97 protein-coding genes, 2 tRNA genes and 3 pseudogenes (1 of these 102 cut by a window edge) are annotated in these 115,343 nt (G+C 69.7%); 58 read left to right on the top strand and 44 right to left on the bottom strand.

The window, feature by feature from the left end; translation table 11 throughout:
• Window positions 1–1,112 precede the first annotated feature (1,112 nt).
• Window positions 1,113–1,679: a Uma2 family endonuclease gene (locus ACIA8L_RS41085; protein WP_395913221.1), complete on the top strand. Its 567-nt coding sequence runs from the start codon at window positions 1,113–1,115 to the stop codon at window positions 1,677–1,679.
• 1,210 nt (window positions 1,680–2,889) lie between these two features.
• Window positions 2,890–4,008 (top strand): hypothetical protein, encoded by a 1,119-nt coding sequence (locus ACIA8L_RS41080; RefSeq protein ID WP_395913220.1) that lies wholly within the window; start codon window positions 2,890–2,892, stop codon window positions 4,006–4,008.
• Between the two features lie 133 nt (window positions 4,009–4,141).
• Here the strand turns inward: ACIA8L_RS41080 and ACIA8L_RS41075 are convergent, their stop codons facing one another.
• Both ACIA8L_RS41075 and ACIA8L_RS41070 read right to left on the bottom strand, forming a co-directional pair.
• The gene (locus tag ACIA8L_RS41075; protein WP_395913218.1) at window positions 4,142–4,819 is read right to left on the bottom strand and encodes a YdcF family protein; all 678 of its coding nucleotides are present in this window, start codon (window positions 4,817–4,819) and stop codon (window positions 4,142–4,144) included.
• A gap of 33 nt (window positions 4,820–4,852) precedes the next feature.
• Window positions 4,853–6,070, bottom strand: a complete 1,218-nt coding sequence (locus ACIA8L_RS41070; RefSeq protein ID WP_395913216.1) for a helix-turn-helix domain-containing protein — start codon at window positions 6,068–6,070, stop codon at window positions 4,853–4,855.
• A 315-nt stretch (window positions 6,071–6,385) separates the two neighbouring features.
• On the opposite strand from ACIA8L_RS41070, the gene ACIA8L_RS41065 reads away from it, so the two are divergent.
• The 14 genes from ACIA8L_RS41065 (at window position 6,386) to ACIA8L_RS41000 (ending at window position 14,993) form a co-directional block, all read left to right on the top strand.
• On the top strand, window positions 6,386–6,646 hold the full coding sequence (locus ACIA8L_RS41065; protein ID WP_395913214.1) for a hypothetical protein: 261 nt from the start codon (window positions 6,386–6,388) through the stop codon (window positions 6,644–6,646).
• Window positions 6,647–6,747: 101 nt separating this feature from the next.
• Window positions 6,748–7,137 carry a hypothetical protein gene (locus tag ACIA8L_RS41060; protein ID WP_395913213.1) on the top strand — a complete coding sequence of 130 codons (390 nt, stop codon included), beginning with the start codon at window positions 6,748–6,750 and terminating at the stop codon, window positions 7,135–7,137.
• 101 nt (window positions 7,138–7,238) lie between these two features.
• Window positions 7,239–7,967 carry a GntR family transcriptional regulator gene (locus tag ACIA8L_RS41055; RefSeq protein ID WP_395913211.1) on the top strand — a complete coding sequence of 243 codons (729 nt, stop codon included), beginning with the start codon at window positions 7,239–7,241 and terminating at the stop codon, window positions 7,965–7,967.
• A 156-nt stretch (window positions 7,968–8,123) separates the two neighbouring features.
• Window positions 8,124–8,516, top strand: a complete 393-nt coding sequence (locus ACIA8L_RS41050; RefSeq protein ID WP_395913209.1) for a transcriptional regulator — start codon at window positions 8,124–8,126, stop codon at window positions 8,514–8,516.
• Entirely contained in the window at window positions 8,513–8,731 is a 219-nt protein-coding gene (locus ACIA8L_RS41045; protein ID WP_395913207.1) for a hypothetical protein, read from the top strand. Before ACIA8L_RS41050 ends, ACIA8L_RS41045 begins: the two co-directional genes overlap by 4 nt.
• A 153-nt stretch (window positions 8,732–8,884) precedes the next feature.
• Window positions 8,885–9,019, top strand: coding sequence for a hypothetical protein (locus ACIA8L_RS41040; RefSeq protein WP_395913206.1), 135 nt, complete (start codon window positions 8,885–8,887; stop codon window positions 9,017–9,019).
• 27 nt (window positions 9,020–9,046) lie between these two features.
• Window positions 9,047–10,648 carry an FtsK/SpoIIIE domain-containing protein gene (locus ACIA8L_RS41035; RefSeq protein ID WP_395913204.1) on the top strand — a complete coding sequence of 534 codons (1,602 nt, stop codon included), beginning with the start codon at window positions 9,047–9,049 and terminating at the stop codon, window positions 10,646–10,648.
• Window positions 10,645–10,878: a spread protein gene (locus tag ACIA8L_RS41030; RefSeq protein ID WP_395913202.1), complete on the top strand. Its 234-nt coding sequence runs from the start codon at window positions 10,645–10,647 to the stop codon at window positions 10,876–10,878. Before ACIA8L_RS41035 ends, ACIA8L_RS41030 begins: the two co-directional genes overlap by 4 nt.
• 20 nt (window positions 10,879–10,898) lie before the next feature.
• Window positions 10,899–11,087 (top strand): hypothetical protein, encoded by a 189-nt coding sequence (locus ACIA8L_RS41025; RefSeq protein ID WP_395913201.1) that lies wholly within the window; start codon window positions 10,899–10,901, stop codon window positions 11,085–11,087.
• Window positions 11,087–11,587 (top strand): DUF2637 domain-containing protein, encoded by a 501-nt coding sequence (locus ACIA8L_RS41020; RefSeq protein ID WP_395913200.1) that lies wholly within the window; start codon window positions 11,087–11,089, stop codon window positions 11,585–11,587. Before ACIA8L_RS41025 ends, ACIA8L_RS41020 begins: the two co-directional genes overlap by 1 nt.
• Entirely contained in the window at window positions 11,584–11,943 is a 360-nt protein-coding gene (locus ACIA8L_RS41015; RefSeq protein WP_395913199.1) for a hypothetical protein, read from the top strand. The genes ACIA8L_RS41020 and ACIA8L_RS41015 overlap by 4 nt, the downstream gene beginning before the upstream one ends.
• Entirely contained in the window at window positions 11,940–13,595 is a 1,656-nt protein-coding gene (locus ACIA8L_RS41010; protein WP_395913197.1) for a replication initiator, read from the top strand. Before ACIA8L_RS41015 ends, ACIA8L_RS41010 begins: the two co-directional genes overlap by 4 nt.
• Window positions 13,596–13,609: 14 nt before the next feature.
• Window positions 13,610–13,771 (top strand): helix-turn-helix transcriptional regulator, encoded by a 162-nt coding sequence (locus ACIA8L_RS41005; RefSeq protein WP_395913195.1) that lies wholly within the window; start codon window positions 13,610–13,612, stop codon window positions 13,769–13,771.
• A gap of 1 nt (window position 13,772) precedes the next feature.
• Window positions 13,773–14,993 (top strand): tyrosine-type recombinase/integrase, encoded by a 1,221-nt coding sequence (locus ACIA8L_RS41000; RefSeq protein WP_395913193.1) that lies wholly within the window; start codon window positions 13,773–13,775, stop codon window positions 14,991–14,993.
• Window positions 14,994–15,056: 63 nt separating this feature from the next.
• Here the strand turns inward: ACIA8L_RS41000 and ACIA8L_RS40995 are convergent.
• From ACIA8L_RS40995 to gyrB, 6 genes are all read right to left on the bottom strand, one after another.
• A tRNA-Ala gene (locus tag ACIA8L_RS40995) sits at window positions 15,057–15,132 on the bottom strand.
• A gap of 18 nt (window positions 15,133–15,150) precedes the next feature.
• Window positions 15,151–15,279, bottom strand: coding sequence for a DLW-39 family protein (locus ACIA8L_RS40990; protein WP_395913191.1), 129 nt, complete (start codon window positions 15,277–15,279; stop codon window positions 15,151–15,153).
• A 1-nt stretch (window position 15,280) separates the two neighbouring features.
• Window positions 15,281–15,354 (bottom strand) — tRNA-Ile (locus tag ACIA8L_RS40985).
• Window positions 15,355–15,476: 122 nt separating this feature from the next.
• Window positions 15,477–16,322: a DUF3566 domain-containing protein gene (locus tag ACIA8L_RS40980; RefSeq protein ID WP_395913190.1), complete on the bottom strand. Its 846-nt coding sequence runs from the start codon at window positions 16,320–16,322 to the stop codon at window positions 15,477–15,479.
• Between the two features lie 3 nt (window positions 16,323–16,325).
• On the bottom strand, window positions 16,326–18,848 hold the full coding sequence (gyrA, locus tag ACIA8L_RS40975) for a DNA gyrase subunit A (RefSeq protein WP_395913188.1): 2,523 nt from the start codon (window positions 18,846–18,848) through the stop codon (window positions 16,326–16,328).
• A 31-nt stretch (window positions 18,849–18,879) separates the two neighbouring features.
• Window positions 18,880–20,823, bottom strand: a complete 1,944-nt coding sequence (gene gyrB / locus ACIA8L_RS40970; protein WP_395913186.1) for a DNA topoisomerase (ATP-hydrolyzing) subunit B — start codon at window positions 20,821–20,823, stop codon at window positions 18,880–18,882.
• Window positions 20,824–21,227: 404 nt separating this feature from the next.
• Between gyrB and ACIA8L_RS40965 the strand changes: the two genes are divergently transcribed.
• On the top strand, window positions 21,228–21,785 hold the full coding sequence (locus ACIA8L_RS40965) for a hypothetical protein (RefSeq protein ID WP_395913185.1): 558 nt from the start codon (window positions 21,228–21,230) through the stop codon (window positions 21,783–21,785).
• A gap of 38 nt (window positions 21,786–21,823) precedes the next feature.
• Here the strand turns inward: ACIA8L_RS40965 and ACIA8L_RS40960 are convergent, their stop codons facing one another.
• The 5 genes from ACIA8L_RS40960 to dnaA form a co-directional block, all read right to left on the bottom strand.
• Window positions 21,824–22,390, bottom strand: coding sequence for a DUF721 domain-containing protein (locus ACIA8L_RS40960; RefSeq protein ID WP_395913184.1), 567 nt, complete (start codon window positions 22,388–22,390; stop codon window positions 21,824–21,826).
• A complete protein-coding gene (recF, locus tag ACIA8L_RS40955) occupies window positions 22,323–23,435 on the bottom strand; it encodes a DNA replication/repair protein RecF (RefSeq protein ID WP_395913182.1) in 1,113 nt (370 codons plus the stop codon). The genes ACIA8L_RS40960 and recF overlap by 68 nt, the downstream gene beginning before the upstream one ends.
• A 2-nt stretch (window positions 23,436–23,437) precedes the next feature.
• Entirely contained in the window at window positions 23,438–24,310 is an 873-nt protein-coding gene (gene gnd, locus ACIA8L_RS40950; protein ID WP_395913180.1) for a phosphogluconate dehydrogenase (NAD(+)-dependent, decarboxylating), read from the bottom strand.
• Between the two features lie 16 nt (window positions 24,311–24,326).
• Entirely contained in the window at window positions 24,327–25,457 is a 1,131-nt protein-coding gene (dnaN, locus tag ACIA8L_RS40945) for a DNA polymerase III subunit beta (protein ID WP_395913178.1), read from the bottom strand.
• A gap of 918 nt (window positions 25,458–26,375) precedes the next feature.
• Complete coding sequence (gene dnaA, locus ACIA8L_RS40940; RefSeq protein WP_395913177.1) at window positions 26,376–28,181, bottom strand: chromosomal replication initiator protein DnaA; 1,806 nt, start codon at window positions 28,179–28,181, stop codon at window positions 26,376–26,378.
• Between the two features lie 584 nt (window positions 28,182–28,765).
• Here dnaA and rpmH point away from each other — a divergent pair.
• The 11 genes and pseudogenes from rpmH (at window position 28,766) to ACIA8L_RS40885 (ending at window position 40,250) form a co-directional block, all read left to right on the top strand.
• The gene (gene rpmH, locus ACIA8L_RS40935) at window positions 28,766–28,903 is read left to right on the top strand and encodes a 50S ribosomal protein L34 (RefSeq protein WP_223100304.1); all 138 of its coding nucleotides are present in this window, start codon (window positions 28,766–28,768) and stop codon (window positions 28,901–28,903) included.
• Between the two features lie 32 nt (window positions 28,904–28,935).
• A complete protein-coding gene (gene rnpA, locus ACIA8L_RS40930) occupies window positions 28,936–29,424 on the top strand; it encodes a ribonuclease P protein component (protein WP_395913175.1) in 489 nt (162 codons plus the stop codon).
• A pseudogene (gene yidD / locus ACIA8L_RS40925) lies at window positions 29,421–29,692 on the top strand (membrane protein insertion efficiency factor YidD). Before rnpA ends, yidD begins: the two are co-directional and overlap by 4 nt.
• Before the next feature lie 11 nt (window positions 29,693–29,703).
• Window positions 29,704–30,780 carry a membrane protein insertase YidC gene (gene yidC / locus ACIA8L_RS40920; RefSeq protein WP_395913367.1) on the top strand — a complete coding sequence of 359 codons (1,077 nt, stop codon included), beginning with the start codon at window positions 29,704–29,706 and terminating at the stop codon, window positions 30,778–30,780.
• Between the two features lie 111 nt (window positions 30,781–30,891).
• Entirely contained in the window at window positions 30,892–31,677 is a 786-nt protein-coding gene (locus ACIA8L_RS40915) for a protein jag (RefSeq protein WP_395913173.1), read from the top strand.
• A gap of 530 nt (window positions 31,678–32,207) precedes the next feature.
• Entirely contained in the window at window positions 32,208–33,050 is an 843-nt protein-coding gene (locus ACIA8L_RS40910; protein ID WP_395913365.1) for a bifunctional 5,10-methylenetetrahydrofolate dehydrogenase/5,10-methenyltetrahydrofolate cyclohydrolase, read from the top strand.
• Between the two features lie 409 nt (window positions 33,051–33,459).
• A complete protein-coding gene (gene rsmG, locus ACIA8L_RS40905) occupies window positions 33,460–34,143 on the top strand; it encodes a 16S rRNA (guanine(527)-N(7))-methyltransferase RsmG (protein WP_395913172.1) in 684 nt (227 codons plus the stop codon).
• A 1,551-nt stretch (window positions 34,144–35,694) separates the two neighbouring features.
• Entirely contained in the window at window positions 35,695–36,678 is a 984-nt protein-coding gene (locus ACIA8L_RS40900) for a ParA family protein (RefSeq protein WP_395913363.1), read from the top strand.
• Window positions 36,675–37,733, top strand: a complete 1,059-nt coding sequence (locus ACIA8L_RS40895) for a ParB/RepB/Spo0J family partition protein (RefSeq protein WP_395913171.1) — start codon at window positions 36,675–36,677, stop codon at window positions 37,731–37,733. Before ACIA8L_RS40900 ends, ACIA8L_RS40895 begins: the two co-directional genes overlap by 4 nt.
• A 464-nt stretch (window positions 37,734–38,197) precedes the next feature.
• A pseudogene (locus ACIA8L_RS40890) lies at window positions 38,198–38,938 on the top strand (hypothetical protein); the annotation flags it as partial.
• 631 nt (window positions 38,939–39,569) lie between these two features.
• Window positions 39,570–40,250 carry a GNAT family N-acetyltransferase gene (locus tag ACIA8L_RS40885; protein ID WP_395913170.1) on the top strand — a complete coding sequence of 227 codons (681 nt, stop codon included), beginning with the start codon at window positions 39,570–39,572 and terminating at the stop codon, window positions 40,248–40,250.
• A gap of 333 nt (window positions 40,251–40,583) precedes the next feature.
• Here the strand turns inward: ACIA8L_RS40885 and ACIA8L_RS40880 are convergent, their stop codons facing one another.
• The 7 genes from ACIA8L_RS40880 to murJ form a co-directional block, all read right to left on the bottom strand.
• Window positions 40,584–41,765 carry an N-acetylmuramoyl-L-alanine amidase gene (locus ACIA8L_RS40880; protein ID WP_395913169.1) on the bottom strand — a complete coding sequence of 394 codons (1,182 nt, stop codon included), beginning with the start codon at window positions 41,763–41,765 and terminating at the stop codon, window positions 40,584–40,586.
• A gap of 206 nt (window positions 41,766–41,971) precedes the next feature.
• Window positions 41,972–42,307, bottom strand: coding sequence for a thioredoxin (gene trxA / locus ACIA8L_RS40875; protein ID WP_395913168.1), 336 nt, complete (start codon window positions 42,305–42,307; stop codon window positions 41,972–41,974).
• A gap of 35 nt (window positions 42,308–42,342) precedes the next feature.
• A complete protein-coding gene (gene trxB / locus ACIA8L_RS40870) occupies window positions 42,343–43,269 on the bottom strand; it encodes a thioredoxin-disulfide reductase (protein ID WP_395913361.1) in 927 nt (308 codons plus the stop codon).
• 92 nt (window positions 43,270–43,361) lie between these two features.
• Window positions 43,362–44,252, bottom strand: coding sequence for a hypothetical protein (locus ACIA8L_RS40865; protein WP_395913167.1), 891 nt, complete (start codon window positions 44,250–44,252; stop codon window positions 43,362–43,364).
• Window positions 44,249–44,854, bottom strand: a complete 606-nt coding sequence (gene sigM / locus ACIA8L_RS40860) for an RNA polymerase sigma factor SigM (RefSeq protein ID WP_395913166.1) — start codon at window positions 44,852–44,854, stop codon at window positions 44,249–44,251. Before sigM ends, ACIA8L_RS40865 begins: the two co-directional genes overlap by 4 nt.
• Window positions 44,855–44,890: 36 nt before the next feature.
• The gene (locus ACIA8L_RS40855; protein ID WP_395913165.1) at window positions 44,891–46,414 is read right to left on the bottom strand and encodes a protein kinase family protein; all 1,524 of its coding nucleotides are present in this window, start codon (window positions 46,412–46,414) and stop codon (window positions 44,891–44,893) included.
• A 440-nt stretch (window positions 46,415–46,854) separates the two neighbouring features.
• Window positions 46,855–48,627, bottom strand: a complete 1,773-nt coding sequence (gene murJ / locus ACIA8L_RS40850; protein ID WP_395913164.1) for a murein biosynthesis integral membrane protein MurJ — start codon at window positions 48,625–48,627, stop codon at window positions 46,855–46,857.
• A gap of 663 nt (window positions 48,628–49,290) precedes the next feature.
• Here murJ and ACIA8L_RS40845 point away from each other — a divergent pair.
• Entirely contained in the window at window positions 49,291–50,742 is a 1,452-nt protein-coding gene (locus tag ACIA8L_RS40845; protein ID WP_395913163.1) for a CCA tRNA nucleotidyltransferase, read from the top strand.
• On the opposite strand, the gene ACIA8L_RS40840 is transcribed toward ACIA8L_RS40845, so the two are convergent.
• Complete coding sequence (locus ACIA8L_RS40840; protein ID WP_395913162.1) at window positions 50,720–51,733, bottom strand: peptidylprolyl isomerase; 1,014 nt, start codon at window positions 51,731–51,733, stop codon at window positions 50,720–50,722. The genes ACIA8L_RS40845 and ACIA8L_RS40840 overlap by 23 nt on opposite strands.
• A gap of 202 nt (window positions 51,734–51,935) precedes the next feature.
• Here ACIA8L_RS40840 and ACIA8L_RS40835 point away from each other — a divergent pair, with 202 nt between their 5' ends.
• Window positions 51,936–52,811 (top strand): hypothetical protein, encoded by an 876-nt coding sequence (locus ACIA8L_RS40835; RefSeq protein WP_395913160.1) that lies wholly within the window; start codon window positions 51,936–51,938, stop codon window positions 52,809–52,811.
• A gap of 4 nt (window positions 52,812–52,815) precedes the next feature.
• Here the strand turns inward: ACIA8L_RS40835 and ACIA8L_RS40830 are convergent, their stop codons facing one another.
• From ACIA8L_RS40830 to ACIA8L_RS40820, 3 genes are all read right to left on the bottom strand, one after another.
• Window positions 52,816–54,171 (bottom strand): MFS transporter, encoded by a 1,356-nt coding sequence (locus ACIA8L_RS40830; RefSeq protein ID WP_395913158.1) that lies wholly within the window; start codon window positions 54,169–54,171, stop codon window positions 52,816–52,818.
• A 95-nt stretch (window positions 54,172–54,266) separates the two neighbouring features.
• Window positions 54,267–55,793, bottom strand: coding sequence for a flotillin family protein (locus tag ACIA8L_RS40825; protein WP_395913156.1), 1,527 nt, complete (start codon window positions 55,791–55,793; stop codon window positions 54,267–54,269).
• A 16-nt stretch (window positions 55,794–55,809) separates the two neighbouring features.
• On the bottom strand, window positions 55,810–56,310 hold the full coding sequence (locus tag ACIA8L_RS40820) for an NfeD family protein (RefSeq protein WP_395913155.1): 501 nt from the start codon (window positions 56,308–56,310) through the stop codon (window positions 55,810–55,812).
• Window positions 56,311–56,390: 80 nt separating this feature from the next.
• On the opposite strand from ACIA8L_RS40820, the gene ACIA8L_RS40815 reads away from it, so the two are divergent.
• A complete protein-coding gene (locus tag ACIA8L_RS40815; protein ID WP_395913154.1) occupies window positions 56,391–56,879 on the top strand; it encodes a methylated-DNA--[protein]-cysteine S-methyltransferase in 489 nt (162 codons plus the stop codon).
• A 39-nt stretch (window positions 56,880–56,918) separates the two neighbouring features.
• On the opposite strand, the gene ACIA8L_RS40810 is transcribed toward ACIA8L_RS40815, so the two are convergent.
• Entirely contained in the window at window positions 56,919–57,998 is a 1,080-nt protein-coding gene (locus ACIA8L_RS40810; RefSeq protein WP_395913360.1) for an inositol-3-phosphate synthase, read from the bottom strand.
• 23 nt (window positions 57,999–58,021) lie between these two features.
• The gene (locus ACIA8L_RS40805; protein WP_395913153.1) at window positions 58,022–58,621 is read right to left on the bottom strand and encodes a PadR family transcriptional regulator; all 600 of its coding nucleotides are present in this window, start codon (window positions 58,619–58,621) and stop codon (window positions 58,022–58,024) included.
• Window positions 58,622–58,805: 184 nt separating this feature from the next.
• Here ACIA8L_RS40805 and ACIA8L_RS40800 point away from each other — a divergent pair, with 184 nt between their 5' ends.
• The 4 genes from ACIA8L_RS40800 to ACIA8L_RS40785 all read left to right on the top strand — a co-directional run bounded on the left by ACIA8L_RS40800 (window position 58,806) and on the right by ACIA8L_RS40785 (window position 65,079).
• On the top strand, window positions 58,806–59,234 hold the full coding sequence (locus ACIA8L_RS40800) for a DUF5318 domain-containing protein (RefSeq protein WP_395913152.1): 429 nt from the start codon (window positions 58,806–58,808) through the stop codon (window positions 59,232–59,234).
• Window positions 59,235–59,423: 189 nt separating this feature from the next.
• The gene (locus ACIA8L_RS40795) at window positions 59,424–62,279 is read left to right on the top strand and encodes a transglycosylase domain-containing protein (protein WP_395913151.1); all 2,856 of its coding nucleotides are present in this window, start codon (window positions 59,424–59,426) and stop codon (window positions 62,277–62,279) included.
• Between the two features lie 123 nt (window positions 62,280–62,402).
• Window positions 62,403–63,572, top strand: coding sequence for a glycosyltransferase 87 family protein (locus ACIA8L_RS40790; protein WP_395913149.1), 1,170 nt, complete (start codon window positions 62,403–62,405; stop codon window positions 63,570–63,572).
• 4 nt (window positions 63,573–63,576) lie between these two features.
• Window positions 63,577–65,079, top strand: a complete 1,503-nt coding sequence (locus ACIA8L_RS40785; protein ID WP_395913147.1) for a glycosyltransferase family 87 protein — start codon at window positions 63,577–63,579, stop codon at window positions 65,077–65,079.
• Here ACIA8L_RS40785 and ACIA8L_RS40780 read toward each other — a convergent pair.
• Complete coding sequence (locus tag ACIA8L_RS40780; protein WP_395913145.1) at window positions 65,066–66,547, bottom strand: MFS transporter; 1,482 nt, start codon at window positions 66,545–66,547, stop codon at window positions 65,066–65,068. The genes ACIA8L_RS40785 and ACIA8L_RS40780 overlap by 14 nt on opposite strands.
• Window positions 66,548–66,609: 62 nt before the next feature.
• On the opposite strand from ACIA8L_RS40780, the gene ACIA8L_RS40775 reads away from it, so the two are divergent.
• The gene (locus ACIA8L_RS40775) at window positions 66,610–67,212 is read left to right on the top strand and encodes a TetR/AcrR family transcriptional regulator (RefSeq protein ID WP_395913143.1); all 603 of its coding nucleotides are present in this window, start codon (window positions 66,610–66,612) and stop codon (window positions 67,210–67,212) included.
• A gap of 338 nt (window positions 67,213–67,550) precedes the next feature.
• Here ACIA8L_RS40775 and ACIA8L_RS40770 read toward each other — a convergent pair whose 3' ends face one another.
• Together ACIA8L_RS40770 and ACIA8L_RS40765 are read right to left on the bottom strand one after the other, a co-directional pair.
• Window positions 67,551–69,656: a hypothetical protein gene (locus ACIA8L_RS40770; protein WP_395913358.1), complete on the bottom strand. Its 2,106-nt coding sequence runs from the start codon at window positions 69,654–69,656 to the stop codon at window positions 67,551–67,553.
• Between the two features lie 512 nt (window positions 69,657–70,168).
• Window positions 70,169–70,942 (bottom strand): deoxyribonuclease IV, encoded by a 774-nt coding sequence (locus ACIA8L_RS40765; protein ID WP_395913141.1) that lies wholly within the window; start codon window positions 70,940–70,942, stop codon window positions 70,169–70,171.
• Between the two features lie 296 nt (window positions 70,943–71,238).
• On the opposite strand from ACIA8L_RS40765, the gene ACIA8L_RS40760 reads away from it, so the two are divergent.
• From ACIA8L_RS40760 to rplI, 5 genes are all read left to right on the top strand, one after another.
• Window positions 71,239–72,024: a hypothetical protein gene (locus ACIA8L_RS40760; RefSeq protein ID WP_395913139.1), complete on the top strand. Its 786-nt coding sequence runs from the start codon at window positions 71,239–71,241 to the stop codon at window positions 72,022–72,024.
• A gap of 244 nt (window positions 72,025–72,268) precedes the next feature.
• Complete coding sequence (gene rpsF, locus ACIA8L_RS40755; protein WP_223100250.1) at window positions 72,269–72,559, top strand: 30S ribosomal protein S6; 291 nt, start codon at window positions 72,269–72,271, stop codon at window positions 72,557–72,559.
• A 116-nt stretch (window positions 72,560–72,675) separates the two neighbouring features.
• A complete protein-coding gene (locus tag ACIA8L_RS40750; protein WP_395913137.1) occupies window positions 72,676–73,221 on the top strand; it encodes a single-stranded DNA-binding protein in 546 nt (181 codons plus the stop codon).
• 20 nt (window positions 73,222–73,241) lie between these two features.
• Complete coding sequence (gene rpsR / locus ACIA8L_RS40745) at window positions 73,242–73,481, top strand: 30S ribosomal protein S18 (protein ID WP_223100246.1); 240 nt, start codon at window positions 73,242–73,244, stop codon at window positions 73,479–73,481.
• A gap of 12 nt (window positions 73,482–73,493) precedes the next feature.
• Window positions 73,494–73,943, top strand: coding sequence for a 50S ribosomal protein L9 (rplI, locus tag ACIA8L_RS40740; protein ID WP_395913135.1), 450 nt, complete (start codon window positions 73,494–73,496; stop codon window positions 73,941–73,943).
• Window positions 73,944–74,291: 348 nt separating this feature from the next.
• On the opposite strand, the gene ACIA8L_RS40735 is transcribed toward rplI, so the two are convergent.
• Both ACIA8L_RS40735 and ACIA8L_RS40730 read right to left on the bottom strand, forming a co-directional pair.
• Window positions 74,292–75,821, bottom strand: a complete 1,530-nt coding sequence (locus ACIA8L_RS40735) for a von Willebrand factor type A domain-containing protein (protein ID WP_395913134.1) — start codon at window positions 75,819–75,821, stop codon at window positions 74,292–74,294.
• Window positions 75,822–75,914: 93 nt separating this feature from the next.
• Window positions 75,915–76,580, bottom strand: a complete 666-nt coding sequence (locus ACIA8L_RS40730; protein WP_395913132.1) for a hypothetical protein — start codon at window positions 76,578–76,580, stop codon at window positions 75,915–75,917.
• A gap of 340 nt (window positions 76,581–76,920) precedes the next feature.
• On the opposite strand from ACIA8L_RS40730, the gene ACIA8L_RS40725 reads away from it, so the two are divergent.
• A complete protein-coding gene (locus ACIA8L_RS40725) occupies window positions 76,921–80,964 on the top strand; it encodes a replicative DNA helicase (protein WP_395913130.1) in 4,044 nt (1,347 codons plus the stop codon).
• Here ACIA8L_RS40725 and ACIA8L_RS40720 read toward each other — a convergent pair.
• Both ACIA8L_RS40720 and ACIA8L_RS40715 read right to left on the bottom strand, forming a co-directional pair.
• Window positions 80,929–82,059 (bottom strand): glycosyltransferase 87 family protein, encoded by a 1,131-nt coding sequence (locus tag ACIA8L_RS40720; RefSeq protein WP_395913128.1) that lies wholly within the window; start codon window positions 82,057–82,059, stop codon window positions 80,929–80,931. The genes ACIA8L_RS40725 and ACIA8L_RS40720 overlap by 36 nt on opposite strands.
• Window positions 82,060–82,112: 53 nt before the next feature.
• Complete coding sequence (locus ACIA8L_RS40715; RefSeq protein WP_395913127.1) at window positions 82,113–84,647, bottom strand: putative bifunctional diguanylate cyclase/phosphodiesterase; 2,535 nt, start codon at window positions 84,645–84,647, stop codon at window positions 82,113–82,115.
• 353 nt (window positions 84,648–85,000) lie between these two features.
• On the opposite strand from ACIA8L_RS40715, the gene moaC reads away from it, so the two are divergent.
• The 4 genes from moaC to ACIA8L_RS40695 are packed head-to-tail and all read left to right on the top strand — an operon-like array spanning window position 85,001 to window position 87,547.
• A complete protein-coding gene (moaC, locus tag ACIA8L_RS40710) occupies window positions 85,001–85,474 on the top strand; it encodes a cyclic pyranopterin monophosphate synthase MoaC (protein WP_395913125.1) in 474 nt (157 codons plus the stop codon).
• Window positions 85,471–85,962, top strand: coding sequence for a molybdenum cofactor biosynthesis protein B (locus ACIA8L_RS40705; protein ID WP_395913123.1), 492 nt, complete (start codon window positions 85,471–85,473; stop codon window positions 85,960–85,962). The genes moaC and ACIA8L_RS40705 overlap by 4 nt, the downstream gene beginning before the upstream one ends.
• Window positions 85,959–87,137, top strand: a complete 1,179-nt coding sequence (locus ACIA8L_RS40700; RefSeq protein ID WP_395913121.1) for a molybdopterin molybdotransferase MoeA — start codon at window positions 85,959–85,961, stop codon at window positions 87,135–87,137. Before ACIA8L_RS40705 ends, ACIA8L_RS40700 begins: the two co-directional genes overlap by 4 nt.
• Window positions 87,134–87,547, top strand: coding sequence for a molybdenum cofactor biosynthesis protein MoaE (locus tag ACIA8L_RS40695; RefSeq protein ID WP_395913119.1), 414 nt, complete (start codon window positions 87,134–87,136; stop codon window positions 87,545–87,547). Before ACIA8L_RS40700 ends, ACIA8L_RS40695 begins: the two co-directional genes overlap by 4 nt.
• On the opposite strand, the gene ACIA8L_RS40690 is transcribed toward ACIA8L_RS40695, so the two are convergent.
• Window positions 87,510–88,031: a DoxX family protein gene (locus ACIA8L_RS40690; RefSeq protein WP_395913118.1), complete on the bottom strand. Its 522-nt coding sequence runs from the start codon at window positions 88,029–88,031 to the stop codon at window positions 87,510–87,512. The genes ACIA8L_RS40695 and ACIA8L_RS40690 overlap by 38 nt on opposite strands.
• A 96-nt stretch (window positions 88,032–88,127) precedes the next feature.
• Here ACIA8L_RS40690 and ACIA8L_RS40685 point away from each other — a divergent pair, with 96 nt between their 5' ends.
• From ACIA8L_RS40685 to ACIA8L_RS40665, 5 genes are read left to right on the top strand one after another with little or no spacing between them, the layout of a single operon-like run.
• The gene (locus tag ACIA8L_RS40685; RefSeq protein WP_395913116.1) at window positions 88,128–89,423 is read left to right on the top strand and encodes an SWIM zinc finger family protein; all 1,296 of its coding nucleotides are present in this window, start codon (window positions 88,128–88,130) and stop codon (window positions 89,421–89,423) included.
• Window positions 89,420–91,102, top strand: coding sequence for a DUF5691 domain-containing protein (locus ACIA8L_RS40680; protein WP_395913114.1), 1,683 nt, complete (start codon window positions 89,420–89,422; stop codon window positions 91,100–91,102). Before ACIA8L_RS40685 ends, ACIA8L_RS40680 begins: the two co-directional genes overlap by 4 nt.
• 28 nt (window positions 91,103–91,130) lie before the next feature.
• Window positions 91,131–92,261, top strand: coding sequence for an AAA family ATPase (locus ACIA8L_RS40675; RefSeq protein ID WP_395913113.1), 1,131 nt, complete (start codon window positions 91,131–91,133; stop codon window positions 92,259–92,261).
• Window positions 92,251–94,608 carry a DUF5682 family protein gene (locus ACIA8L_RS40670; protein WP_395913112.1) on the top strand — a complete coding sequence of 786 codons (2,358 nt, stop codon included), beginning with the start codon at window positions 92,251–92,253 and terminating at the stop codon, window positions 94,606–94,608. The genes ACIA8L_RS40675 and ACIA8L_RS40670 overlap by 11 nt, the downstream gene beginning before the upstream one ends.
• Window positions 94,601–95,791, top strand: coding sequence for a VWA domain-containing protein (locus tag ACIA8L_RS40665; protein WP_395913111.1), 1,191 nt, complete (start codon window positions 94,601–94,603; stop codon window positions 95,789–95,791). Before ACIA8L_RS40670 ends, ACIA8L_RS40665 begins: the two co-directional genes overlap by 8 nt.
• Before the next feature lie 23 nt (window positions 95,792–95,814).
• On the opposite strand, the gene ACIA8L_RS40660 is transcribed toward ACIA8L_RS40665, so the two are convergent.
• The 10 genes from ACIA8L_RS40660 to ACIA8L_RS40615 all read right to left on the bottom strand — a co-directional run bounded on the left by ACIA8L_RS40660 (window position 95,815) and on the right by ACIA8L_RS40615 (window position 108,958).
• Window positions 95,815–97,023 carry an ATP-binding protein gene (locus ACIA8L_RS40660; protein ID WP_395913110.1) on the bottom strand — a complete coding sequence of 403 codons (1,209 nt, stop codon included), beginning with the start codon at window positions 97,021–97,023 and terminating at the stop codon, window positions 95,815–95,817.
• A gap of 280 nt (window positions 97,024–97,303) precedes the next feature.
• Window positions 97,304–98,275: a hypothetical protein gene (locus tag ACIA8L_RS40655; protein WP_395913109.1), complete on the bottom strand. Its 972-nt coding sequence runs from the start codon at window positions 98,273–98,275 to the stop codon at window positions 97,304–97,306.
• A 160-nt stretch (window positions 98,276–98,435) separates the two neighbouring features.
• A complete protein-coding gene (locus tag ACIA8L_RS40650) occupies window positions 98,436–101,645 on the bottom strand; it encodes a UvrD-helicase domain-containing protein (protein ID WP_395913107.1) in 3,210 nt (1,069 codons plus the stop codon).
• Between the two features lie 36 nt (window positions 101,646–101,681).
• Window positions 101,682–102,935 carry a metallophosphoesterase gene (locus ACIA8L_RS40645; protein WP_395913105.1) on the bottom strand — a complete coding sequence of 418 codons (1,254 nt, stop codon included), beginning with the start codon at window positions 102,933–102,935 and terminating at the stop codon, window positions 101,682–101,684.
• Between the two features lie 4 nt (window positions 102,936–102,939).
• Window positions 102,940–103,176, bottom strand: a complete 237-nt coding sequence (locus tag ACIA8L_RS40640; protein ID WP_395913103.1) for a MoaD/ThiS family protein — start codon at window positions 103,174–103,176, stop codon at window positions 102,940–102,942.
• A gap of 4 nt (window positions 103,177–103,180) precedes the next feature.
• Window positions 103,181–104,203, bottom strand: a complete 1,023-nt coding sequence (gene moaA / locus ACIA8L_RS40635; protein ID WP_395913102.1) for a GTP 3',8-cyclase MoaA — start codon at window positions 104,201–104,203, stop codon at window positions 103,181–103,183.
• Window positions 104,204–104,222: 19 nt separating this feature from the next.
• Window positions 104,223–105,083, bottom strand: a complete 861-nt coding sequence (locus ACIA8L_RS40630; RefSeq protein ID WP_395913100.1) for a fructosamine kinase family protein — start codon at window positions 105,081–105,083, stop codon at window positions 104,223–104,225.
• Window positions 105,083–105,526 carry a hypothetical protein gene (locus ACIA8L_RS40625; RefSeq protein ID WP_395913098.1) on the bottom strand — a complete coding sequence of 148 codons (444 nt, stop codon included), beginning with the start codon at window positions 105,524–105,526 and terminating at the stop codon, window positions 105,083–105,085. The genes ACIA8L_RS40630 and ACIA8L_RS40625 overlap by 1 nt, the downstream gene beginning before the upstream one ends.
• On the bottom strand, window positions 105,498–107,150 hold the full coding sequence (locus ACIA8L_RS40620; protein ID WP_395913096.1) for a GTPase: 1,653 nt from the start codon (window positions 107,148–107,150) through the stop codon (window positions 105,498–105,500). Before ACIA8L_RS40620 ends, ACIA8L_RS40625 begins: the two co-directional genes overlap by 29 nt.
• Window positions 107,147–108,958: an ABC transporter gene (locus ACIA8L_RS40615; protein ID WP_395913095.1), complete on the bottom strand. Its 1,812-nt coding sequence runs from the start codon at window positions 108,956–108,958 to the stop codon at window positions 107,147–107,149. Before ACIA8L_RS40615 ends, ACIA8L_RS40620 begins: the two co-directional genes overlap by 4 nt.
• A gap of 227 nt (window positions 108,959–109,185) precedes the next feature.
• Here ACIA8L_RS40615 and dnaK point away from each other — a divergent pair, with 227 nt between their 5' ends.
• The 7 genes and pseudogenes from dnaK to ACIA8L_RS40580 form a co-directional block, all read left to right on the top strand.
• Entirely contained in the window at window positions 109,186–111,063 is a 1,878-nt protein-coding gene (gene dnaK / locus ACIA8L_RS40610) for a molecular chaperone DnaK (protein ID WP_395913093.1), read from the top strand.
• Between the two features lie 59 nt (window positions 111,064–111,122).
• Window positions 111,123–111,746, top strand: a pseudogene (gene grpE / locus ACIA8L_RS40605) (nucleotide exchange factor GrpE); the annotation flags it as partial.
• A gap of 24 nt (window positions 111,747–111,770) precedes the next feature.
• Entirely contained in the window at window positions 111,771–112,994 is a 1,224-nt protein-coding gene (dnaJ, locus tag ACIA8L_RS40600; protein WP_395913091.1) for a molecular chaperone DnaJ, read from the top strand.
• Complete coding sequence (locus tag ACIA8L_RS40595; RefSeq protein ID WP_395913089.1) at window positions 112,981–113,433, top strand: heat shock protein transcriptional repressor HspR; 453 nt, start codon at window positions 112,981–112,983, stop codon at window positions 113,431–113,433. Before dnaJ ends, ACIA8L_RS40595 begins: the two co-directional genes overlap by 14 nt.
• Window positions 113,434–113,721: 288 nt before the next feature.
• Entirely contained in the window at window positions 113,722–114,153 is a 432-nt protein-coding gene (locus ACIA8L_RS40590) for a hypothetical protein (RefSeq protein ID WP_395913087.1), read from the top strand.
• Window positions 114,154–114,296: 143 nt separating this feature from the next.
• Window positions 114,297–114,863 (top strand): DUF1707 domain-containing protein, encoded by a 567-nt coding sequence (locus ACIA8L_RS40585; RefSeq protein WP_395913085.1) that lies wholly within the window; start codon window positions 114,297–114,299, stop codon window positions 114,861–114,863.
• On the top strand, window positions 114,860–115,343 hold the beginning of the coding sequence (locus ACIA8L_RS40580; protein WP_395913083.1) for a hypothetical protein. It continues 680 nt past the right edge of the window; only the first 484 of its 1,164 coding nucleotides appear in the window; it begins with the start codon at window positions 114,860–114,862; its stop codon lies beyond the right edge, outside the window. The genes ACIA8L_RS40585 and ACIA8L_RS40580 overlap by 4 nt, the downstream gene beginning before the upstream one ends.

Raw genomic sequence — 115,343 nt, 5'->3', positions numbered from 1 at the left:
TCTGATCACCCTCGAGGAGAACGACACTTCCTGCTGCTACGCCCGCAGGACAAGGTCTGGGTCCGCGGCCCGGGGAGGTCTACGTCGTGAAGGCCGACGCCGACCAACTCGGCAAGCCCGTAACGCCGACCGGCACCTATCGCCAGCAGCAACTGCGCCTGCTAATCAACGCGATTCAAAGCACGTCGATGCAATGCCCGCATCGACGATCCCGCACCGCTGAGACTGCGCCGCGCTTCGAGCGGTGGCCGAAGCAACTGTGGTACGGGGCGGTCCGGTTTCCACAGCACCCAGACCGTCCCGTTCCTTCCCGAGCTATAACTTCCGGGCGGCGGAGGAAGGCGAACCCCATCATGCCCAAATCCAGCGCCCCATTCCACCCCCACCTGCGCACTTGCCCCAACCAAGTGGCACTGCTGACGCCCGTGGCACAAGACCCGTGGACATAACTGCGGCGTCCCCCGAGCGCTGCTTCGGCTTCAAGGCCGACGGTGGCTTCTACCTCAGCATCCCGAAGTCCGGCTCGTCCGGAACAGTGGGTCTGGGACCCGGTCGTCGCGGCCAACGTTCGGCAACACCGGGGCGCGCGAGTGGGCCAACGCAGAAAGAAGGCCTCGGCCGAACATTCAGACAAGCGCGCGAAGGCACTTCAATCGAACGATCAAGCAACCCTCAAACGGCAGCACGAGGCGGCTGCTCTGGCAAGCGAAGCGAAGCCAGTGGCCGCAAAGCGGCCATTGGGGCCGCGGGTGAGAATCCCCGCCCCGAGCGAGCGAAGCGAGCGGGAAGAACTCCGCCGACGCAACAGCGAACCAGGCGCAGCCTGGTGAGCAGGGTGCGCCGATCGTCGGTGGAAGCGAGGGGACTCGAACCCCTAACGGGTTTGCGCTGTTGAAGATCGCCCGAATCGGGCAGATCATGCTGCTGAGCTGGGCAAGCGTTGCCATCGATTGCCGTCGTTTGACAGCGCTCGCCATGCTCTGGCTTACCGGATCCTTACCGGCTGATCTTGATGGGCGGTTTACAAGTCCCCGCCAACAGGGCTGCGGCTCGTCGTGGGGCAGCCGTCCGTGGGACCCTGGTGAGAGCATGCGTGTGGAGGTGAGTCGCCGATGAGCGTGGACGTGCTGGAGCACCCGGGTCCGTGGAGCGAGGACGAGTACCTGGCGCTGGGCGAGACGCCGAACCGGGTCGAGTTGATCGATGGGAGCCTGCTGGTGAGTCCGGCGCCGGGGGTTCGACACCAGATCCTTTCCCGCCGCATCGCCAACGCCCTCGACGCCGGCGCCGCCGATGCCGGGCTGCTGGTCCTGGAGGCGGTCAACGTCCGCCTCCGAACCGGGCGGATCGTGATCCCGGATCTGGTGGTGTCGGACGTGGAGGACGGCTCGACGATCGACGCGGTGGATGTCGCGCTGGTCGGCGAGATCGTGTCGCCCAGCAACGCGGCGACGGACCGGCTCGTCAAGATGCAGCTGTACGCCGCCGATCGGATCGCCTGGTACCTGCTGATCGAACCGGAAGACCCGGCCGCGGTCACCCTGCGCCTGCTGCGCCTGGAGGGCGAGCACTACGTCGAACACGCGGTCGTCAGCGGCGGGGAGACCCTGGTCTCCGACGAGCCGTTCGCGATCCGTCTCGACACCGACGCACTGGCCGCTCGACGCACCGCACCCTGACCAGCCCCTTTAGCCCCTCCGTATACCCGTCGTCCACCCTCCGGGGAACAGGCCGGCGGCGGGGGCTGCCCTCGTGAGTACGGACCGTGACGGTTCGCGACCACGCTTGGCGGCCCCCGCCGCTGGCCTGTTGGCGTTGCCTGGACGACGGGGATCGCGGAGGGGCGCCCCCACCGGAACCCTGAGGCCCCCGGCTGGAGGCCCCGCCGGAGGCAAAGAGCGCAACCGGGAGTGGAGTTGGCAGAGAGGCGCCCCAGCGCCGAACGGTGTCCGCGGGAGCGACGGCATGCAGTCCGGCGGACCGTGGAACCAAGGCTGCTGGAGAGTCACGGCCTGGAGCCGACCGACGTTCTTGCAAGGACGCTATGCGCGGCCGGTGCGTGGGCTTCCCGCCGGCGGGTTTCCGGCGCTGGCGCGAAGCGCGGGCGCCGCTTGCACGCCGAGCTGGCCGGCCACGCGCTGGTTGCGCCGGAGGCGCCTTGATCTAGTACAGCTCAATTCGGCAACAACGGAGCCGTATCGCACGGCGGTCCAACACACAGCTGTCCTCGACGAACTGCGAGGCACTTCGTCGGCGTGCACGAGCGGGACTACGACGCAAGGTCGCGAAGCTGCGCATGACTATGCGGAATGGCTCATCCGTTGGGCCGGATTGCGCTAATGACACTGTTGCAATGAGTGATGTTTCGATATCCTTCAGTTACGGTTGCGGCCGACAGCATCGTGCGGTAGTTGAGCCAGGAGGCGATATTGGCGCCAAACGAGCCAATCGCTGGCTCGACTTTACGACAAGCGTCGCGCCCATCTGCACCGACGCGGCCAAAATGCCAGGTTGGATTGGAATCGACATCCGACCTTCTCCTTTAAGGACGCATTGCATGATGATCTGGTTCCTCAGAACTCAACTATCACTTGAACGTCCTAAACCGATCTACACTTCGTCGTTGGGCGATCCGATATGACCGCCGCATCAGTGCTGGTTATTTGCAGCTTTGTTATCGCACCCATCCTAAATTTTGTGTTAACCATGTCCGGCATGTTTCTTCTTCGCACGTGGTTCGCAAGTAACGTAACACTCCGGATGTGCACGAATACTAAGAATCCTCGGCGCATAAATCCGCTGAGCGCACTCGGCCGGCAGGCCACATTTGCGGCTAGGCAACGTTTAGCGCACTATTTGCCAAGACTGTTTCATTTTCCATCGCAGCCCATGCGCGTGACGATAGCAATGAGTAACCTTCGCCTCTACCTACCATCCATCGGCTGCGCTATCGCCGTCGGAGCGACCAGTTGGGCTGCCCCTAGCGGAATCCTGGTTGGAATTTTAGGAATGATTCCAGGAGCCTCGACGAATATGGCTGCGGTTATATTGCCGACCACAATATGTGGAGCAGCCGCTGGAATCATATTCCTATTCGGGGGAATGTCATTTTCTATCAAGCGTCCGGAGATCCGCACCTTGCTCAGCCACCGCAAGAGCATGGGCCAATCTTCGATAAGTCGCATTCCGATGGTGATATATACCTGCTATGTCGCCACATGTGTCTACATCGTCGCAGTAATATCTGCTTTATATCAGATCTTCGTGCTAATGCTGTGGAGTGACGCCACAACGGCGCCTGCGTCTATGAGTCCGACATGGAGTCGCGAAGTAGCAAACTGGATTTTGACAAGCATGGTGATTGTTGGACCGCTTATTTGTTTCGTAACGGGCAGCCTGGTGCTAAGAAGGTTGACCGCAGTTCGAGTGTTGTTGGACATCCTCACATATCAAGGCGAGGCAGGACATGCAAGTTCCTTGCCGCGCGTTTTTGGATCTTTGTTCCCAGTGATTGATCCCGTTGGCTCGCATCGGCGTTCGCTTGCCGCACTACGCGAACGACTTGAGAAGCACGCGCAAACATACGAATTACTTTTTTCTCGACTCGGATCCTCGGCCTTTATTTCGCTCGTTCTACGCGCTACTGTCAGTGAGATTAGAACGGCGGCGAAGTCGCGGCTGGCAATTGATGGTGAGTCGCTACAAAAATTAGCCGACAAGCTAAGGCGACTCGTTGTAGTGCTCATCGATCCGGGAGCAACTAAGTCTGCTATAGAGTTAGCGCAGGAGCTAGGCGTCTATACGGATGCAGGTTTACCTAACGAGAACTTCGTCGTACGTCCTTCGAGCCGCTTGGTCGCGTTCAGTGGGCGCTTCGCTGCAACTCTTGACCATGTTGAGCGACCGATAAAGCTGGTCAAGCTGGTCGGAACCGTCGCGAGTATTGCGCTGGCACTGTTTGTATTTACAAGGCACTGGGATCTAAGTGTCTTGGCCGGTATCAAGTAATCCCAGACACTGCCCGATGGCTGTATGCAGTTTATTCCTTAGTCGAGCCTTCAGATTGCTCTTCGGCAGGGCCGTGGTCGGTTTCCATACTTCGTGTCTAGGCGCGTTGGCCAGCGACACGCAGGGATGCCTTCTAGAGAATCCGGCTAGTGTAGCCTGCCCGTACAAGTCGCTCGTATGCCGTAGAAACATCGGCCGGAACTTCCTGGGGAATTGCAAAACCTCGTTCGGCGTAGACCTCAACGCGCTGGGTATCGCCAACCAGCATACTAATGACTTTACTGTGGTCGCCGATGCTGCGCACATAGGAGTCGAGGTCTAGAGGATTCGACGCACAGATGACGTCGACTTGTGGCCAAAGTTTCTTGGCCGTGGCGTAGGCGCGACGTTGCTGATACGGGCGGGACATCACGATCGCCGAGCGGATCGCTACTCCTTGCCCGTCGAGGAGTGTGAGGGTCAGCTCGAAGTTCTGCTGCGTGTTGGTTGCCCTGGGTTCGATGAGAACCGCATCGGCTGGCACCCCGTGTCCGACCGCGTATTCGGCGTAGTGGACGGCTTCGCCACGAGGAAAGCGCTCGATCGTGGTGGGTGCGTTGGCGCCGGTGAAGACCAGGAGCGGGTAGAAGCCGCGGTGGTAGAGGTCGGTCGCGATAATGGCCACGCCTAGGTCGTGGCTGCCGAGGCCGATCCCGACGTCGCACGGACGGAGTTCATGGTGCATGTTGTGGTACTCCCACAACGTCTCGACGTCCGCGCGGTGCTCTTCCGGGATGGTGGTCGCTGCGGTGCTCTCGTCGGCATGCGTCACGCCCACACGATAAACAGCGCGGGCGTGACGCGCTCAGTCCATGACGTCGAGGCGGCGGGCCAGGTCGACCAGGGCAGTTGACGGCTTGTGCTTCTGCGCCCGGATCCACGTGAGCACCAACTGACGGCTGAGCACGTGGTAGCGCACCTGCTCCGGTGCCATCTTCTCCGCGTCCAGCAGGGTCGCCAACGCGTCGTCGGTGCGGTTCCATGCGCTGTAGGCCCGGGCGACCTCAAGCGCGTGCCGTACCCGGCGCTCCATCGGCAGGCCGGCAGTGTCGACACGCGGACCGAGATCCACCGCGACTTGCACGTCACCGAGCTCGGCCGCGGTGGCGACTCGGTGGATGTCGACGTTGGTCGGGCCGAACGCGGTCCATAGGTGGTTGGCATCCTGCCCGAGTCGGGTGGCGGCTTCATCGGCGTGCTGGATGAAGGTCCGGGTGGTGATGGCGTCGCTGGCCCGCGCAGCCGCGATAGAGCCGGCAAGGAAGAGCGTTCCGTAGACGGACAGCAGTTCTGGCGTCGCCTTGCTCAGGTGCGGCTCCAGGTAGTTTGCCGCGTCGTTGGTGAGCTGGACTGCCTCCCGATACCGCCCGGTCGCCTGCAACGCATGGGCCACTGTCCGCAAGAGCGTGCCGGTCACGACGACGTCTCCGGCAGCGCGGGCTGCGGTCAGACCACGGTCGGCCGCGATCCATGCGAGGTCCGCTTCGCCGATCTTCGTCAGCTGCGTGGCCGCGAGCTGGTTCGCCAATCCAAGGATGCGTCGGGCGGCGTCCAGGTGGTCACCGGTGAAGGTGTCGACGGCCGCCTCGGCGTGGGCGATAAGGCTCGGCAGGCGGCCGGTGACGTAGCCGAACCGGGATGCCTGGTACGCCTCCCACAACGTCGCCAGCTCTTGTTCAAGCACAGCCACGGGCGGCGGCTCAGCGCCAGCAGCGGTGGCGCCGAACGGGGTGACGTTGCGGTAGTTCATCAGCGCGGCGCGCAGAGCCGGCACAGTCCGTGTGCCACTCTCGCTGGTCCACTCGACCAGGGATGGCTCCGCGACCAGGTCGCCGAGGGCGATGTCCAGCGCGTCGGCGAGGGACTTGATGACGGACAGGCGGTCGAGCTCGATCCGGTTGTTCTCCGCCTTGCTCAGCCAGTCGACCGTGCGGCCGACGAGGCCGGCCAAAATCTCCTGCGACATGCCGCGCCGGCGGCGGTACCACGCCACGCGCTCGCCGATGGTCAAGTTGCTCGTCATCCCTCGCATGTCGTAAGCGTCGCACCGCCCTCCGTGTTGACCCCGGAACAATTTTCCGGGGTGAACGCCTCCTTTGGGTAGACGCTTCATCTATGTTTCGGGCGTCTCGAATGCGGATCGAGCGGTTGACGTGCGTGGATGGTGGGCCGTGAGCCGCCGGAAGGCATCGGTGTGCCAATCCTGCGAGGGCCGGGGCTGGAAGCTCGTCAGCCGGATCGGGCGCCTACGCGACGACGAGTCGAACGCCAGCTACTCGGTTCGTGTGTGCACCGATTGCCGGCCGAGACGGCCTGACCAATGAAGGAGGTATCGCGGATGCATGTGCTGCGGGCGCCGCAGGCTGACGTCGACCTCGATGTCGGCACGTTGCGGATCTGGGAGGCAGCGGACGACAACAACGATCCGGTGCTCGTCCTGAGGGATCTGGAGTCCACGGTGGTCATCGAGTTCGGCGGCGATGGCGGTTGGGACGAGGCGATTCGTTCCGCAGAGCGGCTCGGCGATGCGGCGCTGAGCTACGCCTCGACGTTGCGTGAGGCGATGGCTCAGGCCAAACAAGGCAACGACAACGCCTGACAGGGCGGCCCCTTGATGTCGGTAGCACCAAGGGACCGCGACTCATCTTCCCATTCCGCGCCGACTGGCCGCGGAGGCAGTACGTGAGGGGTCGCGTAGGTATGGCCAAACAGGAACAACGGAATGATGCAGAGCTTCAGCTTGAGGTAGCACTTGCGCTGCTGCCGCTGATCGGCCGTTCGGTGACGGTGATCGTCGATGGTGTCGATCATCTTCGTCAGCAGGGCCCTCGCATCGAGGAGCCTGCGGATCGCCGCGCGTTGGTGCAGGAGGTTGCGCGCTGCTGGTCGGCGCTCCGGCCGAGTGAGCGCAAGCGGTACTCGTGGGACTGGGCGACGGGCGTCGCCAAGTTCACCGTGGACTACGTCGAACAGGTCGAGCTGTCGGACCCGGACGGGGCGGACTGGCAGGCGGAGGGCTACGACGTGGCGATCGAGGCTGTGTGGCGTCGCCACGTCGAGCAGATCCGGCGGCGTGATGAAGCCGGGTGAGCGGTCGAGCGGATCAGCCGGACGGCCGAATCGACAGGTGCCTACCCCTACTTATAAGCTCTTGACAAGCTATGTTGTTGTCTCCGTGGAGGGCGGTCTCGATGCCGATCGAGTATGTGCCGCCCAAGTACGTCCAGATCGTCAACGCGTTGCAGACCCGCATCAGCGACGGGACGTACGCACCCGGCATGATGCTGCCCAGCGAGACCGTGCTCATGGGCGAGTTCGACGTGTCCCGGCCGGTGGTCGTGCGGGCGTTGGAGATCCTGCGGCAGGACGGCTGGATCGACTCGCAGCAGGGCAAAGGCCGCTTCGCACGGGGCAAGCCACCGGGGGTCCGGACGATGCCGACGCATGCTGCGGCGCTCCTCGCGGACGACGTGGAGGGGCAGGTGCGCGTGCTTGACGTCGCCGAAGTCCCCGCCCCGCCGCGTATCGCTGCGGAACTCGGGCTCGCCGAGGGCTCGCTAGTGGTGGCCCGCCGCCACCTGATGAGCATCGAGGGTGTCGGCCCGATCGAGCTGCGCACGACGTACATCCCGGTGGACGTGGCGGCGGGAACCAGCCTTGCGTTGCCGGAGCCGCTCCTGCGTGGGCTGAAGGAGTACCTGCACGCTCGCAAGGGCATGCACTTCGGCCACGCACGGGAACGGATCTCGACCCGGCCGGCCACGCCCGAAGAACTGGAGCTGCTGGGTCTCGATGAGGGCGGCTGGGTGCTGACCATGCTGCTGCGAATCGCGACCGTGGATGACGTGCCCGCCTTTGTTATCGACATCGCGGTGCCGCCGGGCCGGCTGGAGTTCGAGGACTCGTTCCCGGTTACCTAGCCGTCGCTTCGACCTTGCTCAATCTCGCCGATTTAACGGATTGAGCAAGGTCATCCACTTAACAAGTTGAGTCACCGAGCTACTCTCAAATAACAACTTAGCAAGTCAACTGAACATCCGGTTGAGTCGAGCAAGTCGAGCAGGAGGAACAACGCTGTGGCACTGAAGGGTGGAACGCGCTTCTCCGTACGGTTCGAGGACGTCTTCCCGGCTGGTTGCATGCTGGTGCCGGACTCGATCGTCGAGGCGCAGGACTACAACGAAGCAACGCGGACCCGCACACCTGCGGTGGACAAGCTGACCGGGCAGCGGGTGTGGTCGGTGCGGGTCTCGGACATGGACCCCGATCTGGCGGGCCGGGCCCGTGAGGTCGTCGTGAAGATCACCGCTCCGGTGCAGCCGGTGCCGGAGTCGTCGGCGCCGTTCGCGCCGGTGGAGTTCGAGGGCATGACCGTGACGCCGTACGTCGGGCAGACGGGTCGGCTGACGTACTCGCTGAGGGCGACGGGCTTCCGTACTACGCCGGCGCCGGGCAGGACCGGCAAATGAGCGCGGTCATCGTCTCGGTGAACGTCCACGTCGACGCTCACACACCGCTGCGGCTGTGCCGGGCGTCGAACGATGGCCGGCTGTACCTGGAGGTCGGCGACACCAGCACGAACGTGGCGCTGTTCCTCGACAGTTCAGCGCTGGCACGGGTCTTCGCGGTGCTGAACCGGGCGGACGACGTCCTGTCCGGGTCGATGTTCCAGGCGGCGGCCTGAACAACAGAGGTACGGGGCGGTCCAGCTTCCTACGGCATCAGACCGCCCCGTTCCTTCCCTCGTAATCGCTTGGGGCGACAAAGGAAGGCGGGCTTCATCATGCCCAAATCCCGCTCCCCATTCCAGCCTGGCCTGCGCACTTGCTCCAACCAAGTGGCACTGCTGATGCCCGTCGCGCGAGACGCGTCCGGGCGCTTCACCCGCTGGTTCACCGGCATGCCGTTCTCGTTCGTTGCGTTCCGCCGCGATGCCCGCGGCCGCTTCGCAGCGCTCGCGGCCGCCGGCTGAACCCGGGTTCCCTGGGGAGGGTCGAAGGTGAAGAACAACGCTCCACTCGTCAACTTCCGACGTCTATCGGTGCCACTGCCGTGGTGGGTGGTGATTTGGGTCGTCGGGCCGTACCTCGCTTGGAAGACGGCCGTGGCCCTGGTGCGGCTGATCCCGGTCATCCGACGCAACTGGGTCTCGCTGAGCGTCACCCTTGGCGGGGTTTGGCTCTGGTACCGCTACAGCTGGCTTGCCCTGGTCTTGGTCCTCATCGCCGTGGCCGGCGCGGGCTGGCTGTGGCGGTGGCGCTGGCAGACGTCGTGCGAACGGCTGCTGGTGTTGCCGCTGCTGGCCTGGTGGCGGCGGATCAGCCTCTACCAGCTGCACTGGCGTGAAGCCATGACGCTGTGCAAGCTCGCCGAGCGCTTCGACGACACACGGATCATGCCGAAGCTGCTGAAGGTCCGATGCACCCCGGCGGCGGACGAAGTGCTGCTGCGGATGCCTCGGGGCCAGAACCCGGATCTGTACCACCAGGCGTCGGCGAACATGGCGTACTCGTTCAACGCTCGCGAGTGCCGTGTCTACACCGGGCGCCGTTCCGCCCCGCTGGCCAGAGTCGGCCGTTCGGCTCCGCTGCTGCGAGCCTTGGATCGGCTGAGGTTCCGGGACCGTCCGCGGCTGGTCTGGCTGGTCTTCTCGCGCCGCGATCCGTTGCGGGGCACCGTTCCGGCGTTCCCGGTGCCCGACGAACCCGACTTCGACCGACTCCAGCTTGGGCTCGGCGAGGACCTGCGCACGTTCGTGCTGCGGCTGCTCGCCACGCACATCCTGGTCGTCGGTGCGACCCGGTCCGGGAAGGGATCGGTGTTGTGGTCGCTGGTCCGGGCGATCGCGGCCGGCATCCCACCGGGATTGGTCCAGCTCTGGGGCATCGATCCGAAAGGCGGGGTGGAGCTGTCGCTCGGCCGGGAGCTGTTCACCCGGTACGCGTTCACCGACCCCGCCGCCATGGTCGAGCTGCTGGACGAGCTCGTCGCGAAGATGCGCGAGCGGCAGGCCCGTATGCAAGGCCACATCCGGTTCCACACGCCGACTGTCGATGAGCCGTTGTACGTGCTGGTCGTTGACGAGCTGCTCGCGCTGGTCGCCTTGTTGCAGGACGTGGACCTGCGGACCCGGGCGCGGTCAGCGCTGGCGATGCTGCTCACCCAGGGCGCCGGGCTCGGGTTCCTGGTCGTGGCGTTCACCCAGGACCCGCGCAAGGAAGTCGTGGAGCTGCGGGACTTCTTCCCAACCCGGATCGCACTGCGGGTCAACGAACGCAACCACGTCGACCTCGTCCTCGGCGACGGCTCCCGCGCCAAAGGCGCACTCGCTGACCAGCTCTCCGCCGACCCGAGCATGCGCGGCATCGGCTACGTGGTCTTGGATGACCGGCCGGAACCGCTGCGGGTGCGGTTCGCATACGTCACCGACCCAGAGATTCGAGACATGGCGATCGAGTACGCCGCCCCGAAGGTGCCCGCACCGCGCTCGGTCTCAACGGCGGTCAAGCCGCGGGTGAAGCCTGCGTCGCATCGCTATCAGCCGGGTCCGCTGCTGCCTGACAGCCTGACTGACCTGCTCGGCGGGGAGCCGGCGGCATGAGGCGTTTCTACCGGCTCCGCGCACCCGACCGCGAACGCGGCACCTCCCCGGTGACGGTGCGGGTGACCGAGGGCGAAGACCTCTACGTCGCGGTCGGCCCAGGTCGCAGGCGCATGTACCTGACCCCGGACGAGGCATGGGCGCTGTGGCGCTGCCTCTCCGAAGCCGTCGCCTCCACCGGCACCCCACCCGACTGGATCCGCGTCCCCATCACCCCCAAATCTCGCTGAATCGCCACAGGAGGCCCCCCATGGGACAACGCCACCCCCGGCGACGCAACCGCCGACCCGGCTGCATCGACAGCGTCCACGTCAACCCCGACCTGCCCTGCCCCTACTGCACAGCGTTCAACGCCGACCACGACGACATCCTCAGCACAGCACACCGCCGACACACCAACTGCACCGCCGAAGACCGCGACGGGTTCGGGTGGAACTGATGACCGGACGCACCTGGGCCTACATCGGCACCGTCCTCGGCGGCACGGCATCCCTCGCCGCGAACGTCGCCCACTGCTACGTCCCACCCATCGGTGCCCCGCTGGGCTGGCGTCCCGAGACCGGCGCCGTCGTCGCCGCGATGTTCTGGCCCATTGCCCTGTTCGTCGCTGTGGAGATCCTGATCCGGACCCAGTGGCCGGCGGGCGCATGGTGGCGGCTGGCTCGATACGGCGGACTGCTCATCGTCGCGCTCGTCGCGGCGGTCGTGTCCTACCGGCACCTATCCGGCCTCATCCGCCACTACGGCGAAGACGGACTCACCTCAGTGTTCGGCCCAGCCGCCGTCGACGGGCTCATGGTCATGGCCGCCGCCGCGCTACTCGCCTCCAGCACACCCAGCCGGACCACACCCCCACCGGAGCCTGAGCCTGTTGTCGAGCCGAAACCATTGCCGCTCAAGGCAATCAACGGCGCCATCCCATCAGGAATCGTGCGATGACCGGCGAACTCCAGCCCGTTGACCACTACCTCACCGGCCCCGCCGACCAACTCGCCAACGTGCTCCGCTCGGCGAGCGCGCGAGGGCATCTCGTCCGCTACGGACGTCCACAGCCACTCGGCGGAGATCGATACGCCATCGACGTGACGCTGCTCCAGCCCGTTCAGGAACGACAGGGCCGGCGCCGCGCTGCTCAGGTCGCCGTGATTCTCGCTGGTCTGACCGGAATGGGCATCGTCGGGTGGATGATCTGGCTGCTCGTCGCCTGGGTGACCGCGCACTGGGTGGCTATCGCCCTGGTCCTCTTCGTCGCCGGCGCCATCGCCAGCCAGCGGGACGGCCGGGGTCGCCGATGACCATCACCGCGCTACCGGGACTCGAACCGGACGAGCAGCCCCGGCCGGGCTCCCGAGCTGCCCGCCGGCTCATCCCCCTCGCTGCCGACGTCGTCAAGGACATGGCGGCCGAGTACGGCGTCTGCCTGCGACCGATCGGGCTGCGCCGCACCGACCTGGAAACCGGCAAGACCGAGATCATCGACGTGCCGTGCGGCGCGACCCGGGACGACAAGTGCAAGCCCTGCGCGGAACGGGCTCGTCGGCTCCGCAAGGTCCAGATCCGCGAGGGCTGGCACCGTGTCGATGAACCCGTACCCGGCCCGGTACCGGCAACGGAACAACAGCGATCGCTGATCAGCCTCCGCGCGCACCTCGAACACGGCCGCGATCAAGCCGTACGCGAGTCGCAGTGGGATCAGGTCGCCGAAGTCGACGAAGCCATCCGTGAGGTTGAGGAAGCAATCACGGCCGAAGGTCTGCGGGGCAGCGTTGCCCCGCCGCACGACAAGCCGGCGGGGCCGAAGCGGCAACGGTCCACCAAACGCCGCCAGGACGCACCCGCGCTGCCTCGGCAGAAAGTCGATCCGCGCACCATCGGCCGGGTCTACACGGCTCCGGACGGCACCGAGTACCGGCCGTCGATGTGGCTCACGGTCACGCTGGACTCGTACGGCCCCGTACGGTCCGACGGCTCACCCGTCGATCCGGGGACCTACGACTACCGGCGGGCGGCCTGGGACGCGATCGCCTTCCCGCGGCTGCTCGACCGGTTCTGGCAGAACCTGCGCCGCTGCGTCGGCTGGAACGTCCAATACGCCGGATGCGTTGAGCCGCAACGCCGCCTCGCTCCGCACGCCCACTTCGCCATCCGCGGCACCATCTCCCGCGCGGTCCTCAAGGAAGTCGCAGCGGCCACCTATCACCAGGTGTGGTGGCCGAAGACCGACGCACCAACCTCCCGACCTGTCTGGGACGGCGAGAGCTGGTGCGACAGCGAGACTGGCCGGTCCCTCACCACCTGGGATGAGGCGCTGGAAACGATCGAGGATGAGCCGGCGCACGTCATTCGGTTCGGGACCCAGCTGCGCGCTGAAGGCGTCAACGCCAGCGACAGCAACGCTGAGCGAGCCATCGGCTACATCACGAAGTACATCACCAAGTCAGCGGCCGATTGCCACGCCGTGACCACGGACCGGCAGCGGGACCACCTCGAGCGGTTCTGGCGGGAGCTGCGGATAACCCCGTGCTCGGACCGGTGCGCGAACTGGCTCCTCTACGGCATCCAGCCCAAGAACGCCCACGCCCGGCTCCGGCCCGGCAACTGCAAGGGCCGTGTCCACCAGCGCTCCACGCTCGGTATCGGCGGGCGGCGCATCCTCGTCTCCCGGGACTGGTCCGGGAAGACCCTCGCCGATCACCGGTACGACGCCAAAGCCTGGGTCCGCGCGCTCCTCGGCGTCGAAGCAGTGCCCGAATCCGAGGCAACCGCTCCGGTCGCCTGGGAACTCGCCCGGCCGAACGATCCCGACCTGATGCCGATGCGACACCGCCTGCTGAAGGCCTTGGCGCAACGCATCCATTGGCGCAACGCATTGAACGCCGCGCGAGATCGTGCCGCACAGTACGAAGCCGCGACGGAACAGCCAGTCGATCACGGGGAGAAAGGGTGAGGGTGGAGCCGTACATGTCCATCGACGAAGTGGCCGAACTGCTGCGCGTGCCCAAGGGAACGCTCTACCAGTGGCGGTCACACCGGAAAGGACCCAAAGCGCGGAAGGTTGGCCGGCACCTGCGATATGACCGGGCGGACGTGCAGGCCTGGTTCCGCAACGAAGAGGCAGCCTGACATGCCGGTCTATGACTTGTGGTTCTCACCGAAGCCGGGGCCGAACAAGGAGCGGGTGAAGACGGCTCGGTACGGGCGCGGTAAGCGGTGGCGGTGTGTCTACCTCGATGCGGACGGTGAGGAGCGCACCAAAGCGTTCGAACGCAAGATCGACGCGGAGGAGTGGGAACGCAACGCAATCAAAGGCGAGCTGCCCGAGACACCAAGGCGCCTAATCCGTTCGGCAACTGGTCTGACGTTCGGGGACTATGCGGAGCGGTGGCGGCTCGCCCGCGAAATGGGCTGGGAGATCGAGACGCGCGAGCGAGTGATCTCGAATCTCAAGGTTCACCTGCTGCCGACGTTCGGAGCCGAACCAGTCAAGAGCATCACCGAGACGAGCGTGCTTGAGTGGCTGACCGCCATGCGCCGGACCATCGAGTCGAAGGCCTCGATCAAGCTGTACTTCGAGCTGCTCGACGCCATTTGCGCGGCGATGGTCCGGGACAAGGTTCTTGAGGACAACCCGTGCGAGGGCATCAAGCTGGCCAAGACGCTCGGCGGCATGACCCCGGCACCGAAATGGGTGCCCACCGCCGACGAGGTGTGGCGCATGTTGGACGCGATGCCCCCGAGATTCCGAGCGGCCGGCTGGCTCGGGGCCGGCGAAGGACTGCGCTTCGGTGAGGCGCTGGGAATGGAGGACGGCCCGCGGTGCGCCGACCCGGCAGAGGGCCAACTCCATGTCGTTCAGCAACTGCGCTACTCGCCGAAAGAGCACGGCGGCTTCTACCTGACGCGGCCGAAGGCCGGCTCGTCCGGGACCGTCGACCTCGACGCCCTGGTCGCGGAGCACCTCGCGGCGCACAAAGCGGAGTTCGAGCCGGTAGAGATCGACCTACCCGACCTCACGTCCGGCGAGCAGAAGTGGCGGACAGTGCCGCTACTGTTCACTTCCCGACACAGCAACCCGATCACTGATCGGATCTGGTCGCGGGAGTGGGGCAAGTGGCGGGAGAAGGCTGGCTGGCCGAACACGGAGCACGCAGGCTTCCACGCGCTGCGGCACTTCTTCGCCACCGTGCTCATCACCAACGGGGCAGAGCCGCAGGAGGTCCAGCGGGCGCTCCGGCACAAGTCGCTGACCCTAACGCTGGAGACCTACGTCGGCTGGTGGCCGAAGCGGATCAAGACGCAAGGCATCTTCGGCGAGGCCCTGAGAGCGGCGCGCGAGAGAACCTAAGACTTACCCGCGGCTTACCGGCCGATCTTGGCGAACCCAAAAGAGCAGGTCAGACGCCGTGAATGGTGGAAGCGAGGGGACTCGAACCCCTAACCCCCGCCTTGCAAAGGCGGTGCTCTGCCAGTTGAGCTACGCCCCCGCTGGGGTGGGCTTCAGACTAGCGCAGGTCCGGGGCCGTCGTCGCCTCGTGCCACAGGGCGCGCTCTTCGTTGGCGGCCTTGACGCGCTTCGCGACGTAGGCGGCGGCTCCGACAACGGCGACCACCAGGAGCACCTTTTTCAACATGTGGGGCTAGCTGGAATCGAACCAGCGACCTCAGAGTTATCAGCTCTGCGCTCTAACCGACTGAGCTATAGCCCCAGCACAACACCCTCGGGGTTCGATCCCCGTAGCGGTGCGAACAGAAGGTTACCGTACCCCCCACGCCCGCCTCAAACCGGTTCCCCCCTGGCGCGGCGAACCGGCGCCAGGGGGCGCGAAACTCAGTCTTTCTCGGCCAGCGTGAGCTCGATGCCGCCGACCAGGTCGGCGCACACGTTGTAGATGAACGAGCCCAGCGTGGCCAGGGCGGTGAAGAGGACCACGTTGACCACGCCCAGGAGGGCGGCGCCGCCGATGACGCCCTTCGCGGTGATGCGGAAGGTGTCGGAGCCGGAGCCGCCGGTGGAGCTGACCAGGTCGGCCAGGAGCTTGTTGATGCTCTTGAAGACGTCCATCGCGTCCAAGGCCAGGTAGAGGACCGAGGTGGCGACGATCAGGACTACGAACAGGACGAAGCTCACGGCGAACGCGAACTTCATCACCGACCACGGGTCGATCCGCTTGAGGTGCAGGCGGGCGCGGCGGGGGCCGCGGCCGACGGCGGAGCTGACTGTTTTGCGGGCCGCGCGGACGGCCTCCGTGACCCGGGCCGAGCCGCTGACCGCGGGGGTCGGCGTGTTGATGGCCTGGGTCGCGGCGGCGGCCGGGGTGCGGACGGCGGCGCGGGCGATGGCCGAGACGCTGGCCGTGCCCGTGGCGGTGCTGCCCAGGCCGGAGCCGGCGCCGGGGCCGCTGGTCGGGATCGACGACAGCGGAGGAGCGGCCGGCGACTGGATCGGCACCGTCAGCGAGTCGGGCGGAGGCAGCATGCCCGGGGCCCGCTGGAACTTCGGCGTGCCCCCGGACGTGGTCTCGAACGGGGAGGACGAGCTGGCTCCGTTGGACGAGCCAGGCTCTCCACCGGCGGCAGGCGCCCCCGAGTCAGATCCCGTCATGGCAGCCTCTCCGGCCCTCTTGGCCTCTTCGGTTGCCGAGGCGGTCCCCGACTTCGCCTGTGTGTCTGTCATCAACTAGTCCTGTTCGTCGGGCTCATCGGCGTTGCGGGCGATCGCGACGATGGTCACACCCTCAGGAAGGTCCATGAGCTTGACCCCCATTGTGTTCCGATCTCTCGTACGCCGTACAGGCTTCACTGGAGTCCGGATCACGCCACCGTTGGAGGTGATGGCGAACAACTCGTCATCCGGGTCGATCACCACCGCGCCGACGAGACCACCGCGCCGCGACGTGATTTTAGCGGTCAGGACGCCCTTGCCGCCGCGCCCTTGCACCGGATACTCCTCGATGGGCGTGCGCTTGGCAAAACCACCGTCGGTGGCCACCAGAACGTCCAGATCCATGCCCTCGCGTACAACTTCCATGGCCAGCAGTTCGTCACCGTCGGTGAACCGCATGCCGATGACGCCCGAGGTCGCGCGGCCCATGGGGCGCAGCGCGTCGTCGTTGGCGGTGAACCGGATGGCCTGGGCCTGCTTGCTGACCAGGAGGAGGTCGTCCTCCGGGCCGAGCAGGGCGGCGCCGACCAGTTCGTCGTTCTCGCGCAGGTTGATGCCGATGACGCCGCCCGAGCGGTTGGAGTCGAACTCCTCCAGCTTGGTCTTCTTGACGAGCCCGTCCTTGGTCGCCAGGACGAGATACGGCGCCACCTGGTAGTTCGGAATCTCGATCACCTGCGCGATGTGTTCTTCGGGCTGGAAGGCGAGCAGGTTGGCGACGTGCTGCCCCTTCGCCGACCGCTGAGCCTCGGGCAGTTCATAGGCCTTTGCCCGATAAACCCGACCTTTATTCGTGAAGAACAGCATCCAGTCGTGCGTCGAGCACACGAAGAAGTGGCTGACGATGTCGTCCTGCCGCAGGGTCGCGCCGGAGACGCCCTTGCCACCGCGCTTCTGGGAGCGGTAGAGGTCGACCTTGGTGCGCTTGGCGTACCCCGTCCGCGTGATCGTCACCACAACGTCCTCGCGGGCGATGAGGTCCTCCATGGAGACCTCGCCGTCGAACGGGATGACCTGGGTGCGGCGGTCGTCGCCGCGGCGAGCGACGATCTCGGCAAGTTCGTCCGAAATGATCTGACGCACTCGCTCGGGCTTGGCCAGGATGTCCTTGTAGTCCGCGATCTCGATCTCGATCTTCGCCAGCTCGTCGAAGATGCGCTGGCGCTCCAACGCGGCGAGCCGGCGCAGCTGCATGTCGAGGATCGCGGTGGCCTGGATGTCGTCGATGTCCAGGAGGTTCATCAGGCCGTTCTTGGACTCCTCGGCGCTCGGCGACCGCCGGATGAGGGCGATGACCTCGTCGAGCATGTCGAGGGCCTTGACCAGGCCGCGCAGGATGTGCGCGCGCTCCTCGGCCTTGCGCAGCCGGTAGCGGGTGCGCCGCTCGATGACGTCGACCTGGTGAGCCACGTAGTGCCGCACGAACTGCGCGAGGTTGAGCGTGCGGGGCACGCCGTCGACCAGCGCCAGCATGTTGGCGCCGAACGTCTCCTGCAGCTGCGTGTGCTTGTAGAGGTTGTTGAGCACCACCTTGGCCACGGCGTCGCGCTTGAGCACGATCACCAGGCGCATGCCGGTGCGGCCGGAGGACTCCTCGCGGATGTCGGCGATGCCGGCGAGCTTGCCCTCCTTCACCAGGTCGGCGATCCGCTCGGCCAGGTTGTCGGGGTTGACCGCGTATGGCAGCTCGGTGACCACGAGAATGGTCCGGCCCCGGGCGTCCTCCTCGACTTCGACCACGGCGCGCATGCGGATGGAGCCGCGGCCCGTGCGGTAGGCGTCGATGATGCCGGCGGTACCCACGATGAGGCCCTTGGTGGGGAAGTCCGGGCCCTTCACGATGCCGATCAGCTCGTCGAGGGTCTCGGCCTCGTCGGCCTCGGGGTGGTCGAGGCACCACTGGACGGCCGCGGCGATCTCCCGCAGGTTGTGCGGCGGGATGTTGGTCGCCATGCCGACCGCGATGCCGGTGCTGCCGTTGACCAGCAGGTTGGGGATGCGCGACGGCAGGATCGTGGGCTCCTGGGCCCGGCCGTCGTAGTTGGGGACGAAGTCGACGGTCTCCTCGTCGATGTCCCGCAGCATCTCCATGGCCAGCGGGTCGAGGCGGGCCTCGGTGTATCGCATGGCCGCGGCCGGGTCGTTGCCCGGCGAGCCGAAGTTGCCGTTGCCGTCGATCAGCGGGTAGCGCAGCGACCAGCTCTGCGCCATGCGCACGAGGGCGTCGTAGATGGAGGCGTCGCCGTGCGGGTGGTAGTTGCCCATCACGTCACCCACGACGCGGGCGCACTTCACGTAGCCGCGGTCGGGGCGGTATCCGCCGTCGAACATCGCGTAGAGGATCTTGCGGTGCACGGGCTTGAGGCCGTCACGCACGTCGGGCAGCGCTCGCCCGACGATCACGCTCATCGCGTAATCGAGGTAGGAACGCTGCATCTCGACTTCGATGCCGACCGGCTCGATACGGCTGGCGACCGCAGACCCACCCTCGGCCGGAGTCACTTCCGGGTTCTCAGGGGTGGAAGTCGGTTCCGTCACGCTTGATATTCCTTTTCTTCTCTAGCCGGCATCAGATGTCGAGGAACCGGACGTCCTTGGCGTTCCGCTGAATGAACGAGCGGCGAGCCTCTACGTCTTCGCCCATGAGGACGCTGAAGAGCTCGTCCGCGGTTGCAGCGTCGTCCAAGGTCACTTGGCGGAGCATCCGGGTCTCCGGGTTCATCGTGGTCTCCCAGAGCTCCGGGTAGTTCATCTCCCCGAGGCCCTTGAAGCGCTGGATGTCGTCCGGCTTGGCATTGGGCTTGGTGCGTTGCCGCAGCTCGATGAGGCCGTCGCGCTCGCGGTCGGTGTACGCGTACTGCGCGTCGTCGCCCTTCTTGTTCCACTTGATCTTGTATAGCGGGGGCGCCGCGAGATACACGTGCCCGAGCTCGATCAGGGGGCGCATGAACCGGAAGACCAGCGTCAGCAGCAGGGTCTGGATGTGCTGGCCGTCGACGTCGGCGTCGGCCATCAGGATCAGCTTGTGGTACCGCAGCTTCTCGATGTCGAACTCATCGTGGATGCCGGTGCCGAGGGCGGTGATCAGCGCCTGCACCTCGTTGTTCTTCAGCACCCGGTCGATGCGCGCCTTCTCGACGTTGAGGATCTTGCCGCGGATCGGCAGGATCGCCTGGACCCGCGGGTCGCGGCCCTGCTTGGCCGAGCCGCCGGCGGAGTCACCCTCGACGATGAACACCTCGCACAGGCGCGGGTCGTTGGACTGGCAGTCGGCCAGCTTGCCCGGCATCGAGCCGGACTCGAGCAGCGACTTGCGCCGGGCCAGCTTGCGGGCCTGCGAGGCGGCGATGCGGGCCCGGGCGGCCTGCGAAGCCTTGGTGATGATGGTCTTGACCTCGGCCGGGTTGCGGTCGAACCAGTCGACCAGCCACTCGTTGCACACCTTCTGCACGAAGCTGCGGGCCTCGGTGTTGCCGAGCTTGGTCTTGGTCTGACCCTCGAACTGCGGGTTGGCCAGCTTGACCGAGATGATCGCGGCCAGACCCTCGCGGATGTCCTCACCGGTGAGCTTCTCGTCGCCCTTGAGGAACTTCTTGTCCGCACCGTACTTGTTCACGACCGACGTCAGCGCCGAGCGGAAGCCCTCTTCGTGCGTGCCGCCCTCATGCGTGTTGATCGTGTTGGCGAACGTGTAGACGCTCTCGCCGTACGACTCATTCCATTGCATGGCGATCTCGACCGCGATGCCCTCGCCCTCGGCGCCGAACTCCACGACGGTGCGGTGGATCGGCGTCTTGGTGGCGTTGAGGTGCCGCACGAAGTCCGCGATGCCGCCCTCGTAGCAGAAGACGACCTCCCGCTTCTCCTCCGGCGTGTCGGGGCGCTCGTCGCGCAGCTCGATCCGCAGGCCGCGGTTGAGGAACGCGTACTCCTGAATGCGCCGGTAGAGCGTCTCGTAGACGAACACGGTCGTCTCGAAGATCGTCGGGTCGGGCCAGAAGGTGACGCTGGTCCCGGTCTGGTCGGTCTCCTCGCCCTTCTGCAGCGGATCGGGCTTGGAGTTGTTGTACGTCTGGGTCCAGACGTACCCGTCCTTCCAGATCTTCAGGTCGATGCGCGTGGAGAGCGCGTTGACGACCGAGATCCCGACGCCGTGCAGACCACCGGAGACCGCGTAGGCCTGGCCGTCGAACTTGCCGCCGGCGTGCAGGACGGTCAGGACGACCTCGACGGTGGGCCGCTTCTCCTTGGGGTGCATGTCGACCGGGATGCCGCGGCCGTTGTCCACGACCCGCACGCCGCCGTCGGCGAGGAGGGTCACCTCGATCGTGTCGCAGAAGCCGGCCAGCGCCTCGTCGACCGCGTTGTCCACAACCTCCCACACCAGGTGGTGCAGGCCGCGCTCGCCGGTGGAGCCGATATACATGCCGGGGCGCTTGCGGACCGCCTCCAGCCCCTCGAGGACGGTGATCGAAGAGGAGTCGTAGGACTGTTCGGGCTTGTTTGCTGCCACCCTCGGTCGCTTTCTCGCACTGGCCGGCCACGCTGCTGGGCGTCCCGGGTCTCGTGCGGAGTCGGTGCGGGCGCGTCCGGGGCGGAAAAGGCACAGTGGCCTCCGCTGCGACACACACGCGGGATGTGATCGACTGTTCTCTAGCCGGTCCAATCCTACTGTGTCCGTGCGACATTTTCGCGCCGGGATGGCGTCTGTAATCGTCGTAGGGGCCCGAACGGTGCGGGTCGAAGGTCCCCCCATGCGGAAGGGGGGCTTCAGCCTGGTGGCGGGCGGCACAGGCAGTACCGGAGAAGGATTGGGCTTTTGGAGCTTCCGGGGGTCGCGCAAGGGGCCGTTCGTGCCGTATGTTCCCCGCCGCGGGGGCGGGCGAGTAGCAGTTATTGATGACAAGGGGGTGCGCGATGGGGCTGGACAACGTCGCCGTGCAGTGGCCGCGCACCGGCCGGTTCTACGACCCGGTCGCGCCGGCCGAGTTCGTCGACTTCGCCGAGCTCGCGGAGAAGCTGCCGCTGCACGCCGGGCCGGCATCGGCCCTGGCTGACCACGTTGCCAAGACGGGGACCGTGCGCGTCACGGGATACACCGAGCTCGTCGACCTCCTCTTCGGACTCAACGGCGTGCTCTTCGCCACAGATGCGGCCGCGGAGGACGAGGATCCGGTCATCAGCCCGGACGACTGCGCCTGGATCGCCGGCGGGCTGGAGCGGTTCGTCATCGGCCACACCGAATACGGCGACGAGATCACGTTCGAGACCGTGAGCGCGGTGCTGCGCAAGGCCCTCGAGGGCTCGCGCCTGGCCGAGCAGCAGCTGCGGTGGCTGCAGAGCCGGCTCGACGCGCTGCGGGACGACGCCGGCAACGCGCCGCAGTGGTCATACTCGATCGCCGAGCTAGACGTGCTGGCGAAGTTCTACCGCCGGTGCGCCAACCGCGGTTTCGCCGTCTACGCCGACTTCTAGGGCTTTCGAAAAAGCCCCAGAAGCTCAACGACAGGGCCTCAGCCGTACGTATCGCGCGGTCCCCGACCGCGGACGCGCAGCGGCCCGTTGCTCCACGACGGCCGGTTGGGCCCCTGGATGTGCAGCTTCTTGACCACGTTGTGACCGACCTCACGCGCGATCCCGGCCAGCAGTTTGGCCGCCAGCATCTTCAGCTGGGTCGCCCACGCGGTCGACTCGGCCTCGATGGTCAGCTCACCGTCCTCGAGCTTGACCGGCCGGCTGTGCGCCGCGATATCCCCGCCGACGACCGTGGCCCACTCGCCGAAGATCTTCGCTTCGCGGGTCGGCTGGGTCCAGCCGCGCTGCTTGACCAGGCGCTCCAGAACCGAGCCGAAGAGCTGGGGATCCCGGGGGTCCGGGCCCGGTCCGGTGTACCCCGCGCGGCGACGCGACTGCGAGTCGATCACCGATTTGCGACGCGGCTGCGCCCGGTGCTTGGTCAGCGCCGCCTCGACCGCCGCCCGCGCCAGCTCCACACCCGATTTATCCGGTATTTCAGACACGTCGGACCTCCCCACCGCCGACCATAAACCGAAGACCGCGCAACGTCGACGGAACATCATCCTCCACCGCGCAGGTCACGATTACCTGACTGGCCCCGCCGACCAGCTCGGCGAGTCGCTCCCGGCGGCCGGCGTCGAGCTCGGCGAACACGTCGTCGAGGACGAGCACCGGCTCCACGCCGTCATCGCGAAGCAGGTCGTAGGCGGCCAGCCGCAGCGCGAGCGCGTAGGACCACGACTCGCCGTGGCTGGCGTACCCCTTCGCCGGCAGCTCGCCGAGGGTCAGCGTGAGCTCGTCGCGGTGCGGGCCGACCAGCGTCACGCCCCGCTCGATCTCCTGGCTCCGCGACTCCGCCAGGGCGCTGAGGAGCGCCTCTTCAAGATTTTCGGTTTGGGGGTACGTCGAGCTATAGGCGATCCGCGCGTCCGACCGGCTCGCGCTGACCGCGGCGTAGGCCTTGGCCACGTGCGGCGCGAGCGCGTCGACGAGGTCGAGCCGGGCCCGCACCAGCCGGGCCCCGTGCTCGGCCAGGTGGACGTCCCACACGTTGAGGGTCGAGAGGTCGCCGCCGCGGCTGCCACCGGTCTTGCGGGCCAGGTAGGCGCTGCGGAGCAGGGCGTTGCGCTGCTTGAGAACCCGGTCGTAGTCGCTGCGGACGCCGGCGAAGCGGGGCTGGCGGGCCACGAGGAGCTCATCGAGGTACCGCCGCCGCTCTGAAGGGTCTCCGCGGATCAGCGAAAGATCTTCCGGCGCGAAGAGCACCAGCCGCAGGGCGCCGAGAATGTCGCGCGTCCTGGTGACGGCGGAGCGGCCCAGGCGCGCCTTGTTGGCCCGGCCCGGCTCGATCGAGAGCTCGATGAGCAGCTCACGCTCGTCGTGGACGACGGCACAGCGGACGACGGCGCGGGCGGTGCCGAAGCGGACCAGCGGCGCGTCCGTGGCGACCCGGTGCGACTCGAGGGTCGCCACGTAGGCCAGGGCCTCGACGAGGTTGGTCTTGCCGACCCCGTTGGGCCCGACGAGGACGCACGGTCCGGGGCCGAGCTCGACGACGACACGCTCGTAGCTGCGGAAGTCGACGAGCTCCAGGCCCCGGACGTACAAATTCAGTCCTTCTTGACCGCGTGACCGCCGAACTGGTTGCGCAGCGCGGCCACCGCCTTCATCGCCGGAGAGTCGTCCTGGCGCGAAGCAAAACGAGCAAAGAGCGAAGCCGCAATGACATTCATCGGTACTGCCAGTCGGATCGCTTCCTCAACCGTCCAACGGCCCTCACCCGTGTCGTCGGCGTAGCCCTTGATGCCGGCGAGCTGAGGGTCCTCATCCAGAGCGCGGTCGAGCAGGTCGAGCAGCCACGACTGCACGACGGAGCCGGCCCGCCAGCTCTTGATGACCTCGGGGATGTTGTCGACGTACTCCGACGCCTCGAGCAGCTCGTAGCCCTCGGCGAAGGCGTGCATCATGCCGTACTCGATACCGTTGTGGACCATCTTCGCGTAGTGCCCGGCACCGGGGCCGCCGGCGTGCGCGAACCCGAACTCGCCGGCCGGCTTGAGCGCGTCGAAGATCGGCTGGCAGTGCTCGACGTGCTGCTTCTCGCCGCCGACCATCAGCGCGTAGCCGTTGGTCCGGCCCCAGATGCCGCCGGAGACGCCGACGTCGAGGTAGCCGATGCCCTTGGTGCCGAGCCGCTCGGCCCGCGGCCGGTCGTTGCTGAACCGCGAGTTGCCGCCGTCGATGACGATGTCGCCGGACGCCAGCAGGCCCGAAAGCTCGTCGATGGTGGGCTCGGTGAACTGCACCGGGACCATGATCCAGACCACGCGCGGCGCGGCGAGCTTCTCGACCAGTTCGTTGAGGGACGCCACGTCGGTGACGTCGGGGTGGTGGTCGAAGCCGATGACCTCGTGCCCGGCGGCCCGCAGCCGCTCGCGCATGTTGAAGCCCATCCGGCCCAGGCCGATGAGACCGAGCTGCATTTGCGGTGCCTCCGAATCAGCTGCCGATGCGAACCGGCATGATCAGATACGTATAGCCAGGAGTGACCTCTCCATCATCCGACGCCGGGCGCATGACCGCAGGCTTCTTCGGATCAGTGAACTGCAGCGCGGCAATGGGCGCGTCCAGTGCTTTGAGGCCGTCCAGCAGATACTGGTGATTGAAGGCGATCGTCATCGGCTCGCCTTCGTACTGGCAGTCCATGGCCTCGCTGGCCTTCGCGTCCTCGCTGCCGCTGGCCTCGACCACGAGCCCGTCGGCGCTGAAGGACAGCCGCACCGGGGTCTGCCGCTCGGCGACCAGGCCGACGCGCCGGACGACCTCGTTGAGCGCCGAGACCGGGACCCGGGCCTGGGCGTTGTGGTTGTCCGGCAGGAGCGCCCGGACCTTCGGGAAGTCGCCTTCGAGCAGCCGCGAGGTGGTGCGCCGGGTGCCGCCCGCGAAACCGATCATGCCCTCGCCGAGCTTGCCCCGCGACAGCGCGACCGCGACCGAGCCGCCCAGCGGGCCGAGGGTCTTCGCGGTGTCGTCGAGCGTGCGGGCCGGCACCAGGGCGGCGATGCTGATGTCCGGCTCGTCCGGGTGCCACAGCAGCTCGCGCACGGCGAGCCGGTAGCGGTCGGTGGCCAGCAGCGTCAGCGTGTTGCCCTCGAGCTCCATCCGCACACCGGTCAGCATCGGCAGCGTGTCGTCGCGGCCGGCGGCGATCGCGACCTGCGACACGGCCCCGGCGAAGACGGCGGCCTCGACCGTGCCGGCCGACTCCGGCATCTCCGGCAGGCTCGGGTAGTCCTCGACCGGCATCGTCGGCAGCGTGAACCGGGCACTACCGCAGGTGATCTCCACGTGGGAGCCGACCGCGGCGACGTCCACCGGCTTGTTGGGCAGCGACTTGGTGATCTCGGCGAGCAGCCGGCCGGAGACCAGCGTCGCGCCGTCGGCGTCGGCCTGGACCTCGACGGTGACCTGGCTCGACACCTCGTAGTCGAAGCCGGACACCTGCAGGCGGCCGTCGGCGACCCGCAGCAGGACGCCGGCGAGCACTGGCACCGAGGGGCGGCTGGGCAGGCTCTTGGCCGTCCAGGCGACGGCATCGGCGAGCGCGTCGCGCTCGACTCGGAACTTCATCGCGGTCCTCCCGCATTCTCTTCGGTACTTCATGTTCGCCGGTGGATGCACACCAGGTCTCGCGGCCGCCGGGTTTTCGCCCCGGGGCGTACGGCTGGCGGCGGTGGCTGTGGTCGGTTGCGCGAAGGTTCGTCGTCTGGGAGCGGTGGCTTGCATCGGGTGACGTGGTGACCCCGTCAGGCTCGCTCATCGAACCTTAGGGCCTCCGGGCGGCGGTCGTACACCGGCCCCGCCGAATCCGGCGGCCCGCCTCTGCCCACACCCCGAAGATTGTTTTTCTTCTCTCTTTAAAAGAAAAATACTTCGTAATAGTAGGTGGTGTGGAAACTGTGGATAAGCCGACTTTTCCCAGGTCAAGCCACTTGTATGACTTAGGACAACCTGTGCACGAGCCGGTGTGTAGAACCCTGTGGATTGTGGACGAAGGTTTGTCCACAGCCTTTATCCACCGGTTGTCCACCGGAAATCCCCAGGGTTTTCCTCCACCTGTGGATATCGTGTGGCCCGAACCTGGTTCACGTTCGGTCGACTTTCCACTCACTCTCCGGATGCATCCACATGTTCTCCACACGCAATCCCCAGGAGTTATCCACAGGCTGTGGAGAGAGCCTGTGTACGATCCGTGGTCACTCGGTCACTCCTCCGGTGAAATTGGCACGAACGAAGTTATCCACAGATTTTCTGTGGACAGCGTGTGGAAACTGGGGACAACCGAGCGCCGAGGGCACCGAACCGCATGTGGACAACCGGGGCCGGCCTGTGGGCACCGTGTGGATGACGTAGGGCCAATTGGCGACTGCCTAGAGGTCAGACTCGGGCACAGGTTGTGGACAACTTGCTCTCCACAACCTGTGCAAAAGGCCGGTGGACGACCGAATTCCTGTGGAAAAGCGGCTCAGATCGGCCGCTTGGTCAGGGTCAGGTCGTCTGCTTGATGCGGTTCGTCAGCTCCGCGATCTGGTTGTAGAGCGAGCGCCGCTCGGCCATCTGCTGCCGAATTTTGCGGTCCGCGTGCATGACGGTGGTGTGGTCGCGGCCGCCGAACGCCTGCCCGATGCGGGGCAGCGACAACTCCGTGAGCTCGCGGCAGAGGTACATGGCCACCTGCCGCGCGTTGACCAGCACCCGCGACCGGCTGTGCCCGCGCAGATCCTCCAGGCTCACGCCGAAGTAGTCGGCCGTCGACACCATGATCTGGTCGGCGGTGATCTCCGGGCCGGAGCCGTCCGGGATGAAGTCGCGCAGGACCTCCTCGGCCAGGCTGAGCTCGACCGGGGAGCGCGTCAGGTTGGCGAACGCCGTGACGCGGATCAGCGCGCCCTCGAGCTCGCGGATCGACGAGGCGATGCGCGAAGCGATGAACTCGAGCACGTCCGGCGGCGCGAACAGCCGCTCCTGGGCGGCCTTCTTCTGCAGGATCGCGATCCGGGTCTCCAGGTCGGGCACCTGGATGTCGGCCAGCAGTCCCCACTCGAACCGCGTGCGCAGCCGGTCCTCCAGCGTGGCCAGCTGCCGCGGCGAGCGGTCGGAGCTGATCACGATCTGCTTGTTGGCGTTGTGCAGGGTGTTGAACGTGTGGAAGAACTCCTCCTGGGTCCGCTCGCGGGTCTCCAGGAACTGGATGTCGTCGATCAGCAGGATGTCGACATCGCGGTACCGCCGCTGAAACGCTTGTGTCTTGTCGTCGCGCAGGCTGTTGATGAACTCGTTGGTGAACTCCTCCGTCGACACATAGCGCACGAACCGCGCATTGCCGAGCATCGTGGCGTACTGCCCGATCGCATGCAGGAGGTGTGTCTTGCCGAGTCCGGAGCCGCCGTAGATGAACAGCGGGTTGTAGGCCTTGGCCGGCGACTCGGCCACCGCGACCGAGGCGGCGTGCGCGAAGCGGTTCGAGGAGCCGATGACGAAGGTCTCGAAGGTGTACTTCGGATTGAGCCGGTTTCCCGCGGAGTCCCCGGCCGGCGTGGTGGCGCCGCGGCGGTCCTCGCGGCCGGTGCCGGGCGTCGACGGCCGCGGCGGCGGGTCGTCGCGCTGGACGTCGCGCTGGTTGTACTGCGAGTCGTACTTCGGCGGCTCGTAACGCCCGCCGTCCTGCGCGGCGGCCTCGACGGCGGTGCCGGAGTGCTCGTTGCGCCAGGAGTCGTTCGGCTTGCCGTACTCGCCGGGCTTGGCTCCGTACTCGCCGGGCTTGTTGTAATCGGCCGGGCCGTTGTACTCCGGCTGCTTGCCGTAGTCGCCGCCGCCGCTGTAGTCCGAGGCCTTGGCGTAGTCGGTCGGGGTGTTCTCGCCCGGGAGATCGAACAGGCGGTCGTGTTCGACCTGCTGCGGGACCTGGGCGACGCCCCGGTGCTCGGAGATCCGGTGTTCCGGGATGCGCTCGGTCGCCTGCTCGCCGACCATGTGGCCGCCGGTCGCGCCGTTGGACCAGTGCGACGCCGACGGGGACGGCAACGGGGGCGCGTCCTCCGGCGGGCGCACGGTGACGGCCACCTGGATCGGCCGGCCGAGCAGCCGCGAGAGCGCCTCGGTGATGACCGGCCGCAGCCGGCTCTCGATCATGTCGCGCGAGTACGGGTCCGGCACCGAGAGCAGCGCGGTGTCCTCGACGATCGCGCGCAGCCGGGTCATCCGCAGATAAGCCCGTTGCTGCGCGGAGTCGAGCCCGTCGGCGAGCTGGTTCGTCGCTGCGTTCCAGATCGCTGCGAGGTCGGTGTCCGTCACCGTTCGCGCACCCCCATCATCATTCGCGGCCCCCACCGCGAGTGGACGGTGCCCGGTTCTTCCCGCCGCCCCAGGCCACCATTGTCCACAGGTTTTCCACAACCTGTGTATCAACGAGTCATGTCCCGTGAACGGATCGTCCTGATTCCCCCTCGTCCCGTGCTGACCGTGCGGTGATCAGCCCGTACACAGAGGTGATGCAGGTCGGACGCGGTCTGCCCCCCTTGCGACAGCATCCGTATTTTCCGGAAAGTCCAGTTGTCCCCGTCGCCGGCCGTCGCGGTGTCGACCGGCAACCGGGCACGTTAACAGCGTTGTCCACAGACACTCAACCGTTGTCCACAACGAACCTGTGGATTACGGCTCTCACCTGGGGTTTCTTTATTCACACCCCCGGCCTCACCATGGTCGGACACGGCGATCGCACCGCCCGTCGGTGATCGTTGACGGTCTGTGAGGCGGCGCGTACCCTGTTTCGGTTGGAGCACCGTGTCCTGGTAAACTCCAATCCACATTGTTCTGTGGGCCCAGCGCGCTCAAGGTTGGCTGCGTCCCACTCACGATCACGAAGACGGAGCCCCGACGTGAGCAAGCGCACCTTCCAGCCGAACAACCGCCGGCGCGCGAAGACCCACGGCTTCCGGCTGCGCATGCGCACCCGCGCCGGCCGTGCGATCCTCTCGGCGCGTCGCGCCAAGGGGCGCGGCACCCTTTCGGCCTGAGTCATCGACAACCGGGCCCTCCGGGAGGCAGCGTGCTGGCGGCCGCTCAGCGACTGCGGCGGCGGGAAGACTTCGCCGCCACCATTCGCAACGGCCGCCGTGCCGGCCGGGGGGCCGTGGTCGTGCATTTCCTGAACCCCGGGCCGTCGCGGCCCGGGGTTGCTGTATCTGCGGCGAGACCAGACCTCGGGGTTTCGGCGCCGGATGCGGTGGGGGTGGCAGTGGGGGTTTTAGCGCCGGATGCGGTCGGACGGCCGGATCGGGCGGTTTCTGACGATTCGCCGGTCCGCGCCGGTTTTGTTGTTTCCAAGGCCGTGGGCAACGCCGTGGTGCGCAACACCGTGAAGCGGCGGCTGCGGCATCTGGTCCGGTCGCGCCTGGCCGACCTGCCACCCGGCTCCGTGATCGTGGTGCGGGCGTTACCGGAGGCGGCCGGCCGGACCTATCAAGGCCTGGAAGAAGATCTTGACTCGGCGCTGGAGGCCGCGCGCCGACCGAAGAGCCGAGGTGTCCGTCGATGAACGCCGGAGCCCGGATCGTGGCAGCTCCCATCGTCGCGTACCGTCGTTGGATAAGCCCGGCACTGCCGGCGCGTTGTCGGTTCTACCCGTCGTGCAGCGCTTATGCCCTGGAGGCGGTCGGCACGCACGGCGCGATCAAGGGAATCGGTCTCGCGACCTGGCGGCTGCTGCGCTGCCACCCATTCCACCCCGGTGGGTTCGACCCGGTGCCACCGCGCCGGGGACACTCGCCCGAGCCCGAGTCGACGTGACTGGAGCGGTGTCGTGATTAGCAAGCTCATGGCCGGGATCTACTGGCTGATCTCGAAGGTGATGCTGTTCTGGCACACCGTGTGGGATTCGATCCTGCCTGACCACCGGGTGCTCAGCACCAACTGGCAATGGGTGCTCGCGATTGTCTTCCTCGTGATCACCGTCCGGGTCGTGCTCTTCCCGATCTTCGTCAAGCAGATCAAGTCGCAGCGCGCGATGCAGGCGATCCAGCCGAAGATGAAAGAGCTGCAGGAGAAGCACAAGGGCGACCGGGAGACCCTCCAGAAGGAGGTCATGAAGCTCTACCAGGAGGAGAAGGTCAACCCGCTCATGGGCTGCCTTCCGATGTTCCTGCAGATCCCGGTCTTCATTGGCCTCCTGCACGTGCTGCGCCACCTCCGCCCGGGCCAGTCCGAGCACCAGCAGACGCTCTACGGCTGGACGGTCAAGGAGTTCGAGAGCGCCGTCGACGCCCGCCTCTTCGACGCCCCGATCGTTGCCAAGTTCAGCAGCAGTGCCGCCGACCTGCTGAAGATCGACGCGAGCTCGACCGCGGTCAAGATCGTCGCCGCCATCCTGGTCGCGCTGATGATCACGACGACCTACCTGACCCAGCGCCAGATGATTAAGAAGACGGGCTGGAACACCGACCCGCAGCAGCGCATGATCCAGAAGTTCATGCTCTACGGCATCCCGTTCTTCACCCTGACCTCCGGCTGGTACTTCCCGATCGGCGTCATCATCTACTGGGTCACGAACAACGCCATCACCCTGGGCCAGCAGTACTGGGTGCTGCACAAGTACCCGCCGCCGGCGAGCGCGACGACCAGCACGACGGCCAACAAGGCCGGTGGCAAGCAGGCCGCCGACGCCAAGCAGCCCAGCGGCTTCGGCGCGCTGTTCAGCAAGGCCCGCGAGCAGGCGGCCGCCCAGCAGCGGGCCAACGGCAAGGGTGGCCCCGTAAAGGCGACCGGCGCCAAGGCCAACGGCGCCAAGGCCAACGGCGCGGCTCCGGAGCCGGCCGGCCCGACCCGCGCTCCGAAGCCGGGCGCCAAGCCGATCAACCCGAAGAAGGGTGGCGCCGCGAAGCGGCAGTCGGGTTGATGCGACCCCGCCGGGTCACCCCTCAAGCGGCCCGGCGTGCGGCGCTCCCTGTAGCAACCCACCCCTCACCGACGACCTGTGACGGCGCCTCGGCGCCCCAAACAAGCGGAGATGAGTTTCGTGACCGACACCACCAGTGATCTCGGCGCCGAGGCCCTGGACCAGCAGTCTGCTTCCTCGCCGGAATCGGCCCCGGCGGCTTCGGCTTCTGACCCGGCCTCCCGCCCGGCTTCCGATTCGGCCTCCGGTTCGGGCTCCCGTCCGGCCTCCGGTTCGGGCTCTCGTCCAGCTTCGGACGCTGAGGTCAAGGACGCCGACCTCGAGGAGACCGACGACGAGGACGAGGACGAGGACGAGGAGGACGAGCCCGCGGAGGGCGGGGAGGCCGCTGCCAACGGCAGTGCGTCGAGCCGCTCGAGCACGGACCTGTTCCGTGAGAGCGAGATCGCGGCCGACTACATGGAGGGCCTGCTCGACATCCTCGACTACGACGGCGACATCGACGAGCTCGTCGTCAGTGGCCGTCCGGTCGTCGAGGTCGTCGAGGGCGGCGACGGCTCCGGCAAGCGGCTGCAGGCCCTCGTCGGGCAGCGCGGGGCGACGCTGGAGGCGCTGCAGGAGCTGAGCCGGCTGGCCGTGTTCCGGCAGACGGGCTCGCCGAGCCGACTGCTGCTGGACGTGGGCGGCTACCGCGCGCTGCGGCGCAAGGAGCTGGGCGCGATCGCGAAGAACGCGGCGGAGAAGGTGAAGGAGTACGGCGAGGCGGTTCGCCTGGAGCCGATGAGCGCCTTCGAGCGCAAGTGCGTGCACGACGTCATCAACGCGCTGCCCGGCGTGGAGAGCGAGTCGGAGGGCGTCGAGCCGTCCCGCCGGATCGTGGTCCGCCCGACCGCCTAGCGTCTGCTTGCTGCTTCTCAAACCGCCCCGGCCACTGCGGCCGGGGCGGTTCGCTTTTACGCGGTTAGCTTTTACTCGGTCGGACCCGCACTTGTTTCCATGCACGCGGCCGGACGTGAACACGACTTTGCTCTCGTGCCGCCGAACGTGGACATGGCTTGTTCTTGCGCGGACGGGCGGGGGCGGTTTGGCGGTCGGTCTTTGCGGGGCGGACTTTGGGAGGCCTGGTCCGGCTTGGTCCCCCTTGGGGTGGCCTCGTCCGTGGAGGGCATACTTGAACGGACGCGACTGGCGGCATCAAGGATGGGCAACCATCGGGAAGCCTCGTCGTGGGACGTCGACCGCCTGGGCTCCCACGCACGACGAGGAGCCGTATGTCCAACTCGCCCTCCCCCGCAACCACCGAGCCGTCCGCCGCTGAGTCCGTCCCTGGCTCCGCTCCGGGTTCCGTCGCTGGCTCTGTTTCCGGTTCCACTCCCGGTTCCGCCTCCGGTTCCGCTCCTGGTTCCGCCCCCGGGTCTGCACGGCTACTGCCGGGTACTCCGGTCGCCGAGCGCATCTTCGCCGACGTCACTGCCCGGGCCGCCGCGCTCCGCTCCAAGGGCATCACCCCCTCTTTGGCGACGATCCTGGTGGGCGACGATGACGCCAGTGCCGGGTACATCCGGATCAAGCAGCGCCAGGCCGCCGAACTCGGCTTCGCCTCACCGCACCGCCATTTGCCGGCGGACTCGACCCAGGCCGACCTCCACGCCACGATCGACGAGTTCAACGCCGACCCGGACGTCCACGCGCTCCTGATTCAGTACCCGACGCCGGCGCACCTCGACTACGACGCCGCCCTCATGCGCGTCGACCCGGACAAGGACGTCGACGGCATGCACCCCCTCAACTTGGGCCGACTCGCCGCAGGTATCCCCGGCCCGCTGCCGTGCACCCCCGCCGGGATCGAGGCGCTCCTCGCGCACTACGAGATTCAGGTCAGCGGCCGCGAGGTCGTCATCCTCGGGCGGGGCGCGACGCTCGGGCGCCCTCTCGCGATGCTCCTGGCCCAGAAGCGCCCCACCGCCAACGCCGCCGTCACCGTCGTGCACACGGGGGTGCCGGACTGGGCGCGCTACACGCTCCGGGCCGACATCCTCATCGCAGCCGCCGGAGTACCCGGGATCATCCAGCCGGAGCACGTGAAGCCCGGGGCGGTCGTGATCGGTGGCGGCGTACGGTACGAGGGTCGCCGCCTGCTCCCCGACGTAGCCGAGTCATGTGCTGAGGTCGCTGGTGCGATCACTCCGCGAGTCGGTGGCGTCGGACCGACGACGGTGGCCATGCTCTTCCGGAACGCGATCGAGGCGGCCGAGCGTCGTTCCACGTGAAACGGTCCCATCCACCGCCTGGCTCGACCGCGCGGCGGATGGCTCTCGGGGTCCGCCCTCGTTTCACGTGAAACGCGGGCCACGGATAGAGGCGTGAGCGGGGCGACGTGGGTTCAGCTCTGAGCCCGCGCCGCCTCCTTTGCTATGAGCTCCGATACGCGGTGGTCATCCGGCGCACGTTCGGTTGGACCGGCGCACGTTCGGTTGGACCGGCGATCATGCGGCTGGCCCGGCGACTGCCCAGACTTGTACAACTGCCCCAGGCTTCCCACCGTTGCATCGTGCTGTCCGGGACTGCCCCGGAACGACGAAGGCCGCCCAAGGCCCGCGACAGCGAGTCGGTTTCACGTGAAACACGACCGCTCCCCCGCGTCCGGGCGCGGCGGGTGGTGCATGGTTTCCTTGAGGCATGGACGGTGCAGTGCCCAGCGAGATCCTCCCCGCCGCCGAGAAGGTGTTCGGCGATCGGCTTCCCATCGCAGTTCGGTTCGCCGGGCTGCTCGTGACCGATGGGGTCGTGCGGGGGTTGATCGGGCCGCGGGAGGCGCCGCGCATCTGGGAACGGCATCTGCTCAACTGCGCCGTCGTCGCGGACCTCCTTCCCACGGGTGCCTCAGTAGTCGATGTCGGGTCTGGAGCCGGGCTGCCCGGTATGGTGCTGGCAGTGGCTCGTCCCGACCTTTCCGTCACCCTGGTCGAGCCGCTCGCACGACGTACCGCATTCCTTGAAGAGGCGGTGACGGCGCTCGGCCTCGAGCGGACCTCCGTGGTTCGCGCGCGGGCCGAGGAGTGCGTCGGGAAGGTCCCGCTCGCCGATGTCGTCACCGCCCGAGCCGTGGCTCCGCTCGACCGGCTCGCCGGCTGGTGTCTCCCCCTCACCGCCATCGGTGGCCGCATGCTCGCGATGAAGGGCGCCTCTGCGGCGGCCGAGGTCGCCGAGCACGCGAAGGTCCTCACTCGGCTCGGTGCGGGGACCGCGTCGGTGCGCACGTGCGGGGATGCCGTCCTCGCCGAGCCCACCACCGTGGTCGACGTCGTGCGTGAACGCGAGGTCGCGAACCTCCGGAAGTCCGGAGGGCGCCGCGGCCGATAACCCGGGGCGGTACCGCGGCCCCGGGCAACGGGGGAACGCGGAGGACTCATGGGTGACGGTAGAGCGGTCGGCAGTCAGACGGCACAGGCCTCCTCGGGCGGGCAGCAGCCGACTGGGCCGCAATCGACTGGAGGCGGCGGTCAAGCGGAACAGGCCTCGCCGGTCGAGGCACGTTCGGTCAGCAGCGGGCTCGGCGAAGAGTTCGGTGGCAGGTCCGGCGACGGGCTCGGCGAAAGGCTCGGTGACGGGCTCCGCGAAGAGCACGGCGACGGGCTCCGCGAAGAGCACGGCGACGGGCTCCGCGAAGAGCACGGCGACGGGCTCCGCGAAGAGCACGGCGACGGGCTCCGCGAAGAGCTCGGCGACGGGCTCCGCGAAGAGCTCGGCGACAAACTGAGCAGTGGGCGCAGCGACGACTCCGGTGATGAGGTCGGCGACGGGCTCCGCGGCAGGCTCGGCGAGCGGGCTGACGACGAGTCTGACGACGAGCTTGGCGACGGCCTCAGCGCTGAGCGGCCGATGTCTCGGATGCAGCGACTCGGCGGGCTGCTGCGGCGAGTTGACGGATTTCTGGTGTATTGGCGGCCGACTTGGGGTGACAAGCCCAACGACGCGCCGGTCAGTCGTAGCTCCGCTCGGCCAAGCGCCGTAGGCTGGCCCAGCGCCACTCTTCTGTCCGACGGAACGGCACCTGAGGAAGCCGGCCTGGACGGCGCGGACCCGGTCGACGAGCTCCCCGCAGGGACTCGCGAAGCCGGGCTCGAGACCGCCAGGGCGACTCCCGTGGGTGTTCGCTCCGACTCGAGGGCGACCCCCGACGAACCCACTTTCGACGAGTCCGACGACGAGTGCCATCTCGTCGGCGGCGCGGTTGATTCGGTTCCCCGGGGGACGTCAGCGGGTACCAGCCCATCAGGTCGACCTGTCGGTGACCCGGGATCGGACGAGGCGGCCGAGGGTGCACACCTTTCCGAGCGGGACGGGACTGACATGGTGCGCGACAGCGATGATGGTCCGGGCTACGGCGATGCAGATACTCAGGTTTCACGTGAAACAGGAATAGAAGGCTGGGGTGTTCGACCCGGCGGGCGGTCGGTGCCGCAGCCCCGGGGAGAGAGCGGTGAGCCGCGCCCGGTCGAGCCGGTGCGATTCGAGGCACCACCAAACTCCGCCCCGCCGCCAAACTCCGCCCCGCCACCCAACCCCGGTCCCCCACGCAGCTCCACGCAGCCAGCGAACTCCGCCCACCCAAGGAACTCGCCACAGCCGCCGGCCCCTCATGCCGCACCGCCCGGCTCAGCGGTCCCGCCCGGCTCGGCGATCCAGCCCAGCTCGGCGACGCCGCCCGGTGCTCCGGGGCTCGGGGTGCCGACCGCGCCTCAGGCAGTACCCCCGCGAAATCCCGTGTCGGCACCACCGCACGGCGGGCAATCGGATCCGACACGCGGCGGCACGGTGGAGTTTCACGCCACCGGCCCGAACGACCGCGGCGCAACCGGTACCCTTTACGGCCGGGGAGTATCGCCAACAGTCGACGCTTCTCCGGCCGAGGTGCGGCCCGAACGACGGAACACACCATCCCCCCGACCGCACCCGTCCGCCGTCACCGCGGATCCCGAGGGCGCTATGACTGACGCATACGTTTCACGTGAAACCGAAGACCCACCGCTGGCACAGGAGGCAAAGCGCGCCGTGGAGATTCTCAACCCGAGTGGGGAGATCACCATGCCCCGCCCACCACGGCGTCGCACGATGTGTGTAGCCAATCAGAAGGGCGGCGTCGGCAAGACGACCACCGCGGTGAACATCGCCGTCGCTCTGGCGCTGCACGGCAACCGGGTGCTGGTGATCGACCTCGACCCGCAGGGCAATGCCTCAACCGGGCTGAACGTGCCGCACCACTCCGGGGTGCCGGACGTGTACGACTGCCTGATCGACGGCGCTCCGCTCGACGCGGTGACCCAGCAGGTCGAGGGCATCCCCAACCTGTGGGCCGTGCCGGCGACGATCGACCTCGCCGGCGCCGAGATCGAGCTCGTCTCGGTCGTCGCCCGCGAGTCGCGGCTCAAGCGCGCGATCGAGGCCGGCGGTGACGCGTACGACTACATCTTCATCGACTGCCCGCCCTCGCTCGGACTCCTCACGGTCAACGCGCTCGTCGCGGCCGAGGAGGTACTCATCCCGATTCAGTGCGAGTACTACGCCCTCGAAGGTGTCCAGGCGCTCACGAACAACATCGAGCTGGTCCGGTCGCACCTCAACCCGAAGCTCGACATCACGACCGTGCTCCTGACGATGTACGACCGGCGTACGCGCCTGGCGGACCTCGTCGAGCAGGACGTGCGCAACCACTTCGGCGAGAAGTGCCTGAACGCCGTCATCCCCCGCAATGTGCGGGTGTCCGAGGCGCCGAGCTACAGCCAGTCGGTCATGACGTACGACCCGGGCTCTCGGGGTGCGGTCAGCTATTTCGAGGCGGCGCAGGAGATCGCGCTGCGTGGTGCGCAGGGCGCGCAGGTCGGAGGGGTCGCATGAAGTCGAACCGACGTGGGGGTCTCGGGCGAGGGCTCGGCGCTCTCATCCCAACTGCCGCCGCGCCGGCCGAGGGTGCGGCCGGCACCGCGACCGCACTCGCCACTCCCCCGACGGTCGCGAACGGCACTCCTGCTTCCGGTTCCGCAGAGCAGTCGCCCGACGCGGCGGCGGCGGCGGTCGCGGCTCCGGCCGGTGAAGCGCTCGCCCCGGTGCCGGGCGCCCGGTTCGCGGAAATCTCGGTCACGTCGATCACGGCCAACCCGAAGCAGCCGCGGCAGGTGTTCGACGAGGAGGCCATCGAGGAGCTGAAGACCTCGATCCAGGAGGTCGGCTTCCTCCAGCCCATCGTCGTGCGCGAACTGAGCGAGCCGGTGGGCGACGCGAAGTACGAGCTCGTCATGGGCGAGCGTCGGTGGCGGGCAGCGCAGGCGCTCGGCAAGGAGGCCATCCCGGCGATCGTCCGGGAGACGCGCGACGACGCGATGCTGCGCGACGCGCTGCTGGAGAACATCCACCGGGCCAACCTCAACCCGCTGGAGGAGGCGGCCGCATACCAGCAGCTGCTCGAGGAGTTCGGCGCGACGCACGATGAGCTCGCCAAGCGCATCGGGCGGTCGCGGCCGCAGATCTCAAACACGATCCGCCTCCTGAACCTCCCCGCGCCGGTCCAGCGCCGGGTCGCGGCCGGCGTTCTGTCGGCCGGGCACGCCCGCGCACTGCTCGGGCTCGACGACTCGGAGGAGCAGGAGTCGCTCGCGACGCGGATCGTCGCCGAGGGCCTCTCGGTCCGCGCGACCGAGGAGCTCGTGCAACTGGCCGCGTCGGAGGCGCCGAAGAAGTCGGCCCCGGCCCAGCGCCGCGCCAAGCCGCACGCGCCGGCGCTGTCCGATCTGGCCGACCGCCTCTCGGACCGCTTCGACACTCGGGTGAAGGTCGACATCGGCCGGCGCAAGGGCCGCATCACGATCGAGTTCGCGACGGTCGACGACCTCGAGCGGATCGTGGGCATCATCGGCGTGCCGGAAGAGCAGTCGGCGACGCAGCGGGAGCAGTAGCCCGAGCGATGTGATCTCGACGCGAAGGGCCGACCCCGGTAGGAGATCGGCCCTTCGTTGTTGCAAGAGCGGTTTGACTCGGGTCCGCGGTGGGCGCGGCCGTCGTTCCCACCAGACACCGGTCGGCCCCGGGGGGCCTCCCTTCGGCGTCCGCGGTGCGGACGGTAGCAAGAGCCAAAAAACCGGCCCGAAGGGCCGTTTGAAAGCGCTCAAGGCGAAAATCCAGTCGTGGAAGAATCTTGAGAGAACGGCTCTGAGCGAAACTTGTCCACAGGGGTTATCCACAGGCTCCGCCGTTTCACGTGAAACCACGTGCTAGAGCGCTCGACCCCCTGTGGATGAACGCAACCGCCCGACCAGGCTCGCCAACCATCGTCCACAGCGCTTTCATCACTCCTGTGGATAACTTCGTGTCTATCCACAGGGTGCGGACACCGGGGCTGCGGTCGGCTAGGGTCGGCTTCGTGCCTGAGCCGCAGCAGCTACCCAGCTTCACCTACTGGCCAACATTCCCGTTCGAGGGCGACATCCGCGTCAAGCGACTGCTCGACCCGGTGCCGGTCGAGCCACCCCGCCACGGCGACAACCCCGCCGAGTGCCGGGCGTGCGCGGCGCCGGATGAGGCGTACATCTGGGTGAGCGACCGCTGGCGCGTCCGGGCCCTGGACCGCCCGACCGGCCTGCCGGCCGTGCTGATCCTCGAGTCCCGCTCCCACCTCGACCTGGGCGACCTGCCCAACATGCTCGCGGCCGAGCTCGGGGTCATGACAGTCCGCCTGGAGCGCGCGATCCGCTCGCTCGACGGCGTGGCCCGGGTTCACGTGAATCGTTGGGGCGACGGCGCGGCCCATCTGCACGTCTGGTTCCTGGCTCGCCCATACGGCCGGCTTCAGCTCCAGGGCACCTTCCTCGCTCTGTGGGACGACATCCTCCCGCCGATCCCCGAGGACCAGTGGCGCGAAAACCTGGCCCTGGTCGCCGCCTGGCTCGCCGAGTTCGGCGGCCGCCCCTTGGCCGAGCCGCCCCGCATCAGCTGGACCGCGCCGGCCAGCCTCGCCGACGCCGAGCGCGAGGCCCAGACCCAGCCCGAAGACGCCCTCGAGCCGGCCGCGACCGCCGACGAGAACGACGACGTCGTGGTACCCGAACCCGCCGAAGGCAACGGCGACGCCCCCGATACCGACCCGGACCAGAAGCACGCCTCCTAGCCCATCACCAACCGACCAACCGCTGAGCGACCGTCGATCGAACGTGAGTCGACGAACTCAGAGAGCAGGCGCGTGTACAGACGCGGCGGCGAGCGGCAGCGGGCGACGGCGCACAACGGGCCACGGCGAGCGGCGGTGGCGAGTGGCAGCACGGGCGCGGGTGCGGACGCGGCGGCGGGCAGCAGCGGGCGACAGTGAGCGGCGGATGCGGCGGCGAGCGGCGGATGCGGCGGCGAGCCGGCGAGCGGGCGGCAGCGGCGGGCGCCCGCGCGGCGCGGTGGACGCGGCGACGCGGCGTGCGGCGGGCCACGGCCAGCGGCGGGCCACGGCGTGTGGCGGCGGCGGGCGGCAGCGAGCGGCGGGCGGCGGGCGGCAGCGAGCGGCGGGCGGCGGGTCGCAGTGCAGCAATGGGCGTGCCCACCGGCGGCGTTGGCGCTGGGATCTGTGATGGAGAATGTGCAGGCAGTGACCCGATCGGGTGAACCGAGGTCAGGCGCCTGTCGGTGTTCAGCGCGGCGCGGCGACCTGTAGGGAGCAGGATGAGGAACTGTCCCCGGATGGGTCCCGCGGCGTGTCGCGAGTGCGTACCATCATGACGAGCTAATCCCGGTGCGGTGGAGATGGGCCAATGTCGCGACGTCTCGTCAGTTTGACGCTGGACACCCTCGAGGATCTTCCTCGATCGTGCCGGGACTGCGTTTTCTGGGAGCTCGACCCAGTAGCCGCCGACCGGGCCTGCGCGAACGGCGATCCCGGCCTCGAGAAGGAAGCCTGGGTCTCGCAGACGCTGCTCGAGTGGGGGTCGTGCGGGAAGCTGGTGTACGTCGACGGGATGCCCGCCGGGTTCGTGATGTTCGCGCCGCCGGCCTATGTGCCGCGCAGCATGGCGTTCCCGACTTCGCCGGTGTCGCCGGATGCGGTGCTGCTGATGACCGCTCACGTGGTTCAGCCGTTCGCCGACGGCGGGCTCGGTCGCATGCTCATCCAGGGCGTCGCCCGCGATCTGACCAAGCGCGGCGTGAAGGCGATCGAGGCGTTCGGCGACGCGAAGTTCGGCGAGGTCGACGAGGCCGGGCGCAACGAGCGTGGCTGCCTGGCGCCGGCGGACTTCTTTCTGTCGATCGGCTTCAAGACCGTACGACCGCATCCGCGTTATCCACGCCTCCGCCTCGAACTGCGGACCGCGCTGTCGTGGAAGTCGGACGTGGAGTATGCGCTCGAGAAACTGCTCGGATCGATGAGCCCGGAATCGCTACTTCGTCCGGTTCTTCCGGTTCGCCCGGCTACGCGGGAAATGACCACCGGCTGAAGCCCGCAGAACGCTGACGCTGACTATGCAGCGCCTGTGCAAAGCCGAGGCCGAGGCACTGAGTGGCGCCGAGGCACTGGGTGGCGCCGAAGCACTGAGCGGCGCCGAGGCACTGGATGGCGCCGAAGCGCTGGGTGGGGGCCGAAGCGCTGAGCCGATACGCCGCTAGCAGCAACCGCGCGCCCACGGGAACAGGTCGATCGCCGCGATCAGCAGCAGCTGCAATCGCAAAGCATCACGTCGGATGAGGTTTCCTGCAGGGCGCGACACCGCGAGCGCGGGATGACGTGGGACGCGACGTTCTACGAGCGCAGGACCTAACGCCCCAGGGACTCAAGCCCTCGACTCGGCGGCCGTGCCCGTCAGCGCCCGCAGCAGGCTAACGTCGATAGAGCCGGTCGGGACGTCGGCCTCGACAGGCAGGTACATCCGCTGCACCGCCGCCATGATGGCCTCCACGACCCGATCCCGGAACGCCGGGTCGATGAGCTGCTGACGGTCCGACGGCGAAGTCAGGTAGCCGACGTCGACCCGCACGGCCGGCATCTTCGTCAGCCGCAGCAGCTCCCACGTCTTCGGGTGGGCGTGGCAGTCGCGCAGGCCGGTGCGGACCACGATCTCCCGCTGCACGAGCCCGGCCAGCCGCTCCCCCACGACCGACGTGGGGCCGGAGACGGAGCCGTAGTGGTAGGTGGCGACACCGTCGGCCAGCGGCGTGCTGTGCCCGTCGATGTGGATCGAGATGAGCAGGTCGGCACCGAGCTCGTTGGCGATGTGGACCCGGTCACGGTCGCTCACAGGGCCCGTGGGGTGCGGACCCCTGGTGAGGTTCACCCGCATCCCCGCGGCCGCCAGGCGGCCTTCCAGGCGGGCCGCAAGGTCGTACACGAGGTCGGCCTCCACCCACCGCAGCGGCCCGTCCGGCACGACATTGCCGGTGTCGGGGCCGCCGTGGCCGGGGTCGATCACGATGCGTTTGCCGAGGAGGGTCGGGCCGGACGCGCGGAAGGCTTCGGCCTCGCGCAGGAGCTGGGGGCGGCCGCCGATGACCTTGCGGCCGAGGCGGCGGAGGGCACCGATCGTGGCCGGGCCGCACTCGCCGTCGGAGCGCAGGCCGACCTCGCGCTGGAACTGGCCGACCGCGGTGGCGGTGCGGCTGCCGTAGATGCCGTCGGCGCGGCCCGGGTTGTAGCCCATCTCGAGCAGCCGCTCCTGCAGCTGCCGGACGTCGTCGCCGACGTACGGGTCGCCGACGGTGTGGAACAGCGCCCGCTGGCCGAGGCGCCACCGGGCCGCGTCGAGGGCGCGCCAGGTCTCGTCACCGACCTCGCCGTCGACGGTCAGGCCGCGGCTCTGCTGGAACGCACGGACGGCGTGCTCGACGGCGGCGTCGTATTCGGGGTCGTGCGCCGACGGATCGGACGGCAGGAGTTCGTCAAGCAGCTCCAGCACGACCAGAATGCCGCGGATCTCGGCCACCGCCGCTCCCCGCGCCCCGCGCCGGATCGCCCGCATATCGGTCCTCCTGTTGTACCCGTAGCCGCCGACCGCGCCCGCGAGGCAGCGTACTCCCACCACATCTGTACCGCGCTGCGACCGGTCCCACGCCGGAAACCCGTGCCAGTCAAGGCATCAAACGAAAGCCGCGACCGGGCCGGGTCACAAACGAACCCCCGCCTCCGGAGCGCGGAGGCGGGGGCGCGTGCGGCGCGAAGAGCGGATCAGGCCGGGTCGAGCGCCGACTCGATCAGCCGGACCAGCGCGCTCTTGGGCTTGGCGCCGACCTCGGACCGGAACGGCTCGCCGTCCTTGAACACGGTCAGCGTCGGCACCGAGAGGACCTGGTAGGCCCGCGCGGTCTCGGGGTTGTTGTCGATGTCGACCTTTACGATCTTGACCTTGCCGGCGAGCTCACCCACGGCGATCTCGTTCAGCATGGTTTCGATCTTGCGGCACGGCTGGCACCATTCCGCCCAGAAGTCCACCAAGACCGGAATATCCGACTTGAGGACGTCGACCTCGAAGGTCTTGTCGGTGACGGGCTCGATGGCTCCCATGCGCTCTCCTTCGCTCGAACAAAAACTAAAACGCGCTACAGGGCCGCGATGTATCGCTCGGCGTCGAGCGCCGCGGCGCAGCCGGTGCCGGAGGCGGTGATCGCCTGCCGGTAGGTGTGGTCGACGACGTCGCCGGCTGCGAACACGCCCTCGATGTTGGTGCGGGTGCTCGGCGCATCCACCTTCACGTAGCCCTCGTCGTCCAGCTCGACCTGGCCGCGGAACAGCTCGCTGCGCGGGTCGTGCCCGATCGCGACGAAGACACCGGCGACCGGCAGGTCCTGCTCCTGGCCGCTGACCGTGTCCTTGACGCGCACGCCGCCCACCTTGCCGCCGCCGTCGAGGACGGCGGTCACCTGGCTGTTCCAGAGGACCTCGATCTTCTCGTTGGCCAGGGCGCGCTCGGCCATGATCTTGCTGGCGCGGAACGAGTCGCGGCGGTGGATGATCGTGACCTTGGTGGCGAAGCGGGTGAGGAACGTCGCCTCCTCCATCGCCGAGTCACCGCCGCCCACGACCACGATGTTCTCGTTGCGGAAGAAGAAGCCGTCACAGGTGGCACAGGACGACACGCCCCGGCCGAGCAGCTCCTGCTCGCCGGCGACACCCAGCGGGCGCCAGGCGGAGCCGGTGGCGAGGATGACCGCCTTGCCGCGGTACTCCGTCTCGCCGACCCACACGCTCTTCACGGGGCCCTCCAGGGCCACCCGCGAGGCGTCGTCGGTGATGAACTCGGCTCCGAACCGCTCGGCCTGCTTGCGCATGTTGTCCATGAGCTCAGGGCCGTTGATGCCGTCCGGGAAGCCGGGGAAGTTTTCCACCTCGGTGGTCGTCACCAGGGCGCCACCGGAGGTGACCCCCTCGATCACCAGGGGCTTGAGGTTGGCCCGGGCGGCATAGACCGCAGCCGTGTAACCGGCGGGACCGGACCCCACGATGATCAGGTTGCGGACCTCGTCCACGGTCGACTCCTCGATTTCAGCCTGTGCCAGCAAAACGTCATCCTACGAACCGGTCATTCCCGGTGGACGGTGACTCGTGTGCCACATCACCGCTACGGGGTGGTGGTCCGATACCGTTCGTCGGCGATCGCCCCGCCAATGCCGCAGTCCGGCCCCACGACGACCACGAGCCGTTTGCCCGCCGCCGTCCGGGAACCGTCGACGACGACCACCAGCGCGGGCTGGCCCTGGAACGCCGCATAGTCGACCAAAGCTACCTGACCACCGTATTCCTTGGTGATGGCGCTGAGGCAGGCGGCCCGGGCGGCCGGATCGGTGAGCCGGGCGAGGGCGCTCGGCGCGCCCGTTGGGCCCGGAGCCGCGGCAGCGGTGTCGCCGCTCAGGCTGTTGCGCGACTGTGACTGCGCCTGGGGCGCCTTGCCGGTCAGGTCGCCGACGGTGCCGGGAGCGTAGTCGCGGCCGCTGAAGATGATCGAAGAGTTTGACGCGGACCCGCCCGCGGAGTCGCCGGCGGCGGTGCCGGCGTTCTGCTCCGGGCGGCCGGCGTCGACGTTGGGCATGGCCGACGAGGGCTTGTCGGACTTGGTCGCGCCGTCGCGCAGGACCTGCACGCCCACGCCGCCGCACACGAGGAGCGCGGCGGCCGCGGCGAGGCCGGCCGTCCAGCGCATCCGGCGCCGTTTGCGGGCCTCCCGGGCCCGGGCCAGGTCCACGACGGGCGCGTCGGCCGGCGGCGCGGCCACCGCTGCGGCCAGGGCCGCGTCGAGCCGCTGGGCAACGTCTGGAGGTACCAATGCGGGCTCTATAGCGTGCAGCTCGTCACGCATGGCGGCGTCAGCGGTCACGAGCATCGCGTAGGCCTCGGCCCAGGACTCCTCGGTGCTCACCAGGTGGCGGACCGTGTCGGCCTCCGGGGTGCCGTCCAGCGCCCCACCGACGAAGTCGGCGAGCTGATCGAGATCGGCTTCGGAGAAGGCCGTCATGCGCCACCCTCCTTGTTGTCGATCCCCAGAGCTCGTGCCGTCTCGGATGAGACGCGGCCGCTCGCGGCGGGGTTCCGCAGGTGGCCGAGGAGCACCGCGAGCCGGGCCCGGCCGCGCGCACACCTGCTTTTGATGGTGCCCTCCGCGACGCCGAGCATCACGGCCGCCTCAGCGACGGCGTAGCCCTGGACGTCCACCAGCACCAGCGCGGCCCGCTGCTCGATCGGCAGCTGCAGCAGCGCCTGGCGCACGTCCAGGGCGGTGTCGCGGTCGCTCGTCGGAGCCGGTGTGACGTCCGTCTCCGGCAACGGCACGGTCGGGCGGGCCTGGCGCCGGCGGATGCGGTCCAGGCAGGCGTTCACGACGATCCGGTGCAGCCAGGTGGTGACCGCCGAGTCTCCGCGGAAGTTGGCCGCCGCGCGGAACGCCGAGAGCAGGGCATCCTGCAGCGCGTCGGCGGCCTCTTCCCGATCGCCGAGGGTGCGCAGAGCCACCGCCCACAGCCGGTCGCGGTGCCGGCGGACCAGCTCCGCGAAGGCCTGGGGATCGCCGCCCGCGTGGGCGCGCAGGAGCCACGCATCGTCGCGCTCCGCAGCCTCCACGGGACGCACCTTATCGACCGGGGACGGTTCGTGGGGTCACTGCACCCGGACGGTTATCTCTCCGATAGCCACGCGGTATCCGCTGCTGTTGCTTTCCTTCGGCAGCTTCGTGATCCACACGAGCAGGTATCGGGTCTTCTGCTCCGGCCCGGTGAACACTGTGGTGCTGCCCATGGCCGTCCGAGCGTTCACCACGGGGTAGCCCTGGACCGTCGCCTGGTCCTGGTTCTTGCCGCTGCCCATGTCCTGCGATCCGGCCCGAAGCTCGCCGTCGGCACCAGGGGTCTGCAGCGAGACCTGGACGTTGGCGACCTGCTTCTCCTCGCCGAGGTCGATCCAGACGCCCATGCCGGACTTCTTGCCTCCGAAGTCGGCCTTGTAGTAGCGCTCGGTCTTCCACACGGTGTTGGGGTCGCCGTCGACGGCCTTGTCGGCGTCTTTGACCTCGCTGCGGTCGCCCTGCGGATCGACGATGCGGACCTTCGACCCGTCGATCTTGAACTCGACGGGCTGGCCGGCCGGCTTCGCGGGCTGCGAGGCGGTCGTGCCGCTCGGTGCCGACCCGCCGGTCGGGCTGGCCTCCGGCGTGGCCGGGTCGCCCAGCACCCGCGCCGCGGCCAGCGTGCCGGCCAGGGCGAGCACGAGCAGGCCGACGACACCGACGGCGAGCTTGCGCCCGGCCGGCTTCGGCGGCGTGGTGGACTGCGACGCCGAGTCGAACGCGGCGAAGTCGGTGCGCCCGCCCTGCTCCTCGGCCGCCAGGTCCTCCTCGTCGAGGCTGCCGAACGAGGCGAGCTCGGCCGCCAGGGACTCGGCGGAGGGTAGTGGCATGTCGGGGTTGAGCAGGTCGGAGATGAGCGAGTCGAGGTGCGCGGGCACGCCGGAGCGGACCTGGCGCGGGCTCTGCAGCGCGCCCGACTCGTCGCGGACGCCGTCCGGCACGGAGTAGGTCCCGGCCTCGGCGTGCGGCCAGTAGCCGGTCAGCGCGCAGTAGAGGATGGCGCCGATCGACCGGATGTCGGTCTCGGGCGTGGCGCGGTCGTCGGCCCGCGCGTCGGTGAGCACGACCCGCCCGTCGTGCGCGACGAGCACGGTCCCCGGGTGCACGTTGCCGTGCGCCATCCCGGTCCCGTGCAGCGCGGCGACGGCGTCGGTGACGGCCCACGCGATCGCGACCGAGCGGCCGGCGTCGAGCGGTCCCTGCGCCACGATGTCCCGCAGCGCGATGCCGTCCACCCACTCGCGCACCACGTAGGCGCGCTCGCCCTCGTCGATCGCGTCATAGACGCCGACGAGGTGCGGATGCACGATCCGGCTCGCGGCGACCGCCGCGGCCAGCATCTCCTTCGCGCTCTCCCCACCGGGGTAGCGCGTGACGACCGCCACGGGCCGGCGAAGGATGACGTCGATGCCGCGGTAGAGCTGGCGGCCCAGCGAGTCGTTGCCGATGTGCTCTTCGAGCTGGTATCGCTCGGCAAGGATTTCACCGACGGATGGGGTGCCGAAGGTCAGGACCCGGGGAACGCCCCCGGCCTCCAGCCCTTCGTCGAGCTCAGCCACCCGTCCTCCCTTCCGATCCGTGTGCCGACCTGTGCCGTACGTCGTAACGCGAGTCGCAGTCACTAAGCCTAAGCGCTTCGGCAGGGCGCCGGGGTTGACCTTACCTGTCGCCTCTTCGGTCTCCGACACGTCATCATCTCCGGACCACCCCGCGTGAGGCCAATTGATCACCCATGCCCCGGCTGGCCGGTCATTTACCCTTCACCCACTTTTCACTGAATCGTCGTGGCCCCTCGAACCGCAACACGGCTGCGTGACCGCGGGAGCGCGCAGAGGCCCCACAGGTCTCACGAGCACAGCCCCCGTTCGGGTTCAACCGCATCGCCAAGTGAGACGCCCTTCTCCGATCCTTTGGGCCGCTCGACATTGTTCGCCGAGATTTGCCGAGATTGACGCCTACGCCTGCCTGGTGGCGATTCGCCAGAAGCCGGACCGCCCGGTCAGCGACCCAGACGGCGCCGGATCATGCCGGCGAACTGGTTCACCTCGGGGACCTTCAGGAACATGGCGGCGACGGCGTAGACCGCGATCAGGACCGCGCTGCCGAAGATCAGCTGGACGACGCCCTGGATCTTGCCCGGGTCGATGACGAGGCCGATAAGCCACGAGGCGCCCAGGGCCAGCAGCCCGCCGGCGACCGCGGCGGCACCCAGCCGGATCAGCGTGTCCAGCAGGCGGCGCAGCCCCAGCCGGCCCAGTCGCCGGCGGAGCAGGACATAGCCGACGACGAGCGTCACGATGTAGGACAGCGCGGTGCCCACCATCAGCGAGGTCGTCACCACGGCGACCGGCAGGACGAAGTAGAAGCTCACGTCCAGGAGCAGCCGCACCGCGACACCGCCGGTGTTGACCAGGGCCGGGGTCTTCGTGTCGCGCATGGCGTAGAAGACGCTCGTCTGCAGCTGGCTCAGCGCGAACGGGACCAGGCCGAGCCCGGCCGCGGCCACCACCGAGCCCGTGGCCAGCGCCTGGTCGTAGCTGTAGTTGCTCCAGTTGAACAGTGTGACGGCCAACGGCTTGCCCAGGACGATGTAGACCGTAGCGGCCGGGATCAGGACCACCGAGGCCAGCCGGCTGCCCTGGGCCAGCTGCTCCGTCACGTCGGAGATCCGGCCCTCGGCGGCGGCGGCCGAGATGCGCGGCATGATCGCGGTGATGACGGAGACGGCGACGATGCCGTGGGCCATCATGAAGATCAGGAACGCGTTGTTGAACACGGCCGGACCCTGACCGCCGTTGAGCTGGGTCTGCTTGGCCAGGGCCATGACGACCGTGATGCCGACCTGGTTGACCCCGACGTAGAGCAGCATCCAGGCGCCGAGCTTCGCCAGCTCGCGCAGGTGCAGCTTGCGGAAGTCGAAGCGCCACTTCCAGCGGAACCCGGTCTTGCGCATCGCCGGCCACAGGCCGGCCGCCTGCACGATGATGCCCAGCGTGGTGCCGATGCCGAGGATGAGCACCTGGGGCAGCGTGATCGTCTCGGGCGTGGGGATGCCGCCCCGGCGGACCAGCATGAACACACCGGCCGTGGCGATGATCACGACGTTGTTGAGGATCGGCGTCCACATCGGCGCCGCGAAGTGCCCGCGCACGTTGAGGATCGCGGCCGAGATGCCGGCCAGGCCGTAGAAGAAGATCTCCGGCAGCAGCAGGTAGGCCAGCAGCGTGACCAGGTCGCGGTCGGCCGTGGTGACCTTGTCGTTGCCGAGCGTGTAGATCGCGGTGATGAGCGGCGCGGCGACGACCACGATCAGGGTGGCGATGCCGAGCGCGACGACGGCCAGGGTCAGCAGCCGCTGCGCGTGGGCCTCACCGCGGTCCGGGTCGTCCTTGCGGGCCCGCACCAGCGTCGGGATGAGCACACTGGCCAGGACACCGCCGAGCAGGAGTTCGTAGACCTGGTTGGGCAGATTGTTGGCCAGCGTGTAGTCGTCGCCGACCACCGCACCGCCGATGGCCGCCGCGATCGCCGCCGCCCGGATGAACCCCGTGGCCCGGCTGACCAGGCTCAGGATCGCCATGGTGCCGCTGTTGCGCACCACGGTGCCGGTGCTGTCGTCGTCGGCCGCGCTGGGCGGGATGGACTCCTCGACCTGCGGCGCGTCGACGACCACCTGCGGCCGCGGCGTGATCAGGGGCAGCGCGACCGTCGGCGCGTTGGCCGGGTCGACGACGTTCATCCCCTCCGGCCGCCGCCCCACCTGCAGCCGCACGGTCTGCCCCGGATCGACGGGCCCCGGCGGCGGCGTCAACAGCTGCGTCGGCCCGGCCAGCGGATCGTGCGCCGGCTGAGGCGCCGGCTGAGGCGCCGGCACGGGCGGGACGACCTGGGTCGGAGCGGCCGGAGCGTCAGCCCAGGACGGAGGCTTTATGACCTCGGTCGGACCGGCCGGCTGCACGTCAGCCCAAGAAGGAGCCGGCGGCGCGGGCGGAATGACCTGCGTCGGTCCGGCCGGCTGGACGTCGGCCCACGGCGGAGGTTCAGGGGCCGAGGGCGGCACGATCTCGGTGGGCGCGTCAGCGGCCCGGTGCGCGCCCCGCCGGCGGATGTGGGGCCGATCGGCCGGCTGCCGGGACCCCGCCGCCGGCCGCAGGGGCACCTCCGCTGGCGGCAACGGCAGGTCAGCAGATGGCCGCGGTGCCTCGGAAGGTGGCCGCGGTGCCTCCAAAGGCTCCGGCCAGCCCTCGTCCTCCCACGGGTCCGAACCCGGAGCCATTCGCCACATCCCAACTGAGGCCGTGCTTCAATCCGCAGCACCGACCATAGTGGCACCCTCTGACACTTCCGAGGGTCCGCCGTTTATCAGGCGACCGGACGCACACAGGGCGGCTACCCTCGGTGCCTGCTTTCCCCGTCGCGATAGGCTGGCCGACCGATGCCCGAGACCACACGCGCCCTCAACGAGGCCCAGCGCCGCGCCGTGCACGAGCTGCTGCGCGTCTCCCCCGTCGCCGACGAGCTCGGCCACCGCTTCGCCCGCGCCGGCCACGAGCTGCACCTGGTCGGCGGCTCGGTCCGCGATGCGCTGCTCGGCCGCCTCGGTGACGACCTCGACTTCACCACCGACGCCCGGCCCGAGGAGACCCTGCGCCTCATCGACGGCTGGGCCGAGGCGGTGTGGACCACGGGGCAGGAGTTCGGCACGATCGGCCTGGCCCGTCGGGGGCTGCGGATCGAGGTCACGACGTTCCGCGCGGACGCCTACGACCGCGTGAGCCGCAACCCGATCGTCCGGTTCGGCGACAATCTGACCGACGACCTGCGGCGGCGCGACTTCGCGGTGAACGCGATGGCCGTGTCGGTGCCGGGGCACGAGTTCACCGACCCCTACGGCGGCCTGAACGACCTGGCCGAGGGCGTGCTGCGGACCCCGGGCCGGCCCGAGGACTCGTTCGCCGACGACCCGCTGCGCATGCTGCGGGCCGCGCGGTTCGTGAGCAAGCTGGGCTTCGCGGTGGCGCCCGAGGTGCTGGCCGCGATGACCGCCATGGCCCCCGACCTGGGCCGGATCACGGCCGAGCGGATTCGCGACGAGTTCGTGAAGCTGATGTGCGGCCAGGACCCGATCGCGGGCCTGCGGCTGCTGGTCGACACCGGCCTGGCCGAGCAGTTCCTGCCGGAGCTGTCCGGGCTCAAGCTGGAGATCGACGAGCACGCCCAGCACAAGGACGTCTACGAGCACACGCTGATCGTGGTCAGCAACGCCATCGCCCATGAGAAGGAAGGCCCGGACTTCACGCTGCGCATGGCCGCGCTGATGCACGACATCGGCAAGCCGAACACGAAGGCGGTCGGCCCGGACGGCGGGGTGAGCTTCCATCACCACGAGATCGTCGGTGCGCGGCTGACCAAGCAGCGGATGAAGGCGCTGAAGTTCCCGAAGGACGTCATCTCGGACGTGGCCGAGCTCGTGGCGCTGCACCTGCGCTTCTACGGGTACGGCCGGGGCGAGTGGACCGACTCGGCGGTGCGCCGCTACGTCACCGACGCGGGGCCGCTGCTGGGCCGGCTGCACGCGCTGACCCGCTCGGACGTGACCACCCGCAACCGGCGCAAGGCGGCGCAGCTGGCGGCCGACTACGACGCGCTCGAGGAGCGGATCACGCGCATCGCCGCCGAGGAGGACCTCGCCCGGGTCCGGCCCGACCTCGACGGCAACGCGATCATGGAGCTGCTGGGGGTGCCCGCGGGCCCGGTCGTGGGCCGCGCCTGGCGCTACCTCAAGGAGCTGCGCCTGGAGCGCGGCCCGCTCGAGCACGACGAGGCCATCGCCGAGCTCCTCAAATGGGCCGAAGCTGAGGGCGTCACGCCACCCGGATCTCGGTGATCTGCACGGCCTGCTTCGGCGGGCCGTCGGGCTGGCCGGTGGTCGTGCCGGCCGCGGCGATCCGGTCGAGCAGGTCCATCCCGCTGGTCACGGTGCCGAAGACGGTGTAGTCCGGCGGGATGTCGCTGTCCTTGTAGACCACGAAGAACTGCGAGCCGTTGGTCCCCGGGCCGGCGTTGGCCATGGCCAGCGTGCCCCGGGGATACGGCGGCAGCGTCGTGGGCAGGTTCTCCTCGCCGAACTGATAGCCGGGCGTGCCGGTGCCGGTGCCACTGGGGTCGCCGCACTGCAGGACGTACAGACCATCCGTGGTGAGCCGGTGGCACGGGGTGTCGCTGTAGAAGTCGTCGCGCGAGAGGTGCACGAAGGAGTTCACGGTGCAGGGCGCGCGGTCGGCGTACAACTGGACCCCGATCGGCCCGAGGTTCGTCTGGATCGTCGCCGTGACCCGTCCGCTGAGCGTGGACTTGGGGGCGGGCGTCGCGATCAGGCGCGTGTCGCCCTCGCCGCGGTCGGCCGACGAATACGCGCAGGGCACGCCGGCCGGTGGCGGCTGGCTACGGGCCCCGGTCGGTCCGGCGGCGGGCGCTCCGCTCTCCCCGGCTCCGGTGGTGATCGGCGCGCCGACCTGGGGCGCCGGGCCGCGACCGGCGACGGCCGGACTGCCGGACACGGCGCCGCCGATCGACTCCTCCGAGCGTCGGCCGGGGTTCAGCGCGAGGAACGCCACGACCGCCACGAGGGCGAGGACCAGGACCGCGCCGCCGACCAGCGGCACGAGCCGGGAGTTGCGGACGGGCGGCTCGGCCGGCGGGAGGGCCTGCTGCGGCGGCGCTGGGAACTGCGGATCTTCCTTGGCGGACCGCGGTGCGGAGTCCCGCAGCGATTCGGGGCGGACCGCTCCGGGTACCCCCGGGACGGGCGCGGACGGCGGCAGCGGTTCGGCCAGCTCCGGCGGCCGCGAGTCGCCGGGCTCCGGTGGTGTTGACATTACGTAATCGTACGACTACTCATCGCGACACTTGGGGAGGGTGTTGCTCGAGATCCTGAGGTTGTCGGAACCCCGACCACGGGAGCGTCGTGCATGTGGCGATTCGGCCGCTTCTGCACGTAGACCCGGTCGGCTACCGTCGCTAGCACGCAACCCCCTGAACCTGGAGGCAAACATGCAGCCGTGTCCAACCTGCGGCGGCATGGGCATTGATGCGAACGGCTACTGCACGCAGTGCCGCACCTATCGAGGCGTCCCGCAGGCGCCCCAGCAGCCGACGAGCGGCACGCCGTACAGCGGCGCACCGTACGGCGGACAGCAGCCCTATGCCGGATACCCCACCAGCTCCGGACCGCAATACTCGGCACCACCTTCATACAACGACCCGATCTCGGCCCCGCCCACCGCCTACGGCGCGACCTACGGTGCGGGCTCGTCCTCCCCCTCGGGCGGCGGGACCAAGAGCAAGTACCTCATGCCGATCCTGGCGCTCTCCGGCGTCCTCGTCGTCCTGGTCGTCGCGATCGTAGTGGTCGCGGCCCTGAAGAGCGGCGGCGACAAGAAGGACGACCCGCAGGCCAACAACACCGGCGGGCCGGCCGCCACAGGAACCGCGTCGGCCAAGCCGAAGTCCTCGATCGACGAGTGCCTGGTCGGCACGTGGACCACACAGACTTACACCGAGCAGGTTCCGATGGACAACGTCGGCAACGTGCCGATCAGCCTGACCAAGAACGGCTCGGTGCTGAAGTTCACGCCGGACGGCAAGCTGACCGAGACGTACAAGGACAGCACCTTCACCGGCAATCCGACCGTTCAAGGCCAATCCGTGCCGCTCACCCTGACGGTCAACGCGACAGTGACGTCGAACGTATCGACGACCAGTGGCAGCATCGCGTACACCAATGTTCAGGCCACGGGCACCATCAACACCAAGGCGCCGTCGGTCAATCTCGATGAGACCGAGCCGTTCCAGACGGACGACAACCCGGCGAAGTACACCTGCACCGGCAACAACCTGACGATGTCCACGTCCCAGGTCAACCTGACCGCGACGAAGACCTCGACCAGCTACTGAGCAACTAGGGCAGGGCCCGCCCGGGGCCGGCGATGTCGTCGCCGACCCGGCGGGCCCACCGGCCGCCCAGGGCCGCATAGCCGCCCGCGGCCAGGACGTATCCGGCCGCCACCACGCACAGCACGGCCGCCGAGCGCCCGGTGTCGGGCAGGGTCAACGCGCCGAGATACATCCCCGCCACCAGCGCGATGTTGAACGTGGTGTCGTTAATGCTGAAGACCCGGCCGCGGTACTCGTCCGCGCACTCGTGCTGCAGCGACGTATCGGTGACGATTTTGATCCCCTGCGCGGCGAGGTTCGTGACGAACACGGCCCCGAGCAGCAGCACCGGGTCGAACGGCAGCCCGAAGCCCAGGATCGCCACCCCGGTGCCGGCCAGCACGATCGCCACCCAGCGCCAGCCGCCGATCCGGCGCGTGACCGGCGGCGTCACGAACGAGGCGATCAGCATGCCGATCCCGCCGGCGATGAACGCGTTGGCGATGGTGCCGAACGATCCGGTGACGTCGCCGCCGTGGTTGAACCCGGTACGGAAGAGCAGTAGGCAGGCGAGCAGCACGACGCCGTACAGCAGCCGGAACGTCGCCTGCGCCAGCACCAGCCAGGCCGCACCGCGCTTGGCCGCCAGGTGCCGCACCCCGGCCACGGTGCCGCGGCTGGTCTCGCCGAGCGCGGCCAGGATCGAGCCGCCCCGGCGGTCGCGCGCGTCCGGGCCGAGCTCGTCGGGGGTGAAGGACATCCGGCCGATGAGGGCTGAGATCAGATAGAAGATCGCGGCGAGGCCGACGACGAGCGCGTACCCGTGGAATGTCGTGGCCAGCACCGTCTTGATCAGCGCAGCGCCCACCCCGATGCCCAGCGAGTAGCTCAGCGAGCCCAGCGTGCCGCCGAGCGAGTTGGCGGTGACGAGCGTGTGGTCCGCGACCACGTGCGGGGTGGCCGCGGACAGCCCGGCCAGGAAGAACCGGTTCAGGCCGATCGCGACGAGCGCGAGCAGAAAGGGTATGGGCGACTTCTCGCCACCCCAGACGTAGACCGCGATCGGCACGACGAGCGCCGCGCGGACGACGTTGGCAACAATGATGATCGAGTGGCGTTGCCAGCGGTCCAGGAACACGCCCACATAGGGGCCGATCAGCGAATAGGGCAGCAGCAGGATCGCGAACCCGGCCGCGATCGCCATGCCGCCGGCCCGCTGCTCCGGGTTGAACAGCACGCTGCCGGCCAGCGCACCCTGGAACAGCCCGTCGCCCACCTGGGCCACCACCCGGACGGCGACCAGCCGCCGGAAGCTCCGCTGGCGCAGCACCGCCCGGACGAAATGAGCCTGCGTGCGGGACGGGGCGGTGGCGGCGGACACGGCCAAAGCCTACGGCGAACGGCCGCGCCGCGAACCCGCACGAACAGAGAAGGGCCCTCACCGAACGGTGAGGGCCCGAATCCAAACGGTTACGGCTACGGCTTCGGCGCCTCGACCGCGGGGCGGCCGTTGACCGGCTCGACCACGTCGTCGCCGGCCAGCCCGCCGAGCTTGCTCAGCAGCTTCTGCAGGTCGATGCCCGTGAGGTCGGTGCCGAGCTGGAGGCCCTGGGCGACATTGCTCGCGACCGACCTGGTGAGCGAGGTGGCGCCGTCGGTCGAGATCACCGTCATCTTGTCGATGTTGGCCATCGGGTCGCTGGCCGCCTTGACCACATCCGGCATCACCCGGACCAGCAGATCGAGGATGGCGGCCTCGCCGTAGGTGGCGAACGCGTCGGCCTTGAGCTTCATCGCCTCGGCCTCGGCCTGGCCGCGGGCCAGGATCGCCGACGCCTCGGCCGCACCTTCACGCTCCAACGCCTCGGCGATGGCGACGCGGCGCCGCTGCTCCGCCTCACCTTCCTTGGCGCCTTCGATGGCGTTGGCCTCGGCCAGCGCGGCCCGGCGGGACCGCTCACCCTCACCGGTGAGGCGGGCCTGCTCGGCGGCGCCCTGTGCGGCCGCGATGACCGCCTGCCGCTGCGCGTCGGCCTTGAGCACCGCGGCGTTCTTGGCCGCCTCGGCCTCCTGCTCCACCCGGTAGCGCTCGGCGTCGGCCGGCTTGCGCACCTCGGTGTCGAGCTGGCGCTGTTTGAGCTCGGCGTTGCGCTCGGCCACCTTCTGCTGCTCGGCCAGGATCTGCTGGTCGCGCTCGGCCTGGGCGAGCGGGCCGGCGGCGGCCGACTTCGCCTTGGCCGCGTCGATCTCGGCCTGGATGCCGGCCTGCTTGAGCGACAGGTTCCGGTTGGCCTCGGCGATGGCCTCCTCGGCCTTGAGCCGCTCCGACTCGGCGGCCTGGCGGGCGTGCGCCTCGGCGATGGCGGCGTCGCGCAGCACCCGGGCCGCCTCGGGCCGGCCGAGGTCGGCCAGGTAGGAGCCCTCGGCGAAGATGTCCTGCAGCTGGAACGTGTCCAGGACCAGGCCCTGGTTGGTGAGCGAGTGCTCGGCCTCCTCGGCGACCGCGCTGGCGAACGCGGTGCGGTCCCGGATGATCTCCTCAATGGTCAGCCGGCCCACGATCGAGCGCAGCGCGCCGGCCAGGACCTCGCTGGTGAACAGGTCGATGCCCTGCTGCTGGTTGAGGAAGCGCTGTGCGGCGGCCCGGATGGCGTCCTCGGTGCCGCCGACCTTGACGATGGCGACGCCCTGCAGGTTGGCCCGGATGCCCTGCTTGCTGACCGCGCCGGTGATCTCGACGTGGATGCGGCGGCTGGACAGGTCGAGCACCTGCAGCTTCTGCACGATCGGGACCACGAAGACCGAGGCCCCCATGACGACCTTCTGGCCGGACAGGTCCGTCGAGCGCGAGCCGTCCAGGCCCTGGACCGACTTCCCCTTGCGGCCGGTGATGATGAAGGCCTCGTTGGACCCCGCCACCTTGATCCGCGACACGATGAAGATCACCAGGAGCAAGACCAACAAGACGCCGCCGCCAATGGCGACGAGCAGGACTGTGTCCATGCGCTTCCTTCTTTACTTAGATGGGGGTTTCTTCGACGATCACGCTGGTGGGGCTCGTCGCCTCCACCACGAAGACGCGGGTGCCGAGCGCGAGGGGCTTGTCGGCGCGGGCGCTGACCTTGAGCGGCTGCCCGCCGAGGGAGATCCGCACCTCGCCGTAGCCACTGCCGGTGATGGGGGTCACGACCACGCCGGTCGTGCCGATCATGTCGCCCTGGGTCGGGGTGGCGTCGGTGCGCATGTTCATGGCGAACCGGGCCAGGCGGGTGGCCAGCCAGGCGGTCGGCACGGCCGCGACGGCTCCGGCCACGACCGGCACGAGCAGGCCGTCGGACCCGGTGGCCGCGGCGAAGGCGGCCCCGGCGAAGCCGAAGGCGCCGATGAACCCGGCGACGGCGGGCACCGAGAACGGCCCGGCGGCATCGGGATGGCCGAAGTGGAAGAGGTCGCCGATGAGCACGGACAGGGCGAGGATGACCACGCCGACCCCACCGATTACCAGGAACGTCGTCTCCACCGGCCCCTCCCCTCAGGACAACTGGAGGGTAACTCCACCGCGCCAATGAACACGTAGGGCGAAGAGGCAGAATCGAGCACGTGCGGTGGTTAGAGGTGCAGGCGCCGATCGATGCGCTCGGCGTGGCGGCCGACGGGTCCGGGATCTGCGGTGTCCGCTTCGGCGGTCTGCCGGAGAAGGCGACGGCCGTGGAGCCCGACGAACTGCTGGCGCGCGCGGCCGACGAACTGGTCCGCTACTTCGCCGGCGAGGACGTCACCTTCACGGTGCCGTTGTCGGTGCCCGGCGGCTCGGAGTTCGAGCGGGCGGTCTGGCGGCAGATCTACGCGATCCCCTACGCCGAGATGCGCACGTATGGGCAGATCGCGGCCGCGGTGGGCGATCCGGACGCGGCCCGGGCCGTCGGCACCGCCTGCAACCGCAATCCGATCCCGATCATCATCCCCTGCCACCGCGTCGTGGGCGCCGACGGCAAGATGGTCGGCTTCGGCGGCGGCGTGTGGCGCAAGAAGATCCTGCTGGAGCTGGAGGCGCGGGTCCGCATCGAGCGCGAGTTCGGCCTGCAATAAAAAAGGCCGGCCCTGACCGGGCCGGCCTTTTCAGAGGGTTCAGCGCTCGACTTCGCCCTTGATGAACTGCTCGACCGACTCGTGCGCGTCGTGGTCGTTGTACTGCACCGGCGGCGACTTCATGAAGTAGCTCGACGCCGACAGGATCGGGCCGCCGATGCCGCGGTCCTTGGCGATCTTCGCGGCCCGCAGCGCGTCGATGATGACGCCCGCCGAGTTCGGCGAGTCCCACACCTCGAGCTTGAGCTCCGCGTTGAGCGGCGTGTCGCCGAAGGAGCGGCCCTCCAGGCGGATGTACGCCCACTTGCGGTCGTCGAGCCACGGCACGTGGTCCGACGGCCCGATGTGCACGTCCGACTTGGACATCTCGTGCGGGATCTGCGAGGTCACCGACTGGGTCTTCGAGATCTTCTTCGAGACCAGGCGGGTGCGCTCCAGCATGTTCATGAAGTCCATGTTGCCGCCGAAGTTGAGCTGGTAGGTGCGCAGCAGCTCGACCCCGCGGTCCTCGAAGAGCTTGGCCAGCGCGCGGTGCACGATGGTGGCACCGACCTGGCTCTTGATGTCGTCGCCGACGATCGGCAGCCCGGCGTCGGTGAACTTCTGGGCCCACTCCGGGTTGGAGGCGATGAACACCGGCAGGGCGTTGACGAAGGCGCAGCCCGCGTCGATCGCGGCCTGTGCGTAGAACTTCGCCGCCTGCTCCGAGCCCACCGGCAGGTAGCACACCACGACGTCGGCCTGCGCGTCGCGCAGCGCCTTGACGACGTCGACCGGCTGCTCGTCGGACTCGTCGATCATCTCGCGGTAGTACTGGCCGAGGCCGTCGTGCGTCGGGCCGCGCTGGACGGTGACGCCGGTCGGCGGCACGTCGCAGAACTGGATGGTGTTGTTCTCGCTCGCGCCGATGGCGGCGGCCAGGTCCTGGCCGACCTTCTTCGCGTCGACGTCGAACGCCGCCACGAACTCGACGTCGCCGACGTGGTAGTCGCCGAACTTCACGTGCATAAGACCCGGCACTCGGTCAGTCGGATCGGCGTTGCGGTAGTACTCCACACCCTGGATCAGGGACGAAGCACAGTTGCCGACACCGACGATGGCAACGCGGACGGAGCCCATCGCGGATGCCTCCTTCTCGTTGTTCACGACCGCTCCGGATCTTCTGCCGAAGGCGGTTCAGGGGTTTTGCCATTGCGCTCGTTCGCAATGAGCTCTTCGAGCCAGCGGACCTCGCGCTCGCATGCGTCCAGGCCGTGTCTCTGCAGTTCGAGCGTGTACGCGTCGAGTCGCTCGGCGGCTCGGCCGAGCACGTCGCGCATGCCCTCGCGGCGCTCCTCCACGCGCCGGCGGCGGCCCTCGAGGATCCGCAGCCGGGTGGCGGGGTCGGTGCGCGCGAAGAACGCGAAGTGCACCCCGAAACCGGCCTCACTGTCGTAGGTCTCGGGTCCGGCGGCACTGAGCAGCTCCTGGAAGCGCTCTTTGCCCTCCGCGGTGATCGTGTAGACCACGCGGCCCCGCTTGCCGGCGAGCAGGGGTACTTCTTCCGTCGTGGCCGGCATTCCGGACGGCGGCGCACCCTCGGTGATCCAGCCGTCCGACTGCAGCCGGCGCAGCGTCGGATACAGCGATCCGTAACTGATCGCGAATCGGAACGCCCCCAACTTGGTCGTGAGCTGCTTCCGCAACTCGTAACCGTGCATCGGGGACTCGTGCAGAAGGCCCAGGATCGCCAGTTCGAGCACTCCCGGCCTCCTTCCCGTAACCCGCCCGATGTATCGGGCCGATACATCGAACGGTAGGTCGCGATCCGAACGGACGCAACAAATCCGGCCAAGTGGGCTAGGACACAGAGCTGCTCGTCTATCGGACGGCTACCGATCGTGACGGAGGTCGCCGTGACGCGCGTGACCGCGTACCCTCGGGCGCATGCGTACCCAGCGTCAGGTTGTCGACTTCTCTCTGAGAAGACGCGCCCTGCTGCGTGAGGTGCAATCCGGACGCGTCGGCACCTATGAGGTGTGCGACGCGTCGCCATACCTGAAGAGTGCTGCGAAATTTCACGGTGAGCAGACAGATGAGCTCTGCCCTGTCTGCCGCCGCGAGAACCTCACCCATGTGCACTACATCTATGGGGATGAGCTGCGCCAGTCCTCCGGACAGGCCCGCCGGGCAGCCGAGCTGCCGATCCTCGCGATGACGCTGAGTGAGTTTCACGTCTACGTCGTGGAGGTCTGCCGCGCGTGCGGCTGGAACCACCTCGTCGAGCAGTACCTTCTGGGGCGCGACGGGATCACGGCCGGACCCGAGGACGGCGGCAAACGCGTCTCCCGGGTGCAAGGAGGGGCGGCCGAATGAACCTGAAGCGCGTGACAGAGCGTTGTCACGAGTGGGGGGACTGTTCGCCGCACCGCCGGGGCTTCCTGGCGCGGGCGGCCGCGGACGGCAACGGCGCCGCACCGCACCGGCTTAGCCGTGAGTGGCGCGGCTCACAGACATGATGGCGACGGAGCATGCGACAACGATGCAACCGGCAAGGTGGGACGAATGAGCTACGGTGACCCGAGCAACCCCCAATCGGGCCGCGCGCAGGTTCCTGGATTCCAGCCGGAACCCCCAGCCCCCAGCCCCTCGGCCCCGCCGGCCGGACGGGCCCAGGTCGGGCGTGCGAGCGTAGGCGGTGCCTCCGGCTCCGCCAGCGTCGGCCCGGCCCGGCCCAGCGGCTCGGCGAGCGTCGGCTCGGCGCGTCCGTCCGGCTCCGCCAGCGTCGGTTCGGCCCGCCCGGCGGGCTCGGCGAGCGTGGGCGCGGCCCGCGTCTCACCGCCCGAGGCGCCCACCGGCCGTGCCAGCGTGACCGGCTCCGCCTCGGTCGGCTCGGCTTCGGTGGGCTCCGCTTCAGTCGGCTCCGCGAGCGTCGGCACCTCCGGCCGCGCCACCGTCGGCCGGGCCGTGGTCGGCTCGGCTTCGGTCGGCGCCCCCATCGGTGACGTCCTCGACGGCCCGGGCGGCCCCGGTGGACCCGGTGGCCCGGGCGGCGGCAAGGGCGGCTCCGGCGGTAAGGACGGCCGAAGCGTCACCGCCAAGGCCAAGAAGCGCCGGCGGCGCAACATCATCATCGTCTCGATCGCCGCGTTCATCATGATCGCGGGCATCGGCATGGTCAGTGGCACCTACTACTTCGACCAGGTCGCGCTGCCCGACGACATCACGCTCAACCAGCAGACGACGATCTTCTACTCCGACGGCCAGACCCCGATGAGCCGCATCGGCGAGAACCGCACCGTCCTGCCGCTGGACCAGATCCCGAAGGACGTGCAGCACGCGGTCGTGGCGGCCGAGGACAACAGCTTCTATACGAACGATGGCGTCGACTACAAAGGTGTCGTCCGGGCCGCCTGGAACAACGTCAGCGGTGGCGACCGGCAGGGCGCCTCGACGATCAGCCAGCAGTACGCCCGGCGCTGGGCCGACCTCGAGGGCGTCACCTACGCCCGCAAGGTCCGCGAGGCGGTCATCGCCCTGAAGCTGAACCAGCAGTACAGCAAAGACGAGATCATGGCGATGTACCTCAACGTCGTCTACTTCGGCCGCGGCGCCTACGGCATCGAGGCGGCCTCCCAGGCCTACTTCGGCAAGCCCGCCCGGGACCTGAAGACCAACGAGGGAATGATCCTCGCCGCGCTCATCAAGAACCCGTCGGGCACCGGCAAGGGCAGCCCGTTCGACCCGACCATCGACAAGGTCCAGTCGCAGGATCGGTTCAACTACATCAAGGGCCAGATGATCACGTTGAACTTCGTGCCGCAGGCCGAAGCCGACACGCGGATGGCCTTCCCCACCACCGTGATCACCCCGCAGCAGGCCCGCGACCGGCAGAACGCCTCGCAAAACCTCGACAAGCCCGAGGGCCTGATCGTTCACCACGTCCTTGGCGAGGTGGCCGCGCTGAAGGACCCGCGTACCGGTGCGCTCCTCTATGAGGACACCGACAACGACGGCAAGAAGAACTTCGACAAGATCAGCAACGGTGGTCTGAAGATCGTGACCACGATCGACAAGGACATCCAGCCGATCGCGGTGCGCGAAGCCAGCCGCAACAAAGAGTCGAACATGAACGGCCAGCCGGACAACCTGCAGGCCGCGCTGGTCGCGGTCGAGCCGGGGACCGGGGCGGTGAAGGCCTACTACGGCGGCGACAAGGGCAGCGGCAACGACTACGCCGGCTACTACAACGACCCGGTCCTCGGCGACGGCAAGGACAGCTGCTGCGGCGGCCACCCGCCGGGCTCGACGTTCAAGGTCTACACGCTCACGACCGGGCTCCTGGCCGGATACCGCATCGACTCGATGTGGAACGGCGACTCGCCGGGCGACTTCCCGAAGAGCGGCCGGTCGATCAGTGGCGGCAACCCGGTCAAGAACGCCGGTGACGGCTCGCCCTCGCACCCGAAGTGTGAGTCCGGGTTCAGCACGTGGTGCACCCTCTCCGAGGTCACCGTCCAGTCGCTCAACGTGCCGTTCTTCGCGCTGGCCGAGAAGGTCGGCCCGGACAAGGTGATCGACACCGCCCGCGCGGCCGGCATCACCGACATGTGGGCCACCGAAAAAGGCAAGACGACGGCGACCAAGATCGACTTGACCACCAAGACCGGCAAGGATGTCGTCCCGAGCCTGTTCCAGACCGAGGTCGCCTTCGGGCAGTATCCGATCACGGTCCTCGAGCACGCCGGCGGCATCGCCACCATCGCGGCCCGCGGCTACGCGGCGAAGACGCACTTCCTCAAGGAGGTGTGGGACGGTGGCAAGAAGACCTACAGCGAGGTCATCAACCCCAAGCGCATCCCCAACTTCACCGACGGCATGGCCGACGACATCAGCACGGTCCTGCAGGGTGTGCCGAAGCACTACAACCTGAAGATGAAGGACGGGCGCCAGATCGCCGGCAAGACGGGCACCTGGCAGTACAGCCAGAACGCCAGCGGCAACGCGCACGCCTGGATGGTCGGCTACGCCGCCTACGACCCAGTCAAGAAGACACCGGACCTGGCGGTCGCGGTCTGGGTCGGCAACAAGGGCGATGAGCAGCCGATCAAGGACAAGAACAAGAAGGACATCATCGGTGGCTCGCTGCCCGGCCCGATCTGGCGCGACTTCCTCGACGGCGCGCTGACCCAGATCAAGGCGCCCAAGGTCAACTTCCGGCCGCCGGCCAACACCGGCCGCCTCGATGTGGGCTCCGGCATCTCGCCGACACCGGCCCTCCCGTCGGTCGACCCGCTCAACCCGGGCGGCCCGCCGACGCAGAACCCCGGCAACGGCAACGGCAACGGTGGCAGCCAGGGCCCGGGCGGGAACGGTGGCGGCGGCGGAGTGCCGACCACCACCGAGACCCGAAGGCGCTGATCGTCACCAGGGTCGAATGATGACGGCCACGGTCCCGGCGATATGGTCGCCGAGTCCGTGGCCGTTTCAGTTGGGGGGCACACGTTGGAGTCGGGCCGGCGCAGGACCGTAGTCCGGTGGGTAGTGCTGGGCCTCTTCGTGGCGGTGGTCGTCTATGGGCATATCTGGTACCGCAACCGCCACGACTGGTTCGACCTCGGCATCTACCGCCAGGCCGTGAACTGGTGGCTCGACGGCCACGACCTCTACGACTACACGAAGCCCGACGACACCCAGGGGCAGCTCGGCTTCACCTACCCGCCGTTCGGCGCGCTCATCCTGGTGCCGTTCGCGGTGCTGCCATGGCTGGGTGCGGTGATCCTCTACAGCGTCATCACGATCGCCGCCGTCGCGATCACCACCTACTGGCTGCTCGCCCCCGTGGCCCGGCGTAAGGGCTGGGAGCTGCCGTTCGCGCTCGTCCTCGCGCTCACCGTGATCAGCACCCTCGAGCCGGTCCGTGAGAATTACACGTTCGGCCAGATCAACATGGTGCTCGTCGTGCTGGTCCTGGCCGACCTCCTCGTGCTACTGCCGAGGGGCAGCCGCTGGGCCGGCGTGCTCATCGGTCTGGCCGCCGCGATCAAGCTGACGCCGGCCATCTTCATCGTCTACCTGCTGCTCAGCCGCCGATACCGGGCCGGCCTCACGGCGATCGTGAGCGCCGCGGCGGCCAGCCTGCTGGCGTTCGCCATCGGCCCCCGGGCATCGATCGACTTCTGGACGGACGCGTTGTGGAAAGGCGAAGGTCTCGGCAACGCGGCGTACACCTTCAACCAGTCCTTCTATGGCATGCTCGCCCGGCTCACCGCGCCGGACGATCCCAACCGGCTGATCTGGGCCGTGCTCGTGCTCGCGGCGCTGGGCTTGGGCCTGTGGCGGGCTCGCAAGGCCGCGCTCGCGGGTGACGAGGTCGTCGGCCTGACCATCACCGGGATCGTCGGCTGCCTGGTCAGCCCGATCACCTGGGTGCACCACATCTACTGGTTCGTGCCGGCCATGATCGTGCTGGTCGCGGTCCGGCGGCGGGCCTGGCTGGCCGTGGTCATCGCGGTGACGGTCGGGCTGGGCCTGGTCTCCTGGTTCGAGCAGGGGCTGCCGCTGGACCCGTGGAGCCACGGCGTCCAGGGATTCATCATCAAGAATTGGTACCTGCTGCTGATGGTCGCCCTGCTGTTCGCCCTGCCGATCCGCACGGATTCCCGCGTCGAGCCGGGCCTTGCATCGACTTCTGAGCCCGCGACGGTACGGTGACCCAATGCCGACGACCCAGGGCCAGCCCGGTGCGCGACCCGAGCATCTAGTCGACGAGCCCGCCAACTCCGACCGCTTCATCAATGGCCTGTCCGAGTCGATCGGCGGTCCCCTCGGCACGCATGCCGTCCGGTCCCGTGTCCGGCTGCCCGGCGGCGGTCGGTTCTGGACGCCGGCCCGGGTGGTGCTGCTGCTCATCTGCGCCATGCTGAGCTTCCACTGGATGCAGAAGGCCCCCTGCCGCGACGCGGCGTGGGTGGACATGAAGCAGTACAAGTACTTCTGCTACACCGACGTCCTCGCGCTGTACTACGCCGAGGGCCTCAACGAGGGCCAGGTCCCCTACGCCGACCACCAGGTCGAATACCCGGTGCTCACCGGCGCCTTCATGGGTGTCCTGGGCCTGCCGGTGCACAACCTGCACGAGCGCGGCATCGTGCAGAACGACGGCCAGACGTTCTACGACGTCAACGCCGTCGTCCTGGGCGCGTTCGGCATCCTGGCCGTCGGGGCCACCCTCGCCGTGCGGCGCCGACGACCGTGGGACGCGGCCCTCTTCGCCCTGGCGCCCGCGCTCTTCGTCTCCGCCACCGTCAACTGGGACCTGTTCACGGTCGGCCTGACCGCCGTGGCGATGGCCTACTGGGCGAAACGAAAACCGGTGCTCGCGGGCGTCTTCCTCGGCCTGGCGACCGCGGCCAAGCTCTATCCCGTGCTCATCCTCGGTGCCCTGCTGGTCCTGAGCATACGAACCGGCAAGTGGAGAGACTTCTTCATAACCCTGGGCTCCGGAGTGGCCACCTGGTGCGTGGTCAATCTGCCGGTGGCGTTCTTCTTCTACGACTCCTGGGTCAAGTTCTGGCAGTTCAACCAGCTGCGCGGGATCGACTGGGGCACGCTGTGGTACATCGGCGCCCACTTCCCGCGCGGCAACGGGCAATACGGCTTCCCGTTCTTCCAAAATCTGGATCTGGACCCCGAACACGCGACGCTCAACGTCCTCTACCTGGGCCTGTTCCTGATCTGCTGCGCCGGCGTGCTCATCCTCGGGCTCACCGCCCCCAAGGAGCCACGCCTGGCCCAGCTGGCGTTCCTGATCGTGGCCGCCTTCCTGATCACCGGCAAGGTGTGGTCGCAGCAGTACGTCCTGTGGCTCGTCCCGCTCGCGGTCCTGGCCCGGCCGAAGTGGGGCGCGTTCCTGGCCTGGCAGGTGGCCGAGGTGCTCTACTTCGTCTCCTTCTACGGCGAGCTCATGGGGGCCTCCGGGCGCCAGGTGTTCCCCGAGGGCGTGTTCGTGCTGGCCTCGATGCTGCGGCTGGTCACCCTGGCGATCCTGGTCGGCTACGTCATCCGCGACATCCGGCGGCCCGAGGAGGACGTCGTCCGGCAGACCTACGAGGGCGACGATCCGGACGGCGGCGTCTACAACGAGGACCCGCTCGACGCCGCCGCACTGGCCGAACCGCCGCCTCCGTCCGGCCCGCCGGTGCTGGTCAAGACCGGCTAGTCGCCTCATTCTCCGGTTTCACGTGAATCCATGATTGGCTTGGCTCGATGTCTTTCGAGCCAAGCCTTTCTGCATTGGTACTGCCTGTGCCCGGCGCGGCCACCCGGAGCCGGACAACGACCAGGAGCGCCAGCAGGACGATCGCGCCGGCGACGAGGAAGACGATCTCCAGGCCGGTCGCGAAGCCGCCCGGGGTGCGGCCGTGCGCGTCGTAGACCCGGCTCAGCACCGACCCCAGCGCCGCCGCACCGACCGCCGTGCCCAGTGCCTGAAAGAACCGGATGCCGGTGGTCGCGACGCCGAGCTGGTGCGCGGGTGCGGTGTCCTGCACCACCATGATCAGGCGGCCGATGAGCTGGCCGAAGCCGACGCCGAGCAGGACCAGCGCGCTGCGGATCGCCCAGAGCGACGAGTCCTGGTGGACGAAGAGCGCGATCGCGCCGATGGCCACGGCCGCGCAGCCGGTGCCCACGAGCAGGGCCGCCCTGGTGCCGAGCGGCAACCGGCTGCCGGCCATCCCGGAGACGGTCAGGCCGAGGGCCATGAACGCCAGGTACAGGCCGGAGCTGGACGAGCTGACACCGCGCGCGACCTGGAGGTACAGCATCAAATGGACCATTGTCCCGATCATCGCCGCGCCGATGAGCAGCTGGATCGCGTAGCTGCCGCGGATGGTGCGGTCGCGCAGCAGGGTCAGCGGGAGCACGGGATGCGCCGCGACCGATTCGCGCCAGACGAACAGGGCCAGACTCACGAGCGTGGCCGCGATGAGCGCGATGATGGCCGGCGACGTCCACGGGAACCGCTGACCGCCCCATTCGCACACGAGCAGCAGGCCGGCCGCGAATGACCCCGCGAGGGCCGCGCCGGGCAGGTCGAGGCTGGTGGGCCGGGTGGTCTGCGGGATCTTGATCGCGAACAGCCCGCCGGCGATCACGATCAGGCCGAGCGGGATGTTGATGTAGAAGATGCCGCGCCAGTTGCCGTTGTCGGCGAACAGGCCGCCGATGAACGGGCCGATCGCCATCCCGACCCCGGCGACGAGCCCGCCCAGGCCGGCGTTCTTGCCGCGGTCCTCCCCCGGCTCGGCCAGGTTGGCCAGGACGACCATGGTCACGCTCATCAGGCCGCCGGCGCCGATGCCCTGGACCGCCCGGAACGCGATGAGCTGGCCCATGCTCTGCGCCGCCCCGCACAGGACCGAGCCGAGCAGGAAGACGCCGACGGCGGAGAGCCAGACCGTTTTGGCGCCGAACGAGTCGGTGAGGCGGCCGTACAGCGGCAGGACCACGGTGGACGCCAGGGCGAACGCCGCGACGAGCCAGGCGACATGCTCGACTCCGTGGAGCGGATCGAGGTCGCGGACGATCGGCACGACGGCCGCGGAAACGATGTTCTGGTCGAGGATGGCCAGCACGATCGTGAACAGGCACAGCAGTGACCCGAGCTTGCGCTGGAGCTTCGTCATGCTTATTAGACTAAGCACAAATTTAGACTTGGTACAAGTTTGATCCTGGTATAGTTCTGGGCATGTCGGCGGAAACGTTGCGGGAGCGGAAGAAGGCGCAGACGCGCTCAGCCCTGTGGAACGTCGCGATCGAGCTGTTCGTCGAGCACGGCTTCGACAACGTGTCGGTCGCGCAGATCGCGGCCGCCGCCGAGGTCTCGAAGATGACCTTCTTCAACTACTACCCGAGCAAGGAAGACCTGGTCGTCGGCCCGATGTCCGAGCACGTCGGCGAGCCGGCCGAGGTCGTGCGGACCCGCGCACCGGGCGAGTCCCCGGTCGACGCGCTGCACCGGCACTTCTTGACCGCCCTGGCCAACCGCGACCCCAACGCCGGCCTGTGCGACAAGCCCAACGTCCTGGCCGTCCTGCGCCTGGTCTTCACCACGCCGAGCCTGACCCAGCGCGCGCTGACCCTCTTCAACGGCCAGACCGACCAGCTGGCCGCCGAACTAGGCCCCGACTTCCGCCACCGCGCCGCCGCCGCCATGATCATCGGCGCCCGCCACGCCCTGGTCACCGAAAACACCAACCGCCTGCTGGCCGGCGAGACGGCCGACGAGGTCTACCCGGACGCCGTAGCCAACGCCAACGAGGCCTTCGCCCTGCTCCGCACCGGCCTCTGAACCCGCCCGCGCCAAACGTTGCCGGTCTCGCCGCCGACCAGACGCGGGTCGAAGCGGGCCGTCGCCCCGGCCGACCTTCGCCGCAGTGTCGATCTGGCCCAGGAGCCCTCGGATACGACGGCGCCGAGCCATTAGCCGCACCCAAGTCGACACGAAGGGTTCCCCGGGCCGGCCGCAGCCCGAGCGGGCCGGTCAGCTACTCGAGGCGGCGCAACCTTGACGGCGGCTGTCGCGCGGTTTGAACGACAAAGAGGTCCCCGGCCTGGTGGGCAGGCCGGGGACCTCTCTGCGGTGGAGCTGATGTTTGTTGCGGCGTCAGCTGACGTTCGGTGGGGCGGTCAGCCGTCGATCTTGTACAGGATGACGTTGCCCTGCTCCGTTCGGCTGATGCCGAGGCCGTCGATGGGTGCGTCGATGGCCTTCGCGTATTCGCCGCCCTGGGCCCGGTCGCGTAGCACCACGACCGTGTGGATGTTCAGTTCGCGGAGCTGCGCCACGGTGGCCGCGTCCGGGAACTGTTGCATGTTCAGGCGCATGATCTGCTGGTCGTCCGGGGTGAAGCCGCTGCCGCCGTTGACCATCTTCGGGAAGCCGTCGGTGCTCCAGAGCATGACGTTCATGTCCAGGAGCTCGTGGGTCGGCAGGACCATCAACGGCGCCTGCAGCGTGCTCATCGCGACCGGGGACACCGGGACCTCGGGGTTCGGGCCGGGCTTGTGTATGCCTTCGGCCAGGACGAGTACCAGCGGAATGAGCGTGATGAGGCGCCACACTCCGGCGCGGTCGCCCACGTCGGACTGGGTCTGGTCGGCGAAGAGCTCGACCGCGCGGTCCGCGAACGCGCTCACGGCCCCGGCCGCCAGCAGGGCCAGGAACAGCGTCACCCAGACCATGAGCCGGCCCGAGGTGCGGATGCCCTCGAAGCCCGGCAGCACGCGGTAGAGCGCCATGTAGCCCCAGTCGCCGTGGCCGGGGCCGTTGCTGCCCATCGCGAGCATCGCCGTGATGACCACGCCGACGCCGAGCCAGATCCGGTGCTTCAGCTTCCAGACCGACACGAACAGGCCGGCGAAGGCGAGCCCGTAAAGGAAGAAGCCCGGCAGCAGCGCCATCTCCGGCGCCCAGCCCAGCGTCGAGCGGGCGTTGGCGTAGGCGTCGCCCCACAGCCACGACTCCGGCGGCGAGATGAAGAAGCCCTTCAGCGGGGGCGAGAACAGGCTGATGATGCTTTCCTCGCGCTTGCCCTCCGGGTGCAGCTTCAGGACCTGCAGATACGGGTAGGCCATCATCCCGCTCACCGCGGTGAAGAGCAGCCCGCCGCCGAGGTTGGCGAAGAACAGCTTCCAGCCGAACGGCCGTCGCACCGCCCAGCGGAAGATCTGCTTGTAGAACCACACGATCGCCGTGATCAGCACGATGAACAGCAGCGCGTAGATGAACGGCATGCCGATGCCGAACCCGAGGCTGACCTGCCAGGCCGCGACCGCCCAGCCGCCGACCACCCAGCCCCAGCGGCGCTTCTCCGGCTCGTATCCCTTCGTGAACGAAAACCCGTGGCCGCGCGCCAGCATCGCCAGCGACAGCGCGATCCCGCCGATCGACAGCACGTGTAGGTGCCCGGCCTGCCCGAGCCGCCACGGCGCATACGCGAACGCCGCGCCCGCCACCGCCGCGCCCGTGCGCCCGGCCCCGAGCTGCCGCACCAGCGCATAGGCGCCGAAGAAGGCAAAAGCAAAGATGAAGACGAAGACGATGTTGTACCGCACGATCGCCGCCTCGGGACCGCTGCCGATCATGCCGGCCGGTGCGTATCCGAGCAGCGTGTCCGAGAACGCGTAGCTGTATTGGTCCGGGTAGAACGCGTTGGCGTGCCAGAGTTGCAGCGGATCGGTCGTCAGAATGTGCCCGGCCCACGACATCTGCCAGGCCTGCAGCGTCGGGTCCCAGATGTCCTGCGGGATCGTCGTCGCCGGGTGGAGGACCGCGGGCCAGGTCATGAGGATCGCCAGCAGCACGGAGCCGATCGCGGCCAGGGTCCACTCGTGCGCGAAGAACCGCGCCACGGCCGAGCCGCTCGTCCGGGTGACCCGCCCGACCCGGCCGGGGACGAGCTCAGGCTCGGGCGCGAACGCACCGAACGGGTCCGCCGGCTCGCTGCTCCCGGCCTCCTTCCCGTCCTCCGCGTCCTCGCCGTCCGCCTCGCCTTTCGCGTCCTTCCGGTCCGGGTCGCTCTCGTCAGCGGTCTTTGTGCCGCCCGTTTTCGTATCGCCGGTCTTCGTGTCACCGGCTTCGCTGGTCTCGGTCGCTGCCCCGTCCGCTTTCGCGGGCGCCACGCCGGCCGGGCCCACCTCGGTGGTCTTCACGTCGTCGCTCTTCTTGCCGCGCCTGGACCTGGGCGACTTCTTGGCCGGCGGACTCGCAGCGGTTGCCGCGGCCGGGACGATCGTCTCGGTGGCTGCCCCGCCGCCGTCGACCTCGGCGCTTGATGGCTCGCCGCCGGCATTCGCGACCGCGTCCGTCTTCGTGACCTTGGCGACTTCGGCGCCGTCGACCTTCGTCGTGTCGGCGTTGCTGGATGTGGGAGCGGCGCCGTCGACTTTCGCGGTGTCGGCGGTGCTCGTCGCGAGCTCGTCGCGGTCGGCCTTCGTCGTGTCGGCGGTGCTGGATGTGGGAGCGGCGCCGTCGACTTTCGCGGTGTCGGCGGTGCTCGTCGCGGCTTCTACGGTGTCCGTCGTGGGCTCTGTGGTGGCGGGTGCGGCACTGGCAGTACCACTGGAATCGGCGGTATCTGAAGCAGGTGCCTCCGGAGCCGCCGTGGCCGAAACTTTCTCGTCCGCGTCCGCCGCGGCGCCGTTGCCCTTCGCGTGGCCGTTGGGCGCGATGGGGTCCTGACCCGGGGGCGAGGACGGGGCGGAGCCGGGAGGCACAGGTAGTACCGAATCCGACGAAACGTTGCTCACGCCAGCCGCTCCCGCAGGTAGGTGATGTCGGCGCCCTGGCCCTCGGCGCCGCCCGGAGTCTCGACGAGCGCCGGTGCGCCGGCCGCGCGGATCACCGCGACGATCAGCTCCGGATCGATCTCGCCGGATGTCATGTTGTCGTGCCGGTCTCGCCCGGAGTCGAAGCCGTCGCGCGAGTTGTTGGCGTGGATGAGGTCGATGCGGCCGGTGATGGCCTTGACCCGGTCCACGATGTCGAGCAGGTCCTCACCGCCGGCGTGGGCGTGGCAGGTGTCGAGGCAGAAACCGACCTCGTAGTCACCGATGGCGTCCCACAGCCGGGCCAGGTTGTCGAAGCGGCGGGCGCAGGCGTTGTCGCCGCCGGCCGTGTTTTCGATCAGGACCGGTGTGGCGAAGCCGCCCTGCTCCGCGGCGTAGGCGAACGTCTTGCGCCAGTTGTCGAAACCGGCGTCCAGCCCGTCGGCCTTCTCGACGTGGCCGCCGTGGACGATGAGGCCCTTGGCGCCCACCTTGGCCGCCCCGGCCGCGTGGCTGAACAGCAGTTTTCGGCTCGGAATGCGGATCCGGTTGTTCGACGAGGCGACGTTGATCCGATACGGCGCGTGGATATAGATGTCGATCTCGGCCGCGCGTATCGCCTCGGCGTCCTCGCGATCCTTGGGATCGGTCCAGGCTTGCGGGTCGGTCAGGAAGAACTGGATGAGGTCCGCACCGCGGGCGGCGGCCTCGGCCAGCGGCTCAGCGGGGTCGACGTGAGCACCGATTCGCATGCCGCAGAGCCTACGACGTGGGTGTGACACTTCGCGCGACCCGCCTCGGGGACGGCGACCGATGCGTCCGGAATGCCGGTCTTCCGTCACCGTCTCGCCGATCGCGTCGTTACGTCCGTAGCCGCTCGTGATCGCGCAGTGCTCAACCGGCTCGATGGAACGGCCACCCCGACAGATTCCCCCAACCCTGGATGGCTACTGGTATGGCTACCTTGTCTGGACACCGAACGGCAGTCCGTCTGGCGGCTACCGCCGCGGCGCTCGCCGCCGCGGCCCTGACCGTGGGCGCCGGCCCGGTGAGCGCCGCACCTGAGTCCCCGTCGGTCGAGTTCTCCGGCGGCAGCGTGCTCAGTCTTCTGGTCTGCAAGTCGGAGCCGAGCACCGGCAACGTGTCGGTGCCGTCGGACTCGCGGGTCAACTTCGTCAACCGCCTCGGGCAGAACGCGTCGCTGAAGGTGGACGGGAAGTCCGTCGCGACGGTACAGCCGAATCAGCAGGTGCCTGTCCTCTTCAAGAAGGGGCCGGTGGAGGTCGCGATGACCTTCGACTGCGGAGTCGGTGTGGTGCAGCAGTTCAAGCCCGTCTCGGTCGGTGTGACCACGCCGCCGCCGGCCGCTGCCGCCCCCGCCGGGCCGGCCGCGCAGCCGCAGGCCAAGGCCGCGCCGGGCACGACGAAGACGACCGGGCCGGCGAACGGGCCCGCAGGCGCGGCGGCCGGTGCCGCGAACGGCGTGATCACCAACCGCTCGGGCGGCTCCCGCTCGACCAAGACGCCGACGGCACAGGCCGGCACGGACGGTTCGGCTCCGGCGGCCGACGCGGGTGAGCTGGGTACCGAACCCATCGACCCGGCGCTCGTCGACCCGAGCGCGGCGGCGGCGCCCGCCATGGGCGTGGACCCCAGTGCGGCATCCGCCGACGACCGGGTCACCGTCGAGGAGCCCGTGGCCGCCAGTGGCCCGGCGAGCAACGGCCCGGCCGGCCTGCTGGCGCTGGTCGCGACGGTGTGCGTGGTGGGCGTCGGAATCGCCGCAATTCGGGCTATTATCGCGCAACGGGCATCACGGGCGAGCTTCGCTTAAGGTACAATTTATAAAGCTCCGCGGGGCGCAGTCATCCAAAGCACCGGTGTGGTCGTTCCTCCCCAGGTCCCACCCAACGAAGCGGATGACGCGCCCCGCGGTCTCTTGTGTCCAAGGGATTTTCGGTCCGGACACACCAGCATGTACTCTGGTTCGGTCCATCGGTCTGCATTTCGATGGACGACGCTGGACCTCCTGCCGCGGATGGACCGCGGCCGCTTAGCCCGTAGGAGGTGAGAAAGTCTTGCGTCATTACGAGATCATGGTGATCCTCGACGGCAGTCTCGAGGAGCGCACCGTCGCACCGTCGCTCGATCAGTATCTGAATGTGATTCGGACGTCGGGTGGCTCGGTCGAGAAGCTCGACGTGTGGGGCCGCCGGCGCCTCTCGTACGAGATCAACAAGAAGACCGAGGGTATCTACGCCGTCATCGACCTCCAGGCGTCGCCGGAGAGCGTGGCTGAGCTGGACCGTCAGCTGCGACTCAACGAGTCCGTGCTGCGCACCAAGGTCATCCGGCCCGAGGTCCGCTAAGCGGATCCAGGCGAGATCGATCTGCTTCGCCCGGCCCCAGGTCACAGGCCACGACGAAAAACTGTCGTACCCCTGTGGCAAGGTGCCACATACCAGCGCGCGAGGAGTTGACTCATATGGCAGCGGGAGATACGACGATCACGGTCATAGGCAACCTGACCGATGATCCTGAGTTGCGTTTCACTCCGTCGGGAGCGGCGGTGGCCAAGTTCCGGGTGGCCTCGACCCCTCGGACGATGGACCGCCAGACCAACGAGTGGAAGGACGGCGATCCGCTGTTCCTGTCCTGCACGGTCTGGCGCCAGGCGGCCGAGAACGTCGCCGAGTCGCTGACCCGCGGGTCGCGAGTCATCGTCTCCGGCCGGCTCCGGCAGCGGTCATACGAGACGCGCGAGGGCGAGAAGCGCACCGTCATCGAGCTGGAGGTCGACGAGATCGGCCCCTCGCTGCGCTACGCGACTGCCAAGGTGCAGAAGATGTCGCGCAGCTCCGGTGGTGGCGGCGGTGGCTTCGGCTCCGGTGGCAACGGCGGCGGTGGCGGGGGCGGTGGTGGCGGCGGGTATCAAGACGACCCGTGGGCCAACGCGACCCCGGCCGGCGGTGGTGGCGGCGGTGGCGGCGGCAGGTCGAACTCTTCGTTCGATGAGGAGCCCCCGTTCTAATGGCATCAGGAGCAAGAGCAATGGCGAAGGCTGCGGCCCTGCGCAAACCGAAGAAGAAGGTGAACCCTCTCGACAAGGAGGGCATCGCCTACATCGACTACAAGGACACCGCGCTGCTGCGCAAGTTCATCTCCGACCGCGGCAAGATCCGCGCTCGGCGGGTGACGGGTGTCACCGCCCAGCAGCAGCGTCAGATCGCGCGCGCCGTCAAGAACGCGCGTGAGATGGCCCTGCTCCCCTACACCGCGACCACGCGCTAGGGGGCCGGCGACATGAAGATCATCCTTACCCAGGAAGTCACCGGCCTCGGCACGCCCGGCGACATCGTCGAGGTCAAGGACGGATACGGGCGCAACTACCTGCTGCCGCAGGGGTTCGCGATTCCGTGGTCCAAGGGCGGCGAGAAGCAGATCGTGACGATCAAGCGGGCCCGCTCGGCCCGGGAGATCCGCGACCTCGGGCACGCCAACGAGGTCAAGGCCCAGCTCGAGGGCCTCAAGGTCTCGCTGGCCGTCCGCGCCGGCAGCGAAGGCCGACTCTACGGCTCGGTCACCTCGGCCGAGGTCGTCGACGCCGTCAAGAAGGCCGGCGGCCCGGATCTGGACCGCCGCCGCCTCGAGCTGCCGGGCCACGTGAAGTCGGTCGGCGACTACAAGGTGCAGATCAAGCTGCACCCGGAGGTCGCCGCGGTCTTCACGCTGAAGGTCACGGCCGCCAAGTAGGACGCGCAAGCAGGCTCGGGCCCCGCAGGACACTCGTCCTCCGGGGCCCGTTCCCGTTTCCAGCGCCTCCACGCCGCACGCCGCGCGCTCCACGCCGCACGCCGCACGCCGCACGCCGCACGCTCCACGCCGCACGCCCATGCCGCGCTGCCACCGACACCGCTCGCCGCGGGACGCTCAGATGAACTCGCGCCCGCCTCGCGTGGTGTGTTCGCTCATCGCGTGCGCCACATGTGACGCTCGTTCGGCTGTGGCTCGTCTCGTCTGGCGTTCCCGCTTCGCCGACGGACGCGCGCCTCGTTGCGGCGTCCGTACGGCTCGCGCGGGTGCGGCGGGTGGATGAGTGGATCAGCCGTAGAGGGACTCGGCGTCGGTGATCATGGTGGTCAGGTCGCGGATCTGGGTTGTGTCGCCGGCTGACCGGGCGATCGTTCGCAGGTCGGGGAGGCGGACCTCCTCGGCGTACTGGCTGTTGCGGAGTACCTCGGCCAGGTAGGCGGCCGCGTAGGAGACCCGGAGCGGCTTGGCGGCCTCGGTGAAGTCGCGATCCAGGGCGTTGACCGTCACCGGCTCCGCGAGCTCGCTCGGCTCCCGGGTTTTCGGATCCTGCCAGCGGACCCGTACGTCGGCCAGGTGGCCCGCGGCGCCCGGGCGCAAGTGCAGTGCATAGAGCGCCGTGACCGCGTGGCCCGGGCCCACCTCGCCGCCGTCGACCTTGTCGTTGCGGAACTGGGAGGCCGAGAGCGCGCGGTTGTCGTAGCCGATCAGACGGTACGACAGGACGGTCTTCGGGTCGAATTCGACCTGTGCCTTGGCGTCCAGGGCCCGCAGTGCGACAGTCGCGGGGAGTTGCTGCACGAAGACCCGATCGGCCTCGGCCTCCGTGCTGACGTAAACGACGTAACCGTCGCCCTTGTCGGCGAGCTGCTCCATGAAACGGTCGCCGTAGTCGCTGCCGACGCCGACACCGAGCAGCGTGATCTGCTTGGCCGCGGCCTCCTGGATCTCGCGCACGAGGGGCGTCGCGTCGGTGGTCCCGACGTTGGGCAGGCCGTCGGAAAGCAGGATGACGCGGTTCGTGGCCTTGTCGCGGAAGCCCTTGCGGGCCGTGTCGTAGCCGAGGCGCAGGCCGGCCTCCAGGTTCGTGCTCCCGGCGACCTTGAGACGATCGATCGCCGCGTGCACGGCCTGACGGTCGCGGACCGACGTCATCGGGCGCAGTACCTCGGCCCGGTCCGAGTAGGCGACCAGCGCCACCGAGTCCGTCGGGCGCAGCTGGTCGACGAGCGTGTCGAGGCCGTGCTGCACCAGATCCAGCTTGCCCGGCTCCGACATCGAACCCGACACGTCGACGACGAAGGTCAGGGCCGCGTCCGGGCGGTTGGTGTCGGACTCGCCGCGGGTCTGCAGGCCCACGCGCAGGATCCGGGCGTTGTCCTCGGCGCCGCGATGCGTGGCCGGCAGCCGGGTGCCGTCAGTGTTGATCGCGAAGCCGTTGCCTTCCGGCTCGCGGTACTGCTGGTCGAAGGAGTTGACGAACTCCTCGGGGCGGATCGTGTTGGCCGCGGGGCGACGGCCGGACTGCAGGGTGCGCTTCGCGAAGCCGTATGAGGCCGTGTCGACGTCCACCGCAAACGTCGACACGGGCCGGTCGGCCGCCGCGATCTCGCCCGCCGCGGCCCGCTCGGAGTCCGCGTTCTTCTCCGGTGTCGCGGCGCCCGCGGCGAGGCCCTCGGGTGTCCCCGTCGGGCCGTATGCGGGTGCGCCGTTCTTGGCGCTGTCGGCGCCGCTGCTGCTGTCGTTGCTGTCCGCGCCGCAGGCCGCCAGCAGTGCGGCGGCCAGCGCGAGCACTGCGGCCGCGCGTAGAGCTCGTGCCATCGTCCCTCCCCGTCAAAGCTGTTTGGCAGGTCTGACGGCAGCGCTCAGCGGGCGGATCCGGGCGTGACCCTACGGTGACCGAACCTTGATTTTCTAAAGACCGAGATCCTGCGTCGCCAGGACCGCGAAACCGACCGTGGCCAGGCCCGCACCCAGCACCGCGCTGGCGAACCCGATGGCGAACGGCCGCCAGCCGGCCGTGACCTTGCCCAGGACCATCGCGACGATGATGCTCAGCGCCATGGAGACGGCGAGCTGCGGTACCAGATGACCGATGTTCGCCAGAGCCTCGTCATGCTGTGACGGGCAGGGCAGCCCGAACGCCGTCGTGCAGCCCGGGCGCGGATCGTCGGACAGGGTGAGCGCCCACCCGACGTATGCGGCGAACGGGATGAGATACCAGCACGCGGTCGAGATGAAGGAGCCGATGTAGAGGCTGTGCTGGTCCGGCTCGTCCTCGTCGTCGTCCTCCTCCTCCTCGTCCTCCTCGTCGCGCTGGCTCGGCGGCGGCGGAGGGAGGGGCAGCCGGCGGCGCGGGCGGCGCTCGGCATCGGCCCAGTCGTCGTGGTCGAGGACCCGGCCCTGGCCCGGGCGGCGGGACGGATCGGAGCGGGCCGGGAACGGCTCGATGCCCCAGCCGTCCTCCTCCGGCGTGCGCTGCTGCGGGATCCAGCGTTCCTGCCGCGGATCCCAGCGCCCCGTCTCAGGCGTCGGCTGTTCGCGCCGGCCGCGCGGCCGATCCCAATCCGGGTAACTCACTGCCGGAGCGTCACCCATTCGTGACCTTTCCGCAATCGGTCGTCCAGCCGGAAAATCCGTGCCCCTCTTTTTCTCGCACACAGGCTGTGGACGCGATAGCCGCAGCTCAGAGGGCATTCAAGCAGCTGTTATGGAAGGTTATCCACAGGGGTATACACAGCCTTTCCCAAGGTCTGGGGCCTCAGTCCACAGGTTGTCCGCAGAGTTGTCCACCGGCTAACTTTCATCGAACGCCAGTCGCCCCATACCGTTGCGCGGGCGCGCGCCGTCGCGCCGGCGAGTTTTTGTCGTACCCCCGAGGTCTACTAGGGCCTGGAAGGTATGGCGTTGGGGGGCGGAAGTGTCGATCACCGATGACAAGCGGAGCGATCCGTGGGACGAAGAACCGCCCCCGGACCACGAAGGACCAGCTCCCGAGCCGCAGGAGCGCCGCGGCGGCGGTAAGAACTTCAAGGGCGGCGGCGACCGCGAGCGGCCATCCGGCGGCGCCGAGACGTTCGAGCGCACCCCGCCCCAGGACGTCGCGGCCGAGCAGTCCGTCCTCGGCGGCATGCTGCTGAGCAAGGACGCGGTCGCCGACGTCGTGGAGATCCTCAAGACCCAGGACTTCTACAAGCCCGCGCACAGCGTCATCTACGACGCCATCCTCGACCTCTACGGCCGCGGTGAGCCCGCCGACGCCGTCACCGTCGCCGCCGCGCTGACCGACACCGGCAACATCGCCAAAATCGGCGGCACCCCATACCTGCACACCCTGATGACCGCGGTCCCGACCGCGGCCAACGCCAGCTACTACGCCCGCATCGTCGCCGAGCGCGCCGTCCTGCGCCGCGTCATCGAAGCCGGCACCCGCATCGTCCAGCTCGGCTACGGCTCCAGCGCCGAAGGCGGCCGCGACGTCGACGACGTGGTCGACCTGGCCCAGCAGGCCATCTACGACGTCACCGAGAAGCGCGTCAGCGAAGACTTCGCCGTTCTTGCCGAAATGCTCCAGCCCACCCTGGACGAGATCGAAGCCGTCGGCGCCCAGGGCGGCATGATGACCGGCGTCCCGACCGGCTTCCAGGACCTGGACCGCCTGCTCAACGGCCTCCACGCCGGCCAGCTGGTCATCGTCGCCGGCCGACCCGGCCTCGGCAAGGCTCTGGCTCTCGACACCCCGCTCCCCACACCCGACGGCTGGACCACGATGGGCCAGGTGCGGGCGGGCGATCAGCTGCTCGGTGCCGACGGGCGGCCGACCACCATCGTCAACGCCTTCGACGTGCTGCACGACCGGCCGTGCTACGAGGTCGAGTTCTCCGACGGTTCAGTGATCGTGGCCGACGCCGAACACCTGTGGACGACCACGACCGGCGCTGCCGCCCGGGCCGAGCTCGCGAGCGTGCGGCGAAGCGTCATGGCCGCCCCTGATGAGTTGGTGACCTTCGGCGAAGCGGCGACGTTGGTCGGCGAGCAGTTCCGGCACATCCTGGACATCGCCGGTCATGAGGTCGGCACTGTCGGTGTCGTGACGCGGGAATACGCGCGGTCCGGTCGGCCGTGGCGGCGGTCGATCCAGGCCTACTCGCGGCCGGCGCGGGTCGGTGAGCTGAGCCGGCGGGTCGGGCGGACGATGAACGCCGAGACCACGGCGGTCCACCCGAAGACGGTGACCACCGCTGAGATCGCGGCCACGCTCCGGCACCCGACCGACGGCCGCCTCAACCACGCCGTTCGCAACGCGGGCGCGCTGCAGCTGCCCGACCGGGCACTGCTGGTGGCGCCCTACACACTCGGGGCCTGGCTCGGTGACGGGCACTCCGCCGCACCCCGGCTCACGACCGCGGACCCGCAGATCGTGGCGCTGATCGAGGCCGACGGCTACCTGGTCGTGCCGAGCTCGGCGCACCCGATGCTCTACGGTCTGCGCAGTGCGCAGCCCAAGGGCTCGCTGACCCGCGACCTGCGAGCCCTCGGTGTGCTGGGCGACAAGCACATCCCGGCCACATACCTGCGCGGGTCCGAGGCGCAGCGGCGCGCACTGCTGGCCGGGCTGCTCGACACCGATGGCACGGTGACGACGACCGGCAACGTGCAGTTCACGTCGACCAGCGAGCGCCTGGCGCGGGACGTGCGGGAGCTCGTGGTCAGCCTCGGATACCGCTGCACCGTGACCCGGAGCGACGTCCGTGGGCGCACGGCCGCCTCGTCGATCGCCTACACGCTCAACTTCACCACCGCTGACGACGTGTTCCGGCTCGAGCGCAAACGCGACGCCCAGCGGTCCCGGCGCTGCACCACGAGCACGGCCCGGACCAGGCTTCGATACGTCGTCGCCGTCCGGCCGGTGGCGAGCGTGCCGGTCCGCTGCGTGCAGGTCGACAACGCCGACCACCTCTACCTGGCCGGCGAGGCCATGATCCCCACGCACAACTCGACCGCCGCCATGGACTTCAGCCGGGCGGCGTCAGTGAAGCACAACATGGCGTCGGCGATCTTCAGTCTGGAAATGTCCAAGGTCGAGATCGTCATGCGGCTGCTCTCGGCGGAGGCTCGGGTGCCGCTGCACGTGCTGCGGTCGGGACAGTTGTCGGACGACGACTGGACCAAGCTGGCGCGGCGGATGGGGGAGATCAGCGAGGCGCCGCTGTTCGTCGATGACACGCCGAGCATGAACCTCATGGAGATCCGGGCCAAGGCGCGGCGGCTCAAGCAGCGGCACGATCTGAAGCTCATCATCGTCGACTATCTGCAGCTCATGACCAGCCCCAAGCGGACCGAGAGCCGGCAGCAGGAGGTCGCCGACTTGTCCCGTGGCCTCAAGCTGCTGGCCAAGGAGGTCGAGTGCCCGGTCGTCGCGGTGAGCCAGCTCAACCGTGGCCCCGAGCAGCGCACCGACAAGCGCCCACAGCTGTCCGACCTTCGTGAGTCGGGCTGTCTGACGGCGGGGACGCGGATCCTGCGTGCGGATACTAACGCGGAGACGACGCTCGGGGAGCTGCTGGAGTCCGGGGCGCAGGATGTCCCAGTGTGGTCGCTCAACGAGAAGCTGCAGTATGTGCCGCGGACGATGACGCACGCCTTCCCGAGCGGCCGCAAAGAGGTGTTCCGGATGCGGCTGGCGTCCGGGAAGGTGATCGAGGCGACGGCCAACCATCCGTTCCTGACCTTCACCGGCTGGACGCCGCTCGGCGAGCTCGAGGTCGGCGGCCGGATCGCTGCGCCGCGGCATGTCCCGCCGCCGCTGCAGATCGCGCCGTGGGCGGAGCACGAGGTCGTGCTGCTGGCTCACATGCTCGGTGATGGGTCGTTCGTCGCTCGGCAGCCGGTTCGCTACGCCAGCATCGACGAGGCCAACTTGGCGGCGGTGACCGAGGCGGCAGCCGGCTTCGGCGTCACAGCGATCCGGGACGAGTACCCGGCCGCCCGGGTCACGACGCTGCGGCTGCCGGCACCGTTCAGGCTCGCTCGCGGGCGGCGGAACCCAATCGCTGCGTGGCTGGATGGGCTGGGGCTCTTCGGGCTGCGGTCATACGAGAAGTTCCTGCCCGAGCGGGTGTTCTCGCTGCCCAAGGAGCAGGTCCGGCTCTTCCTGCGGCACCTCTGGGCGACTGACGGGTCGGTGACCGTCACGCCCGAGGATCGTCCCGGCAATGGCGGCCGGGTCTACTTCGCGTCGACCAGCGAGGCGATGGTGCGGGGTGTGGCCCGCTTGCTGCTGCGGTTCGGCATCACCGGCCGGATCAAGACGAGCAAGACCACGCCACATCGGGCGATGTTCACGCTCGATGTATCGGGCCGCGACGATCAGCTCCGGTTCGTCCGTGAGATCGGCGTCCACGGCGCCCGCGGCATCGCCTGCGAGCGACTGCAGACCCGGCTCGAGTCCCGGCAGGGCAACCCCAACGTCGACACGGTCCCGAAGGAGATCTGGGGTTCGGTCCGGGCGATCTTGCAGGACCAGGGCATGTCGCACCGCGAGTTCGCGGCGGCGATGGGGACGCAGTTCAGCGGCAGCACGCTGTGGAAGCACGCGCCGAGCCGGTCGCGGTTGTCTCAGGTCGCGGCGGTGCTCGGCCGGGCGGATCTGGAGCTGCACGCGACGAACGACGTGTTCTGGGACGAGATCCGCTCAATCGAGAGCATCGGGGAGCAGGAGGTGTACGACGCGACGGTGCCCGGCCTGCACAACTTCGTCGCCAACGGCATCGCGACCCACAACTCAATTGAGCAAGATGCGGACGTTGTCATCCTTTTGCACCGGGATGACTACTACGACAAGGAGTCGCCGCGGGCTGGGGAGGCGGACTTCATCGTGGCCAAGCATCGAAATGGGCCTACTGACACGATTACCGTGGCGGCGCAGCTACACCTGTCGCGGTTCGTTGACATGGCTATCTGACCTTCGCTGGTCCCACCAGTAGGCGAGGAAGGTGGCTGGGTAGAGCAGGTAGCCGAAGCGGGTCGTCGGGGTGAGCATGATCGCCGCGGTCAGGCCGGCGGCGATGAAGGCGGCGGCTGCGGCGGAGGTCGTCGGGCGGTGGCGATACAGCAGGTAGGCGATCACGGCGCCGGCTAGGAGGAGCAAGGCCAGGGCTATCGTCCGGCCGGCTGGGAGCGAGCTTGCGATCAGGTGGCCCGGTAGCGGGGACTGGGCGGGGCTCGTCACCAAGCCCTGGCCGGTTGGGAAGCGGATCGCGTTCTCCATGAAGGCGTCCGGATGCACCACGAGAGCCGGCACCAGAGCCACCAGCGGGATGCCGAAGGCGAACACCGCGAAGCGGGCCGCTCTCGACAGCGGCGGCCAGGCCAGGACCAGCAGGACCAAGGCCACCGGCAGGGCGAAGAGCTTCAGGGCGCCGGCCAGTCCGACCGCCACGCCGGCGGCGATGAAGCGGTCGCGGGAGGCCAAGGCCAGGGCCAGCACGCAGAGCGCCAGGACCGGGATGTCGTCGCCGCCGGTCGCCAGCGTCAAGGTGCAGAGCGGCAGTGCGGCCACGGCCTGGGTCAGGCGGTGCGCATCAGCGAGTAGCAGTTTCAGGGAGTACACCAGGCAGAAAAGGGTGACGATCGCGAACCACACGCGGGCGTCGGTCCACCACGAAGAGCCGAACGCGGCCCGCGGGAGGCCGAAGACCGACATGCCGGGCTGGTAGGGGGCGTAGCCGAGCAGGCGGTCGTCCGCGGGCAGGTCGGCGATCGCGGCGCGGGACAGGTACGGGGTGCCGGTGTGGACCAGGCGGTCGCCCATGTGCTCGACGACCAGTACCTCCTCCTGGGCCCGGTCGGTGCGGCCGGACGCGCGCTGGATCGACTCGACCAGCAGCGGGAGCAGGGCCGTCGCGGCGAACACCAGCCAGACCACCAGGCGGCGGGACAGGACGAGGACGAGTGCGGCGCCGGCCGTGTAGCCGATCCAGGCGATCGCTCCCCACGCGCGGTGTGGCAGCAAGGTCGAGGTGAGCGCGGTGACGGCGGCGAAGGCGGCACACAACACGTAGAAAGCGGCGTCGATCAGGCGGGTAGCGATCCGACCATTGTGCCAACGGGTCAGGTCGAGCGCTCACGGCCGGGGGGTTCGGCGGTGCCGCCCTGGGCCATGCGGCGGGCTCGGCGGCTGCGGGACATGCGGATCACGGCGCCGGTGTCGTGGAGCGGGGCGGCCAGGTGGCCTTCGCCGCGGTCGAGGGCGGCGAGCAGCCGGTCGGAGGGCATGGCGCGGGCGAAGAGGTGGCCCTGGCCGGCGGGGCAGCCGAGCTCCCAGAGCTGCTGGCGCTGGTCTTCGCGCTCGACGCCTTCGGCCACGACGAGCAGGTCGAGGCTGCGGCCGAGGTCGATGGTGGAGCGCACGACGGCGCCGGGGGCGGACGTGTTCATCGCCGAGACGAAGGTGCGGTCGATCTTGAGTTCGTCCACGGGTACCCGGGCCAGCGTCGCCAGGGAGGAGAAGCCCGTGCCGAAGTCGTCGAGCGCGAGCCGGATGCCCTGGTCACGCAGGGCGGCCAGGACCTCGTCGACGACCTCGAGCTTGCTCAGCGTCACGGACTCGGTGAGTTCGATGACCAGGGAGCTGGACGGCACGCCGCGGGCGCTGAGGCGGCGGGCCACGGCGTCGGGGAAGCTGGGGTCGAGGAGGCTGCGGGGGGAGACGTTGACCGCGACCGGGATCGGGTAGCCGGCGTCGGCCCAGTCGGTGGCGGCGATCAGGGCCTGGTCGAGGACGGCGTCGGCGAAGGCGGCGAGCTGGCCGGAGCGTTCGATGGCGCCGAGGAAGCGGTCCGGGGAGAGGGGGCCGCGGTCGGGGTGCTGCCAGCGGGTGAGGGCTTCGGCCGCGATGACTTTGCCGCTGGCCAGGTCGACGATCGGCTGGAAGTGGACGGTGAACTGGTGTTCGGCGACGGCGCGGGCCAGGTCGCCGCCGAGGGTGAGGCTGGTGACGTCGGCGGTGTCGCGGGCCTGCGCGTAGACGACGACCCGCTGGCCGTCCTGTTTGGCCTGGTACAGCGCAATGTCCGCCCGCCGCAGGAGTTCGCCGACACTGCCGCCGGTGCCGGTGGTCACGCCGCAGGTGGCTTCGACGCTGATGCGCATTTCGTCGAGCTCGATGGGCGGTGCGAGCGCGTCGAGCATGGCGTGGGCGCGCAGTTCGGCGATGGCGGGTGCGCTGAGGCCGGAGAGCAGTACCGCGAACTCGTCCCCGCCGAATCGGGCGACGAGGTCGCCGGGGCGGGCCGCGGCGGCGAGGCGGTCGGCGACGCCGACGAGGACCCGGTCGCCTTCGGCGTGCCCGAGGGTGTCGTTGACCTCTTTGAAGTGGTTGAGGTCGATCAGCAGTACCCCCACCACTCCGGCGTTCCCGGCGAGCAGTTCGTCGCCGTACTGCTGCAGCCGCCGCCGGTTGGCCAGGCGGGTGAGCGGGTCCTGGGCGGCCGCGCGGGCGTGGCTGTCGGCGAGGCGCTGGGTTTCGGCGAAGGTGGCGGCGTTGCGGATGGCGGTGCAGAGCGCGGCGGTGAAGGTGCGCAGGGTGTACTGCTCCCGGTCGGTGAACCGCACGGGTCCGGAGCCGCGGAAGCGCAGCCGCAGCTCGCCCAGGTCGCCGTCGCCGCGGTAGCTCTCCAGCGCGACCGGGATCAGGTATCCCTCGGACGGCGGCGCGTCGCGCGGTGGCCCGTCGTAGAGGATCTCTTTGCCGTCGCTGCGCACGAGGCGGGCGTCGCCGCTCGGCGGGCGGATCTCGACTTCGGCCTGGTCGGTGGAGAAGATGTCGGTCGCTCGGCGCACGGCCGCGTAGAGGACGTCGGTCTGGTTGACGGAGTTGAACTCGTCGGTGGCCTCGGCGAGGCGCTGCCAGGCTTCGTTGCCCTGGCGGGTGCGGGTCTTGTTGGCGAAGGCCAGGTGGATCGCGACGGCCAGGGGCGGCAGGACGAGCAGCAGCCACTCGCTGACGTGGTATGCGGCGACGGTGGCCAGCGCGACGGTGGCCTGCGCGAGCCGGGTGATGAGCTGGACGTCGAAGTTGGCCAGCACGAGTTGGCGGAACGGGTTGTGCGTGACGATCGCGAACAGCGCCTGGGACACGACCGCGTCGACCAACGTATATGCGACAAATGCCAGGATCAGTCCGGGTATGACGGCCGAAATGGAAAATGTCGAATTCAACAGGATCGGCTGCGTGCCGACCGAGTAGGCGGCGTAGGCGGCGGCCGACGCGGAAATAGTTTCTTTTCCGACATTGAACCCGATCTTCATCGGATCGGACACTCGGCGCAGTAGCAGGGAAAGGAACAGGCCGCACGCGGCGCCGAGAATCATCTCCGCCGCCGGCAGGAAGACGGCGGCGAGCGTGATCACCGCGGTGATCGGGTGGATGCCCTCCTTGACCGATCGGATGCGGATCTCGATCACGGTGAAGAAGTTGCCGATGACCACGAGGGTGAGCACGGCCATGCCGGTGAACTGGGCCTGGCGGGTCGAGATGCTCCACAGTGCCCACAGTGCGGCGGCGGACCCGCCGACGACGACGGGACCAACGAGGCACCACAGGCGCCGGTTGGTCGCGTCGTCGGTTCGCGGTGTTGTCTGCATCGCTCAGCTTCATCGTCGCCGATGTCGCCGCTGGCTTGTCAACCCATCGCGGGGGTCAGAGCCAGACGTAGTCCTTCTGCATTTTCGCCTCCTAAGGCCGCGTGGTGGATTTGACCCCCCTTTAGCACCAGATATCGATGACCATCGACGTTCTAAGTGCTGAACGCAGCCTAGGGTGCAAAACGCAAGATGCCCTAAACGATTTGTCCGTCGAATCATAGTTTGCGAACTATAACGGGCTTTGTCACGATTTGCCGACGCGAAGGTGACGCTCCGTATAGCAAATTCGACGCAGACGTCCTTAGCGTGCAGCATCGGCGGTGCTTCCGCCTCCGCTCATTAAGCTCTTTGGTGTGCCAAACGAGTTGACCCATGTGGACGCTTCGGGTGCCGCCCGAATGGTTGATGTCGCAGCGAAGGATGTGAGTGCCCGGCGGGCCGTCGCGGCCGGGTTCGTGCGCACCACCAGCGAAGTCATCGCGCTCTTGCGTGACGGAGCGCTTCCGAAAGGTGACGCTCTGGCGGTGGCCCGCATTGCCGGAATCATGGGTGCGAAGCGCACGCCCGACCTGATTCCCCTGTGTCATCCGATTGCTTTGCACGGTGTGACCGTCGAGTTGACGCTGCGTGATGAGACAATCAATATCGAAGTCGTCGCGAAAACCGCCGACCGCACCGGCGTCGAGATGGAGGCGCTCACCGCGGTGGCGACGGCCGGCCTGGCGCTCATCGACATGATCAAGGCGGTCGACCCGGCCGCGTCCATCGAGCACGTGCGGGTGATACGCAAAGAAGGCGGCAAGACCGGGCTGTGGGAGCGGGCATGAAAGCGGTAGTGGTGGTGGCGTCCAACCGGGCGGCCGCGGGGATCTATGCCGACACGAGCGGGCCGCTGCTGGTCGAGGGGCTGCGGGCGCTCGAGTTCGAGGTCGGCGATCCGGTCGTCGTGCCCGACGGCCCGCCGGTCGAGGCGGCGCTGCGCGAGGCCGTGGCCGGGGGCGCCACCGTGGTGCTGACCAGCGGCGGCACCGGGATCAACCCGACGGACGCCACGCCGGAGATGACCCGCCGGGTCCTGGACTACGAGGTCCCCGGCATCGCCGAGGCCATCCGGGCGGCCGGCGCGGCCAAGGTGCCCACCGCGATCCTGTCGCGCGGGCTGGCCGGCGTCGCGGGCCGCACGCTGATCGTCAACCTCCCCGGGTCCCGGGGTGGCGCCAAGGATGGTCTCGCGGTGCTCCGGCCGGTGCTCCGGCACGCGGTCGACCAGCTTCGCGGTGGCGATCACCCGCAAACGACTACGCTTCCAGCGTGACGATCCCGATCGCGTGGACGGCTGCCCGCGAAGCGGTGCTCACTGCCGCGCACGAGCAAAAAGCCCAAGAACCGGCCGCTTCGGTACCGCTCTTCGAGGCCGACGGCCGCACGCTCGCCGAACCGCTGGTGACCCTGACCGACCTGCCGGCCTTCCCGACCTCCAGCGTCGACGGCTGGGCCGCGCGCGGTCCGGCGCCGTGGCGGATCATCGGGCGGGTGCTCGCCGGTGACACGGCCAAGCCGCTCACCGACGACGGGACGTGCGTGGAGATCGCCACCGGCGGCATGGTGCCCGATGGCACCACCGCGGTCGTCCGCGTCGAGGACTCGAGCACGACCGACGGCCTGGTCAGCGGGGAGCCGCGGCGCCTGCCCGACTGGCGCCGGCAGGGTGAGGAGGCCGCCGCCGGTGAAGAGCTCCTGCCGGCCGGGACCCCGGTGACCCCGGGCGTCATCGGACTGGCGGCGTCGTGCGGGTACGACACCCTCGTCTGTCGCTCTTTGCCGACGGCCGCCGTGCTGGTCTTCGGCGACGAACTGCTCACCTCCGGGACCCCCGGCCACGGGCGCGTCCGCGATGCGCTCGGACCCTCGGTGCCGTCCTGGCTGCGCCGCGCGGGAGCGACCGTCGTGCACGAGCGCGGTCCCGTCGCCGACACCCTCGAAGACCACGTCGCCGCGCTGCGGGCGGCGGTCGCGGCCGGCGCGCAGCTGATCTGCACCACCGGCGGCACCATGCACGGACCCGTCGACCACCTGCACCCCGCGCTCGCCGAGCTGGGCGCCCGCTACATCGTCAACACCGTCGCCGTCCGTCCCGGCTTCCCGATGCTCGTCGCGCAGCTGCCCGGCGGCCAGTTCGTCGCGGGCCTGCCCGGCAATCCCCAGTCGACGTTCGTCGCTCTGGTTTCGCTGGTACTCCCACTGCTTGCCGGTCTCGCCGGTCGCCCGATGCCGGAGTCGTCCACCGTGACCCTCGGCGCCGACGTGCCGGGCCGCGGCGACTTCACGCACCTGGCCCTGGTCACCCTGACTGCGGGTCGCGCGCACCCGGTCGGCCACGTGGGCTCCGCGATGCTGCGCGGCCTCGCCAACTCGATCGGGTTCGCGGTCGTCCCGCCCGGCACCGAAGGCCGCGCCGGGGACCTCGCCCAGCTGGTGCCGCTGCTGTGATCATCACCGACGTCACCACCGAGCCGCTCGACGTGCAGGCCCACGAGCGCGCCGTCGCCGATCCCGCGGCCGGGGCGGTCGTGTCATTCGCCGGCGTCGTGCGCGACCACGACGGCGGCCGGGGCGTGGTCGAGCTCGAATATGAGGGCCACCCCAGCGCCGCCGGCATCCTCGCCGAGGTGGCGGCCGAGATCGCGGCCGACCCGGCCGTGCGCGCGGTCGCCGTCTCCCATCGGATCGGCCGGCTGGAGATCGGCGACGTCGCGCTGGCCGCCGCCGTCTCCACCGCGCACCGGGCCGAGGCGTTCGCGCTCTGCGCCCGCCTCGTCGACGAGGTCAAGGCCCGGCTGCCGATCTGGAAACGTCAGGTGTTCACCGATGGCCAAGAGGAATGGGTGAACTGTCCTTGAGGTGCTTGCGGGCCCGCTTGATGCTCCTCGCCGACGCTCGCGCCGCGTGACCGGCCCGCCAGCGGAGATCCGGGCGGCCCTCCTTGTCGAGCGCGGCCAATAGCAGGCCGCCCATCAGGCCCATGTTCTTGAGGAACTGGATCCGCTGCTGGGTGCGCTGCGCCGGGTCCTCGATGTCCCAGAACGCGTGCCCGGCCAGCGTCGTCGGCACCAGCGAACCGGCCAGGAGCAGCGCCGCCGGCCGGGTGAGCGTCCCGGTCGCCAGCAGCACACCGCCCGCCATCTGGGCCGCGCCGTTGACCCGCACCAGCGCCTCGGCCTCGGTCGGCAGCTTCGGGTGCAGCGCCTTGATCGTCGGCTCGAGCCGGTCGGTGACCGGCTGGGCCTTCCCGGCGAGCCGCCCCGGGTTGGTGAACGCCGACCATCCCTGGATCACGAAGATCGCCGCGAGCATCGATCGGGCGGCGGTACGCACGGGTCTCATGCCGCCAACATACCCACCCGAGAAATGTCGTACCCCCTGACTACGGTTACGGGCATGGCGGAGACGGCAACCACCGTTTGGACAACGGATCAGGTTATGGCGCTGGCGCCCGACTCGTCCGCGCAGCGGGCGGCGCGCGGGCTCGCCGGCGACCGGGCCTGGCTGGAGACCGGGCTGGCCGCCGACGACGACATCGACCCCACCCTGTGGGGCCTGTGCCAGGGCAGCGGGACCACGCCTTACCAGACCGCCGTCGACCTCACCGAACCGGCCTTCAAATGCACCTGCCCGAGCCGCAAGTTCCCGTGCAAGCACGCCCTCGCACTGCTGCTGCGCTGGTCGTCCGGCGCCGTCCCCGAGGCCGTCGCCCCATCGTGGGCCAGCGCCTGGCAGGCCGCCCGGGCCGCGCGCGCGGCTCCGCGACCAGCGGTTGAAAATGCCAGAAGCGGTGGTGGGGGTACTGCCGGGAGGGCCGCCCCCAGCGAAAAAGCCCAGGCGCGCCGGGCCGACCGCATCGCATCCGGCCTCGAGGAACTGGACCGCTGGCTCGCCGACCAGGTGCGCGGCGGTCTCGCCGGAGCGGCCAAGAGCACCGCGGCCTGGGACAGCATGACGGCTCGCCTGGTCGATGCGCAGGCGGCCAGCGCGGCAGGCATCCTGCGACGGACCGCGGCCGTGATGGGCGCGCCGGAGCGACTGCTCGGTGAGCTGGCCCGGCTGCACCTGCTGGTCGGCGGCTACCGGCGGCTGGAGGAGCTGCCGCAAGAGCTGGCCGACAGCGTCCGGATGCGGGTCGGTGTGCCGATCGCGACCGAGGCCGTCCTGGCCGGGCCGGCGGTGCGGGACCGGTGGCAGGTCCACGGTGTCCGCGACGAGATCGAGGACCAGCTCACCGTGCGGCGGGCGTGGCTGCGGGGCGCGGCCTCGGGCCAGCCGCTGATCGTGCTGTCGTTCGCCGTCGCCGGCCAGTCCCTGCCGATCGACCTGCTGCCCGGGACCGAGTTCGACGCCGACGTGTGCCTGTATCCGGGCGGCCAGCCGGCCCGGGCCCTGATCGCCAAGCGGCACGCACCGCCGGAGCGCATGCACTTCGTCGCCGGCGGGGCCGGGATCGAGGACAACCTGCGGGCGCACGCCCTGGCCCTGGCCGGAGATCCCTGGCTGGACTACTGGCCTCTCGCGGTGGAGGGCGTCGTGCCGGTCCGCGACGGCTCGGGCTGGGCGCTGGTGGACGCCGACGGGTCCGGGCTGCCACTCGATCCGGCGGCGGGCGAACCGTGGCGGCTCATCGCCGTGACCGCCGGGCGGCCGACGACCGTGACCGGCGAGTGGTCGGCGGCGGGGCTGCGGCCGCTCGGGGTCTGGGCCGACGAACGGCTGGTGCGGCTGTGAACGACCCGGACCTTGCGGCCGCCCGCACCGAGGGCGTCGGCGCACCCGTCGCGCGCACCGAGGGCGTCGGCGCACCCGTCGCCCGCACCGAGGGCGTCGGCGCATCCGCCGCCCGTCGCTCTGTCGACATTTCGGAAATGTCGGGAATGGCGGATTGGGGGGACGTGCTGGCCACGGCGCTGGTGGGGACGCAGCGGCGGACGCTGCCGGCCGGGGTCGGGCGGCCCGGCGAGGACCCGGCGGAGGCGCTGCTCGACGTGGCGGGAGCGTTGACGCTCTACCGGCGGGCCGGGTTCCGGGCCCGGGCCGGGCTCGCGGTGCCGGAGCCGGCCCCCGACGACTCCGACCTTCCGCTCGTGCCGTGGTCCGCCGCCGCCCGCGCCGCCGACCTGCTCGCGGTCGACGCGGCCGGCTACGGCACCAGCAACGCCGTGCCGGTCCGCGACGCCGACGGCCGGCTCGAGCTGCTCTACGAGTGGCTCTCCGCGGTCAAGGGCCGCCGGGTCCCGGGTGAGCTGCTGCCGGCGCTGCTGGAGATCGGGCGGCGGCACCGGGCGCTGCGACCGCTCGTCGCCGCGGCCGGCGGCCCCCGCGTGGCCTGGCTGGCCCGGCAGCGGCCGGAGTGGGCCTACCTCGACTCCACCGCGGTCGAAGCTCCCGCCGATGACCCGCGGGGCTGGGAGCTCGGCACGATCGGCAAGCGGGTCGGCATCCTCACCGCCGTGCGGCGCGGCGGGCCCGCGGGCGAGCAGCGGGGCCGCGACATGCTCGCCGACGTCTGGCCGACCGAGACCCCCGACGACCGGGCCGCGCTGCTCGGCACGTTCGCGACCGGGCTCTCCCCCGCCGATGAGCCGGTGCTCGAAGGTGCCCTCGACGACCGGCGCAAAGAGGTCCGGATCGTTGCCCTCGATCTCCTGGCGATGTTGCCCGACAGCGACTACGCCCGGCGCATGACCCGACGCAGCACCGCCGCCGTCCAGGTGACCGGTGGACGGATTCAGGTCAACCCGCCGGCCGCCTGCGACAAGGCCATGCGCCGCGACGGGATCGTGGCCCGGCCCCCGGCCGGCGTCGGCGAGCGGGCCTGGTGGCTGGAGGAGCTGCTCACCCGCACCCCCCTCACGGTGTGGGGCGACCCGGAGGCGTTCCTGTCGCTGCCGGTGACCGACGAGTGGGCCGCCGTCCTGCGCCGCGGGCTGGCCCGGGCCGCCGCCGGCCAGCGCGACTCCGGCTGGGCCACCGCACTGACCGGGCGGCTCACCGACGAGGTCGCCGCGGGCGGGCGGCCGGACGACCGGCTGCTGCTCGAGGCGCTCTACGACGCGCTGCCCTCCGACGCCCTGGCCGCGCTCGCCGTCGACGTGCTGCGCCGAGGGCTGGCCGGTGCGGCCGCGGTCGGCGTCGAGCACGTGCTGGAGCTGTGCCCGCGGCCGTGGCCGGAGCCGCTGCGGGAGGCCGTGTTCGACGCCCTCGACGACCTGAGCGGCCGCCGCTCCGCGGGCTGGCGCCTGGCCGGCCTGTGCGAGCTGGCCGCCCTGCGCCTGCCGGCCGACACCGCTGCCCGGGCCACGGCCATGGCCGCCGCGCTGCCCTCCGACGACCCGATGTCCTCCATCGTCGGCCGCTTCGCCGACACGCTCCGGTTCCGGGACGACATGCTCGCGGAGCTCCGATGAACGCTCCCCCTTCCCCCTTGGAGTTCGTGTGACCAGCTCAGTCGATGTCACTGTCGTCCACGTCGACGGCGCGCCCGTCGCCGAGACGGTGCAGCGGCGCCACGCCGAGGACGAGTTCGCCGCCGAGCTCGTGGCGCTGGCCGCGACCGACGAGCGGCCGCGCCCGCCGGGGTGGCGGCTCTCCCCCGCCGCCGTCGTCACCTACCTGCTCGGCGGGGAGACGGCCGACGGGACCGTGATCGTGCCGAAGTACGTCGGGCCGCGCCGGCTCATGGAGGTCGCCGTCGCCACCCTCGCCACCGACCGGGCGCTGCTGTTGCTCGGCGTGCCCGGCACCGCGAAGACCTGGGTGTCCGAGCACCTTGCCGCGGCCATCAGCGGCGACTCGACGCTGCTGGTGCAGGGCACCGCGGGCACGCCGGAGGAGGCGATCCGCTACGGCTGGAACTACGCCCGCCTCCTCGCCGAAGGACCCACCCGCGCCGCCCTCGTCCCCAGCCCGGTGCTGCGGGCCATGGCCGACGGGTGGATCGCGCGGATCGAGGAGCTGACCCGCGTGCCGTCCGACGTGCAGGACACGCTCATCACGATCCTGTCGGAGAAGACGCTGCCGGTGCCTGAGCTCGGGCAGGAAGTACAGGCCCGCAAGGGCTTCAACGTCATCGCCACCGCCAACGACCGCGACCGGGGCGTCAACGAGCTCTCCTCCGCGCTGCGGCGCCGGTTCAACACCGTGGTCCTGCCGGTCCCGGCCGGCGTCGAGGAGGAGGTCGACATCGTGGCGCGCCGGGTCGCGGCGCTCGGCAAGGCCCTCGAGCTGCCCGAGCTGCCGCCCGCCGCCGACGAGATCCGGCGGGTCGTCACCGTGTTCCGGGAGCTGCGCAACGGGGTGACCGAGGACGGCCGGACCAAGCTCAAGTCGCCCAGCGGCACCCTGTCGACGGCCGAGGCGATCTCGGTCGTCACCAACGGGATGGCGCTCGCCGCGCACTTCGGCGACGGAGTCCTGCGGGCCGGGGACGTGGCCGCGGGGATTCTCGGCGCGGTGGTCAAGGACCCGGTGTCGGACCAGGTGGTGTGGCAGGAGTATCTGGAGACCGTCGTCCGCGAACGCGAAGGCTGGCGCGACTTCTACCGAGCGGCCCGCCGTGGCGAGTGAGCCGCTGCTCCTCGGGGTCCGCCACCACGGACCCGGGTCCGCGCGGGCCGTCCGGCGAGCACTGGCCGCGTTCCAGCCTTCGGTGGTGCTGATCGAGGGGCCGCCAGAGGCCGACTCGCTCGTGCCCTACGCGGGCCACGAGGACATGCGGGCGCCCGTCGCGCTGCTGGGCTACCCGGCCGACAACCCGGATCCGAAGCTGCGGGCCTCGTTCTGGCCGCTCGCCGAGTTCTCGCCGGAGTGGCAGGCGATCCGGTGGGCGGTGGCCCGCGACGTGCCGGTCCGGTTCGTAGACATGCCCGCCGCCGTCCGTCTCGCCGCTCCCCCGTCCTCGGCATCCGCGCCCGAAGAGGGCTCGGTCCGGCTCGACCCGATCGGAGCTCTGGCCGAGGCCGCGGGCTACGACGATCCCGAGCGCTGGTGGGAAGACGTCGTCGAGCACCGCTTCGACCACCCGGCCCCAGCCCCAGCCCCAGCCCCATCTCCCGCGCCCGCCCTGAGCCTCGGCGACGGCCTGAGCGGCGTCGGACTTTTCGCGGACGCGGCCGACGTGACGGTGGACGAACGGGAGCTGGCTGCGGCGTCGGCACCGTTCACGGCTATCGCTGAGGCCATGACCGTGGTGCGGGCGCACTCTCCGGAGCCGGGGGAAGCGGAGCGGGTCGAGGAGGAGCGGCGCGAGGCCTACATGCGGATCGGGCTGCGGGCCGCGCTCAAGGAGTTCGAGCGGGTGGCCGTGGTCTGCGGAGCCTGGCATGTGCCGGCGTTGACCGCGCCGCTGCCCAGCGCCTCGGCCGACGCGGCCGTCGTGCGCGGGCTGGCGAAGGTCAAGGTCGCGATGACCTGGGTGCCGTGGACGCATGCGCGGCTGGCGTCCTGGCAGGGCTACGGGGCCGGCGTGCGCTCGCCCGGCTGGTATCACCACCTGTTCACGTCCGTCGACGCGCACGTCATCGAGCGGTGGCTGGTGCGGGCCGCGGGCGTGCTGCGCAAGGACGGCGTGCCGGTGTCGAGCGCGCACGTCATCGAGGCGACCAGGCTCGCCGACGCGCTCGCCACCATGCGGGGGCGGCCCCTGGCCGGGCTGGCCGAGGTCACGGACGCGGCCCACGCGGTGCTGTGCGACGGTGACGATCTGCGGCTCGCGCTCATCAACCGGCGGCTGGTCGTCGGTGATCGGCTCGGGCGGGTGCCGGATCAGACGCCCGGGGTGCCCATCGCGAAGGACGTCGCCGGCAGCCAGCGACGGCTCCGGCTCCCGCCGAAGGTCGAGCGGCGCGAGCTGAAACTCGACCTCCGCCAGGCGTTCGACCTCGAGCGCAGCCGGCTGCTGCACCGGCTCCGGCTCCTCGGCGTCGAGTGGGGCAAGGTGCTGGCCGCGGCCAAGGGCAAGGGCACCTTCCGCGAGGAGTGGGAGATCGCCTGGCAGCCGGAGTTCGCGGTGGACCTGGTGGAGGCGGGGGCCTACGGGACGACGGTCCTGGAAGCGGCCACCGCCCGCGTCGCCGAACTGGCCCTGTCCGCGGCGACCCTGGCCGACGTGACCGCGCTGGTGGAGCGGTGCCTGCTCGCCGACCTGCCCGACGCGCTGCCCGGCGTGCTCGACGCCCTCGACGAGCGGATGGCCCTCGACGCCGACGTCGCCCACCTGATGGACGCACTGCCGGCCCTGGCCCGGACCCTCCGCTACGGCGACGTCCGCGGCACCGACCTCACCGCCCTCCGCGACGTCACGCTCGGCATGATCACGAGGATCTGCGTCGGCCTGCCGGCCGCGGTCGGCGGCCTCGACGACACGGCCGCGGCCGTCATGCGCGACCGGATCGACGGCGTGCAGGGAGCTCTCGCCCTGGTCGACGAGCCCGAGGCCCAGGCCCGCTGGCAGGCGGTCCTGGCCGGCCTGTCGACCCGCGACGACCTGCACGGGCTGCTCACCGGACGGATGAACCGGCTGCTGCTCGACGCGGGCGCGGTCGACGCGGACGAGATCGGCGCGCGGATGGCCCTCGTGCTCACCGTCGGCGTGCCGGTGGCACGGACCGCCGCCTGGATCGAGGGCTTCCTGGCCGGCGACGGGCTGCTGCTGGTCCACGACGAGCGGCTCCTGGCCCTGGTCGACGCCTGGCTGACCGGCATACCGGCCGACGCGTTCGTAGAGGTCCTGCCGCTGCTGCGGCGCACGTTCAGCGGCTACCCGGCACCGCAGCGCCGGATGATCGGGGAGCGCGCGGCCAACATCGGCACGGTCCGGCCGGGCGCCACCCCGGACGACGACATAGACGCGGCGCGGGGCGGTCTGCTGCTCCCGGTCGCGGCTCAACTGCTGGGGAGGGAGCTGCATGTCTGAGCCCGTCGACGGCGAGCCGGGCGAGGAGCGGCTGCGACGGTGGCGGCTGGCGCTGGGCGGTGCGCCGGGGGCCGAGGGCACCGGCTACGGGTTGAGCGGACCCGACGCGGCCGTCGACGCGGCGCTCGGGGCGCTCTACGACCACGGCTCCGACGGGTCGCCAAACCAGCGCGGCGCCGGGCTCGGAGCATCGGCGCCGCGGGTGGCCCGGTGGCTGGGCGACATCCGGCAATACTTCCCGTCCACCGTCGTGCAGGTCATGCAGGCCGACGCGATCGAGCGGCTCAACCTGACCAGGCTGCTGCTCGAGCCCGAGATGCTCGACGCCGTCGAGCCCGACGTGCACCTGGTCGGGACGCTGCTGTCGCTCAACCGGGTCATGCCGGACAAGAGCAAGCGGGCGGCCCGGAAGGTGGTGGCCAAGGTCGTCGGCGAGCTGGAGCGGCGGATCTCGCAGCCGACCCGGACCGCGCTCGCCGGCGCCCTCAACCGCGCGGCCCGGATCAACCGGCCGCGGCACCACGACATCGACTGGGACCGGACGATCCGGGCCAACCTCAAGCACTACCAGGTCGAGCAGCGCACGATCGTGCCGGAGCGGCTGGTCGGCTACGGACGGCGGGCGCAGGCGGTGCAGCGGGACATCGTCCTGTGCGTGGACCAGTCGGGCTCGATGGCGGCGTCGGTCGTCTACTCGGGGGTGTTCGCGGCGGTGCTGGCCTCGATGCGCTCGCTGAAGACGTCGCTGGTCGTGTTCGACACCGCCGTCGTGGACCTCACCGACCGGCTCAGTGACCCGGTCGACGTGCTGTTCGGCACCCAGCTCGGCGGCGGCACGGACATCAACCGCGCCATCGCCTACGGCCAGCAGCTCATCACCCGCCCCCGCGACACGATCTTCGTGCTGATCAGCGACCTCTACGAGGGCGGCGTGCGCGAGGAGATGCTCAGGCGGGTCGCGGCGATGACAGCGGCCGGCGTGCAGGTCATCACGCTGCTGGCCCTGTCCGACGAGGGCGCACCCGACTACGACCGCGAGAACGCCGCCGCGCTGGCCGCCCTGGGCGTCCCCGCGTTCGCCTGCACCCCCGACGTCTTCCCCGAACTCATGGCCGCCGCCATCGAACACCGCGACCTGCGCGGCATCATGGAACGCGCGGAGGCCGCCAAAGCCCGGAAATAGCGCGAAATCTCGGAGTTGGGCGGCTACTCGGTGGGCTGGGTGCGCAGGTAGCGGGCGAAGTGGGGGACCGTGAAGGCGACCGTGCCGCGTTCGCCCGAGTAGATCAGGCCCTTCTTGATCAGTGCGTCGCGGGCCGGTGACAGGCTCGCCGGCTTGCGGGCCAGCGTGCGGGCGATCTCCGCGGTCGGGACCGCCTCGGAGACGTCGACGGCCGGCAGGAGGGTGGCCATCGTGCGCATGTACTCGCGTTCGGCCGGAGTTGCCCGCTCGTAGCGGGAGCCGAAGAAGCCCACCGCCAGCTCGGCCTCGGCTTCCGGAGCGGCCACGCGGACGTCGGCGGCGGTGATCGGGGAGCGGGGGGCGTGGTCCCACGTCGCCTTGCCGTAGGCCTGGACGAAGTACGGGTAGCCGCCCGAGGCCTCGTACAGCGCGTCCAACGCCTTCGCCTCGTATTCGACCTCCTCGCGCTCGGCCGGGGCAGTCAGCGCCAGGTCGGCGGCGATCCGGTCCAGGCGGTCGATGCGCTGGTAACGGAACAGGCGCTCCGAGTAGGACTTCGACGCCGAGAGCAGCGCGGGCACGTGCGGCAGGCCGGCGCCGACCACGATCAGCGGTGCGCCGGTCTGGGACAGCTCGTGGCACGCCGCGCACAGCGCCGAAATGTCCTCGGCCGACACGTCCTGCAGCTCGTCGATGAACAGCGCCACCCCGGTGCCCACGTCCGTGGCCACGCTCGCGGCGTCGGTGAACAGCTCCACCAGGTCGATCTCGATGTCGCCCGAGTCCGCGCGGCCGGTGGCCGGTGGGGCGTCGATACCGGGCTGCCAACGGTCGCGCAGCTTCGACGGGGGTTTGCGGGGGTCCTCGCGCAGGGCGAAGGCCTTGAGCACCCCGAGGAACTCGTCGATCCGCTCGGGCGCGCGATGGTGGGGGGCCAGTTCGCGGATGGCCATGTGCAGGGCGGCGGAGACCGGGCGGCGCAGGGACTGGTCGGGCCGGGCCTCGATCTTGCCGGTGCCCCACAGGTGCGAGATGGCCTCGGAGCGCAGCGTGTTGAGCAGGACGGTCTTGCCGACGCCCCGCAGGCCGGTGAGCATCAGGGACCGCTCCGGCCGGCCGCGGGCCACCCGCTCCAGGACGACCTCGAAGGCGTGCAGCTCACGGTCGCGACCGGCGAGCTCCGGTGGGCGCTGACCGGCCCCTGGCGCATAAGGGTTGCGGATGGGGTCCACGAATCGCACAGTATCGGGCTATCTAGCGCGCAGGCTAGAACCCCGTAGAAGAACCTCTACGGCGTGTCGTCGTGCGATATCTAGCAGTATCTAGCGCGGGCGCAAGACAGCCTTATAGGACGCCATCGAATGTGCCCCCGGTGACTCCCGAAGACTACCGAACAGCTGTTCGATGGCTGGCTCGAACTAATGTACTACACCCCAACGGGTGCCCGTCGCAAGGGGGCCGGAAAAACACCAAGGCCCCGGCAAGCGCCGGGGCCAAGGGTAAAACCGCAGGTCAGGTCCGCAGTTTGAGGCAGAGCACGAAGTCGTTGGAGTCGACCGGGCTGTCGAAGAAGTAGTCGTGCGTATACCCCTCGGTGCCCTTGCACTTCGCGGTGTCCTTGGTGTTGGGGATGCGCTTGAGGACCTCGTAGGCACCGGGGGCGCACTGGACCTTCTGCATCTGCGGCTTCTCGTTGCTCGTGCCGACGTTCTTCAGGCACTCGCCGATCTTCACCGACGCCGCGTCACCAGCCTGCACGCCGGCCTTGGACGCCGAGGCGTTGGCGGACGGGTTGCCGGACTGGTTGCCGCCGCCGGCCGGGGTCGAGGCGCCGGGCTGGGTCGAGGACTGGGCGGCCGGCGGGTTGTTGTCGGTCTTGCCCTTGTCCTTCGACACGTAGTAGTAGAGGCCGACGCCACCGCCGCCGAGCAGGAGCAGGACGAGGATCGCGACCAGCGCGATCGTGCCGCCGGAGCGCTTCTTCTGCTCCGGCTCCGGGGGCGGGCCCCACTGCGGCTCGTCGTTGTAGCCGCCGGGCTCGTTGCCATAGGGCTGGTAGCCGCCACCGGGGGGCTGCTGGAAGGTGCGGTCGTCCCCGTAGCCGCGCCGGTCGTCGTAGCCCTGGTCGGGGTAGCCGCCCTGGTTGCCGTAGCCCTGGTTGCCGTAGCCACCGCCACCGCCGCCGTAGCCGCCGCCACCTCCAGCACCGCCGTAGCCGCGGTCGCCGTAGCCACCGCCGCCACCCTGGTCGTAACCGCCCTGGTCGTAGCCGCCGCCACCACCTTGGCCGTAGCCGCCGCCCTGACCGTAGTCACCGCCGCCGCCACCACCGCCCGGGCGTCCGCCACCCTGGCCGTAGCCCTGGCCGCCTCCACCCTGGCCGTAGCCCTGGTCTCCGTAGGGGGGCTCCTGCTGACCGCCCTGCTGCCATGGGTCCTGAGGTTGACCCTGGTACGGTCCGCCCGGCGGTCCGTAACCCGACATGATGTCCTCCTGGTCCTGCGGCCGGTGGTCGGCTTGGTGAGCCTATCGACGCCAACGCCCCCACGGTAGCTCCCCACCCCACCCCCTTGACCTCACGGATCCACGCCAAAAAGCGTTCAAAGGGCGACCAAAGGCCAGGTGAAAGCCCCGCCAAAGCCGGTCAGATCAGGCGCAACTGTCGATCTTTCGGCCTCCGCGGCGCGGCCGGGCCGCGCCGTTCCAGCAGGCCCGGATCGATAGGTGCCAAGAACGGCGTCGGCGCCATCTCGCGCTCCGAGCCGAAGCGGAACCGCGTGCGGCTGTGCGACACGAAGAGCCGGTCCTGGGCCCGGGTGAGGCCGACGAAGAACAGCCGGCGCTCCTCGGCGATGTCGTCGTCGGTCTGCTGGGCCCCGGCGTAGGGCCGCAGCGGCAGCAGGCCGTCCTCGGCGCCGACCAGGAAGACGACCGGAAACTCGAGGCCCTTCGAGGCGTGCAGCGTCAGCAGGTTGACCCGGTCGGCCCGCGGGTCCCAGCCGTCGACCTCGGCCCCGGTGGCCAGCGCGCCCAGGAACTCGTCGAGGTCGCTGCCGGCCCGCAGCGCGAGCGGCGTCATCAGGTCGACGGCGTTCCACACGTCGGACTCGTTCAGCGTCATCAGGTCGCTGTCCAGCGTGCCGCAGCGACCGGCGACGACCTGGCCGGCCAGGCGGACCCGGGCCGCGATCGAGCCGCCGAGGCCGTCGGCGTAGCGCAGCTCGCGGGCGATGGCGGCGACGCCGGGGCGGTCGAGCAGGCGGTCGTGTGAGCGCTTCTGCACGGGTACCCCGGCCCGGCTGAGCGCGTCGACGATCGGTGCGGCCTGCGCGTCGGTGCGGTACAACACGGCTATATCGGAGAATGACATCGCGCCGACGCCGGCCCGGGAGTCGACACGTCCGTCGTGCGATCGGTGCGACAGGCCGCCGACCAGCTCGTCCACGGTCCGCACGACGAAGTCCGCCTCGTCGGCGACGGAGTTGGCCGGGTAGAGCCCGACGACCGGGGCCTCCAGGTCGAGCCGGGCCGGATCGAGCCGGCGGCCGGGCACCAGGGTGGTCGGGGCGATCGCCTGCACCGCGGCGGCCAGGATCGGCGCCGACGAGCGGTAGTTGCGGGTCAGCCGGACCACGCGGGCGTCGACCTCGGGCGTGGAGAAGTCGCCGGCGAAGCGCAGGAAGAACGACACCTCGGCGCCGCGGAACGAGTAGATCGCCTGGTCCGGATCGCCGATCGCGCACAGGTTGCCGCCGGGCGGGCAGAGCAGGCCGAGCAGCTCGTACTGCACCGGGTCGACGTCCTGATACTCGTCGACGAAGATCCAGCGCCAGCGCGACCGGTAGAGCGAGACGAGGGACGCGTCCGCCCGCAACATCGAAACCGTCAACGTCAGCAGCTCGTCCAGCGACACCAGGTCCCGGGCCCGCAGCGCCTTCGCGAGGGTCTCCCGGGTCTCCGGCTCCATCGCCGCGAGGGCCTTGCGGGCCTCCCGCTCGGTCAGCGGCTCCAGCGCGGCCAGCAGGTCGGCCTCCTCCGCGATCCGGAACTGCGGGGTGAGCCCGGCCGCGGCCGCGTGCTCGCGCAGGATCTGCAGGCCCAGCGCGTGGAACGTGGAGACGGTGACGGCCTCGGTGACCGGCCCGAGCAGCCCCTCGAGGCGCTCGCGCAGCTCCTCGGCGGCCCGCCGGGTGAACGTGATCGCCAGGCACTCCTCCGGATAGACGCCCAGCTCGGCGCAGAGGTATGCGACCCGGTGGGTCAGCGTGCGGGTCTTGCCGGTGCCGGGGCCGGCGACGATCAGCAGCGGGCCGCCGGGGGCCGAGGCCGCGACCCGTTGCAGCGCGTCGAGGCGGTCGAGCAGCCCGGTTCCGACCTCCTCCATGCCGGCCAGCATCGGCTCGAGCGGCTCGTGCGGAGACGGGGGCGCGGAGATCGGCGGGGGCGGCGGCGCGGCCTCCGCGGGTGCCGTCCGGCGCCGCTTGGGCTGAGCTTTCGGGGCCGATTCGGCCTTGCGCTGCTTTGGAAGGACCGGCAGGGGTACTTCGAACAAAGCGTCTTCCTGAGCACCCGCACGCAGCTCGGAGGGCTCGAACAGGCGGATGACGCCGTATTCGCCGTCATAGCCGGGCGTGCGGTGCACCTGCCCCCGCCGCAGCCGCGCGATCCCCTCGCCGAGCAGCTCCCCGCCGACCCGGGTGATGTCGTCGATCGGCACCGTGCGCAGGATCGACAGCTCGGACCCGAGCTCGGCCACCAGCGCCGAGAGCTTCTCGTCGACGGTCTTCGACTTCGGGCCGACTCCGTTGATCTCGCCGAGGATCTCGTGCAGCTGGATCAGGTGGGTGACCCCGGGGGCGGCCGCCGGCGTGTAGCCCTCCGGCCGGTCGGCGAGCTCCTCGACCCGGTGCAGGACGCCGACGGTGAGCGGCTTGCCGCACTCGGGGCAGCGGCCCTGCGCCTCGCGGGTGCGGGCCGGAGGCCAGTTCACGTCGCAGGCCCGGTGCCCATCGGCGTGATACTTGCCCTCCTCCGGGAAGAACTCGAGGGTGCCGACGAGGCCGTCGCCGGTGCGGAGCATGTCGCGCACGCCGGTGTAGGACAGCTCGCCGGACAGCAGCGTCGCCTCCCGGGCCAGCGCCGGCGCGGAGTGCGCGTCGGAGTTGCTGACCAGCCGGTACTTGTCCAGGGACGACACCCGCCAGTTCATCTCGGGGTCGGAGGAGAGCCCCGTCTCGACCGCGAAGATGTGCTCGGCGAGGTCGGCGTAGCAGTCGGCGATCGCGTCGAACCCGGACTTGGAGCCGAGCGCCGAGAACCAGGGTGTCCAGATGTGCGCCGGCACGAGGAAGCCGTCGGGGCTCGCCTCCAGCGTGATCTCGAGCAGGTCGCGGGAGTCCAGGCCGAGGATCGGGCGGCCGTCGGAGCCGAGGTTGCCGATCCGGCCGAGCGCGGTGTTGAAGCGCTCGACCGCGTCGAAGTCCGGCTGATAGATCAGGTGGTGGACTTTGCGGGTACGGTCGCCCCGTTTGTAGATCGTCGAGATCTCAACGGACAGCATGAACCGCGCGGCCGTGTCGGGCGCGCCGAGGCGGGCCGGCAGCCGGCGCAGGACGTCGGCCTCGCGGTCCGGGTGCAGCCGGTAGAGGCCGGGCTCGGCCGGGACCAGCGCCTCGCGCAGATGGTCGAACCAGGCCGGGTGGGTGAAGTCGCCGGTGCCGAGCAGGGCGATGCCCTTGCGCCGCGCCCACCAGGTGAGCGTCTCGATGCTGAGGTCACGACTGCACGCCCGGGAGTACCTCGAGTGGATGTGCAGGTCCGCGACGAACGAGTCGGAAGCGGCGTTCGAAGGCACGCTGCATCCTGTCACAGGCGCCCCACCCGTTACCGGCTACGCGCCGTGCAACTCAACGATCGAGATGTCCGGAGGTGCGCCGAATCGCACCGGCGGGCCCCAGAAGCCGGCGCCGCGGGTGACGTAGACCTGGGTCCCGTCGACCGTGCCGAGCCCGGCCACGATCGGCTGCTGCAGGCCCACGAGCAGGTTGAACGGCACCATCTGCCCGCCGTGGGTGTGCCCCGACAGCTGCAGGTCGACGCCGTGCTTGGCGGCCTCGTGGGCCTGGATCGGCTGGTGGGCGAGCAGGACCACGGGTCGGTTCGCATCCCGCCCGTCGAGGGCCTTGGCGAAGTCGGGGCCGTCGCCGACGTCCTCGCCGCTGAGGTCGTTGACGCCGGCGAGGTCGAGCCCGAGGACGTCGACGCGCTCGTTGCGCAGGACCCGTACCCCCAGGGAATTGACCTCGTCGACCCACTCCTGGAAGCCGGAGAAGTATTCGTGGTTGCCGGTCACGAAGAAACTGCCGTGCTTGCCGCGCAGGTCCTGCAGCGGCTCGGCCGCGCTGCCGAGCTCGGCGACGCTGCCGTCGACCAGGTCACCGACGACGGCGACGAGGTCCGCGTCCACCCCGTTGATCATCCGGACGATCCGCTCGGTGTGCGAGCGGCCGAGCAGCGGCCCGAGGTGGATGTCGGACACCACCGCGATGCGGAACCCGTCCATGCTCCGGGGCAGCTTGGCCAGCCGGATCGGGACGCGCTTGAGGTTGGGGGCGCCCATGGCCTGGTACACCCCGATGCCCACCGCGCTCGCGGACAGCACGCCGGCGGTGACGGCCAGCGACCGTCCGAGCACCAGCCGCCGCGAGGCGTCAAAGCCTGGGTCGACCATTGGCGCCTCAGCGGCGAAAGCCCCGGCATCGTCTTTACCGGAAACGTCCGGCTCGTCGGAAACATCCGGATCATCGGAAACGTCGGGCAAGGCGGACGGTGCCGGCCGCGACCGGCGTTGCCAGAGCCGGACCGCAAGCCGCGGAATCTCCAGCATCGCCAGCGTCACCAGCAGGTAGAACATCAGCGCCAGCCACAGATAGCCGGGCCAGGCCACGATCGGCTGCTGCGCATGGGGCAAGGCGCGGGACAGCGCCAAGGTGGCCGGGATCACCAGGGCCAGCAGCACCGCGATGACGGAGCCGATGATCCGCCCGCGGCGCGACCGGGTCGTGTCCTTGACCAGGCGCTTCCACAGGTAGTAGTGAATACCGCCGACGACCAGCAGGACGACGGCCAGGAGGATCGCGATCAACGGCTCAGCCGCCCGCGAACGGCGGCAGGACGTCCACGGTCGCGGCCGCTGGCAGCCGGGCGTCCCGGTCGCGCCACGAGGTGCCGTCGACCAGGAACGAGCAGGCGGTCACCACACCGGCCAGCCGCGGCCGGTCGGCGGTAAGGGCCGCCACGAGCTCGCCGAGCGTCGCCGCCTCGACCTTCTCCTCGGGCACACCGGCGGCCGCGCGGGCCCCCGCGAAGTAGCGGACTAACAGCAACTGGTCATCCTCCGATGGCCGACATTGGCCGGGCCGGCTGCAGGAACTTCGGGTCGTCGATGCCGTGCCCGGCGGGCTTGGCCCACATCGCCTTGCGCCACAGGTCGGCCAGCTCCTCGTCGCCGGCCCCGGCCCGCAGCGCGCCGCGCAGGTCGGTCTCCTTCTGGCTGAACAGGCAGGAGCGGACGGTGCCGTCGGCGGTGAGCCGGGTCCGGTCGCAGGCGCCGCAGAACGGGCTCGACACGCTGGCGATCACGCCGACCCGAGCCGGCCCGCCGTCCACGAACCAGGTCTCGGCCGGTGCTCCGCCCCGAGCGTGGGAGTCGGGGGTGAGCGTGAACGCGGAGCGCAGCGCGGCCAGGATCTCGGCGCCGGTGATCATCTCTTCGCGGCGCCAGGTGTGCCCGGCGTCCAGCGGCATCTGCTCGATGAACCGCAGCTCGTAGCCGCGCTCGAGGGCGAACTTCAGCAGCGGCACGGCCTCGTCGTCGTTCACGCCCCGCAGCAGCACCGCGTTCATCTTCACGGGCACGAGCCCGGCGTCGGCGGACGCGGCCAGCCCGGCGAGCACGTCGGCGTGGCGGTCGCGCCGGGTGATCGCCTTGAACCGGGCCGGGTCGGTGGTGTCGAGCGAGACGTTGACCCGGTCCAGCCCGGCTTCGGCCAGTGGTGCGGCCAGGCGGGCCAGGCCGATGCCGTTGGTGGTGAGCATCATGCGCGGCCGATCGGGCAACGCGGCCACGGCCCGGACGATCTCGGTCAGCCCGCGCCGCAGCAGCGGCTCGCCGCCGGTGAACCGCACGTCGGTGACGCCGAGGCGGCCGACGGCGACGGCGATCAGCCGCACGATCTCGTCATCGGTGAGCAGTGACGGGTTGGGCAGCCAGTCCAGGCCCTCGGCCGGCATGCAGTAGGTGCAGCGCAGGTTGCACCGGTCGGTCAGCGAAACCCGCAGATCGGTCGCGACGCGCCCGAACCGGTCGGCCAGGCCGGCGCCGGGGGGTTCGCTCGCATCCGAACGGGTCATGCGTCGAACGGTACCCGCTTCAGAGCGCGCGAAGCAGTGCCCGGACCGAGTCCCCGTATGCGGCACCGAACAGCGCGGTGTGCACGAGCATCAAATACAGACGATGCAGCGGTACTCGCTCGAGCCAGCCGTCCGCCAGCGGCCACGCCTCCCGGTAGGCCGCGAGGAGCCGGTCGTGATGCGCGACCCCGCCCCACAGCCCGAGCAGGGCCAGATCGGTCTCGCGGTGCCCGCCGTGCGCGGCCGGATCGACCAGCCATCCGGTCCCGCGGTGGTCCCAGAGCACATTGCCCGGCCACAGGTCGCCGTGGATGCGGGACGGCGGCTCGTCACCGCCATATGCCGAAATTTCGGATATCACCCGCTCGACTCCGGCGATGTCGTTGCCGCTCAGTGCCTCCGTCGAAGCCGCGAGGAACGGCTGCAGGCGATACTCCGCGAACCACTGGCCCCACGGCCGCGTTGAAGGCTCGTTCGGAAGCGGAGACGTCCCGATATATCCGGCCCAGGGCGCCCCGAACGCGTCCGCGCCCGCGCGATGCAGGCCGGCCAGCCCGCGCCCGAGCTCCTCCGCGCCTTCCGGGGTCGCCTCACCGTGCTCGATCCACTCCAGGGCCAGCAGGTCCGGCAGTTCGGCGATGATCTCGGGCACCGGGACCGCCCCGGCCGCCCGCAGCCAGCGCAGGCCCGCCGCCTCGGCCGCGAAGAAGCCCGGGGGCGGGTCGGCCAGGGACTTGGCGAAGAGTGACCCGCCGTTGTCGAGCGTGAGCCGCTGGGCCGTGCAGATCGAGCCGCCCGGCACCGGCGTCTCGCGGATGCGCTGGTGCTTGATGAAGACGGGCAGCTGGCCCGGGTGCTCCCGCAGATACCGCAGGTCCATTACCGGGACTCTTCCAGACGGTGGGTGGCGGCGAGCAGGGGCGGCAGCAGCGCTCCCCCGATCAGGCTCAACAGGCTCAGGACCCGGTCGCTGGTGCCCATGTGCCCGGCGTGCAGGGCGTGGTAGCCGAAGTGCAGGGTGCCGAAGACGGCCGTGCCGATCCCGGTCAGCCAGCTCACCGCCGGTTTGTCGACGATCGCGGCGCCGATGAGGAACGTGGCCAGGGTCAGCATGGTGGCGCCCAGGTCGACGGTGAGGTGCTGGTTGAACGGCGGGTAGGACGAGGTCCAGTGCAGGCCGAAGCCCGGGAACGTGTCGAAGAAGTGCCGGGGCGCGGTGACGGCCCAGGCACCCCAGGCCAGGTTCAGCAGCCCGAGGACGGCGAACCCGAAACGGCGGCTCCAGCGGATATGGCTACGTAGCGGCGGCGGCGAGGGCGTCACGCGCGACATCGTACGAGCGCAGGACCTCCTCGACCGGGCCCACGATGTGGGTGCGGGCGACACCGGCGATCGCGGTGCGCATGCGGCGCTCGGCTCGGGCCCGGGCCCGTCTTGCGGCGAGTGCGGCGAATGGGCGTACCACCACCGCCAAAAGGAGACCGAAGAGCAGGCCGCCGCCGAGCAGCACGGTGGCCAGCGGAATGCCGGCACCGACCGTCGGGCCTTCGATGCTCGGCAGGCCCAGCAGGGCGAACGCCGCCCGTCCGGCCAGCCAGACCAGCCCCACCAGGGCGGTCGCGGCGCCGAGCCACTGCAGCGCGCCGACCAGCCCCCACCAGGCCGGCTTGCGGTTGAGCCCGAGGTCGGCCGAGGCGACGGCCACGTCGAGCGCGTCGGGCACGTCGTTGACCCGCGAGCGCGACGCCTCCGTGATCGCGGCCGGCCACGGCTCCGGCAGCCCCTCGGACGCGTGCGCGGCGACCTCGCGGGCGGCCAGGGTGACCGCGGCCTTCTGGGCGGCGGTCGACTCGGGCAGGGAGGTGGCTTCGGGGCGCGCGGTCGGGCCGGCCTCGAGGTGCAGGCGTTTCAGCGGGTCGGGGCGCAGGCGCCGGGCCCACCGCAGCAGCGGCCAGCCGAGGGAGGCCGTGGCCCGGTGCCGGTAGGTGCGCTCGGTCGCGGCGGCCACGATCGGGGCGCCGGCGGCCTCGGCGAGCGCGGCCGAGAGCCGGTCGACCGCGGGCTGCGGCACGCCGGCCGAAGCCCGGGCCACGACCAGGGGCTCGAGGGCCGCGACCGCGTCGGTGACGTCGCCGTTGAGGCGCAGGAGCGCGGCCTGGCGATCCGCGACCGTGCGCTCCAGCGCGGCCCGCAGCGCGCCCAGGCCCGGCTGGCCCTTGGCCGACGTGGCGAACGCGGGCACCCCGCCCAGGCCGTCGTTGTCGAGCAGCCGCCGCAGGTCCTCCAGCAGCCGCTCGGCGTCGGTGCGGTTGAGCCGGTCGGCCTGGTTGAGCACGACGACCGTCACGTCACGGTGGCGCTGGAACTGGGAGAGGTACTGCTGGTGCACGACCCGGTCGGCGTACTTCTGCGGGTCGAGCACCCAGACCACCAGGTCGACCAGGCGGAGCAGCCGGTCGACCTCGAGCCGGTGCCGGTCCTCGATTGAGTCGAAGTCGGGCAGGTCGAGCAGCACCAGCCCGCGCAGCGTGGCCTGGTCGTCGCCGTCGAGCGCGCTCTCGCGGGTGAACCGCCGGTTGGGGGGCACGCCGAGCCAGTCGAGCAGCGGGCCGGCCCCCTCTTGGCCCCACACGCAGGCGTGCGCGACGCCCGTCGTCGGCCGCCGGACCCCGACCCGGGACAGCTGAAACCCGGAGACGGCGTTGAACAGGCTGGACTTGCCGCTGCCGGTGGCGCCGGCCAGCGCGACGACGGTGTGGGCGCGGGACAGCCGGAGCCGCTCGCCGGACCGGTCGATCACCGTGCGGGCGGCGACGAGCCGGTCCTCCGGCACCCGGCCCTCGGCCGCGGCCACGAACCGCTGCAGCGCCTCGACCCGCGTCACCAGCCGATCGGCGTTCACCGGCGACTTCGGCATCATCTGCTTCACGCGCTCGACCAAGCTCATTGTGTGCGGTCCACCTCCGGCCGGGCCTGGTGTATTTCGGCACTGAGCGCGCGCAGCCGCGGTGACAGCGCTTCGTCGACCCCGGCGCCGGTGAGCGCGGCCCGGAACCGGTCCGACTCGGTGGCGAAGAGCTCGGCGACCCGCTCGCCGAGGTCCTGCCGGGCCCGCTCGGCCAGGGCGCGCACCGCCTGGTCGCCGAAGATCGCCTCAAGGACTTTTTGAGCGGCGATGGTGGTACCGCCGGCGACCGCGATCTCCGCGCCCGTGGGAATGAACGCGGTGGCGGCGAAGACGCTGACCATCACCAGCAGGCCGGTCGCGTTGACGGCGTAGGCGCTGGCCCTTGCGACCACCCGCTTGTCCCCGGCCTCGGTCCGGACCAGCTCGAGCACGGCCCGCTGCCAGTCCCGGACGAGCCGGTTGATGCGCTCGTCGAGGTCGGCCGAGGGGTGCACGAGCTCAGGTGCGGCGTCGAGCAGAGCGGCACCGGCCGGGTGGGCCCGCCACGCGGTGCCGGCCCGCTCGGCGGCGTCGGTCGCGGCCGCCTTGAGCAGCACGGCCAGGCCGGAGCCGAGCGCCTCCTGAAACCGCTCCCCCGGCGCCGGCCGCCCGGTGACCGCGGCGACGACCCGGTCGCGCATCTTGCCGACCCGGGCCTGCAGGGCCCGCATGATGTCGCCGGTGCCGACGAGCTCCTGCCAGCGGGCGAGGACCTCGCCGCGCAGCAGCGCACCGTCGTGGATGCCCTTCTCGACCGACTCGGTGGCCGCCCGGTAGGCGTGGTGCACGGCCTCGCCGAGCGTCCCGGCCGCCGCGACCTGGTCCTCGGCCGCGGCCGCGAGGATCACCACGTCGACAGTGAGCGCGTCGATCGCCCCGCCGACGGTCTGGCGCACCACGGCCGCGCGGGCCTCGGCGTCGCGGGCGAGCCGGCCCAGCCAGTCGTGCAGCGAGCCGATCTGGACCTCGGTGAGCAGTCCCTGGCTGTCGAGGCGGGTCTCCGGGAGCACGAACAGCGGCACCCCGCCGAGGTCGTGCTCCTCCAGCATCTGCTTGAGGTGCGGGCCGATCTCGTTGGCGGCGCCTCCGCCGGGGACCCGGTCCAGCACCAGCGCGACGGCGGTCCCCCGGTTGCGCGCGGTGTGCAGCAGCGTCCAGGGCACGGCGTCGGCGTAGCGGGCCGCGGTCGTGACGAACAGCCACAGGTCGGCCGCGGCCAGCAGCTGCCCGGCCAGGTGCCGGTTGGCGTCGACGACCGAGTCGATGTCGGGCGCGTCGAGCAGGGCCAGGCCCGGGCTCAGCGCGTGGGCCGAGACGACCTGCAGGGACCTCTGGTCCGCGCTCGGGCCGCTGGTGCGGGTCAGCGACGGCAGCAGGTTGGCCCGGGAGAACCACGACATGTCGGCCGGGTGGCAGACCAGCACCGGGGCCCGGGTCGTCGGGCGCAGCACCCCGGCCGGGCTGATCGGGGTCCGGACCAGGCTGTTGACCAACGTGGACTTGCCCGCGCCGGTGGAGCCGCCGACGACGACCAGCAGCGGGGCGTCGAGCCGCTCGAGCCGGGGGAGCAGGTAGTCGTCGAGCTGGGCGACCATGGCCGCGGCGACCGTGCCGGCCCGCTCGGCGCTCGGCAGCGGCAGGGCGAACCGGGTCGCCTTGACGGTGTCGCGCAGCTCGGTCAGCCGGGCCGGCAGTGAGTCGGGGTGACGCTCCTCACGCGGGCGCGGCGGACGTCCGGACGATGGGGGATCCGACGAAGAGGTCGGGCCCGTCGACCGGGCGGACACCGGCTCGCCCTGTGTGGTCACGGGTAAATCGTCCATGATGCGGCTCGTCAGCGCCATGCAACGGACGTAAGCATCAATGTGACCGAGCGCAACCGCACCCCGGGAATCACCCCGGCCGTCCCGGAGTTGCGTCAGACAGGCTCAAGGTTCCACTTGACGATCAGCGGTCTCGTGGCACTATTGAGTGACAGTCACTCAACTTCGCGGCCGGCGCTCCCCGTCGACCGTCTCATGGAGGTCAAGCAGCTATGGCACGTGCGGTCGGCATCGACCTCGGAACCACCAACTCGGTGGTCAGTGTCCTGGAGGGCGGCGAGCCCAGCGTCATCGCCAACGCCGAAGGTGCGCGCACGACGCCGTCGATCGTCGCCTTCGCCCGCAACGGCGAGGTGCTGGTCGGTGAGGTCGCCAAGCGCCAGGCCGTCACCAACCCGGACCGGACCATCCGCTCTGTGAAGCGTGAGATGGGCACCAACTGGGCCATCGACATCGACGGCAAGAAGTACACCCCGCAGGAGATCTCCGCGCGGGTGCTGATGAAGCTCAAGCGCGACGCCGAGGCCTACCTGGGCGAGCAGATCACCGACGCGGTCATCACCGTGCCGGCATACTTCAACGACGCTCAGCGCACCGCCACGAAGGAGGCCGGCGAGATCGCCGGGTTCAACGTGCTGCGCATCGTCAACGAGCCCACCGCCGCGGCCCTGGCCTACGGCCTGGACAAGGGCTCCAAGGAGCAGACCGTCCTGGTCTTCGACCTCGGCGGCGGCACCTTCGACGTCTCCGTCCTCGAGCTCGCCGAGGGGGTCGTGGAGGTCAAGTCGACCGCCGGCGACAACCGCCTCGGTGGCGACGACTGGGATGAGCGCGTCATCGACCACCTGGTCAAGACGTTCCGCGGCCAGCACGGCATCGACCTGGCGGCCGACAAGATGGCCATGCAGCGACTGCGCGAGGCGGCCGAGAAGGCCAAGATCGAGCTGTCCGCGGCCACCACGACGTCGATCAACCTGCCCTACATCACCGCCGGCCCCGACGGTCCGCTGCACCTGGACACCCAGCTGTCGCGCTCGGAGTTCCAGCGGATGACGCAGGACCTGCTCGACCGGACCAAGGTGCCGTTCGAGTCGGCCATCAAGGACGCCGGCCTCAACGTCTCCACGCTCGACCACGTCATCCTGGTCGGCGGCTCGACCCGGATGCCGGCCGTGTCCGAGCTGGTCAAGCAGATGACCGGCAAGGAGCCCAACAAGGGCGTCAACCCGGACGAGGTCGTCGCCGTCGGCGCCGCCCTGCAGGCCGGTGTCCTCAAGGGCGAGGTCAAGGACGTCCTGCTGCTCGATGTCACCCCGCTGTCGCTGGGCATCGAGACCAAGGGCGGCATCATGCACAAGCTGGTCGAGCGCAACACGACGATCCCGACCAAGCGCTCCGAGGTCTACACGACCGCGGACGACAACCAGCCCTCCGTGCTCATCCAGGTCTTCCAAGGCGAGCGCGAGATGGCGGCCTACAACAAGCGCCTCGGCACCTTCGAGCTGACCGGCCTCCCGCCGGCGCCGCGCGGTGTGCCGCAGATCGAGGTCACCTTCGACATCGACGCCAACGGCATCGTGCACGTGTCCGCCAAGGACCTGGGCACGGGCAAGGAGCAGTCGATGACGATCACCGGCGGCTCGGCGCTGCCGAAGGACGACATCGAGCGGATGATGCGCGACGCGCAGGAGCACGCCGACGACGACAAGCGCCGGCGCGAGGAGGCCGAGACCCGCAACCTGGCCGAGGCCCTGCAGTGGCAGACCGAGAAGTTCCTGGCCGAGAGCGGCGACAAGATCCCGGCCGACGCCCGCGACCAGATGAACGAGGCGCTGGGCGACCTGCGCAGCGCGCTCGGCGGCAACGACACCGAGCGGATCAAGGCGGCGCACGAGAAGCTCGCCCAGGTTTCGCAGCAGGCCGGCAGCGCCCTCTACGAGCAGCAGCGCCAGGAGGCCGCGGGTGACGCGGCCGGTGCCGCGGGCGCCGGTGCCACCGGCGGTGCGGGTGCCACCGGGGCCCAGGCCGGCACCGGCGGCCCCGAGGACGTGGTCGACGCCGAGATCATCGACGAGGACAACAAGAAGTGACGGATGCCAAGGAGCCGGCCACGCCGGAGGCGTCTGTAACCGAGGAGGGGGCGGTCGACGAGACCGCCCTGTCCCAGGCTGCCGAAGAGCCGGAAGACGAGGAAAAGGAAGAGGAGAAGCCGGTGGAGGGTGAGATCGTGGACGAGGAGTTCACGGTGCACGCACCCCAGCACCGTGCTGAATCCGACGACGAGCCCAACCAGGCTGCCGCACAGGGCACGACCGACGACGAGCACCAGCACGGGCTGGGCGCGGAGCTGGCCGCGCTGCGCACCGATCTCGACGAGCGCACGCGCGACCTGCAACGGGTCACGGCCGAATACGCCAACTACCGCAAGCGGGTCGACCGCGACCGGGCGCTGGTGGTCGAGCAGGCGAGCGCCAACGTGCTGGGCGCGCTGCTGCCGGTCCTCGACGACATCGACCGGGCCCGTGACCACGGCGACCTGGTCGGGCCGTTCGGGGCGGTGTCGGAGCAGCTCGTCGGTGCGCTGACCAAGTTCGGGTTGACCGTCTTCGGGGCCAAGGGCGACCCGTTCGACCCCACCCGCCACGAGGCGGTGGCCCATTTGACCTCGGCCGAGGTGACCGAGCCGACCTGCATCGACGTGATGCGGCGCGGCTACCTCCTCGGCGAGCGGCTGCTGCGACCGGCGCTGGTCGCAGTCGCCGACCCGGAGTAGACGAACGCTGGAGGAGGTGGCGCAATGAGTTCGAAGGACTGGTTGGAAAAGGACTTCTACGCGGTTCTGGGCGTCACCAAATCCGCTAGCACCGACGAGATCAAGAAGGCGTACCGCAAGCTCGCGCGTGAGCTGCACCCGGACCGCAACCCGAACAACGCGGAGGCCGAGGAGCGGTTCAAGGCGGTGTCGGAGGCATATGACGTGCTCTCCGACCCGGCGCGGCGCAAAGAGTACGACGAGATGCGGTCGCTGTTCGGCGCGGGCCAGTTCCGCCGCAACGCCCGGGCCGGAGGCCCGGCGGGTGCGGGCGGGCCCGGGTTCGACTTCACCGATCTGTTCGGCAACGCCGGGACCGCCGCGGGCGGCCCGGCGGGGCCGGGTGGAGACCGGCGCTTTGGCGGCGCCGGCTTCTCGGACCTGTTCAGCTCGATCTTCTCGGGCGGCGGAGCGGCCCCGGCGACCGGGCGGCGCAGCCGCGGCCGGGACGTCGAGACCGAGGTCGTCCTCAACTTCGTCGACGCGGTGCAAGGGGCGACGCTGCCCATCACCCTGCGCACCCCCGGCACCTGCGAGACCTGCCACGGCAACGGCGCGGCTCCCGGCACGTCCCCGCGGACCTGCCCGAAGTGCCGCGGCCTCGGCGTCGTGAGCAGCAACCAGGGCTCGTTCAGCTTCACCGAGCCCTGCCGCGAGTGCCAGGGCGTCGGCACCATCGTCGACGAGAAGTGCCCCGAGTGCCACGGGACCGGCGGGGTCACCAAGACCCGCACGATCAACGTGCGCATCCCGGCCGGGGTGGCCGACGGTCAGCGCATCCGGCTGGCCGGCCGCGGCGAGCCCGGGACCCGGGGCGGGTCGCCCGGCGACCTGTTCGTGCTCATCAAGGTCCGCCCCGACCCGGTCTTCGGCCGGGCCGGCGACGACCTGACGCTCACGGTGCCGGTGACGTTCGCGGAGGCCGCCCTCGGGGCCGACCTGCGCGTGCCGACACTCGACGCGACCGTGACGCTGCGGGTGCCCCCGGGCACGCCGAGCGGGCGGACGCTGCGGGTGCGCGGCAAGGGCGTCGCACGGCGCGACGGCAACGTCGGCGACCTCCTCGTGACGATCGACGTTCACGTGCCGGCCGAGCTGTCCGAGGAGGCTCGCAAGGCCCTGTCCGACTATGCGGCTGCGGCGCCGCCGGCTCCACGCGAGCGGCTCGACGCGATCGCACGGGAGCGCAGCAGTTATGAACAACGATGACGATGTCACCCGGGCTGAGGTGTTCATCAGCTTCGAGGCGGTCTCCGACGCGAAGGTCCTGATCATCTCCATCGCGGCGCGGCTGGCCGGGATGCACCCGCAGACCCTGCGGCAGTACGACCGCATGGGCCTGGTGCAGCCCGGCCGCACCTCCGGCGGCGGACGCCGCTACAGCGAGCGCGACGTCGCGCTCCTGCGCGAGGTGCAGCGGCTCAGCCAGGAGGAGGGCGTCAACCTCGCCGGCATCAAACGGATCATCGAGCTGGAGGCCATGGTCGGCGACCTGCGCCAGCGGGTGGCGGACCTGGAGCACGAGCTCGCGCACACGCGGGCCCGGCTGGCCCACATCGAGTCGGCGGGGTTCCCGCGGCGCGATCTGGTGCCGTCCAACCAGCATCCGACCGCACTGGTGGTCTGGCGCCCCACAAAGAACTCCTGAACCAGGTTTGCCCCCGGCCCGCCGGGGGCACCACAGAATCAGGGAATGGTGCGGTCGTTCCGGAGGCTGACCGGAGCGGCTACGCAAGGGGTGTGGTCACCTCGAGGGGCGTCTCGCGAGAGGCGCCCCTCGGTCTGTCCGCAGGCTTTGCGAGCCGCTGCCTGAACCGATAAATCACCCTAAATTAGAGTTTACCAAGAGTAAGCAGGCGGTCGCCTCTTCCCTTGGCGCCTTGTCCGGGCTAAGTTTCCGTCGGAAACCAGGACCCGCTGGCCACGGGAGCTGACGGTGAGCGTGACACAAGCGGGATTCCGGGGCTTTGAGAACCCGGTCGACCCTAGCCCTGCCGAGTTGAAGGCATGGGCCTACCACCCTGATGCCTCGCTGCTGCACACCATGCCGCCCGACTGGGACCTGCTGGTGGCCGGCGACCGACTCATCGGCACCCTCTTCGAGCTGGCGATGGACCCGGGCTGCCCGGCCCGCCGGTTCGCGCTGCACTGCATGTACATCTACGCCGCCGACGGCATCCGCACGCACTTCCGGGCCCACCCGAAGCGGCGGCTGAAGAAGTTCGTCGAGCAGGCCGAGCAGAACGGCGACGAGGTCTTGGCCACCTGGGCCCACAACGTCCGCATGCTGCTGGCCCGGCCCGACCTGTTCGAATACCACGACTGGTGCGAGGGCGGCCTCGTCCGCCAGCCCCGCCGGATCAGCTAAGCCGGCTCGCTGCGGGATATCTATGAGGCCCCGCCGCGGTTTAAGGTTTATGACGTGAGCGGTACGGAGCGAAGCGCAGTGGCCGCGATCTGGCCAGCTCGGCTTGGGCTCGGGCCGGCGCCGGAGCTTGCGGAGGTGTCGGCGTGAGCGACCGGCCGGACATGCGCATCTCCGACGCCGAGCGGGAGCTCGTGGTCGCCCAGCTCAACGCTGCCGTGGCCGAGGGCCGGCTCACGCTGGCCGAGTTCGAGGAGCGCGTCGACGGCGTGCTGCGCTCCCGCACCTATGGCGAGGTCGAGCCCTACGTCGGCGACCTGCCCCAGTCCGGCCCCGTCGCCGCCCCCGAGCAGCTGGAGATCCGCAACCAGGCGTCCAGCCTCAAGCGGGTCGGCCGCTGGACGGTGCCCCGGCGGCTGCTCATCGCCACCCGGGCCGGCTCGGTCAAGCTCGACTTCACCGACGCCCAGTTCACCACCCAACTCGTCGAGGTGCGGCTGGAGGCCCGGTCCAGCTCGATCGACCTGGTGCTGCCCCGCGGCGCGACCGCCGACATCGACAGCATCGCCCCGCACGCCAGCTCGCTGCAGCAGAAGGTGCCCGCGGCCTACGACGCCGCCGGCTCCGGCATCGTGTTCCGGATCGGTGGCGAGGTGCGCAGCAGCAGCGTCCGCGTGCGCTACCAGCGCAGGTTCTGGCGCTGGCGCTGGTGAGCCGGCGCCGGGCAGCCGTGCTCGCGCTCGCCGCGGTCCTGCTCGCGACGCTCAGCGCGGGCTCGTGCGCGCCGCAGAGCACCCCGGAACCGGCCCAGACTCCCGACGACGACGTGTCGTACGAGGAGGTCCCCACCGGCAACCCGAACGACAACCCGCGCGAGCGGCTCAACGTGGTGCCGGTGCCGAAGGGCACCTCGCCCCGCGGCGTGGAGTTCAGCGACGCCGGCACCGGCTATGCGCTGTTCTCCTCGTGCATTGCCGGCGGCGCCTGCCAGGCCGGGCTCGTGATCACCCTCGACGGCGGCTACAGCTGGGTCAACCGCAAGCTGCCGTTCGACGACGCGATCGACGTCGACATGCGGCTCGGTCGGGGCAACGTGCTGATCATCAAGGCGGCGCCGGACGGATACTTCATCTCCCGCGACGTGGGCCGGACCTTCGAGCGCCGCCCGCTCACTCCGCCGCCGGTCGAGCTCA

The organism is Dactylosporangium sp. NPDC051541 (assembly GCF_044454505.1).
In the GTDB taxonomy this organism is placed as follows: domain Bacteria; phylum Actinomycetota; class Actinomycetes; order Mycobacteriales; family Micromonosporaceae; genus Dactylosporangium.
Note: the sequence above shows the minus strand (reverse complement) of the source record. Positions and strands in the feature narration are given on the sequence as shown.

Coding starts and splice junctions, on each gene's coding strand:
- ACIA8L_RS41085 (WP_395913221.1), top strand. CDS start 1,113: ATGAGCGTGGACGTGCTGGAGCACCCGGGTCCGTGGAGCGAGGACGAG.
- ACIA8L_RS41080 (WP_395913220.1), top strand. CDS start 2,890: ATGCGCGTGACGATAGCAATGAGTAACCTTCGCCTCTACCTACCATCC.
- ACIA8L_RS41070 (WP_395913216.1), bottom strand. CDS start 6,070: ATGACGAGCAACTTGACCATCGGCGAGCGCGTGGCGTGGTACCGCCGC.
- ACIA8L_RS41065 (WP_395913214.1), top strand. CDS start 6,386: ATGCATGTGCTGCGGGCGCCGCAGGCTGACGTCGACCTCGATGTCGGC.
- ACIA8L_RS41060 (WP_395913213.1), top strand. CDS start 6,748: ATGGCCAAACAGGAACAACGGAATGATGCAGAGCTTCAGCTTGAGGTA.
- ACIA8L_RS41055 (WP_395913211.1), top strand. CDS start 7,239: ATGCCGATCGAGTATGTGCCGCCCAAGTACGTCCAGATCGTCAACGCG.
- ACIA8L_RS41045 (WP_395913207.1), top strand. CDS start 8,513: ATGAGCGCGGTCATCGTCTCGGTGAACGTCCACGTCGACGCTCACACA.
- ACIA8L_RS41030 (WP_395913202.1), top strand. CDS start 10,645: ATGAGGCGTTTCTACCGGCTCCGCGCACCCGACCGCGAACGCGGCACC.
- ACIA8L_RS41025 (WP_395913201.1), top strand. CDS start 10,899: ATGGGACAACGCCACCCCCGGCGACGCAACCGCCGACCCGGCTGCATC.
- ACIA8L_RS41020 (WP_395913200.1), top strand. CDS start 11,087: ATGACCGGACGCACCTGGGCCTACATCGGCACCGTCCTCGGCGGCACG.
- ACIA8L_RS41015 (WP_395913199.1), top strand. CDS start 11,584: ATGACCGGCGAACTCCAGCCCGTTGACCACTACCTCACCGGCCCCGCC.
- ACIA8L_RS41010 (WP_395913197.1), top strand. CDS start 11,940: ATGACCATCACCGCGCTACCGGGACTCGAACCGGACGAGCAGCCCCGG.
- ACIA8L_RS41005 (WP_395913195.1), top strand. CDS start 13,610: ATGTCCATCGACGAAGTGGCCGAACTGCTGCGCGTGCCCAAGGGAACG.
- ACIA8L_RS41000 (WP_395913193.1), top strand. CDS start 13,773: ATGCCGGTCTATGACTTGTGGTTCTCACCGAAGCCGGGGCCGAACAAG.
- ACIA8L_RS40990 (WP_395913191.1), bottom strand. CDS start 15,279: ATGTTGAAAAAGGTGCTCCTGGTGGTCGCCGTTGTCGGAGCCGCCGCC.
- ACIA8L_RS40980 (WP_395913190.1), bottom strand. CDS start 16,322: ATGACAGACACACAGGCGAAGTCGGGGACCGCCTCGGCAACCGAAGAG.
- ACIA8L_RS40965 (WP_395913185.1), top strand. CDS start 21,228: ATGGGGCTGGACAACGTCGCCGTGCAGTGGCCGCGCACCGGCCGGTTC.
- ACIA8L_RS40960 (WP_395913184.1), bottom strand. CDS start 22,390: ATGATGTTCCGTCGACGTTGCGCGGTCTTCGGTTTATGGTCGGCGGTG.
- gnd (WP_395913180.1), bottom strand. CDS start 24,310: ATGCAGCTCGGTCTCATCGGCCTGGGCCGGATGGGCTTCAACATGCGC.
- dnaN (WP_395913178.1), bottom strand. CDS start 25,457: ATGAAGTTCCGAGTCGAGCGCGACGCGCTCGCCGATGCCGTCGCCTGG.
- yidC (WP_395913367.1), top strand. CDS start 29,704: ATGGCCGGGATCTACTGGCTGATCTCGAAGGTGATGCTGTTCTGGCAC.
- ACIA8L_RS40915 (WP_395913173.1), top strand. CDS start 30,892: ATGAGTTTCGTGACCGACACCACCAGTGATCTCGGCGCCGAGGCCCTG.
- rsmG (WP_395913172.1), top strand. CDS start 33,460: ATGGACGGTGCAGTGCCCAGCGAGATCCTCCCCGCCGCCGAGAAGGTG.
- ACIA8L_RS40895 (WP_395913171.1), top strand. CDS start 36,675: ATGAAGTCGAACCGACGTGGGGGTCTCGGGCGAGGGCTCGGCGCTCTC.
- ACIA8L_RS40885 (WP_395913170.1), top strand. CDS start 39,570: ATGTCGCGACGTCTCGTCAGTTTGACGCTGGACACCCTCGAGGATCTT.
- ACIA8L_RS40880 (WP_395913169.1), bottom strand. CDS start 41,765: ATGCGGGCGATCCGGCGCGGGGCGCGGGGAGCGGCGGTGGCCGAGATC.
- trxA (WP_395913168.1), bottom strand. CDS start 42,307: ATGGGAGCCATCGAGCCCGTCACCGACAAGACCTTCGAGGTCGACGTC.
- ACIA8L_RS40865 (WP_395913167.1), bottom strand. CDS start 44,252: ATGACGGCCTTCTCCGAAGCCGATCTCGATCAGCTCGCCGACTTCGTC.
- ACIA8L_RS40845 (WP_395913163.1), top strand. CDS start 49,291: ATGCCCGAGACCACACGCGCCCTCAACGAGGCCCAGCGCCGCGCCGTG.
- ACIA8L_RS40840 (WP_395913162.1), bottom strand. CDS start 51,733: ATGTCAACACCACCGGAGCCCGGCGACTCGCGGCCGCCGGAGCTGGCC.
- ACIA8L_RS40835 (WP_395913160.1), top strand. CDS start 51,936: ATGGGCATTGATGCGAACGGCTACTGCACGCAGTGCCGCACCTATCGA.
- ACIA8L_RS40825 (WP_395913156.1), bottom strand. CDS start 55,793: ATGGACACAGTCCTGCTCGTCGCCATTGGCGGCGGCGTCTTGTTGGTC.
- ACIA8L_RS40810 (WP_395913360.1), bottom strand. CDS start 57,998: ATGGGCTCCGTCCGCGTTGCCATCGTCGGTGTCGGCAACTGTGCTTCG.
- ACIA8L_RS40800 (WP_395913152.1), top strand. CDS start 58,806: ATGCGTACCCAGCGTCAGGTTGTCGACTTCTCTCTGAGAAGACGCGCC.
- ACIA8L_RS40795 (WP_395913151.1), top strand. CDS start 59,424: ATGAGCTACGGTGACCCGAGCAACCCCCAATCGGGCCGCGCGCAGGTT.
- ACIA8L_RS40785 (WP_395913147.1), top strand. CDS start 63,577: ATGCCGACGACCCAGGGCCAGCCCGGTGCGCGACCCGAGCATCTAGTC.
- ACIA8L_RS40780 (WP_395913145.1), bottom strand. CDS start 66,547: ATGACGAAGCTCCAGCGCAAGCTCGGGTCACTGCTGTGCCTGTTCACG.
- ACIA8L_RS40775 (WP_395913143.1), top strand. CDS start 66,610: ATGTCGGCGGAAACGTTGCGGGAGCGGAAGAAGGCGCAGACGCGCTCA.
- ACIA8L_RS40765 (WP_395913141.1), bottom strand. CDS start 70,942: ATGCGAATCGGTGCTCACGTCGACCCCGCTGAGCCGCTGGCCGAGGCC.
- ACIA8L_RS40750 (WP_395913137.1), top strand. CDS start 72,676: ATGGCAGCGGGAGATACGACGATCACGGTCATAGGCAACCTGACCGAT.
- rpsR (WP_223100246.1), top strand. CDS start 73,242: ATGGCGAAGGCTGCGGCCCTGCGCAAACCGAAGAAGAAGGTGAACCCT.
- rplI (WP_395913135.1), top strand. CDS start 73,494: ATGAAGATCATCCTTACCCAGGAAGTCACCGGCCTCGGCACGCCCGGC.
- ACIA8L_RS40735 (WP_395913134.1), bottom strand. CDS start 75,821: ATGGCACGAGCTCTACGCGCGGCCGCAGTGCTCGCGCTGGCCGCCGCA.
- ACIA8L_RS40715 (WP_395913127.1), bottom strand. CDS start 84,647: ATGCAGACAACACCGCGAACCGACGACGCGACCAACCGGCGCCTGTGG.
- ACIA8L_RS40705 (WP_395913123.1), top strand. CDS start 85,471: ATGAAAGCGGTAGTGGTGGTGGCGTCCAACCGGGCGGCCGCGGGGATC.
- ACIA8L_RS40690 (WP_395913118.1), bottom strand. CDS start 88,031: ATGAGACCCGTGCGTACCGCCGCCCGATCGATGCTCGCGGCGATCTTC.
- ACIA8L_RS40685 (WP_395913116.1), top strand. CDS start 88,128: ATGGCGCTGGCGCCCGACTCGTCCGCGCAGCGGGCGGCGCGCGGGCTC.
- ACIA8L_RS40665 (WP_395913111.1), top strand. CDS start 94,601: ATGTCTGAGCCCGTCGACGGCGAGCCGGGCGAGGAGCGGCTGCGACGG.
- ACIA8L_RS40655 (WP_395913109.1), bottom strand. CDS start 98,275: ATGTCGGGTTACGGACCGCCGGGCGGACCGTACCAGGGTCAACCTCAG.
- moaA (WP_395913102.1), bottom strand. CDS start 104,203: ATGACCCGTTCGGATGCGAGCGAACCCCCCGGCGCCGGCCTGGCCGAC.
- ACIA8L_RS40630 (WP_395913100.1), bottom strand. CDS start 105,083: ATGGACCTGCGGTATCTGCGGGAGCACCCGGGCCAGCTGCCCGTCTTC.
- ACIA8L_RS40620 (WP_395913096.1), bottom strand. CDS start 107,150: ATGAGCTTGGTCGAGCGCGTGAAGCAGATGATGCCGAAGTCGCCGGTG.
- dnaK (WP_395913093.1), top strand. CDS start 109,186: ATGGCACGTGCGGTCGGCATCGACCTCGGAACCACCAACTCGGTGGTC.
- dnaJ (WP_395913091.1), top strand. CDS start 111,771: ATGAGTTCGAAGGACTGGTTGGAAAAGGACTTCTACGCGGTTCTGGGC.
- ACIA8L_RS40595 (WP_395913089.1), top strand. CDS start 112,981: ATGAACAACGATGACGATGTCACCCGGGCTGAGGTGTTCATCAGCTTC.